This window comes from Agrobacterium radiobacter (genome assembly GCF_040801995.1).
GTDB lineage: Bacteria > Pseudomonadota > Alphaproteobacteria > Rhizobiales > Rhizobiaceae > Agrobacterium > Agrobacterium radiobacter.
Genome location: NZ_JBEGHX010000002.1, coordinates 627,102 through 740,790, shown reverse-complemented (window position 1 = coordinate 740,790; position 113,689 = coordinate 627,102). Strand labels below are relative to the sequence as shown.

General features: G+C 59.7%; 104 protein-coding genes, 1 tRNA gene and 1 riboswitch (2 of these 106 only partly in view). Of the genes, 50 read left to right on the top strand and 55 right to left on the bottom strand.

The window, feature by feature from the left end; translation table 11 throughout:
- The 4 genes from xylF to metE all read left to right on the top strand — a co-directional run.
- Positions 1-595, top strand: the 3' portion of a protein-coding gene (gene xylF, locus MRBLRC7O_RS17285) for a D-xylose ABC transporter substrate-binding protein (RefSeq protein ID WP_020812929.1). It extends 446 nt beyond the left edge of the window; the window shows 595 of its 1,041 coding nt (coding positions 447-1,041); its start codon lies beyond the left edge, outside the window; the stop codon is at positions 593-595.
- A gap of 79 nt (positions 596-674) precedes the next feature.
- Positions 675-1,988 (top strand): sugar ABC transporter permease, encoded by a 1,314-nt coding sequence (locus MRBLRC7O_RS17280; protein WP_020812930.1) that lies wholly within the window; start codon positions 675-677, stop codon positions 1,986-1,988.
- A gap of 18 nt (positions 1,989-2,006) precedes the next feature.
- Complete coding sequence (locus tag MRBLRC7O_RS17275; protein ID WP_020812931.1) at positions 2,007-2,789, top strand: ATP-binding cassette domain-containing protein; 783 nt, start codon at positions 2,007-2,009, stop codon at positions 2,787-2,789.
- A 69-nt stretch (positions 2,790-2,858) separates the two neighbouring features.
- A riboswitch (cobalamin riboswitch) is annotated at positions 2,859-3,071 on the top strand.
- A 98-nt stretch (positions 3,072-3,169) separates the two neighbouring features.
- Positions 3,170-5,518, top strand: coding sequence for a 5-methyltetrahydropteroyltriglutamate--homocysteine S-methyltransferase (gene metE, locus MRBLRC7O_RS17270; RefSeq protein ID WP_112539607.1), 2,349 nt, complete (start codon positions 3,170-3,172; stop codon positions 5,516-5,518).
- Positions 5,519-5,707: 189 nt separating this feature from the next.
- On the opposite strand, the gene MRBLRC7O_RS17265 is transcribed toward metE, so the two are convergent.
- The 7 genes from MRBLRC7O_RS17265 to MRBLRC7O_RS17235 all read right to left on the bottom strand — a co-directional run bounded on the left by MRBLRC7O_RS17265 (position 5,708) and on the right by MRBLRC7O_RS17235 (position 12,092).
- Positions 5,708-5,941 (bottom strand): hypothetical protein, encoded by a 234-nt coding sequence (locus tag MRBLRC7O_RS17265; protein WP_003509570.1) that lies wholly within the window; start codon positions 5,939-5,941, stop codon positions 5,708-5,710.
- 93 nt (positions 5,942-6,034) lie between these two features.
- Positions 6,035-6,472 carry a helix-turn-helix domain-containing protein gene (locus MRBLRC7O_RS17260; protein WP_003509569.1) on the bottom strand — a complete coding sequence of 146 codons (438 nt, stop codon included), beginning with the start codon at positions 6,470-6,472 and terminating at the stop codon, positions 6,035-6,037.
- A gap of 126 nt (positions 6,473-6,598) precedes the next feature.
- On the bottom strand, positions 6,599-7,762 hold the full coding sequence (locus MRBLRC7O_RS17255) for a hypothetical protein (protein WP_031234105.1): 1,164 nt from the start codon (positions 7,760-7,762) through the stop codon (positions 6,599-6,601).
- Positions 7,759-8,469 (bottom strand): TfuA-like protein, encoded by a 711-nt coding sequence (locus MRBLRC7O_RS17250; RefSeq protein ID WP_060724939.1) that lies wholly within the window; start codon positions 8,467-8,469, stop codon positions 7,759-7,761. The genes MRBLRC7O_RS17255 and MRBLRC7O_RS17250 overlap by 4 nt, the downstream gene beginning before the upstream one ends.
- A complete protein-coding gene (locus tag MRBLRC7O_RS17245; protein ID WP_060724992.1) occupies positions 8,466-9,665 on the bottom strand; it encodes a YcaO-like family protein in 1,200 nt (399 codons plus the stop codon). The genes MRBLRC7O_RS17250 and MRBLRC7O_RS17245 overlap by 4 nt, the downstream gene beginning before the upstream one ends.
- A gap of 37 nt (positions 9,666-9,702) precedes the next feature.
- Entirely contained in the window at positions 9,703-10,131 is a 429-nt protein-coding gene (locus MRBLRC7O_RS17240) for a hypothetical protein (protein WP_060724938.1), read from the bottom strand.
- A gap of 8 nt (positions 10,132-10,139) precedes the next feature.
- Positions 10,140-12,092, bottom strand: coding sequence for an AfsR/SARP family transcriptional regulator (locus MRBLRC7O_RS17235; protein ID WP_065695112.1), 1,953 nt, complete (start codon positions 12,090-12,092; stop codon positions 10,140-10,142).
- Between the two features lie 172 nt (positions 12,093-12,264).
- Here MRBLRC7O_RS17235 and MRBLRC7O_RS17230 point away from each other — a divergent pair, with 172 nt between their 5' ends.
- Positions 12,265-12,756, top strand: coding sequence for a hypothetical protein (locus MRBLRC7O_RS17230; RefSeq protein WP_003509559.1), 492 nt, complete (start codon positions 12,265-12,267; stop codon positions 12,754-12,756).
- Positions 12,757-12,806: 50 nt separating this feature from the next.
- Entirely contained in the window at positions 12,807-13,223 is a 417-nt protein-coding gene (locus tag MRBLRC7O_RS17225; protein ID WP_223567331.1) for a hypothetical protein, read from the top strand.
- A gap of 28 nt (positions 13,224-13,251) precedes the next feature.
- Here the strand turns inward: MRBLRC7O_RS17225 and MRBLRC7O_RS17220 are convergent, their stop codons facing one another.
- Positions 13,252-14,391, bottom strand: a complete 1,140-nt coding sequence (locus tag MRBLRC7O_RS17220; protein WP_060724936.1) for an ROK family transcriptional regulator — start codon at positions 14,389-14,391, stop codon at positions 13,252-13,254.
- 93 nt (positions 14,392-14,484) lie between these two features.
- Between MRBLRC7O_RS17220 and MRBLRC7O_RS17215 the strand changes: the two genes are divergently transcribed.
- From MRBLRC7O_RS17215 to MRBLRC7O_RS17190, 6 genes are all read left to right on the top strand, one after another.
- On the top strand, positions 14,485-15,858 hold the full coding sequence (locus MRBLRC7O_RS17215; protein ID WP_112539552.1) for an ABC transporter substrate-binding protein: 1,374 nt from the start codon (positions 14,485-14,487) through the stop codon (positions 15,856-15,858).
- 68 nt (positions 15,859-15,926) lie between these two features.
- A complete protein-coding gene (locus MRBLRC7O_RS17210; protein WP_111792167.1) occupies positions 15,927-16,838 on the top strand; it encodes a carbohydrate ABC transporter permease in 912 nt (303 codons plus the stop codon).
- A complete protein-coding gene (locus MRBLRC7O_RS17205; protein ID WP_003509549.1) occupies positions 16,838-17,914 on the top strand; it encodes a carbohydrate ABC transporter permease in 1,077 nt (358 codons plus the stop codon). Before MRBLRC7O_RS17210 ends, MRBLRC7O_RS17205 begins: the two co-directional genes overlap by 1 nt.
- A 5-nt stretch (positions 17,915-17,919) precedes the next feature.
- On the top strand, positions 17,920-19,032 hold the full coding sequence (locus MRBLRC7O_RS17200; protein WP_060724933.1) for an ABC transporter ATP-binding protein: 1,113 nt from the start codon (positions 17,920-17,922) through the stop codon (positions 19,030-19,032).
- Positions 19,033-19,043: 11 nt separating this feature from the next.
- A complete protein-coding gene (gene ugpQ / locus MRBLRC7O_RS17195; protein ID WP_107677219.1) occupies positions 19,044-19,769 on the top strand; it encodes a glycerophosphodiester phosphodiesterase in 726 nt (241 codons plus the stop codon).
- Positions 19,770-19,795: 26 nt separating this feature from the next.
- Positions 19,796-20,710 carry a TIM barrel protein gene (locus MRBLRC7O_RS17190; protein ID WP_060724931.1) on the top strand — a complete coding sequence of 305 codons (915 nt, stop codon included), beginning with the start codon at positions 19,796-19,798 and terminating at the stop codon, positions 20,708-20,710.
- 78 nt (positions 20,711-20,788) lie between these two features.
- Here the strand turns inward: MRBLRC7O_RS17190 and eglC are convergent, their stop codons facing one another.
- Positions 20,789-22,186 carry an endo-1,3-1,4-beta-glycanase EglC gene (gene eglC, locus MRBLRC7O_RS17185; protein WP_060724930.1) on the bottom strand — a complete coding sequence of 466 codons (1,398 nt, stop codon included), beginning with the start codon at positions 22,184-22,186 and terminating at the stop codon, positions 20,789-20,791.
- 274 nt (positions 22,187-22,460) lie between these two features.
- Here eglC and greA point away from each other — a divergent pair, with 274 nt between their 5' ends.
- Complete coding sequence (greA, locus tag MRBLRC7O_RS17180; protein WP_020012115.1) at positions 22,461-22,943, top strand: transcription elongation factor GreA; 483 nt, start codon at positions 22,461-22,463, stop codon at positions 22,941-22,943.
- Positions 22,944-22,997: 54 nt separating this feature from the next.
- On the opposite strand, the gene MRBLRC7O_RS17175 is transcribed toward greA, so the two are convergent.
- Positions 22,998-24,422 carry an O-antigen ligase family protein gene (locus MRBLRC7O_RS17175; RefSeq protein ID WP_060724928.1) on the bottom strand — a complete coding sequence of 475 codons (1,425 nt, stop codon included), beginning with the start codon at positions 24,420-24,422 and terminating at the stop codon, positions 22,998-23,000.
- A gap of 138 nt (positions 24,423-24,560) precedes the next feature.
- On the bottom strand, positions 24,561-25,895 hold the full coding sequence (locus tag MRBLRC7O_RS17170) for an SGNH/GDSL hydrolase family protein (protein WP_367727506.1): 1,335 nt from the start codon (positions 25,893-25,895) through the stop codon (positions 24,561-24,563).
- A 412-nt stretch (positions 25,896-26,307) separates the two neighbouring features.
- On the opposite strand from MRBLRC7O_RS17170, the gene MRBLRC7O_RS17165 reads away from it, so the two are divergent.
- Together MRBLRC7O_RS17165 and MRBLRC7O_RS17160 are read left to right on the top strand one after the other, a co-directional pair.
- On the top strand, positions 26,308-27,456 hold the full coding sequence (locus tag MRBLRC7O_RS17165) for a glycosyltransferase family 4 protein (RefSeq protein WP_065695111.1): 1,149 nt from the start codon (positions 26,308-26,310) through the stop codon (positions 27,454-27,456).
- Positions 27,457-27,511: 55 nt separating this feature from the next.
- Entirely contained in the window at positions 27,512-28,606 is a 1,095-nt protein-coding gene (locus MRBLRC7O_RS17160) for a glycosyltransferase family 4 protein (protein WP_060724926.1), read from the top strand.
- Positions 28,607-28,646: 40 nt separating this feature from the next.
- Here the strand turns inward: MRBLRC7O_RS17160 and MRBLRC7O_RS17155 are convergent, their stop codons facing one another.
- The 7 genes from MRBLRC7O_RS17155 to MRBLRC7O_RS17125 form a co-directional block, all read right to left on the bottom strand.
- On the bottom strand, positions 28,647-29,852 hold the full coding sequence (locus tag MRBLRC7O_RS17155) for a glycosyltransferase family 4 protein (protein ID WP_112346472.1): 1,206 nt from the start codon (positions 29,850-29,852) through the stop codon (positions 28,647-28,649).
- A 74-nt stretch (positions 29,853-29,926) separates the two neighbouring features.
- On the bottom strand, positions 29,927-31,498 hold the full coding sequence (locus tag MRBLRC7O_RS17150) for an O-antigen ligase family protein (RefSeq protein ID WP_060724924.1): 1,572 nt from the start codon (positions 31,496-31,498) through the stop codon (positions 29,927-29,929).
- Between the two features lie 78 nt (positions 31,499-31,576).
- Complete coding sequence (locus tag MRBLRC7O_RS17145; RefSeq protein ID WP_020811394.1) at positions 31,577-32,230, bottom strand: hypothetical protein; 654 nt, start codon at positions 32,228-32,230, stop codon at positions 31,577-31,579.
- A 13-nt stretch (positions 32,231-32,243) separates the two neighbouring features.
- Positions 32,244-34,493, bottom strand: a complete 2,250-nt coding sequence (locus MRBLRC7O_RS17140; RefSeq protein ID WP_060724923.1) for a polysaccharide biosynthesis tyrosine autokinase — start codon at positions 34,491-34,493, stop codon at positions 32,244-32,246.
- Positions 34,494-34,623: 130 nt separating this feature from the next.
- Positions 34,624-35,475: a hypothetical protein gene (locus MRBLRC7O_RS17135; RefSeq protein WP_060724922.1), complete on the bottom strand. Its 852-nt coding sequence runs from the start codon at positions 35,473-35,475 to the stop codon at positions 34,624-34,626.
- A 183-nt stretch (positions 35,476-35,658) separates the two neighbouring features.
- Positions 35,659-36,771: an acyltransferase family protein gene (locus MRBLRC7O_RS17130; RefSeq protein ID WP_112539611.1), complete on the bottom strand. Its 1,113-nt coding sequence runs from the start codon at positions 36,769-36,771 to the stop codon at positions 35,659-35,661.
- 144 nt (positions 36,772-36,915) lie between these two features.
- The gene (locus MRBLRC7O_RS17125; RefSeq protein WP_003507093.1) at positions 36,916-38,235 is read right to left on the bottom strand and encodes a hypothetical protein; all 1,320 of its coding nucleotides are present in this window, start codon (positions 38,233-38,235) and stop codon (positions 36,916-36,918) included.
- Positions 38,236-38,728: 493 nt separating this feature from the next.
- On the opposite strand from MRBLRC7O_RS17125, the gene MRBLRC7O_RS17120 reads away from it, so the two are divergent.
- The 4 genes from MRBLRC7O_RS17120 to MRBLRC7O_RS17105 all read left to right on the top strand — a co-directional run bounded on the left by MRBLRC7O_RS17120 (position 38,729) and on the right by MRBLRC7O_RS17105 (position 44,159).
- Entirely contained in the window at positions 38,729-39,964 is a 1,236-nt protein-coding gene (locus MRBLRC7O_RS17120) for a glycosyltransferase family 4 protein (RefSeq protein ID WP_060724921.1), read from the top strand.
- Between the two features lie 162 nt (positions 39,965-40,126).
- Complete coding sequence (locus MRBLRC7O_RS17115) at positions 40,127-41,611, top strand: lipopolysaccharide biosynthesis protein (protein WP_111792546.1); 1,485 nt, start codon at positions 40,127-40,129, stop codon at positions 41,609-41,611.
- Complete coding sequence (locus tag MRBLRC7O_RS17110; protein ID WP_060724919.1) at positions 41,599-42,936, top strand: polysaccharide pyruvyl transferase family protein; 1,338 nt, start codon at positions 41,599-41,601, stop codon at positions 42,934-42,936. The genes MRBLRC7O_RS17115 and MRBLRC7O_RS17110 overlap by 13 nt, the downstream gene beginning before the upstream one ends.
- A complete protein-coding gene (locus tag MRBLRC7O_RS17105) occupies positions 42,933-44,159 on the top strand; it encodes a glycosyltransferase family 4 protein (protein WP_112539554.1) in 1,227 nt (408 codons plus the stop codon). The genes MRBLRC7O_RS17110 and MRBLRC7O_RS17105 overlap by 4 nt, the downstream gene beginning before the upstream one ends.
- Before the next feature lie 31 nt (positions 44,160-44,190).
- Here the strand turns inward: MRBLRC7O_RS17105 and MRBLRC7O_RS17100 are convergent, their stop codons facing one another.
- From MRBLRC7O_RS17100 to MRBLRC7O_RS17090, 3 genes are all read right to left on the bottom strand, one after another.
- Positions 44,191-44,982 carry a metallophosphoesterase family protein gene (locus MRBLRC7O_RS17100; protein WP_003507081.1) on the bottom strand — a complete coding sequence of 264 codons (792 nt, stop codon included), beginning with the start codon at positions 44,980-44,982 and terminating at the stop codon, positions 44,191-44,193.
- Between the two features lie 260 nt (positions 44,983-45,242).
- Positions 45,243-45,848, bottom strand: a complete 606-nt coding sequence (locus MRBLRC7O_RS17095) for a transglutaminase-like cysteine peptidase (RefSeq protein WP_060724917.1) — start codon at positions 45,846-45,848, stop codon at positions 45,243-45,245.
- Between the two features lie 135 nt (positions 45,849-45,983).
- Positions 45,984-46,283, bottom strand: a complete 300-nt coding sequence (locus MRBLRC7O_RS17090) for a hypothetical protein (protein WP_060724990.1) — start codon at positions 46,281-46,283, stop codon at positions 45,984-45,986.
- Between the two features lie 346 nt (positions 46,284-46,629).
- On the opposite strand from MRBLRC7O_RS17090, the gene MRBLRC7O_RS17085 reads away from it, so the two are divergent.
- Positions 46,630-47,187: an HNH endonuclease gene (locus tag MRBLRC7O_RS17085; protein WP_003507075.1), complete on the top strand. Its 558-nt coding sequence runs from the start codon at positions 46,630-46,632 to the stop codon at positions 47,185-47,187.
- A 31-nt stretch (positions 47,188-47,218) separates the two neighbouring features.
- On the opposite strand, the gene MRBLRC7O_RS17080 is transcribed toward MRBLRC7O_RS17085, so the two are convergent.
- Positions 47,219-47,734 carry a disulfide bond formation protein B gene (locus tag MRBLRC7O_RS17080; RefSeq protein WP_060724916.1) on the bottom strand — a complete coding sequence of 172 codons (516 nt, stop codon included), beginning with the start codon at positions 47,732-47,734 and terminating at the stop codon, positions 47,219-47,221.
- A 267-nt stretch (positions 47,735-48,001) separates the two neighbouring features.
- Positions 48,002-48,086, bottom strand: a tRNA-Leu gene (locus MRBLRC7O_RS17075).
- A 296-nt stretch (positions 48,087-48,382) separates the two neighbouring features.
- Here MRBLRC7O_RS17075 and uppQ point away from each other — a divergent pair.
- Positions 48,383-49,024: a polysaccharide biosynthesis GNAT family N-acetyltransferase UppQ gene (uppQ, locus tag MRBLRC7O_RS17070; protein WP_060724915.1), complete on the top strand. Its 642-nt coding sequence runs from the start codon at positions 48,383-48,385 to the stop codon at positions 49,022-49,024.
- A gap of 54 nt (positions 49,025-49,078) precedes the next feature.
- On the opposite strand, the gene MRBLRC7O_RS17065 is transcribed toward uppQ, so the two are convergent.
- The 5 genes from MRBLRC7O_RS17065 to secA form a co-directional block, all read right to left on the bottom strand.
- The gene (locus MRBLRC7O_RS17065; RefSeq protein ID WP_060724914.1) at positions 49,079-50,350 is read right to left on the bottom strand and encodes a GNAT family N-acetyltransferase; all 1,272 of its coding nucleotides are present in this window, start codon (positions 50,348-50,350) and stop codon (positions 49,079-49,081) included.
- Between the two features lie 8 nt (positions 50,351-50,358).
- Complete coding sequence (gene uppV, locus MRBLRC7O_RS17060) at positions 50,359-51,774, bottom strand: Wzx-type polysaccharide biosynthesis protein UppV (protein WP_060724913.1); 1,416 nt, start codon at positions 51,772-51,774, stop codon at positions 50,359-50,361.
- Between the two features lie 57 nt (positions 51,775-51,831).
- On the bottom strand, positions 51,832-53,034 hold the full coding sequence (gene mdoC / locus MRBLRC7O_RS17055) for a glucans biosynthesis protein MdoC (RefSeq protein ID WP_112539556.1): 1,203 nt from the start codon (positions 53,032-53,034) through the stop codon (positions 51,832-51,834).
- Between the two features lie 71 nt (positions 53,035-53,105).
- Complete coding sequence (locus tag MRBLRC7O_RS17050) at positions 53,106-53,999, bottom strand: DMT family transporter (protein WP_003507064.1); 894 nt, start codon at positions 53,997-53,999, stop codon at positions 53,106-53,108.
- Positions 54,000-54,146: 147 nt separating this feature from the next.
- Positions 54,147-56,864, bottom strand: coding sequence for a preprotein translocase subunit SecA (secA, locus tag MRBLRC7O_RS17045; RefSeq protein ID WP_060724912.1), 2,718 nt, complete (start codon positions 56,862-56,864; stop codon positions 54,147-54,149).
- 242 nt (positions 56,865-57,106) lie between these two features.
- Between secA and MRBLRC7O_RS17040 the strand changes: the two genes are divergently transcribed.
- The 6 genes from MRBLRC7O_RS17040 (at position 57,107) to MRBLRC7O_RS17015 (ending at position 61,387) form a co-directional block, all read left to right on the top strand.
- A complete protein-coding gene (locus MRBLRC7O_RS17040) occupies positions 57,107-57,970 on the top strand; it encodes a peptidylprolyl isomerase (protein WP_026364016.1) in 864 nt (287 codons plus the stop codon).
- An 88-nt stretch (positions 57,971-58,058) separates the two neighbouring features.
- Positions 58,059-59,300: a bifunctional glutamate N-acetyltransferase/amino-acid acetyltransferase ArgJ gene (gene argJ, locus MRBLRC7O_RS17035; protein ID WP_060724911.1), complete on the top strand. Its 1,242-nt coding sequence runs from the start codon at positions 58,059-58,061 to the stop codon at positions 59,298-59,300.
- Positions 59,301-59,318: 18 nt separating this feature from the next.
- Positions 59,319-60,095, top strand: a complete 777-nt coding sequence (locus tag MRBLRC7O_RS17030; RefSeq protein WP_020808897.1) for a GNAT family N-acetyltransferase — start codon at positions 59,319-59,321, stop codon at positions 60,093-60,095.
- Positions 60,092-60,505, top strand: coding sequence for an 8-oxo-dGTP diphosphatase MutT (gene mutT, locus MRBLRC7O_RS17025; RefSeq protein WP_003507054.1), 414 nt, complete (start codon positions 60,092-60,094; stop codon positions 60,503-60,505). Before MRBLRC7O_RS17030 ends, mutT begins: the two co-directional genes overlap by 4 nt.
- A gap of 279 nt (positions 60,506-60,784) precedes the next feature.
- Positions 60,785-61,099 carry a hypothetical protein gene (locus MRBLRC7O_RS17020; RefSeq protein WP_020808898.1) on the top strand — a complete coding sequence of 105 codons (315 nt, stop codon included), beginning with the start codon at positions 60,785-60,787 and terminating at the stop codon, positions 61,097-61,099.
- A gap of 93 nt (positions 61,100-61,192) precedes the next feature.
- Positions 61,193-61,387, top strand: coding sequence for a Flp family type IVb pilin (locus MRBLRC7O_RS17015; RefSeq protein WP_003507050.1), 195 nt, complete (start codon positions 61,193-61,195; stop codon positions 61,385-61,387).
- A gap of 10 nt (positions 61,388-61,397) precedes the next feature.
- Here MRBLRC7O_RS17015 and MRBLRC7O_RS17010 read toward each other — a convergent pair whose 3' ends face one another.
- Entirely contained in the window at positions 61,398-62,279 is an 882-nt protein-coding gene (locus tag MRBLRC7O_RS17010) for a methyltransferase domain-containing protein (RefSeq protein ID WP_003507048.1), read from the bottom strand.
- 143 nt (positions 62,280-62,422) lie between these two features.
- Here MRBLRC7O_RS17010 and MRBLRC7O_RS17005 point away from each other — a divergent pair, with 143 nt between their 5' ends.
- Genes MRBLRC7O_RS17005 through MRBLRC7O_RS16990 form a run of 4 tightly spaced genes read left to right on the top strand, consistent with a single transcriptional unit; the run spans position 62,423 to position 64,845 of the window.
- Complete coding sequence (locus MRBLRC7O_RS17005) at positions 62,423-63,214, top strand: ComF family protein (protein ID WP_087745834.1); 792 nt, start codon at positions 62,423-62,425, stop codon at positions 63,212-63,214.
- A gap of 60 nt (positions 63,215-63,274) precedes the next feature.
- Positions 63,275-63,529: a glutaredoxin 3 gene (gene grxC / locus MRBLRC7O_RS17000; protein ID WP_060724909.1), complete on the top strand. Its 255-nt coding sequence runs from the start codon at positions 63,275-63,277 to the stop codon at positions 63,527-63,529.
- A gap of 30 nt (positions 63,530-63,559) precedes the next feature.
- Positions 63,560-64,420: a carbon-nitrogen hydrolase family protein gene (locus MRBLRC7O_RS16995; protein ID WP_003507041.1), complete on the top strand. Its 861-nt coding sequence runs from the start codon at positions 63,560-63,562 to the stop codon at positions 64,418-64,420.
- Positions 64,417-64,845 carry a DUF1178 family protein gene (locus tag MRBLRC7O_RS16990; protein WP_003507039.1) on the top strand — a complete coding sequence of 143 codons (429 nt, stop codon included), beginning with the start codon at positions 64,417-64,419 and terminating at the stop codon, positions 64,843-64,845. The genes MRBLRC7O_RS16995 and MRBLRC7O_RS16990 overlap by 4 nt, the downstream gene beginning before the upstream one ends.
- Before the next feature lie 38 nt (positions 64,846-64,883).
- On the opposite strand, the gene ubiG is transcribed toward MRBLRC7O_RS16990, so the two are convergent.
- Positions 64,884-65,636: a bifunctional 2-polyprenyl-6-hydroxyphenol methylase/3-demethylubiquinol 3-O-methyltransferase UbiG gene (gene ubiG / locus MRBLRC7O_RS16985; protein WP_003507037.1), complete on the bottom strand. Its 753-nt coding sequence runs from the start codon at positions 65,634-65,636 to the stop codon at positions 64,884-64,886.
- 256 nt (positions 65,637-65,892) lie between these two features.
- Between ubiG and MRBLRC7O_RS16980 the strand changes: the two genes are divergently transcribed.
- Positions 65,893-66,699 carry an SH3 domain-containing protein gene (locus tag MRBLRC7O_RS16980; RefSeq protein WP_003507035.1) on the top strand — a complete coding sequence of 269 codons (807 nt, stop codon included), beginning with the start codon at positions 65,893-65,895 and terminating at the stop codon, positions 66,697-66,699.
- 67 nt (positions 66,700-66,766) lie between these two features.
- Here the strand turns inward: MRBLRC7O_RS16980 and MRBLRC7O_RS16975 are convergent, their stop codons facing one another.
- Positions 66,767-67,024 (bottom strand): DUF2934 domain-containing protein, encoded by a 258-nt coding sequence (locus tag MRBLRC7O_RS16975; RefSeq protein WP_060724908.1) that lies wholly within the window; start codon positions 67,022-67,024, stop codon positions 66,767-66,769.
- Between the two features lie 283 nt (positions 67,025-67,307).
- Between MRBLRC7O_RS16975 and MRBLRC7O_RS16970 the strand changes: the two genes are divergently transcribed.
- The 5 genes from MRBLRC7O_RS16970 to MRBLRC7O_RS16950 all read left to right on the top strand — a co-directional run bounded on the left by MRBLRC7O_RS16970 (position 67,308) and on the right by MRBLRC7O_RS16950 (position 72,499).
- Positions 67,308-68,378, top strand: a complete 1,071-nt coding sequence (locus MRBLRC7O_RS16970) for an enoyl-CoA hydratase/isomerase family protein (protein ID WP_060724907.1) — start codon at positions 67,308-67,310, stop codon at positions 68,376-68,378.
- Between the two features lie 315 nt (positions 68,379-68,693).
- Positions 68,694-69,680 carry a thiosulfate ABC transporter substrate-binding protein CysP gene (cysP, locus tag MRBLRC7O_RS16965; RefSeq protein WP_112539558.1) on the top strand — a complete coding sequence of 329 codons (987 nt, stop codon included), beginning with the start codon at positions 68,694-68,696 and terminating at the stop codon, positions 69,678-69,680.
- 57 nt (positions 69,681-69,737) lie between these two features.
- The gene (gene cysT / locus MRBLRC7O_RS16960) at positions 69,738-70,577 is read left to right on the top strand and encodes a sulfate ABC transporter permease subunit CysT (protein WP_080570316.1); all 840 of its coding nucleotides are present in this window, start codon (positions 69,738-69,740) and stop codon (positions 70,575-70,577) included.
- Between the two features lie 3 nt (positions 70,578-70,580).
- Positions 70,581-71,468 carry a sulfate ABC transporter permease subunit CysW gene (gene cysW / locus MRBLRC7O_RS16955; protein WP_060724905.1) on the top strand — a complete coding sequence of 296 codons (888 nt, stop codon included), beginning with the start codon at positions 70,581-70,583 and terminating at the stop codon, positions 71,466-71,468.
- A gap of 5 nt (positions 71,469-71,473) precedes the next feature.
- Positions 71,474-72,499, top strand: a complete 1,026-nt coding sequence (locus MRBLRC7O_RS16950; RefSeq protein ID WP_060724904.1) for a sulfate/molybdate ABC transporter ATP-binding protein — start codon at positions 71,474-71,476, stop codon at positions 72,497-72,499.
- Positions 72,500-72,506: 7 nt separating this feature from the next.
- Here the strand turns inward: MRBLRC7O_RS16950 and MRBLRC7O_RS16945 are convergent, their stop codons facing one another.
- On the bottom strand, positions 72,507-73,604 hold the full coding sequence (locus tag MRBLRC7O_RS16945) for a DNA alkylation repair protein (protein ID WP_112539560.1): 1,098 nt from the start codon (positions 73,602-73,604) through the stop codon (positions 72,507-72,509).
- Between the two features lie 150 nt (positions 73,605-73,754).
- Positions 73,755-75,191 (bottom strand): NAD-dependent succinate-semialdehyde dehydrogenase, encoded by a 1,437-nt coding sequence (locus MRBLRC7O_RS16940; protein WP_112539562.1) that lies wholly within the window; start codon positions 75,189-75,191, stop codon positions 73,755-73,757.
- Between the two features lie 615 nt (positions 75,192-75,806).
- Here MRBLRC7O_RS16940 and MRBLRC7O_RS16935 point away from each other — a divergent pair.
- From MRBLRC7O_RS16935 to MRBLRC7O_RS16920, 4 genes are all read left to right on the top strand, one after another.
- Positions 75,807-76,313, top strand: coding sequence for a putative pterin-binding protein (locus tag MRBLRC7O_RS16935; protein ID WP_060724901.1), 507 nt, complete (start codon positions 75,807-75,809; stop codon positions 76,311-76,313).
- Between the two features lie 9 nt (positions 76,314-76,322).
- Positions 76,323-78,257 carry a putative bifunctional diguanylate cyclase/phosphodiesterase gene (locus MRBLRC7O_RS16930; RefSeq protein ID WP_003507017.1) on the top strand — a complete coding sequence of 645 codons (1,935 nt, stop codon included), beginning with the start codon at positions 76,323-76,325 and terminating at the stop codon, positions 78,255-78,257.
- 161 nt (positions 78,258-78,418) lie between these two features.
- Complete coding sequence (locus MRBLRC7O_RS16925; RefSeq protein WP_060724900.1) at positions 78,419-79,114, top strand: FkbM family methyltransferase; 696 nt, start codon at positions 78,419-78,421, stop codon at positions 79,112-79,114.
- Between the two features lie 253 nt (positions 79,115-79,367).
- Positions 79,368-80,204, top strand: a complete 837-nt coding sequence (locus MRBLRC7O_RS16920) for an alpha/beta fold hydrolase (RefSeq protein ID WP_020812002.1) — start codon at positions 79,368-79,370, stop codon at positions 80,202-80,204.
- Between the two features lie 55 nt (positions 80,205-80,259).
- Here MRBLRC7O_RS16920 and MRBLRC7O_RS16915 read toward each other — a convergent pair whose 3' ends face one another.
- From MRBLRC7O_RS16915 to MRBLRC7O_RS16885, 7 genes are all read right to left on the bottom strand, one after another.
- Positions 80,260-81,642, bottom strand: coding sequence for an FGGY-family carbohydrate kinase (locus MRBLRC7O_RS16915; RefSeq protein WP_112539564.1), 1,383 nt, complete (start codon positions 81,640-81,642; stop codon positions 80,260-80,262).
- A complete protein-coding gene (rhaM, locus tag MRBLRC7O_RS16910) occupies positions 81,639-81,962 on the bottom strand; it encodes an L-rhamnose mutarotase (protein ID WP_060724897.1) in 324 nt (107 codons plus the stop codon). Before rhaM ends, MRBLRC7O_RS16915 begins: the two co-directional genes overlap by 4 nt.
- Positions 81,963-81,965: 3 nt before the next feature.
- Positions 81,966-82,976 (bottom strand): ABC transporter permease, encoded by a 1,011-nt coding sequence (locus MRBLRC7O_RS16905; RefSeq protein ID WP_003507008.1) that lies wholly within the window; start codon positions 82,974-82,976, stop codon positions 81,966-81,968.
- A complete protein-coding gene (locus tag MRBLRC7O_RS16900) occupies positions 82,973-83,974 on the bottom strand; it encodes an ABC transporter permease (RefSeq protein WP_003507007.1) in 1,002 nt (333 codons plus the stop codon). Before MRBLRC7O_RS16900 ends, MRBLRC7O_RS16905 begins: the two co-directional genes overlap by 4 nt.
- A 13-nt stretch (positions 83,975-83,987) precedes the next feature.
- On the bottom strand, positions 83,988-85,523 hold the full coding sequence (locus MRBLRC7O_RS16895; protein WP_162690261.1) for a sugar ABC transporter ATP-binding protein: 1,536 nt from the start codon (positions 85,521-85,523) through the stop codon (positions 83,988-83,990).
- 207 nt (positions 85,524-85,730) lie between these two features.
- Positions 85,731-86,741: a rhamnose ABC transporter substrate-binding protein gene (gene rhaS, locus MRBLRC7O_RS16890; RefSeq protein ID WP_367727502.1), complete on the bottom strand. Its 1,011-nt coding sequence runs from the start codon at positions 86,739-86,741 to the stop codon at positions 85,731-85,733.
- A 47-nt stretch (positions 86,742-86,788) separates the two neighbouring features.
- The gene (locus MRBLRC7O_RS16885) at positions 86,789-87,619 is read right to left on the bottom strand and encodes a DeoR/GlpR family DNA-binding transcription regulator (protein WP_003507004.1); all 831 of its coding nucleotides are present in this window, start codon (positions 87,617-87,619) and stop codon (positions 86,789-86,791) included.
- A gap of 200 nt (positions 87,620-87,819) precedes the next feature.
- Here MRBLRC7O_RS16885 and MRBLRC7O_RS16880 point away from each other — a divergent pair, with 200 nt between their 5' ends.
- Positions 87,820-89,916, top strand: coding sequence for a bifunctional rhamnulose-1-phosphate aldolase/short-chain dehydrogenase (locus tag MRBLRC7O_RS16880; RefSeq protein WP_003507003.1), 2,097 nt, complete (start codon positions 87,820-87,822; stop codon positions 89,914-89,916).
- Between the two features lie 188 nt (positions 89,917-90,104).
- A complete protein-coding gene (rhaI, locus tag MRBLRC7O_RS16875; RefSeq protein ID WP_003506998.1) occupies positions 90,105-91,397 on the top strand; it encodes an L-rhamnose catabolism isomerase in 1,293 nt (430 codons plus the stop codon).
- A gap of 158 nt (positions 91,398-91,555) precedes the next feature.
- Here the strand turns inward: rhaI and panB are convergent, their stop codons facing one another.
- The 8 genes from panB to MRBLRC7O_RS16835 all read right to left on the bottom strand — a co-directional run bounded on the left by panB (position 91,556) and on the right by MRBLRC7O_RS16835 (position 100,448).
- Positions 91,556-92,395 (bottom strand): 3-methyl-2-oxobutanoate hydroxymethyltransferase, encoded by an 840-nt coding sequence (gene panB, locus MRBLRC7O_RS16870; protein ID WP_003506997.1) that lies wholly within the window; start codon positions 92,393-92,395, stop codon positions 91,556-91,558.
- Positions 92,392-93,270, bottom strand: a complete 879-nt coding sequence (gene panC / locus MRBLRC7O_RS16865) for a pantoate--beta-alanine ligase (protein WP_111791686.1) — start codon at positions 93,268-93,270, stop codon at positions 92,392-92,394. The genes panB and panC overlap by 4 nt, the downstream gene beginning before the upstream one ends.
- Positions 93,271-93,422: 152 nt before the next feature.
- Complete coding sequence (locus MRBLRC7O_RS16860) at positions 93,423-94,193, bottom strand: enoyl-CoA hydratase-related protein (protein WP_111791685.1); 771 nt, start codon at positions 94,191-94,193, stop codon at positions 93,423-93,425.
- A gap of 5 nt (positions 94,194-94,198) precedes the next feature.
- Positions 94,199-95,110 carry a hydroxymethylglutaryl-CoA lyase gene (locus MRBLRC7O_RS16855; protein ID WP_111791684.1) on the bottom strand — a complete coding sequence of 304 codons (912 nt, stop codon included), beginning with the start codon at positions 95,108-95,110 and terminating at the stop codon, positions 94,199-94,201.
- Between the two features lies 1 nt (position 95,111).
- A complete protein-coding gene (locus tag MRBLRC7O_RS16850) occupies positions 95,112-97,103 on the bottom strand; it encodes an acetyl/propionyl/methylcrotonyl-CoA carboxylase subunit alpha (protein ID WP_111791683.1) in 1,992 nt (663 codons plus the stop codon).
- Positions 97,104-97,110: 7 nt separating this feature from the next.
- Positions 97,111-98,712, bottom strand: a complete 1,602-nt coding sequence (locus tag MRBLRC7O_RS16845) for a carboxyl transferase domain-containing protein (protein ID WP_111791682.1) — start codon at positions 98,710-98,712, stop codon at positions 97,111-97,113.
- Between the two features lie 8 nt (positions 98,713-98,720).
- Positions 98,721-99,893, bottom strand: a complete 1,173-nt coding sequence (locus tag MRBLRC7O_RS16840; RefSeq protein WP_111791681.1) for an isovaleryl-CoA dehydrogenase — start codon at positions 99,891-99,893, stop codon at positions 98,721-98,723.
- Between the two features lie 81 nt (positions 99,894-99,974).
- Positions 99,975-100,448 carry an Lrp/AsnC family transcriptional regulator gene (locus MRBLRC7O_RS16835; protein ID WP_003500312.1) on the bottom strand — a complete coding sequence of 158 codons (474 nt, stop codon included), beginning with the start codon at positions 100,446-100,448 and terminating at the stop codon, positions 99,975-99,977.
- A gap of 182 nt (positions 100,449-100,630) precedes the next feature.
- On the opposite strand from MRBLRC7O_RS16835, the gene MRBLRC7O_RS16830 reads away from it, so the two are divergent.
- From MRBLRC7O_RS16830 to gpmI, 6 genes are all read left to right on the top strand, one after another.
- On the top strand, positions 100,631-101,794 hold the full coding sequence (locus MRBLRC7O_RS16830) for an acetyl-CoA C-acyltransferase (protein WP_165000568.1): 1,164 nt from the start codon (positions 100,631-100,633) through the stop codon (positions 101,792-101,794).
- Between the two features lie 12 nt (positions 101,795-101,806).
- A complete protein-coding gene (locus MRBLRC7O_RS16825; RefSeq protein ID WP_111791679.1) occupies positions 101,807-102,934 on the top strand; it encodes an acyl-CoA dehydrogenase family protein in 1,128 nt (375 codons plus the stop codon).
- 44 nt (positions 102,935-102,978) lie between these two features.
- Positions 102,979-104,217 (top strand): 3-methyl-2-oxobutanoate dehydrogenase (2-methylpropanoyl-transferring) subunit alpha, encoded by a 1,239-nt coding sequence (locus tag MRBLRC7O_RS16820; protein WP_003506983.1) that lies wholly within the window; start codon positions 102,979-102,981, stop codon positions 104,215-104,217.
- Between the two features lie 3 nt (positions 104,218-104,220).
- The gene (locus MRBLRC7O_RS16815; protein ID WP_065695100.1) at positions 104,221-105,234 is read left to right on the top strand and encodes an alpha-ketoacid dehydrogenase subunit beta; all 1,014 of its coding nucleotides are present in this window, start codon (positions 104,221-104,223) and stop codon (positions 105,232-105,234) included.
- A 2-nt stretch (positions 105,235-105,236) separates the two neighbouring features.
- Entirely contained in the window at positions 105,237-106,508 is a 1,272-nt protein-coding gene (locus MRBLRC7O_RS16810) for a dihydrolipoamide acetyltransferase family protein (protein WP_111791678.1), read from the top strand.
- A 344-nt stretch (positions 106,509-106,852) separates the two neighbouring features.
- Complete coding sequence (gene gpmI / locus MRBLRC7O_RS16805) at positions 106,853-108,370, top strand: 2,3-bisphosphoglycerate-independent phosphoglycerate mutase (protein WP_003506979.1); 1,518 nt, start codon at positions 106,853-106,855, stop codon at positions 108,368-108,370.
- A 73-nt stretch (positions 108,371-108,443) separates the two neighbouring features.
- Here the strand turns inward: gpmI and MRBLRC7O_RS16800 are convergent, their stop codons facing one another.
- From MRBLRC7O_RS16800 to MRBLRC7O_RS16770, 7 genes are all read right to left on the bottom strand, one after another.
- Positions 108,444-108,881, bottom strand: coding sequence for a YeeE/YedE family protein (locus tag MRBLRC7O_RS16800; protein WP_003506977.1), 438 nt, complete (start codon positions 108,879-108,881; stop codon positions 108,444-108,446).
- Positions 108,878-109,285, bottom strand: a complete 408-nt coding sequence (locus MRBLRC7O_RS16795; protein WP_111791677.1) for a YeeE/YedE family protein — start codon at positions 109,283-109,285, stop codon at positions 108,878-108,880. The genes MRBLRC7O_RS16800 and MRBLRC7O_RS16795 overlap by 4 nt, the downstream gene beginning before the upstream one ends.
- Positions 109,282-109,638, bottom strand: coding sequence for a sulfite-sensing transcriptional repressor BigR (bigR, locus tag MRBLRC7O_RS16790; protein ID WP_111791676.1), 357 nt, complete (start codon positions 109,636-109,638; stop codon positions 109,282-109,284). The genes MRBLRC7O_RS16795 and bigR overlap by 4 nt, the downstream gene beginning before the upstream one ends.
- Positions 109,632-110,927 (bottom strand): bifunctional sulfur transferase/dioxygenase Blh, encoded by a 1,296-nt coding sequence (blh, locus tag MRBLRC7O_RS16785; protein WP_112539566.1) that lies wholly within the window; start codon positions 110,925-110,927, stop codon positions 109,632-109,634. Before blh ends, bigR begins: the two co-directional genes overlap by 7 nt.
- 265 nt (positions 110,928-111,192) lie before the next feature.
- Positions 111,193-111,678 carry a hypothetical protein gene (locus MRBLRC7O_RS16780; RefSeq protein ID WP_003506968.1) on the bottom strand — a complete coding sequence of 162 codons (486 nt, stop codon included), beginning with the start codon at positions 111,676-111,678 and terminating at the stop codon, positions 111,193-111,195.
- A 13-nt stretch (positions 111,679-111,691) separates the two neighbouring features.
- On the bottom strand, positions 111,692-112,483 hold the full coding sequence (locus MRBLRC7O_RS16775; protein ID WP_080866904.1) for an SDR family NAD(P)-dependent oxidoreductase: 792 nt from the start codon (positions 112,481-112,483) through the stop codon (positions 111,692-111,694).
- 27 nt (positions 112,484-112,510) lie between these two features.
- Positions 112,511-113,338, bottom strand: a complete 828-nt coding sequence (locus MRBLRC7O_RS16770) for an alpha/beta fold hydrolase (RefSeq protein ID WP_112539568.1) — start codon at positions 113,336-113,338, stop codon at positions 112,511-112,513.
- A gap of 129 nt (positions 113,339-113,467) precedes the next feature.
- Between MRBLRC7O_RS16770 and MRBLRC7O_RS16765 the strand changes: the two genes are divergently transcribed.
- A protein-coding gene (locus MRBLRC7O_RS16765; RefSeq protein WP_112539570.1) for a GlxA family transcriptional regulator crosses the window boundary here: on the top strand, positions 113,468-113,689 show its start. Its footprint extends 765 nt past the window's final position; the window shows 222 of its 987 coding nt (coding positions 1-222); its start codon is at positions 113,468-113,470; its stop codon lies beyond the right edge, outside the window.

Sequence of the window (113,689 nt, the reverse complement as noted above, 5' to 3'; positions counted from 1 at the left end):
CTTCATCAAGGGCTCGTCCTCCGATCCGAACGCGGACTTCCTGTTCGCCGGCCAGCAGGAAGTGCTGAAGGCCGCCATCGACGGGGGCAAGATCAAGAATGTCGGCGAAGCCTATACCGATGGCTGGAAGCCGGAAAATGCCCAGAAGAACATGGAACAGTTCCTGACCAAGAATAACAACAAGGTCGATGCTGTTGTCGCGTCGAACGACGGCACGGCCGGTGGCGCAATCGCTGCTCTTGCCGCGCAGGGCATGGCGGGCTCGGTTCCCGTGTCCGGTCAGGATGCAGACTTCGCCGCGCTTAACCGCGTCGCACTCGGCACGCAGACGGTATCCGTCTGGAAAGACAGCCGTGAACTCGGCAAGGAAGCGGCCGGTATTGCGCTCGCGCTTGCTGGTGGCAAGAAGATGACGGAAATCAAGGGCGTTACCGCCTTTGATGGCGGCCCGAAGAAGGTCACGATGCAGTCGGTCTTCCTCAAGCCGATCGCCATCACCAAGGACAATCTGAACGTCGTGATCGATGCTGGCTGGATCAAGAAGGAAACGGCCTGCCAGGGTGTGAAGGCCGGATCCGTCAAGGCCTGCAACTGATCGACTATGTCCCGGTTCGGGCGCTGCGCCATGGTTCATGGCGCAGCGCCTTTTAAGATGTGAGGAGCACCGGCAGTTCATGGCCGATATGACCCAATCCAATTCCCCAGCGTCCGCCAAGACGGAAAAGACAGGCTCCATCGCGCGCTTCATCAGCGCAACGGAGCTTGATACCCGCCTGCTCGGCATGGTCGGCGCGCTTCTTCTGATCTGGATCGGATTTCATATCCTGTCCGGCGGCCTGTTCCTGACGCCGCGAAACCTCTGGAACCTTTCCGTGCAGACCGCGTCCGTGGCTGTCATGGCGACCGGTATGGTGCTCGTCATCGTCACCCGCAATATCGACCTGTCGGTCGGGTCGATCCTCGGTTTTTCCGGCATGATCATGGGTGTCACGCAAGCGGAGATCCTGCCGCAGATACTCGGCTTCGAACATTGGGCGACATGGATCGTCACGCTTCTGGTCGGCATTCTCGTCGGCGGCGCCATCGGCATGCTGCAGGGCTCTATCATCGCCTTCCTGAATGTGCCGTCCTTCATCGTCACGCTCGGCGGTCTGCTGGTCTGGCGCGGCGGCACCTGGTTCGTCACCAGCGGTCGCACCGTGGCGCCTATGGATTCCACCTTCCGCCTGATGGGCGGCGGCACCAGCGGCTCGATCGGCGCGACATGGAGCTGGATCGCCGCTATCGTTGCCTGCGTCGCCATCGTTGCGGCAATCCTCAATTCCCGTCACCAGCGCCGCCGTTTCGGCTTTCCACTGCGGCCGGTCTGGGCGGAATATTTCCTGGTGGCACTCGGCTGCTTCGTCGTCATCGGTTTTGTGGCTGTCGTCAACAGCTATCCCTGGCCGATCAACATCGCCCGCAATTATGCCGATGCCAATGGCATCACCTGGCCGGACGGCGGCCTGTTCATTCCGCACGGCATCGCCATTCCGGTGCTGATAGCGCTCGCCGTTGGTGCAGTGATGACCTTCATCGCCACGCGGCTGCGCTTCGGACGTTATGTATTCGCCATCGGCGGTAACCCGGAAGCAGCCGAACTCGCCGGCATCAAGACCCGCTGGGTCACGGTGAAGATATTCACGCTGATGGGTGTTCTGTGCGCCATCGCAGCGGCGATTTCGACAGCCCGCCTCAACGCGGCAACCAACGCCCAGGGTGAACTGGACGAACTTTATACGATCGCGGCGGCGGTCATTGGCGGCACCTCGCTCGCCGGCGGCGTCGGCACCATAGCGGGCGCGATGCTCGGCGCGCTCGTCATGCAATCGCTGCAATCCGGCATGGTGCTGGTGGGCATCGACACGCCCTTCCAGCGCATCGTCGTCGGTGTGGTTCTGGTCGTCGCCGTCTGGCTCGACACCATCTACCGCGCCCGCGCCAAGTAAGAACCGAGGAGAATCCCAATGACGGAACAAGTCACGCCCCTCGTGGAAATGCGCAATATTTCCATTTCCTTCGGCGGTATCCATGCGGTGGAAAACGCCTCAGTCGATCTTTTCCCCGGTGAGGTGGTCGCCCTTCTCGGCCACAATGGCGCGGGCAAATCGACGCTCATCAAGATATTGTCCGGCGCCTACCGGCGGGATGAGGGCGAAATCCTCATCAATGGCGAGGATGCGGATATCCGCAATCCCCGCGACGCCAAGAAATACGGCATTGAAACCATCTACCAGACGCTGGCGGTGGCGGATAATGTCGATGCGGCGGCCAATCTTTATCTCGGCCGCGAGCTGAAGACGAAATGGGGCACGCTTGATGATGTCGCCATGGAGGCTTCGGCCCGCGAGGTGATGGGACGTCTCAACCCCAATTTCCGGCGGTTCAAGGAGCCGGTGAAGGCACTGTCCGGCGGCCAGCGGCAGTCCGTCGCCATCGCCCGCGCCATTCTATTCGATGCCCGCATCCTCATCATGGACGAACCGACGGCGGCGCTCGGGCCGCAGGAAACCGCGCAGGTCGGTGATCTCGTCAAGGAGCTGAAACGGCAGGGCATCGGCATCTTCCTCATCAGCCACGATATCCATGACGTCTTCGACTTGGCGGACAGGGTATTCGTGATGAAGAACGGCAAGGTGGTCGGCCATGCCCGCACGGAAGATGTGACGAAGGACGAGGTTCTCGGCATGATCATTCTGGGCAAGGTGCCGTCTGGCGCTGTTGCGGGCCCGGGCGCGGTCGTCTCCTGATACCTGCCTTTAAATGAAATAAAGATATAAAGATTTCTTTATGTCTATTGACATTGTGACGCCCGTAGTGAGAAATGCGGGTGTCATGGTTCTCCGGGCCTGATTATTTCAATCCCGGAGCTAAGAGGGAATCCGGTGCGCCGACGATCGGCAAGACCGGAGCTGCCCCCGCAACTGTAAGCGGCGAGCCTTTGTCCAAGACGTCACTGGGGTGAACTCCGGGAAGACGGACAAAGGCGGCGACCCGTAAGCCAGGAGACCTGCCAGGACAAAATAACGTCCACGGGCGGGGTGTCCCGGTGGTTGCTGCAATGGTTCGGCAAGCCGGACCTGCACGCGTCCGCTTTACCCATGCCCCCACAACCAAATGGGGTATGACAATGTCAGACAAGACCATTCCAGTCGCATCGCTCGGTTTCCCGAGGATCGGCCGTCATCGCGAATTGAAGTTCGCGCTTGAAGGCTTCTGGTCCGGAAAGATTTCCGAAACGGAACTTCTCGAAACCGCCGCCAGGCTGCGCGCCGAAAACTGGGTGCTTCAGCAGGAGAAGGGGATTAGCCACATCCCCTCCAATGATTTTTCTCTCTACGATCATGTCCTCGATACGGCCGTGATGGTGGGCGCCGTTCCATCCCTCTATGGATGGGCGGGTGGAGATGTTTCCCTCTCGACCTATTTCGCCATGGCGCGCGGCAGCCAGAGCGAGGGGCATGCAGGCTGCGGCCATGTGCATGAAGGGCATTCGCATCATGGTCATGGCGTTCCGGCGCTGGAAATGACCAAATGGTTCGACACCAACTATCATTACATGGTGCCGGAGGTCTCCGAGGATCAGCATTTCGAACTGACCTCGCAAAAGCCGGTGGACCACTTCCTTGAGGCGAAGGCGCTCGGCATCCATACGCGTCCGGTCATTCTCGGTCCGGTCACGTTCCTGAAGCTTGCCAAGGCGCGTGAAGCTGCTTTCAAGCCGCTTGATCTGCTGGCGAGGCTGCTGCCTGTCTATGAAGAGCTGCTGCGCCGCCTGCACGCGGCAGGCGCAGACTGGGTGCAGATCGACGAGCCGGTCGCCGTGCTGGACCTTTCCGAGGGGGAGCGTCATGCGCTGGTTGTGGCCTATCAGGCTTTGTCCAGGGCCGCGCCGGATCTGAAGATCCTGCTCGCCACCTATTTCGGTGGGCTTGAGGACAATCTCGAAACCGTCACCGCGCTGCCGGTTGCCGGCCTTCATGTCGATCTGCTGCGAGCACCCACTGCGTTGGAGGCGGTGTTGAAGGCGCTGCCGGAAAATCGCGTTCTGTCGCTGGGCGTCATCGATGGCCGCAACATCTGGCGTGCTGATCTCGCCGCAATCGTCACCCGATTGGAACCCATCATCGCGTCACGCGGTGCGGCGGCGTTTCAGATTGCGCCGTCCTGCTCGCTGCTGCATGTTCCGGTCGATTTGGAACTGGAAACCGGCCTCGATGCCGATCTGAAAAGCTGGCTTTCCTTTGCCAGCCAGAAGCTCGACGAGATTGCCACGCTTGGCAAGGCTCTCGGTGAGGGCAAGGCCGCTGTAACCCCGGAACTGGAGGCTGCCTCGAAGGCGGTTGCCGCACGCCCATCCTCGCCTAAGGTAACGGATGCCGCCGTGCAAAAGCGTATCGCGACGATCGGCGATGCCGACAGGAAGCGGCTAAGCCCGTTTGCCGAGCGCCAGAAGCTGCAGTCGCAAGCCATTGCGCTGCCGCTTTTCCCGACGACCACCATCGGCTCCTTCCCGCAGACGCCGGAGGTGCGCAAGGCCCGATCAGCGCATTCGAAGGGCGCCCTGAGCGATGCGCAGTATGAAACATTCCTGCAGAAAGAAACGGAAGCGGCCATCCGCTGGCAGGAGGATATCGGTCTCGATGTGCTTGTTCACGGCGAGTTCGAGCGCAATGACATGGTGCAATATTTTGGCGAGCAGCTGTCCGGCTTCGCCTTTACCCAGCATGCGTGGGTGCAGAGTTACGGCTCGCGTTACGTGCGTCCGCCCATCATCTTCGGTGATGTGTCGCGTCCGAAGCCGATGACGGTCCGCTGGTGGGAATATTCCCAATCGCTCACCGACAAACCCGTCAAGGGCATGCTGACCGGACCGGTGACGATCCTTAACTGGTCCTTTGTCCGCGATGATATCGCCAGAAGCCTGACATGCCGGCAGATCGCGCTCGCCATCCGCGACGAGGTCAACGATCTCGAGGCGGCCGGGGCACAGATGATCCAGATCGATGAGGCAGCTCTTCGCGAAGGCCTGCCGCTTCGGCACCGGGACTGGCAGGATTATCTCGGCTGGGCGGTGGAATGCTTCCGCATTTGCTCCAGCGGCGTGGACGACCGCACACAGGTGCACACCCATATGTGCTATTCCGAATTCAACCAGATTATCGATGCCATTGCGGCGATGGATGCCGACGTGATCTCCATCGAGACCTCGCGGTCAAAGATGGAGTTGCTGGATGCGTTTCGGACTTACAAATATCCGAACCAGATCGGTCCCGGCGTCTACGACATCCACTCGCCGCGTGTGCCTGATGTCGGAGAAATGGTCGATCTTCTGGCGCTGGCGCGGGAGCGGCTTGACGACCGGCAGCTCTGGATCAACCCGGATTGCGGCCTGAAGAGCCGCAAGTGGGAAGAGGTCAGGCCGGCACTCGTCAACATGGTTGCCGCTGCCATCGAGCTTCGCCGCGCGGTGCCTTGATATGAAGTGAGGCCCGGTAAAACCGGGCCTCACTCATGGCTTGCGCCAATAAAATGTGGAGGAAGATATGCAAATGACTCTCCGGCTGGATGGAGCCAGCCGGACAGGCAAGAATGTTCCCAAGCTTTCACGACTGGAGGCCGGCGCGGAAACGCTCACTCCCGCGGGTTCATGCCGTTGCGAAAGCGTTCAATGCAGGTCGGCCTGTGCCAGGGCGCTGACATTGATTTCTGTGCTTACCGACGGCAGACCCTGCTGATTGATGTCCTGGGCCAGCGACAGCAATGCCATTTCCAGAAAATAGGTCGACATGCCCAGTTCCAGAGCCTTCGAGCGCTGGCAAAGATAGGAAACCATCCGCCCGAGCGCGAGAATCTCGTCTGCATTGTCCTGTTCAAGTATAGCTGTGGTAGACGCCACCATGATTCCCTCTCGACAGTCGACAGTATGAAAACGCTTTGATGTTGCGTTGTTCATTTCGACCATATCGAGCGTCACGCGAGCGTCACACCTGCGTCAATTGTCGTTTTTGTCTGCCGGCGCGCTGGCATTTTCCGCCGCTTCAGTCGCCGCGAGCGATGTCACGAGGGCGACGATGCTTCTGCGCACGGCGGCGCTCTTGATGCGCGAAAAGGCCTGGTTGAGCGAAAAACCTTCGTTCGAAGCCACGAAGGTCTGCATGGCATTGATCGTGCCAAGGGCCGGATTGGCCGGGTCGCCATCGGGCGTGGCATTGGCAAACAGGGAACTGACATCCACGCCGAGGATCGACGCAATGGCCTGCAGACGGGACGCGCCGACGCGGTTGGCGCCCTTCTCATATTTCTGTACCTGCTGGAAGGTGATGCCCAATCGCCCGGCCAGCGCACTCTGACTCATGCCGAGCGACTTGCGGCGCATTCTGATCTGTGCGCCGACATGGACGTCGATCGGGCTGGGTAGTTTGGCCTGCATTACAAATTCCTCCGGTTGAGGTTCTTAAATCCGATGATTATCAATTAATATTGTTGAAGGTATACATTCAACACAATTTCCACGGGTATTATGAAGCTTTATTGACAAAATAGCACGGTTTTTTGTTCATAATCGCGTGTCCGGGCCGCGATTTATTATTTTTGTCGCGCAACGCAACGCACCGTTGCGGCTTGAAAGATGGCTCCATCCGGCCACACCGATGGCCTGAAAGCCGAATCTGTCCCAAATTTTCCGATTCATCGCGTCGAATTCCTCAAGCGCTTCCCTATCGCCGAAATGCGGAATCCAGACGAATGGCCGTTTCTGACCGGAACGTGTGACATTTTCAAGAAGGACATTGTTGTAAAGCCTGGGCAGGCATTTGTTGGTATCGATGGCCGGTGAAACCGGGATGGGATTTCGTTCAATCGCAAAGCCTTGCCGCACAAGCGAAAGGGCCGAGGCGTCCAGCTTTCGTTTCAGATCGGTTGCGGCGCGGGCATTGCATCCGCCATGCGCGACGGGATCGGCAACGAGCAATAACGGCCGGCCCCCGCTTCTCAGACCGGTGACGGAAACGAACTGGTCAACGTGGAAGCCGCATTGGTGCATTCTTTCGCCGGCAATCTCCGCTCCGCAAATTGGAGTCGCGGAAGGAGTCAGAGATGCCGGGATAGTGCCGAGATCCTCCGGCCGATACCCGAAACTGAACACGCTTCGGTCGTCGAGAGCCTCAACCTTTCGCCATCGTTGCGACGGGATGGCCGCATTTCTTCCGATCCCACTGTCATCCTGCAGGCTAGAATGGCCCACCAGCCGAAAATCCGGGCCGACGAGCTGATTGCCCCCCGCCAAGGCGACATCGGAATACCTAGTTGCCGCTCCCAGATGCTCGGCCAGACTGACCCCGACGGCCTTTTCCGCCGCCAAAACAAACTCCGCACTGGCATATCCGTCGCGATCATTTCTCCGCACATGGAGCATATCCTGCAGCCATGGATGCGAAACGCTGTCGTTTCCGGCAAGGGGTATCAACTCGGTGGGGCAGTGGGTTGGCAGGCCGTCGAGCCAGCTTTGTGCGGGCGCAACACAGGCGCGATCGACCACGATAGCGGCAGCGATATCCGCAGGCAGGGCTGAAAGCAGGTTTCCGATGGGAATGAGCGGAGAAACGGTGTCAGCGGGTCCGTTGTCCGCAAAAAAGGCGGCAGGCAATGCGAACGCGATCGTGCGGATCAGCCCACCGCAATCGGGCACCAAAGGCAGTGCCGTGGACTGGACGGCGTTCAAGACGTCTTGTCCCCTGCCGTCTGCCGTGCAGTCAATTGCTGGAAAAACATCGTGTTCTGCAGTTTCCATGATGGCGGCGGGAATGGCAGCGTCTCGCCCGAGAGCACCGCCAGAAGCCTCGTCGCATCGTTTCTCTTGACGGAAACCGCATTGGCCGCGAGCAAATCTGCCGTCACAGAGCCGAGGCCGGCTTCGGCAGCGATGGAGCGCCATGTCCTGCGGGTAAAATGCAGGTTGCTGGCGGCACGCGCGAGCGCGTCATATTGCTCCGGGGTGAGCGCTTCACGGCAGGCCGCAAGCGTCGCTTCGGCGTCGACCAGCGCGACTGTCAGCGGGCGGTAGGCGAGTTCGCCGGGTGCATGGCTCACCGCCACATCGGCATCGGAAAAACGTTGCCCGTTCCGGTAGGCCTCGAAAATCTCACCGATGCCGATCATACCGAAGGAAGCGCATTCCGCCGCCCGGAGCGCACCCATGCTGGCGGCGCCGAAAACGCTGACGCCGCTGGACAGCGCATAGAGGATTTCCTTGTGCCAGACGGCGGCGCAATCGCCGTAAAGCCCGTCGATCAGCCCGATTGCCCCGATGCCTTGCCGGACCGCATCGAAAATATCGCCGCAAGCCGCGGGACCGCGAAGATCGAGGCCGGACATATGTTCGCCGGCGATGCCGTGGATGGACGGGCCTGCAAAAACCACCGGCTTCATCCGAGGCCTCCGACAGTCAGCAAGTGATCGAGGGTGCGCTGCGAGATGTGCTGGAGCCCGCCGCCGGCCGGGGCAAGGCCACTTGCCAGAACCCGCACCACATGCAGGCCGGCTACGTCCGTTTCCAAAGGAAAGACATAGATATCCTCGATGCCGCCGGCGAAAAGGTGCGTCGCAAGCTGGCGCCATGGCGGCGAAGACACGGCACTATCTGCAAAATCGAGATTGACCGGCACCCTTTCCACCGGCGGTGCGCCGGAGGCCGAAGGCCCGGCCGCAACCATATCCCGCTGGTAGCGGAGAGGGGAAAGATCGTCCCTCGCGCCGCTGATATCGGTCAATCGCGACTGGATCGCCTCCAGCAGCGCAGCAATCGCAGCGCCATGCATATCAAGCCGGCAGGCCGCGCCCGCGGCGCTGCGGGTGGTCGGCCCGTCCTTAGCCTGAAGAGAGCGGGACAGGCTCGCCATCACCACCGGCACGCCAAGCCCATTCGTCATGTCGAAGAAGGACGGCAGCAGCCCGATATCCGACAGGCGTTGAACAAGACCGTCAAGGGAAGGATCGACGCCCGCCGGAATGAGGATCGGTTGAGGTGCGATGGCGCGTGTTTCGAAAGTGTCGACGAGGAAGCAGGCGTCATTTTCAATGAGTTCGAGCAGGGCATGGAGAACCGCATGGTCATGGTCGAATCCGGCCGCGAGCCCTTGGGAACTCATGCGCAAGGCTCGCCGGTCCCATGGGAAATCCACGCGGAAATCCATGCCGACGAGTTCATAAGGGGCAAAAACCTCCCGCTGGTGGCGAATGGATGTTCCCTTTACCCAGGCGCGTTCTTTTTGCGGATGGAGAGTGTCCGGATCGACCCGGCCGACGGTTTCGAAAGGAACCAGGGGAACGCCTTTGTCCCGCATCTCCTGAATGGAGCCGAAAATGGCGATATGTTTGCGGGTGTCTTCGGCAACCGCGCCTTCGATTGCCTCCATGATCGCCGATAGCCGGGCCTGTTCCGCGACAAGCCCCTTGCCCTGCGATACCGACAGCCCGCGTGAATTGGGCCGGGTGGCGAACCAGACGGGAATGCCGATGATGTCGAGGCCGGTGACATCGCCGACACGGGTAATCCCGAACCGCCGAAGCAGTCCGGGATCGAAGAATGAAGCGTCTGCCTGCCTTGAAGCCGCGGTCGCTGACATGGGAGCATCGGCGCCGGTCAAGGCTGCGCGACCGCGATCAGGGTGCCGCGTTGCCGTCGTCGGCAAGGATGGCGTCGAACAGCTCGCCGGTGACGGAGCCGGCCGGGCCGACAGCCTTGAGGGCGGCTTCGATCGGCGCCTGTACCATGCGGTTGAAATCCCAGCCGGCGTCGCTCACTTCGCCGATAAAGGCGAAATCGGCTTCGGAAACCACGGCGCCACCGGCGACGAGGGCTTCGATGCCCTGAATCTGAACCTGGTCCAGTTCCGCTTCAGGCTGGCCGTTCTGACGAACGAGCATGGACTTTGCGGCCGCTGCCACGCGGGCATAACCATCCACGCCGGGATGGTTGGCTTCATAGGCGGCAATCGTCTCATGCGACACGGACGCAACCCGCAGCGGCGCCGTGCGAATGAAGAGAACGCCGAAACCCTTTTTTCCGACAATGAAGAAATGCGAGGACATAATATCTCCTATTTGATCCCAGCTAATCGAAGTGCGTGATAGAATTTTTCATTCGCTACCGGGTCCCGGTCTGGAGACAGGCTGCTGATCTCCCTCGCCGTCATACCCGGATAGTTTTCCTTAAGCCTGCTGCCGGTTTCGCGGGCGGCGACCAAATCGCCATGCAAAGCGTGGCTTGCGGTCAGAACGCGCAGCGCCGGCTCGTCATTTTCCATCCGCCCGCACAGTTCCACCGCCGTGCCGTAATCCTCGCGCTTGAACGCGATGCTGGCGCCGGCCCACCAGTAGATGTCGGGCGCAAGCGGATTGAGGTCGATGGCCTGCTGAAATTTCTCCCAGGCGATTTCCGCATCTCCGAAATGGGCGAGCGCATCGGCATGCTGAAGCAGGAGGTCGGCGGAGTTAGGCGCCAGCGCCTCCGCCTCGAAGAATTTTTCGGCGGAGATGTCGAAATCCCGCTGGTAGAGCGCCACCACTGCGCACATCCAGTGGCCGACACCAAGAGCGGGGTCGATCTCGACGGAGGAATCCGCTTCCGCCTTGGCGCGATGCAGGAGATGGGGATCATTGCCGCCAAGCATCAGCCATTCCAGCTGCAGGCTCTGCGCCACACGGGCGCGGGCAACCGCCAGGCTATGGTCGAGATCGACCGCCTTGCGGAACATCGAGCGGGCTCTTCGAAGAAGCGGCAGGTCGCATTTGCCGCGCAGAAGCTGCTGGCCCTCCAGCAATTGCCGATAGGCCTCGCCGCTATGGTTGCGGTCGGGTTCCACCTGAAGCCGCTCGATTTCGCGGGCAAGTGCTGCGGCCACCTGTTTGGACAGCAGCCGGAAGGCGGCGTGGATATGCCGCTCGGTCAGGACTGCCTCCAGCGACCAGACGATTTCACCGCTTGCATCCTCGATCAAGGCAACCGACATGCGGGTTTCGTCGAACACGGTCGAAATGATACGGTAATCCGCCCGCAGCATGGCGTAGCTGTCATCGGCCCGCTGATGCGCCAGTGCAAAGGTGCTGTGCGGCGAAAGGACGGTGAAGGTCCGGTATCGGACAAGGCTGTTGGCGACATCCTCGACGAAGGCCTGCATGACCGGCGAGACCGGTTGCCCGTCAACCCTTGCCGGGCGAACGAATGCGACGCGGGGTTTAGTCTGGGATTTTCGGCGGTTGCCCTCTTCCGGCTCGGCGGCGACCGTTATCGTGGCGGTCAGACTTTGTATTCTCCGCCTCAGCGCCACGGTTTCCGCTTCCGGGGAACGCCCCTCCTGGCGGAGCTGCTCCATCAGAAGCTGGTGCATGCCCTCGCAGGCGCTGATGTTTCCGATCCGCGCATAGGCCGCCATGGCGGCGCGGTAGGTTTCTTCGCGCTCCGGCTCGATCTTGCAGGCGCATTCGGCAAGCCTGGCGATATCGTTCGAACTGGCGCGACCAAAACGCGTCAATTCTTCCAGAAGCTGGGTGTAGCTGGAAAAGAACAGGTCCCTGAGACGACGGCGCTCGGAAAGCAGCCAGAGATAAAGATGATCCTGTCCGGCCTCCAACCCCTCCAGCAACTCGCCGCCGAATTCAAGCAGCGCATTGAGCCGCCGCATCGGGTCTTCGGCCCTTGCGCCGGCAAGGAAGATGGCAAGGTCGGTTCGCTGCGCCAGCTTGCCGGCCTTAAGATCGTTTCCTTCGGTCAGAAGGATCGCCTCATCCTCGTTGGGAAGCTTCTGCAGGCGCAGGATCAGCTGCCGCAGATTGCCGAGAGCCCTTTTCTGCTCGACATTTTCCCACAGCAGCGATGCGGCATGCTGGCGGGAAAGGGACTGGTTCGGCGCAAGGATAAGGGCGGCAGTGAGGGCGAAGCCCTTGGACGGAAAAAATGCCTCCCGCACCGCATCACAGCGCGGGGTGCCAAAAAGCCGGATCGGTATCAGTTCAGCGTTCCCAGCCACTTTCGTCCCCTCATGAATCATCATCTAACAACGTGCCCGGGAAATTGAAAGTCATCATAGCATTCCATTTGACGCTGGTGTGACGCGGCCTGCCTATTGTCGCAGACAGAAGCATGAATGACGGGTGGAAAACAGCGGACATGCGGCAGGCAGGCATCGGGATTTTTCGAAAGTGATAGCGTTTAACGGAAGCTACATGGCCTTCGAGCCGCGCATCGAACCTTATCAGCGTGCCGACGATGTCGGATATGCGGTCAGTGAATTCATGTGGTTCAAGGGCCGTCCGTTCTATCCGGTCTCGGCGCTGGTCCATGCGAAGGTCGCGCATGCCAGGCTGTCGGCGAAGAAAGGCGATGAGGAGGACGAGGATAATCTCGATATCCTCTTTCGTATGCCGTTGGTGGCGGGCGGGCATTTTTTCGAGATCGTGCTGCGGTCGAATGAAGGAACGTCCTACGGCGGCTGGGTGTGGGGAGAAGAGCTGGAAATCCTGAATGAATTCGTCAACGGCTATCGCGTTCTGGCGGGGAAGTTCGACGACAGGTTCATCCGGTTCGAATACTCAAAGCGGTTTCAGCGTTATCGGACGATCGAGCCGCTGCCGGTGGAAAAATCCGTCTTCCTGATCCAGCGGGAGACAAAGCCCTATGCGGGCGGGCGTGGTCTGCCGGGAGCCCTGGTGCCCTGATCGCGGGGACGTCTTTGGGGCGTGAAGGCGTGGACTGCACAGATTGCGGCATGCCCGGTAAAGCGCGGCTTTATCGGAGGTCGTCAGGGAATATTTTTATTTTTATTGTGTGGAAAATTATGATGCTCAATAGAGGTAAAGTGCGTAACAGGGGGATGTCACCGCAACTTGCGGCGGTGAATTGCGCTTCCAGCGACGATACGCTTTCCGATGCGGAGAGCGTTGATGACGAGTCGTGCCCGCCTCTGCGCAATGACAGGCTTTATGTTGTCAGCGAACCGATTTCCCGGACATTGCCCTCACCCGCCCTCGGAGATGATCAAGCGCGGGAGGAGACGCCGGCCAGGACCGAGATCCGCAACAGGGTCGTCGATTCCGATATCAGGGCGGCAAAATGGGCCTGGGCGATATTGGCGATCGCGCATTGCTGGCTGATTTATTTCATGGTGCACAATCTCGGGGGGTGAAACATCCGTCGCCACCCTTTGCACGCCCTCAGTCCGTTTCGCCAATACTGTGCAGGATCATTGCCGCCGCGCCGAAGGCCACGGGGTCCGTTGCGACGACCCCGGGCAGCAGGATTTGTGGCTGGATGACCTTAGCGCCGCTGAACGGGTCCGAAACCTCATAATCCAGCCACGTCGCCAGTTTTTCGCGCACCATCCTCGGCAACGTGCCGCCGACATAGATGGCGTCGGGCGCCAATACGGCGCTGACGGCGAAGCCAAGGCGGGCAACCTGTGGCCCGGCCCGGTCCAGCCACGCGTCAAGCACGGCGGCGTTGCGGGACAGGTAGTCCGTCCAGATGTCAGGAGCCCGTCCGGAGGGTTTTTCGCCGACATGCTCGAGGCACCAGGCCGCCAAATCTTCGAAAGAGGGCCGTGAGTTTCCGCGACCACGCAGGGCGCCGATCTCGCCGGCATTGCCGAGAAAACCGCGATAAAGTTCGTTCCTGATGATGATGCCGCCGCCGATACCTTCGGATAGGTAGAGATAGGCGAAATTTTCGTGCCCCGCCGTATTGCCGAGCGTGAGTTCGCCCATGGCCGCCGCATTGGCGTCGTTTTCGATAATCACCGGGCAGCGCAGCGCCTCGCGCAGCATGGTGGAAAGGTCGGAACCCGCCCAGGAAATGACCTCGTCAGCAAGATCGAGCGACATCGCCTCGTTGCGAAAGCGGGTCGGCATGGCAATCGCCGCACCGATCAGGTCGTTGCGGCTAATCGCGTTTTTTGAAAGCAGCTCTTCGGATCCTTCCTCAAGTGCCCGCTGGACATCGGAAAACGCGTCATAGGAACGGCGCATCTGCAATTCGCCAACGATCTCCCCGCCGAAATTCAGCAGCGTCAGCATCACCGAATAACGATTGGCATGGGCGCCGAGGGCATAACCGACGGTTTTCTTGAGCATGAGGTCGATATGGGGAGCGCCGCGGCCTTCCTGCCGGCGCGCGCCTTCCTCGATAAGACCGCGTTCCAGCAGGTTGCGAGTCATCATGCTCACGGCCGCCGGTGTGACGTTGCAATATTCCGCAAGTTCGACCCGCGATGCCGAGCCCTTGCGCCTGATGTAACCCAGAAGTGCGCCCTGTGTCGCGCCGATACCCGCAAATCCGCCGTTTCGTTTCTCAGCCAAAGTTCTGCTCTCCCAGCTTTAGTGCCGGAAATGTCATAAAGCTGTAAATTAAGCAACTTAATTAAATAATCAGTTTCAACGGGAATGCACCTCATGTTTAAATCTCTTTCCCTGGCGGCCACGGTCGCCATCGGCGCACTTTTGCCGGCCATTGCCTTTGCCGAAGACATCAACGTCAAACTCTGGACGCTCGCCGACAAGAACGCGCCCGCCCGCGTCACCAACATTGAAGCGGCGGCCGGCATCATGAACGCGCACTTCAAGGCCGCCGGCGTCGACAAGCGCATCGTCGTCGACACGAACAATAGCAGCGTGCAGGGCTGGGACGGTTTCGCTCTCGATACGCTGAAGGCATTTTCGGTGGGGCAGGGGCCGGATATCTACATTCTGCCGCATGAATGGATTGGCCAGTTCGCGCAGGACGGTTATGCCATGCCGATGGAAGACAGGATCGCCGCCGCCCCGTGGGTCTATGGCGATATTCTTCCGGTCCTCTGGAATTCGGCCAAGGGCACCGACGGCAAGATTTACGGTATTCCACAGGACGCGGAAATCCGCATGTTCTTCTACAATAAGGACATGCTGCGCAAGATCGGCAAGGACGAGGCCTTTATCGAAAGCCTGCCGGCCAAGGTCGATGCCGGTGAATTCACGCTCGATGATCTGACCGCGCTGTCGAAGGAAGTGGTCGACGGCAAGGCCGCTCAATATGGCATGCTGCATCGCCCGAATGTCGGTATCGACTATCTGATGGTGTTTCAGTCCTATGGCGTGAAGTTCATGGACGAAAAGACCGGCAAGCTTGTCTTCCCCAAGGCGGAAATGGTGAAGGCGCTCGGCTGGTATGAGCGCAACGCCAAGCAGGGCGTCACGCCGGTCGACAATACCGCCATGAGCTGGGAAGCCATCCAGACCGCCTTCAAACAGGAAAAGGCCTTCATCTTCCATCAGGGCGTGTGGGCCGTTGCCTGGCAGGTTGGTGACAAGAACGGCGCAACCTGGCCGACCGATCGCGAAGGATATTTCAACAAGATCGGCTGGATTTCCGCACCGGCAGCCGAAAAGGGCGGCAAACCGGCCAACCTGTCGCATCCGTTGCTCTATACCGTCAACCCGAAGAGCGCCAATGCCGATATTGCCGCCGATCTCGTGGCGCTGGCGACCTTGCCCTATTTCAACAACGAGCACGCCGTCACTTCCTATCACACGGCCATCAGCAACGCGCAGACGGCCATGCCGAAATACCGCGACAACTGGGTTCTTTCCGCCGCTTCGCCGATGATGAAGGACGCACAGTTCGTGCCTAATCACACCAAGTTCGGCAGCTACAACAAGGTGCTGTTCAGCGGCCTGCAGGCGGTCGAGACCGGCAAGATGACGGCCGAACAGGCAGTCGATTTCATCGCCGACGAACTCGAACTGCAATTCGGCGCGGATATCGAAATCCGCGAAGCCGCAAGCAACTGAGTTTTGTCCGACACCACGCCGCCCGGTTACGCCGGGCGGCTTTCCCGTGTTCCCACCGGTATATCCCAATGTCTCAGTTCCAGCTCAGGGCGCGTCGTCCGGCCCGGCCGATTTTTTATCTGGCGCCGGCTCTTGCCCTGCTCGGCGTCTTTTTCCTGGCGCCGATCGTCGTCAATCTGGTGATCGCCTTTACCGATATGGGCGCGAATCTGAAGGTCGGCAAATTCACGGTCGAGAATTTCCAGCGCATGGTGCAGCGTGATGTACGCTTGCCGGTCGTGCTTTTGACGACATTCATCTATGTCGGCGCAACGCTGTTTCTCTTCAATATCGGCCTCGGTGCACTTCTGGCGGTCACGACGACGGCGATACCCGACAGGCTGGGCAATTTCTTCCGCGGCCTGTGGCTGCTGCCGCGCATGAGCCCGGCCGTGCTTTACGGCGTGCTCTGGATATGGATTGCCGATCCGACCTCCTCCGGCCTGCTCAACCAGTTCCTCGGTATGCTCGGCGCACCGGCTCTCAACCTGCGCAACGACTTTCCGCTGTTTCTGGTGGTGGTGGCGAACGGCGTCGTCGGCGCATCCTTCGCCATGGTCATCCTGACATCGTCGATCCGCTCGATACCCTCGCATCTCGCCAATGCGGCGCGCGTCGATGGCGCCAGCGAATGGGGCGTGCTCCGCCACGTTATCGCACCGGCGCTTTCGGCTCCGATCCGTTTCATCACGCTCTATCAGGCGCTGTCGCTGATGACGACCTATGAATATATCCTGCTGATCACCGGCGGTGGCCCTGTCTACGACAGCACCACCTATGCGCTTTATATCTACCGGCGCGCCTTCGAAAACGGTGCTTACGCCTATGGCGCGGCGCTGGCGCTCGGCCTGATGGTCATCGGCGTCGCCGTGACCCTCGTTCAATGGCGCGTCAGCAACATGCGCGCGACCTTTGCCCCCGCCAAAATCGAGGTGCTGTGATGACGCTCGTTCAAAGCCACGCCCGGCGCGCCTCCGATCTGAAACCGGACTGGGCGCATCTTGAAAGACGCAGCCGCGCCCATCGTGTCGGCTTCCTTCCCGTCATCCTCGTGTTTCTCACGGTCGTCTCCGTCCCGGTTCTCCTGCCCTATCTCTGGCTGCTGGTGAAATCGCTGACCAGTTCCGACGACAATCTCAGCCGGCTGGTGCTGTGGCGCAGCGGCGCGATTGCCGCGCTGGCCTATTTCGGGGCGATTGCGATCGCGCTGTTTTCAGCACGCCTGCGTAACCCCGCACTGCTCTGGCTCGCGCTCGGCGTCGTGGTGGCGGCGCTGGTCTTCGTGCTTGTGCTGCCGCATCTGACCATCGAGAATTACAGCTTCCTGTGGAGCCGTGACATCGAGAAAACCGGTAATACCCGCATTGCGCTGATGCCGTCCGTCTGGACAGCCATGCGAAGCTCGCTGCTGTTTGCCGCTTCCCAGACCCTGATCGTTGCGCTGGTCGCCACGCCGGCCGCCTATGCGCTGTCGCGCTTTGCCTTTGCCGGACGTGAAAACATCCTGCGCGGACTTCTGCTGCTGCATGCATTTCCCGCACTGGCGCTGACTGTCGCGATCTTCGTGCAGCTGCATTATATGGGCCTTCTCAACAATCTCTTCGGTGTCGTGCTGGTCATGAGCGCGCTGGAATTGCCCTTTGCGATCTTCGTTCTCAAGGGCTTCTTCGACAATGTCCCCTGGGACATCGAGATGAGTGCCGTCACCGATGGCGCGACCCGTTTCCAGGCTTTTCGCATGGTGGTTCTGCCGCAGGTCAGAAGCGGGCTGATAGCTGTCGCCACCTTCACCTTTCTGCGTGGCTGGGAAGAATATGTCTTTGTCCAGACCCTGCTCATCGAAAAAAGCCAGATGACGATGAGCCTCTACCTCTTCTTCGTGGCACAGGACAGCGTGGGCGTGAATTACGGCATGATCGCCGCTGTCGGCATCATCTATCTGCTGCCTGTGCTGATCATTTACATCTTCACCCAGAAATACATCACCCAGATGAGTTTCGGCGGGATCAAAGGATAATCGCCATGGCCAGGATCACCCTCGACAAAGTCACCAAAAGCTGGGGTGACACCCGGGTTCTGCAACCCATGACGCTGACGATCGAAGACGGCGAATTCGTCGCCGTTCTCGGCCCGTCGGGATGCGGAAAATCGACCACGCTTTTCCTGCTCGCCGGGCTTTACGCGCCGACCGGCGGAGAGATCGCCTTCGACGGCCACAACGTCAACCGCATCGATGCGCGCGACCGCAATGTCGGCATCGTCTTCCAGTCCTATGCGCTTTATCCCAATCTGACGGTGCGGCAGAACATCGCCTTTCCGCTGCGTTTCAAGGATGTGCCGCGCGAGGAGGCGGCGCGGCGGGTGGAGGAGGCGGCAAGCCTCGTGCAGATCAGCGCTTTGCTGGACCGGCGGCCCTCGCAGCTTTCCGGCGGTCAGCAGCAGCGTGTGGCGCTGGCTAGAGCGTTGGTCAAGGAGCCGAATATCCTGCTTCTGGACGAGCCGCTCTCCAATCTCGATGCAACCCTGCGCATCACCATGCGGGCCGAGCTGAAAAACCTGCAGAAGCGGCTGAAGATCACCACTCTGATCGTCACCCATGACCAGATCGAGGCGATCACCATGGCAGACAGGATCATCTGCATGAACAATGGCACGATTGCCCAGATCGGTACGCCTGACGATCTTTATCGCCGGCCCAACAACCTGTTCGTCGCCGGGTTCATCGGCACGCCGCCGATGAACCTCTTGAAGGGGCAGGCGCAGGGCGAGCAGCTGTGGATCGGCGATGCCCGGCTCGACATCAATGCCCGTTGCGACGGTGAGATCACTTTCGGGCTGCGCCCCGAGGATATCACCCTTACCGAGCCAGCCGAAGCGTGGCTTGAAGGGGCGGTCGCCACCGTCGAGCCGATGGGGCGCGAGGTTTTCTACAGCATCGACACACCCGCAGGTGTCATCCATGCGCTGGAATATGGCGAGACGATAAGGCATGCGCCCGGTGAGCGGGTTGGCATCAGCTGCAAATCCGGTCTGACCCTTGTTTTTGACGCAGCCGGCAACCGCATTGCCGGACTGCACGCCGATCTTTCCCACAATTCGACCACGCCGGCGCGTCAGCCGGAACCCGTAAACTGACAGGACATTCCATGCCCAAAATTGTCTCCCATCGCGGCGCCAACCGTTTCGCGCCCGAAAACACCTTTGCCGCCGCCGATCTCGCTCTAGAGCAGGGTGCGGATTATATCGAGCTTGATGTGCGCGAGAGTGCGGATGGCATACTGTATGTCTTTCACGACGAAACGCTTGACCGCACGACCGACGGTACCGGGCCTATCGGCCATGCCCTGTCGAGCGAGATCGATGCGCTGGATGCGGGCAGCTGGTTCGGGGAAAACTTCAAGGGCGCTGTGGTGCCGCGTCTTGATGCCTATCTTCGCCATTTGCGCGGCCGCTGCGGCGTTTATGTCGAGCTGAAATATTGCGATCCCGTCAAGGTCGCCGCCCTGGTGCGCGATCTCGGCATGTTGCGCGATACTTTCTTTTTCTCCTTTTCCGAGGAAATGCGCCGCGGTCTGCAGGCCATCGCACCCGAATTCCGCAAGATGATGACGCTCGACATTGCGAAGTCGCCTTCGCTGGCGACGGCCGTGCACCATGCCTCGATCATAGAGATCACGCCGGCACAGATGCGGCGGCCCGGTCTTGTCGCGGCATGCCGCAAGGCCGGTCTCGAAATCATGGTCTATTACGGCGGTGATGACATCGACCTTCATAAAGAGATCGCATTGGCCGGGGTAGACTACGTCAACATCGACCGCCCGGACCTGTTCGATACGGTGCGCCGTACCGCGCGGCTCCCTGAATTCGCATAACCTTCCTTCCCCTTGGAGATCATGACATGAGCAATCTTATAGGTACCGGCTTCAACGCCGGCTCGGACGATGGCGAACTGGCCACCCTTGAAAGCGATCTTCGCGCGCTTGCCGAAATTGGCTGCGACACCGTGGAAATCGCCGCAACAAGCCTCGATATGATCGCTGGCGGCCGGATCATCGAGGAGCGCGCCGACCGTTTCGTGTCGCTCGCAAAGCAGTTCGACTTCCGCTACACCGTGCACGGTCTCGTCTCTTCGAATTTCATGGACCCGGTGACATGCCGTTACCAGATCGATGCGGCCAAGGCGCTTGCCGTTCTCTGTGACCGTATCGGCGCAGGCATCCTCGTCCAGCACAGCGGCGCCCTGCGTGCCGACCAGATCGCCGAACGGGCCGATGCCGACAGCCGCGAGCGGGAAGCGCTTTTCGAACTGGCGGAGTTCTGCAGGCCCTATGGCGTGCGTATCGCCCTTGAGAATATCTTCTCCACCGAGCCCGGCCAATACCGCCAGACGCCGGCCGAAGTGGCTGCGACCGTGAAGGCTGTCGGTCACGACAATGTCGTGGCGCTGATCGACTTCAGCCATGCCTATCTCGAATCCACCTATCGTGGCCTCGATTTCCGCGATGAGCTTCGCGCCATGGCGCCGGTTGCCGGCCATCTGCATGTGCACGATTCCTTCGGCCGCCCGCAGGGCTTTTATCAGCCTTATTTTGCCCAGGAAAACACGGCGCTTGGCATCGGCGATCTGCACATGCCGCTCGGCTGGGGCGACATTGACTGGCAGGACATCTTCTCGGAACTTTCCTTCCTGCCTAATACCGTGCTGATGATGGAAATCGGCCGCCGCTATCGCGCCGAGCAGCCGGCAAGCCTCGAAACGGCGCGGCATCTGATGTCGCTTAATGCCGCCCGCACCCAACTCGCAGCCGAGTGATGGCCTAAACAAGGTGTAATTCGACAGGCTGATGTTTGAAACACCGGCAGTCCCGATGCGACTGCCGGTGTTTTGGGTTTACGCTGCCCAGTCGGAGAGCGAATAGGCCCTGATATAATCGATCATCATCTGCGAGCCGTCGCTGAAATCAGCATCCGATGGTGTTCCCGCGGTTCCACCGACGGCAAGGTTGACGACCATATACATGGGGTCATGCATATCATCAGGCGTCTCCGTCTGTGCCACGGCGACATCGTCGAAATACCAGGTTATGTGTTCGGCATCCCACAAAACGCCATAAGTGTGAAACCCTTCCGTGCTCGGCACGCTGACATTGTTGATGACCGATGTCTGTTCACCGGTGGCGTTGGAATGGGCGGACATGATGAGCGTATTGGGATTCTGGCCGCGCATTTCGATGACATCGAGTTCCGGCGGCCAGGAGCCGTCTTCGGGCAGGAGCCAGAAGGCAGGCCAGGCGCCCCGGTCGGTCGGCATATCGGCGCGAATTTCGAAATATCCATAGGTCTGGCTGAAGGAGGAATAGGTGTTCAGCATGCCGGAGGTATAATCGTAACCCTCGACTTCATCGGCAATCGATTGCGCGGTTTTCTCGGCGGATATCGTCAGGACGCCGTTTGCAACGCTGAACGGATTGACCTCCGACGTGCCGGCATAAGAGGGGTTGATGTACCATTGCGCCTCACCATTCGTCGTCAGCGAGCTTCCCTTTTCGGGTGCCCACCAATATTTGGCGTCCCAGGTGCCCTGATTGCCACTGCGCAGGGACAGCGCGTCGAATTCATCGGCAAAGGTCTGGGTGAGAGAGGATCGATCGAGGCTGAGCTCGAACTGGTCGGCCTGAAGGTCGTCTATGGTTTTTCCTGCAAGAACGATGGCCTCGCCATTTGAAAAATTGAGCCACAGGTCGCTGCCCTGCTGCGTGGCGTTGCCGGCCAGCTGATCGAAGGATGTGATACCGTAACCATTCAGCCGGATCGTGTCATTGGCGCTGAAATCAATGATGAGATCTGTACCGTTGCCGCTCGTAAAAACGAAAGTGTCGGCCCCGCCGCCACCGATCAGTACGTCGTTGCCGGACCCGCCATCGATCGTCTGGCTGCCCGATCCGCCGGTGATGATATTGTCGAGTGAATTGCCGAAGGCATAACGACCGTCACCCGTTACCCTGAGATTCTCGAAATTGTCGGGCAAGGTGTAACTCATCCAAGTATCGATGGTGTCAATGCCCTCCCCGGCATTTTCGACGGCGCGATTGATACCGGAATAGAGATAATAGATATCGTCGCCGGTGCCGCCCGCCATGGTCACGTTGACGGAGCTATCACCCCACATGGAATCATTGCCGGCAGTGCCGGCGAGCCGCGGGCCGGAGCCCGTGGCGGAGAAAAATCCGGTGGAACTGCCGCTGTAATAGAGTGTGTCTCCAAGCGCATTCACTACTGTCCGGGCCATGAACCGTCTCCTGTCCGTTAGCGTTGGTGTCCTCACTCCTCCTGCTGCACACCCTAACAGGGCAAAAAGCCTCCTGTTAGGCCGAAATATAAGGGGTATGTTCCCCTGCGGTTGCATTCAGCTGTTGAACGGGCGCGTTGTCATCGGCCGGTTCCGCCTGTTATATGTCGGGTTTTGAACCATCGGCGCGCTCTTGCTGTACCCCTACGGGTGATGGCAAGATCGGGGCGGATTGCAGATGTCCGCGCGGCATCTGAGGAATGGAGTATCAGGATTGAGCGTAGCCTTTACCAAGGAAGACAGCGCGGAAACCGCAGCCGAAACCGTTCTGCCGGATCGAGTAATCTCGCCTCATCCCAATCTGGTAACGCAGTCCGGGCTCAAGGCGCTGGAAGAGCAGTTGCGACTGGCGCGCGAAGCCTGTGAGGCGGCCAATGCCATTGAAGACATCAATGAAAGACGGCGCATTTCCGCCAACCCGCTACGGGATCTGCGATATTTCTCCGAGCGGGTTCGCACCGCCCAACTGATGCCTGATCCGCCAGCGGATGGCGTCGTCGCCTTCGGCAGTCTGGTGACGTTCAGCCGCGATGACGGACGAACGCAACGGTTTCGAATCGTCGGCGAAGATGAGGCCGACCCGGCTGCCGGAACGATGTCCTATGTCTCCCCGGTTGCAAGGGTGCTGATGGGAAAAATGGCTGGTGATCTGGTCAGTTTGGCCGGCAGGGAGATCGAAATCATCGAAGTCGCCTGACGCCCGGGCCGGACTGGGTAAAATGGGCCCTCAAAAATAAGGGCCTTCTTGTTGCTATCTGCCGTCAGACAATAAGGGGCTGAGGCCCGGATTACCGATAACGATTCCTTCTTCTCGGTGGCGAGCGTCATCTGCTGTTCCCAGCATCCGCATCACTGTGGTCTTCAGGAAGAGCCTGAAGTCCAGATCTATGGCGGCGTAGGCGAGGGCAAGCCCCACATGGGCCATGAAGACGGGATTGAAATTCAGCTCTTCGAACTGATAGCCGATAATGATCCCGATCGCCGAATAGACGAAAAAGCCGATCTTGCGTTTTCGGAAAATTGCATAAAACAGCGCAAAGGCGCTCATCATGCAAAATCCCAGGCCGGAAGCGTAGGCGGTGGCCATAAAGCCGTTATGGGGCGTGCCGATCTTTGCGATACGCGCAAGCTCTTCGTATCGAGCTGTAAATCCGATGCCCAAAGGATGCAGGAACATGACCTGAAAACCGCCGGTGATCGTCTCCCACCGCTCATGCAAGTTGTTGCTGCTATTGCTGTCCTCGAGAAAACGTTTCGAAAATACCTCCCCCGCGAAGTCGAAAGCGCCGAGCGGCAGAACGGCGGCGATGACAAGGGCGCATAAAGCAAAGCCGAAATACGTGCTGAGCAGCATTTTGACCGAAAAATTCCGGACGTAAAAATAAAGTCCGATGGCGAGCACGGCAAACACACCCGAGCGGTTGAGCGTGAGCGTAAAGCTTGCCAGGTATATGAGCAGAAACACCGCAAACAGCGCGGGCCGTCTTTGGCGTTCGGCGAGATAGGCAGCGGCTGCTCCGGCCAGTGCGAAGGCTGGTCCAGCGGTGTTTCCCACAGGCCAGATGCCGCCTGCCTTTTCGACGCGCAAAAGCAGCGGCGTTATTTCACCTTTTGCCGCGAGTTCCAGGACGCCCGCTTCATCGAACATGAAGGACAATCCGAGGGAGGCAAGCTGGTCATGAATGACGATGTCAAGGAAAAGCAGGATAGTCACGGCTATGAAGCCCGCGAACATGCCCCAGCAGAACAGTTCGAGAAGGTTCTCCTTGAACAGCATGTAGGCAAAGAAGAGAAAATAGACCGCATAAAAATAGGTCATCGCCGTCGTATAAAATTCGCCATCGCCACGCGCGTCGGCAAACAGCGCCGTGAGTGCAAACAGGACCGTTAGCGGCAGGAGGTAAAACAGGACGATCGACGGTGTCAGGCAGCGAATGTAAAGCAGCGCAATGACGGGCAGCGTCATCAGCACCAGCATGTCGGTAATGTTGAGGAAACGCAGGCCGATATTGCTGGTCACCACGTTGCACTGAATGAAGAAACCGATGGAAAAAACGAATATCGCGAGAAAGATGCCGGGAATATTGATCGTTTTTGAGGGATAAAGCGGCATTGCCAAAACGAAACCCGGTAGGGCGGGCAGGCGCGATGCCGCATGATTTTTTCGTTTTTTCATTCGCGGCCTTTATCTTTTGTAGGCGGATTTCGACGGTCCCTTAGAGGGGGGTGTTACCGCGCGGCAATAAATATAATATGGCGACCATTAGTGGGCTCGATGACGTCGCCACGCAAGATAATTTTATCCGTTTCTCCATTAGACAAGATTGCCTTTCGGCAAATCCCCTTCGACCGCGATGATGCGCTGAATGTGAACTGGCTCATTTGAGGCGGGCGCGCTGGTGCCGAATGCGGGAAGGATGCGCAGATAAAAATTATACCCGGTCGGGCTCATGTCTGGATCTATGGCGATCCCGTTGGCGATCGCCCACATCCAGCCGCTGTTACCGGAGATGTTGGCGCCTCCAAATTGGAGGGCGGAGCAAATGATCGTCCTGACTGCGCCGCCGCTTTTAGCAACCAGCATGATGTAAGGGAGACGTTGCTTCTCGTTGTTTTTGTAGAGCACGGCGAATGAAATCGTCCTGCCGATCATCGCTGCGGCCTCCGCATTGCGGAAGTAACGCGTGAGCCCGGCGATCTGGCTGCCATTCGCATAGAGCGCGAGGCTGCTTGCGAAGGACGGGGAGAAGATGATTTCGGTGGTTTTGGTGGCCGAGCCTGGCGAAGTCAGCCCCCAGCCTGTGGGAGCGGAGCCCGACCAGTCAGTAAAGTCACCATTCCCTATGAGATTGGCGGCAGGCAGCTTCGGCCAGCAAGGTGTCTGAAAACCGCTGTCGGACGCCGAAGTGAGGTAGGAATCGAACAGGGTTCGGGCAATGAGCCGCGATCCAGCATCGTTCGGGTGGATATTGTCCCGATAAAGGGCGGCGTCCTTGGCCTTCGCCAGAAATGCCGCATGCGTATCCACCAGCGTAAGGTTCGGATGTGCTCGGGCCAAATCGAGGATTGCCTGATAGACCTTGTCGTAACCCGTCCCATCACGCCACGGGTTCTGCGTGGTGATGAGCTGTGGCGTGCCCGGCCATTGCCATTCGGTCATGCCGAGCGGGCCGAGCAGGGTGGATCGCCCGGAGCTCAAAATGCCGCCAGGCACCTCGAAGGTTTGCATATTATGGCCCTGATGCAGGATGCAAAGATCCGGACGGGGGATATTCAGCGCCGCTGCGCGCTGTTCCGCGAGCATGTAACCCGCCATGCCGCCGGGTAGCGTTGTGAGATAGACCGCCAGCCTCGCCCCCTTACTGGCGCGCAGCGTGACCGGTTCCGCATAGGCTTTTGGCCCGGTGGCGGCATTCGTTTCCCATTCCGCCCAGCGGTGTAACACCACCGTCGTATCGTGCAGTTCGCCGAGCATCATCGCAAATTGCTGAAATGGTCCGGCTTCGGCATGGGCGGTGCTGTCGCCGTTCACGAACAGCGTGGCATTCTGACCCGCTGTCAGCCGGGCGCGCAGGACAGAGAACGCCGTCAAGGAAAGACCGATGGCGCCCATGGTCCGGGGGCGGATGCCGAGCGTTACGCCGATCATGCCGCCACCTCTTCCGTTCGTGCCATATATATGCATATGTTGTATCCGAGCGCTGTCATCGTTCGTTCTCCTGGTCTGGCCTCAGGATAATTCCGCCATGAGGCACGGGAAAAAATGCCGGGAGCGGGATGGCGATCAGCGCATAAAAACAAACGTCATGAATTTTTCTTGCATTTCGTCTGAAGTATAAAAATAGAATAATTGTATTTTACTTTTGCTATTTTTAAATTTTATTACTAATAAAGGTTCTGATGCTGGTATTTTTATCTAGCAATGTGCATTTCTCTGTAATCTCCGACGAAGATATCCCTGTCGCTATCGGGCAGGATGGTTCTTTTCGCAGGGGTGCTGTTCATGCCCGCAATCAAGACCAGACGCATCGTGGGTTCTCTCCTACGGCAGGGGAGACGGCATGACATCCGCTCTTTTTGTCAGCCATACCGGAGAAAAGGGCGGCGCCGAACTTTTTCTGGCTGATCTCGTCAAGGGTGGACCGCATTCCTGGCGCGCTTGTTTTCTCAGTGGTGGTGCGGCCGCAGATGATTTGGTTGACGCCGGGCGGCCACCGGTCATGCTGTCCGCCGGAGAAAAAATGCTGTCGATCCGCCGCAATGCGTCGTTCGGCGCCCTGTTACGCGGAGCGGCTGATGTGATGGCGGTCGCCCGGCAATTGAGCCGGGAGGCGCGGCATTATGATGTGATCTGCGCCAACTCGCAAAAGGCGCTTTTTGTCTGCGCGCTGGCCGCGAAGCTCAGCCGTCGCCCGCTCGTCTGGATTTTGCACGATATCGTCACCGATCCCGCTTTCAGCACCACCAACCGTCGGGCTTCGCTGGCATTTGCGCGCCTTTTCGCCAGGCTGGTGGCTGTCAACTCCGAGGAGACGGGCCGGGCTTTCATCGAAGCCGGCGGTGAGGCGAATAAGGTTCGCATCGTTTACAACGGCTTCGATCCCGCCAGGGCAAAGGTCTACGAGCCGGGCACGGCCGCGCGGCTGCGAGCGGAACTGGGTTTTGGTCCGCAGCCGCTTGTCGGCCTTTTTGGCCGGCTGAGCGAATGGAAGGGACAGCATGTATTTCTGGAGGCGATTGCGGCGATGGAGGGCGTGCAGGCGGTCATCGTTGGTGGCGCACTTTTTGGGCAGGAGGCCTATGAGGCGCGTATCCGCGAACAGGCGTCCCGTCTCGGTCTCGACGATCGCGTCCGCTTCCTCGGTTTCCGCTCGGATGTGCCGGACCTGATGGCGGCGATGGATGCGGTTGCTCACACCTCAATTGTTGCCGAGCCCTTCGGCCGGGTGGTTGTCGAGGCCATGATGTGCGGGCGTCCGGTTGTCGCCACGCGCGGCGGCGGGGTTACCGAAATCATCCGTGACGGCGAAACGGGCCTTCTCGTGCCGCCGGGAGAGCCATCTGCGCTGGCCGCAGCGCTCGGCCGCGTTCTGTCCGATCCGGCTCTGGCGGAAAGGCTGGCGCAAAAGGGGCGGGAGGATGTGAGCCAACGTTTCTCGCTGGAGGAAACCTGTAGGTCCGTTTCCGCGCTGCTGGAGGAGGCAGCGTGAGCTTCCGTTCGGTGATCGACAGGAACAGGCAATGCCGGCAGGCGGAAGGGCCAGGATGCGCATTCTCGTAAACATGCCGAGCCAATATGGCGGCAAGGCCTCCGGTGTTGCCCGCGTAACTTTCAGCCTGCTGGAGCGGCTGCTGGAGCAGACGGCCGACGATTATGTTCTGCGCTCTCCGTGGACGCGGGCGCAACTGCCAGAAAGCCTGCAGGGCAGCCGATTGCAGCTTATCGAGACTCCGCGGCCGCGCATCATGGTTTTTGACGTGGTGCGTCAGGCCGCCATGCTGCCCGCGCTTTGCCGCCGGCATGGCATCGATGTGCTGTTTAACGCCGATCCTTTCGGAAGTCCCCTCGGCGGCAAACGGCGTCTCACCCTTGTTCACGATCTTTATTTCAGAACCATTCCCGAACAGATCGGCTGGCGGGCGACCCTGACGACCGATTTCATCTTCAAGCTGATGATGGCCGGCTCGGATCAGGTCATCTGCGTATCCGACGCGACACGGAAGGATCTGGCGCGTTTTTATCCTGCCGCTGCCAATAAGAGCCTTACCATTCATTCCGACAGTACGCTAAATGTCGATCCCGAGACTCTTGGTTTGGTACCGCCTGTTGCCGGGCGCTACATATTGGTGGTCGGAAACGCGACGTCCAACAAGAATTTTTCCCTCCTTGGCAAAGCCTTTGCCATACTCGGTAAAAAATGGCCGGATCTGCGTGTCGTGCATGTCGGCCGCGACGAGGCGGAGGAAATCGCCGGCGCGCTGGATGATCCGGAATTGAAAACCCGGCTGATCCGGCTTTCCGGAATAGATGACCGGCAGCTGGCCGAACTTTACCGGCATGCCGCCTGCCTTTGTGTACCCTCTACCTATGAAGGGTTCTGCCTGCCGGTGCTGGAGGCGCAGCAGCTGGGATGCCCGGTCGTCTGCTCCAACCGTTCCGCAACGCCGGAGATCGCCGGCCGTGGCGCCCTGACTTTTGATCCGGCGGACACTCGAAGCCTTGTCGATGCGCTTGAGCGGCTTGTGGGGAATCCGGAACTGGCGGGCAGTCTTCGCCAGGCAGGTTATGAAAACCGTAAATTATATTCATGGCAGAAGGCGGCGGAAAGCTACGCGCAGCTTTTTCAAGCGCGGCGTTGAGGCTCCGGGGGCATAAGCGCCTTATCTCGACAGTGACGGTTCATACGTCTTCGGTTTTACGCACATCCGAATAGAGTTTTTCATAGGCCGCAACGACCCCTTCGGGCGCGACGCCTTGCCGAATTCGCTCCCGGGTTTCAGCGGTTTCCTGGAGCATGGCGGGATTGCGCATGGCCTCCGCCATGCGCGCGGCCAGTTCAGCGGCATTGCCCGGCGTAAACAGGCGTTCTGGCCTGTCCGCACCGATCTGCTCGCCAATGCCCGCAAGATTTGCGCCGATGACGGGTACGCCGCGCAGAATGGCTTCGGTGACGGTACGTCCGAAAGCCTCCGGCCATAAGGGCGGGACGATGAGGCAGTCTATGCCGGCGAAGAAATGATCGGCCTCCACATAGCCCGGAAACGTTACCGGAAGGCCGGCTGTCTTTTGCTGATAGGCCTCGATACCATCAGGCGCGCGGCCCGCCATGACCAGTCGCCAGCCTTGCGGCGGCAGGAGCTGCAGGGCCTCGATCAGCAGGTCCGCTCCCTTCGCCGCTTCGATGCGGCCCAGATAACCGAAGACGAGCGGCTCTCCCGGCGCGCGGGGGAGGCGCGGTTGTGGCGAAGCCGGTGGTGAAATCGCATTCCAGATCACGGTGCGGCGGTTTTTAGGCACGTGGGTGAAAAACCCGGCCCGCACATGACGCTCGACGATATCGTGACCAACGCTGGCAACCGCATCGACCGCGCATTGGCAACGCCGGTGGAGGTAAGAAAAGGCGCGGCATTTTTTGCTGCTGCCATCGCAGATATGTCCGTCATGAAACAGCGAGCCGTTGGTGCACATGCTTGTGAAATCATGCAGCGAATGAACGAGCGGAATGCCGCGTTTGCGGATCATCGGCCAGATCAGCGGCGTCAGTTCCGAGAGAGAATGGGTATTGACCACATCCGGCCGGAAATCATCGATGACATGCGCAAGCCGGCGAACTAGGCGCGGATCCAGTTGCACGGCGATCTTGTAGTATTTTCGCTTCCATTCCGGTTGTTGCCCCCAGTCGCCGATAAAGAACGGCGTGGTGTGCCCGAGGCGGTGAATGGCGAAACCGTCTCGCTGTTCCGCTGCCTGCTCTTTACGGGAGATGGCGGCCACCGCGACCGTGTGTCCTTTATCCGCAAGTCCACGCGCGAGGTCTTCCACGAATATTTCCGCACCTCCCACCCGATCCGGAGCAAATAGCGAGGTTATCTGCAATATCCGCATGCTCAAATTCCTGCGCCCATGGCGTTAAGATCACGACAATTATGTTGCATCCGCGAACCAATGCCAAACTCCTGTCATGGCAGACGAAGCGGAGTTTGTGCCGTCCGGCTTGAATGGATCGGTGCCGGCATTGCAGCTTCGGCCGGAGATTGTCTCTGCCTTTTGCGTCCTTCCCGTTCCATTCCGGGCGGGTTCAGGCAAAGCGTGACGACCGGGGCGAGGAAAACGGCATAGGCCATGGCGAAGCCGGGAATCTGCAGCGAAAAATCAAGCGTCGAATGCAGCAGCACAAGCAGCAGCGCCGCAAGGCCGAGATGAGAGGCATAACGATAATTTCTGCGTTTCCGTACCCCGCGAATAAAGATCACCAGTTGGATGAGCACAAAAAAAGCGAGGTAAAACGGGAAGGCCGCGCCGAGTGTCAGCAGCCCCTCGGCATAGACATTGTGGGCATGGGTGACGACGGCGTCCACCCCGCATCGCGCCGCATGATAGGGCGCATAGATTTCCGTAAAGCTTGCAAGGCCCGATCCCAGCGGCCAATTGTCGGCGATGGCGCGCGCGATGCCCGGCATGTGGCAGAAGCGCATGTCATCTTCCAAACGTGTTTCCATGCGAAGCGCCACCCGGTTGGCGAAAAGTGCAAACAGGGCGATGGCGATCGCGATCAGGAGCGCGGCGCGACGTCTCGTCCCACGCTGCCTGCGCCGGCCGGAGACCCCGTTGCGGCCGGTTCTGGCGGGAGAGTTGAACACAATCAGAAGGATCAGGAAAATCAGCGCTGCGAGGCTTGATCCGATCCCGGCACGCGATCCCGTCAGCATCAATGCGATGAAGCAAAAGCCCGCTAGTACCCCGAGAAAAGCGGCTCTGCGGATGAGCTTTTTCTGCTCAGTCGGCACGGTCAGGCGGTTTGCCACGAGCGCCTTTACTCTCGCCCAATCCGGAGCGAGGAGACTTTTGTGTAATAATACGGCGAGCGTGAGAAGAATGAGACCGAAGAAGGTTGCGGCGGTATTGCGGTTGACAAAGACGCCGGTGAGGCTGCCGAGATAAAAGCGTTTCTGGATGAAGCCGAGAGCTTCGGGAAAAAGCACGAATTGCACGATCGAAAACAGCGCAAGCCAGCCCCCGGCGATTGCAAACCATCGCAGCGTCTTGGCCGCACGCTCGTCGGTATCGAAAATCACAAGGCCGGTCATGAAGACGCCGAAAGGCAGGGCGGCGCTCATGAGGCCGAGTCGGTCATCCGCAGGCGTCAGTGAGATCGTTGCGGCTGGCGCATTCTGCATGAACATGGCGGCGGTGGACCAGGCCGGGTTGGCGCGCGCGATGCCGGGCAGGGGGGATGCCTGCAGCAGCATCTGCACGATAAGCGCTCCCAACAAAAGGCAGGCCGCCGCAAGTACCTTGCCTGCACCGGCCTTGGGAGGTCCGAACAGGAGGATCGATGGCACCAGCAGGAGATAGATGGCGGCCGTGACAACGATGCGGCTTTCGATTTCCGTTGCGCCCCGATTGAGAAGCGCCAGCAGAAAGATCGCCCAGAACGCGACGATTGCGACCGGCCGGACACGGTCCCGAACTGCCGCCGATGGAGGCTGCGGGGAGGAGAGCGGTTCTGATCGGGCTTCGGTAAGCGACATGTCTTTGGGCTTTGTCGGAATTGTTTGTGGTGGTTATGCCCGAACGACGGACGGGGTTTGTTCTCTTGCTGTTTCAGATCATGGCAGCGTCAGGCGTGTCGCGCCTTCCGATGGCGGCTTTGGGCAGACTTCCGCCAGGGTCCATCGCAGGATTTCTCCTTGCCTGCCGCAGACGATGGCCGTGTCCGCCTCGCGGGCCGCTTCGGCCTCGGGCAAAGTGTTTTTCGGAAATTGTTGCCACATCACGAAACGCCCACGGATCAGATTGGCATCGGCGGGCCCGTAGAGCTGGGAGAAATTCATCAGCACGGCGACTTCCATGGGCGAGGCGTTGCGCAGCGAACGAACCATGGCAAGACGCAGCCAGACATCGCCATTTGCGGGAAAACAGGAGAGCGAATGGCGAATAAAGGTCTCGGCAAAACCGAGGCGCGCCGCGCCGGAATCGGATGCCGGATCGGCGCCATTTGCATCGAGATCGGCCAGAACGAGCCTTAGCCCGGCTTTGACGATATCCGAACGGCAGATTTTTTCGGTGATGACGGGGTGAAGTTCAGCGACGGTTTTTGCAAGCAGTTCAGGTGCAAGACCGTTATTTTCATCGGCGATCCTTGCCAATGCGACGATATCGGAAAAACGCCGGCTTTGGGAAAATGCCTGCGCCGCGACGGACAGGACAAAGACGGAAATGACGAGGACCGGTACGACCGCGAGGATTTTCCGCAGGCGCATCACGCCGCCACGCCTAGTCATGGTAATATCGTGTATAGCGCGAATGATAATATTCGCTTGAACCATAGGCGCGATAAAGCTTCAGCTTTTCGGTGTCCACCTTGTTGAGGATGACGCCGAGGCACTTCTTGCGGATATGGACCTCATTTTCCACCGTGTTCCGCACCGCCCTGCGAGCGGTCTTGCCCCATTCCGTGACGAAGATGAAACCATCGATCCGTCCCGCCATGGCGCGCGCATCGACCACCGGCCCGAGCGGCGGCAGGTCGACGATGATGTAGTCGAAAGCGTTGCTCGCTTCAGCCAGCAGCTTGTGCATTTGCGCCGAGGTCAGCAATTCGGAGGAATGAGGGACACGCTGCTTGACCACCGTGGGCAGGAAAGCGAGCTTTGTCTTTTCGTCACGAAGCACCACATCCTGCACGCTGCGGCCTTCCAGCAATACTTCGAGCAGACCCTCGCTGGCGTGACGCGCCATGGCGCGCGTGGCGCCGGGATTGCGGATATCGGCATCCAGCAGCAGGACCCGAGCGCCCTGCCCGGCGAGCAGCTGCGCCAGATTGATGGAGATCGTGGATTTGCCTTCGCTCGGCAAGGCCGAGACAACACCGACAATCCGCGCCCCGCTTTTGGCGGGAATGCCAAGATCGATGGCGAGCCTGGTGCTGCGCAGGGTTTCGGCGAAGGAGGAGAGCGGGTGGTCAACCGCGTAACGCGCAACGCTGGTGGGAAGCGTCAGCCCGGGATGGCCGCTTTCCGGAGCCTCTGTCGCCGGCTTGTTCGGGATCAGCGGGGTATTGCCGAGGAATTCCAGTCCGAGGACATTGCGAACCTGTTCGCCGGTACGGAAAAACCGATCGCGGAATTCGCGGAACATGGCGATACCGCCGCCGGCTGCCGCGCCCATGATCATGAACAGCGCCAGGATGATGGGCTTATTCGGTTTGCTCGGAATCCTGGGCGGCATCGCCTTGGAAATCACGCGCGCTTCCGTCACGGGGAAGGACTGCTGCTGCATCGCTTCCTGATAACGCTGCAGGAACGTCTGGTACATGTTCTTGTAGGTTTCGGCTTCGCGCTGCAATTCGCGCAGCTGAACCTGTGTTTCGCTGGCCGAGTTGCTGATGTCGGTTGCTTTGGCGACGCTCTCGGCAAGCGATTTTTCCTTCGCTTCCGAAACCTCCAGATCACTTTTGTAACTCTGCGCGATGCGGCTGATTTCCTGGAACATCAACCGCCGATATTCCTGCATTTCATTGCGCAAACGCACGGCCTGAATATGGTTGCTGCCGAGGCGTCTCGTGATTTCCGCCTCGATCTTCGAGGACTCAAGGTATTTCTTGCGCAAATCGTTTGCGACGGAGCTGTCGAGAATATCGGTGACGACCCCGTCGACATCGTCGGTGGCGAGAATGTGCTCGATGCGCTGCACGCGCGCCCGCGCCTTTGCCGTCTCCGACTGCGCCAGAATAAGGGCGCTATTGGATTCGGCCAGCTGCTGATCGGAAAGCAGGCTGTTATTGCCGGTCGAGATCAGATTATGTTCGGCCCGGAATTTCTGCACGGCAAGATCGGTATCAAGCGCGCGCTGGCGCAGTTCCGCAATACGGTCGGACAGCCAGTCGCTGGCCCGCCGCGTCGCCTCGTATTTGGAGTTCAGCTTGTCCAGCAGGTAGGCCGAGGCCACGGCATTGACGATCTGCGCGGCGAGAACCGGCGATGTCGAATTATAGGTGAGTTCCAGCGCGTAGGTTCGGCCGATGCGCTTGACGCTGAGGCCGTTAAGCAGCTGGTCCGACAGCGATCTCTTCAGGGTTCCATCGTCAACAACAGACTCTTTTTTTGCCGGCGAGAACCATTGCGAAACGTTGACGAGCGAACGGATAGTGCCAAATATCGAGCTCAGAAGCGACGCACGCGTTGCCCTGAATTCCTGATTTTCCGTGAGTTTGAGACTATCGACAACGGCAAGCCCGATGGTTTCCGATTGCAGGACCTCGACCTGGCTCAGAATGGAGGCCTCATCCTCTATGACGCCGCCGATCGTCGAAAGCTGTTCGACAATCTGGCTATTGTTGCGGTCGATCAGCAGGGTCGCCGTAGCCGAATAGATCGGCACGGCCGTCGCGGCAAAGGCGAGGCCGATTGCCCCGGCAACCGCGATCGCGGCAAGGACGATGCGCCATTGCCGGCGGATTATCGCAAGAGCGGCATCGATGTCGATAAACTCGGCCGTCAGCCCGCTTTTATCGTAATCGGCCATCGTCAGGGGATCGTGCCTTTGCAACAACTGTCAGCCTCGCTCTTTTCGGCAGGCGCAAGGCCCGCCAAGTCACGGTTGCATCACAGAACTGGCGGCAGCCTTCCCGGTGGGAAAGGCGACAAAGCCAAATTTAAACGGGGCTCGTGCTCGTCGGCGTGCTGGTGCTGCCGGTTGACAGCGATCTGCCACGGCCAGCCGGCGGGCTCCCGCCACCTGCCTGTGCGGTGCCGCCTGCGGCACCTGCGGTTCCCGAGCCGCCGATGCTGTTGGCGCTGGCCGGCGAGGATCCCGCGCCGCCGATCGGCGATGCAGCCGCCGCGGCAGCCGCAGGAGCGGCCGGGCCGGCAGCCGTTCCCTCGATATTCTCGCTAAAGGCAATGAGAAGATCGGCGGGCACGTTGGCGCCTTTTGTCTGCAACTGGATGGCGGCCGCAAGTATCGTATTGCCATTGCGCATTGCGGTGGCGTGGGCAAGTGCCAGGCCTTCGCCGACAACTTCGGAAAAGTCTTTGTTGCCGACCTTCTGGGCCAGTGCGACGATGGTTGGCAATTGGCCGGAATCACTCAGGATCAGGGCGGAAAGCTGTTCGGAAAACTGTGCCGCGCTGGTGGAAACCGCGATGATCGGAAAGCCGCTCGTCACTTTTCCGGTCACGTCGGCCGTTGCCGCATCCGTGCTGGAAGCAATGGTGGCCAGATCCTTGATCATTCCCTGCGTCGGAGACTGCTTGAACAGTTCAGCCGCGGTAATGGAAACCGTGTCCGGATTGGTGGTGTTGACGCGGGCAAGAAATGCAGCGGTGGCTTCATCGGCGGCTTTGACGGGCGCACCCGTTGCGGCGCTTTCGACCGAAGGGGTCTGCTGCGGGGCGGCCGGTGGCACGGAATCCACGTTTTGTGCGTTGGCGACAGTGGAAAAGAGACCCATGCTGGCAACAAACATCGCACCAACGAGCATCGAGCCGTTACGAATGCGGGGCATCCAACTCTCCAAATCTTTTAAAATACGACTTTAAATACATCCAACGTTGGGGATGGTTACCCAACATCTAAAATTTCTTTTTAAATCGCACAGCCCAAGCAAAGGATCAAGCGCTAAAATAAACCCGCAGCGGAAACCCTCAGCTATTGTTAACGGTCGCCGCCCTTGCCTTCTCTGGTTCATTCAGGACACGGCGACTTTCCGTGGCGATGTTATCAGCCGGTCACGCAGCCAGATATTGGCCGGTGTTTCGACAAGGACGTGGAAGGCGTGGGCGATGGCGACGGTGCTGACGACGATGACGAGATAAACGACGTTGCTCCACTCCGGCGGGTAAGTGACGCCGCCGAGCGCGATCTTGAAGCCCCGGAAAATAAAAGGGTGCAGCAGATAAAGCGCGTAGGATGAATCGCCGAGTTTTGCCAGCGGCTGCGCGAAACGGGGCAGGGAGATGTTTCTGGTCAGGGTCGCCGCTGCCATCAGCAGAATTGCGCCGCCGCCGAAAACGAGCAGCCGCGAAAACGAGTAACAGCCCGGATCGCACTGGAACCCAATCCTGCTCAGATCGGTCAGCATCCAGATCGCCAGGCCGCACAGCGCCGTTGCGAGCCCGAGCAGGGGCGGCAGGCGGACGCCTCGCAGGAAGAGGACCGCAATGAACATGCCTGCGACGAATTCGAGAATGATCGGCTGAAACCAGAAGCTGAACGGCAGGCCGAGATCGAAGGTGAAGCCGACCATGACGGCGGTAAACAGCACGGCGGCTGTCGTGAATACCGCGCGCTCCAGCGGCAGGAAGATGAACACCGCAAAAACGATGTAAAAGAACATTTCGTAATTCAGCGTCCAGCCGAGATCGATCAGCGGAAACGGATAGGCGTCGCCGTAACCCATGCTGTCATAGGGAATAAACAGATAGGAAGTGAGGATCGACTGTAACGGCGGAAAGGCCTTGGCGCTGATAAGGGTCACGCTGGCGGCCATGGCAAGCCGCAGGGTCAGCCCAAACCAGTAAAGCGGGACGATGCGCAGGAACCGGCGCAGCAGAAAGGCGGAACGGCCGCCTGGCGCTGCAAAATAGGGCCGCGACGCATAAACGATGACAAAGCCGGAAATGACGAAAAACAGGTCCACACCGCCGCCCAGCCTCAGCAGATGCAGCGGGAAAAGCGTGAATTGCCAGTTCACATCAGCGTGCAACGCAACGATCATGGTTGCCGCGACGGCGCGCATTACCTGAAGAACATCGAGACGCTGCGCCCCGGCAGCGGGCGCTTCTTTAAAGTTTTTCATCATCGTCAATCTATAAAAATAAAGATATATTTAGTAATATATTGCGCCCGCGGTTGCGGGGTAGAAGTCCATTATTCAAGCAGGCTAGCATGCAACAGCACGACGCGATACACACAATTTTGCGATGCGGCATTTCCTCCGCACCGCTCAGAAAACTTCCAGAACGGTAAGCTGGTCGCTGACCGAAAGCCGGTATTGCCCGCTTTCCTGCGTTATTGTCTGCTGGCTCACGGAGCCGTCATCGCGGAAACGGTGTGCGACAACGTGACTGTGCTGGCCGGCCACCGAAAATGTCGCAACCCGTTCGGCGGGCGGGTTTTCGATCCGCGCAGGCCATTGCCAGCCGGAAATTCCAAGCCAGACCGGCACGAGCAAAGCACCGTCCGGCCTTGCGAGATGCAGGGACAATCTTTGGGGATCGGCCGTGAGGAAATCGATCTGCCGTTCCTCCTGCCCGGTTTGCCGTTCTGCCTTGCAGAGGGAAAGAAGGGCGCGAACGGCCTCGTAAGCGGGGGTGCGGCTCAGATCATGGCGCAGGAGACCGAAGGAGGATTCCGGGTTTGTCTCATCCGCAGCAAAGCTTGAAACCATTTCATAGATATAGGACCGGCGGATACCGCTGATGAAGCACCAGAGCAGCATACGCGGCATATAGCGTGCCTTGATGCCTTCGGTGACGGGGAAATGAAAGGTCTCGGTTTGCAGCGAGGTATGGTAGCCCATCTCCGTGGCGAGCACCGGCCGGCCCGCTGCTATATGCGCCGAAGCGGCAACGGATTTTGAGAGCGCCCCCGGACCGGTCGTTTCGGGGTGCTCCATGCCCGCGTAAGGGTGGATATTGCCGTAGTCGCAGACATCCTTCAGGTCCAATGCCAGCGCCCTGTTCTCAAGGACATAGCTTGGCGCCGCAACGCGCACCGCGCTCAGTCGCGGAATCGAGCGGACGGCGGCGTGCAGGGCGGCCTGATGCTCCGCCGAAATGCGCGGGGCGTTTTGCGGATCCTTCGTCAGGTTCGGTTCATTGCTGCCCTCGAAAATATCGATACCCGCGTCGGACCAGTCGTAGAAATCCGCAAGCCTGTCGAGCGGCGTGGAGACATAAGGGTTGAGATTGTCGTAACATATGATGGTGAGGCGAAGGCCCGCCGCCACGATCCGGCGCAGCCGCTGAAAGACGGGGCTGTTTCTGGCGGCGATGAGCCCGTCATCACGCAGATGCCGGACGCCCAGTGCTTCGATCTCGGGCATGATCCGGTCGAACTGTTCCGGATAGACGCCTGTGGTGCGGGTGAAGTGGCCACACACCCCTATGCTGTCCAGAAAGGCTTCGGTATTGGCGGAAGCAGCCGGCTGCGCCCGTGCGGGAATGGCCTGCAAACCGGAGGCGGCGACCAATGCAAGGGGTGCGGCTGAAAGCAGGTTGCGCCGCGTCAGGCCACCCATGGCGATCGGCTGTTTTCCATTCATCTGCGCCTCCTGGTACGTCCGGAGAGAGTATAAGCAAGCGCCATCACATGGATGTCGCCGTTTAAATGACGATCACGGCTGTCCGCATCTCGAGATCAGAATGTCCTGGAAGTTTTTGGCATTTACGGTCGCTCAAAAATCCATGTCTCTGAAATAAAACAGATATTATCAAATGTAGTATTGTCATCAGCCGCAACGGAGCCGATTGCTCCCGCTTGCCTGCACTTTAAAGTGGCTAAACCGTAACATGAGAGCGGTTCTTTTCGCAACACCGCATGGCTTTTACCGCGCCGCGAAAAAAATCACTTGAAATGCCGCCAATTCCCGTGCTTTTTGAAAAGTAGATTTTCGTAATTCATATTTTCAAACATTAGTTCCGCTCCGGCTCTTTGTATTTTGCAGATGTCTCACTGGTCTCCGGGAATTTACGGAGACGACTGAGCCCGGGATGGACGCCATAGATTTTCGATGAAGGAAAATAGAGCGTATCCGCATGAGAATTCTCCATCTTAGCAGCCTTTATCCGCCGCATATCGTTGGTGGATGCGAACGCTCGGTCGAACATCTCGCCGAGGAACTCGTCTCCATGGGACATACGGTCGGCGCTGCCTGCATAGAGCGGCAGGCCGAACCGAAAACGGTGCGCAACGGCGTCTCCGTTTACCGCATGTTCCACAACAACGATTTCTGGCTTGAGGATTGGCCGCAATATTCCCCGCAGCAGCGGCGCATGCAGAAGCTCAAGCAGCAATGGAATTTCGACGTCGAAAAGCAGTTCGAGGCCGTTCTCGACGATTTCAAACCTGACGTTCTCAACACTCATTCGCTGCTGGATGTGACGACGCTGGTGTGGCGGGCGGCGCATAAGCGCGGCATTCCGATCGTTCACACGATCTGCGAATATGATCTCCTGTGCGGCAATGCCGCCATGTTCAAGGGCGGAAAGCCCTGCGAGCACCTCCATCTCGGCTGTCAGGTGGTGAATTTCACCAAGAAATTCACGCAGCGTTATATCGGCGCTGTCGCAAGCGTCGGCACCGAAATCCTCAAGACGCACGTCAATCACGGGCTATTCCACCACATTCCGGAAAGCCTGCGCCGCGTCATCTTTTATTCCTGCACGGTTCCCGAGGGCGATCCCGTCGCCCGCCGGCAGATTGACCGTAGCGGCAGACCGCTGACCTTCGGTTACATCGGCCGCATCAACACGGAAAAAGGCGTCGGCAACATGGTCGATGCCTTCAAGGAAATCGGTCACGGCAACTGGCGCTGTCTGGTCGCCGGTCATGCGATGGATGATTCCATCGAGCGTTTCACGGCCCAGGCCGGCGATCTGCCGATCGAGTTCGTCGGCTGGGCAAGGCCGAAGGAGTTTTTCGAAGAGATCGATGTGCTCATCGTTCCCTCCTTCTGGGCCGAGCCTTCACCGCGCACGATCTACGAGGCTTATGCCATGGGTGTGCCTGTCATCGGCGCAGCCTCCGGCGGCATTCCGGAGCTGATTGGCGAGACCAACCACGACTGGCTGTTCGAACCGGGCAGCGCCAAGGATCTTGCCGCCCGTATTCGTCGCGTGCTGACGCTTTCGCGCGAAGAATTGCCGACGGAGGCCGATTTCGGAAACATCGTCGAGGAATCCACCTCGCGCCGGGTCGGCGAAAACTATGTGAAACTTTATGAGGACGTCCTGACGAGCCACCGGCAAAGCCGAACCCTGCGTGCATCTTAGACCGGCAACGGACCCCGTCCGTTGCAGCGGTTTTCTTCGAAGGAGAGAGCATATGGTGGGAAGCAATAACGGCAGCCTCCGCCTTCCTGGCATGGGCGTCGACTGTTTTGCGGTCGCTGCGCCCGGTGCGTTGATGCGGCCGGTTTTGCAGGTGGTGGATTGATGTCCGAGGCAACGTCAATAGGCAATGCGGCCCTGAAAGGCGTGTTCTGGTCCATCGTCCAGAACTGGGGCGGCAAGCTTTTTACCTCCATTCTCTTCATCGTCCTCGCCCGTTTCCTCAGCCCTACCGATTATGGCATGGTCGCCACCGCCGGGCTGGTGCTGATGCTGATCCAGATGCTGTCGGAATTCGGATTCGCGGATGCGATCGTGCAGAAACGCAATCTGGAGCCCAGCGACGTCAATCTGCCGTTTTATGCCTCGGTTGCGGTGGCGACATTGCTGGCCATTGCCGTCTGCGTGTTCTCTCCGGAACTGGAGCGCTGGTTCGAGGTCGAAGGGCTGGCGCCGGTCATCGTGGCGATCTGCATATTGCTGCCGCTGAACACGGCATCGATGTTTCAGGAGGTGAATTATCGCCGCGCGCTGGCTTTCAAGCCGCTGGCGATCAGAACCTTCATATCGAACATCATCGGTGGCGGCGTGGCGATTGTTTTCGCAATCATCGGCCTCGGTGTCTGGAGCCTCGTCGTTCAGACCTATGTCGCCACCATCGTCACGCTGATCTGGCTCTGGCGAAAGCCGCACTGGCTGCCGGGCGCCACCCTCAACCCCGGCACTTTCGTTGAACTGCTTCGCTTCGGTTCGTCGGCGCTCGGCCTTCGTATTGTCGATTTCGCGGCCACGCGCCTGATCGATTTCATAATTCTCGGACATTACGGGGTCGCGCTCTTCGGCCTCTACACCGTCGGCAGCAGGCTCTATCAACTTCTGATGCAATTGCTTCAGGCGGCGCTTTATGACGTTTCACTGACGGTGCTTTCACGCATATCGCACGAGCGGGAACGAATGGCGGCGCTCTACAAGCAGTCGATCACCATGTCGGCGATCTTCTCGACACCGGTCTTCGTGCTCGCCGCGGCATTGGCGCCGGAAATCTGCAACGTGCTATTTGGTGTGCGATGGCAGGGTGCCGACGGGGTGGCGCAACCGCTGCTTCTGCTTGGCGCGCTGCAATGTGTTCAGTTTCAAAACGCGCCTTTCCTTTCAGCGCGCGGCAAACCGAACAAGGTGCTGATTGCCGGAAGCATCAAGGCGGTTTCGACGATCCTGCTGATCCTGCTGGTTCCGACCGATAGCATCAGGGAAATCGTCATTGTTTATGCCGTCGGGCAGCTGACCTCTACGCCCTTCACATTTTTCTTCATCGCCCGCGAGCTTGGCATCGGGCTGTGGCGAATATTCCTCCTGCTTCTGCCGAGCTTCGCCTCCAGCGGTTTCTGCTTCCTGCTCGTTCAATGGATGCGTCCCGAGGTCAAGCTGCTGGGCGCCGGCGATTTCATATCCGGCATCCTGCTCGGCTCCATTTTCGGCGTGGCCTATCTTCTGCTTCTGGTGCTGACCGCGCGGAACGAGGCCCGGTCCGCCATCGCGCTCGTTATGGGCAAAATCATTTCCCGAAAGGAAAGCAAATGCGCAAGCTGATAAAAAAAATACTGCCAGCACCGCTGCGCCAGAGAGCGGTGAAATATATCGAGCGGCGAAGAAGGGATATCGCGTTTCGGCAACTCTTTGACGATCTGCAGGCGTTGAAGGCGGGCATGAAACCCGCCGCTGCCGGCGACCGGTTAAGCCGGCTTTTGATCGTGGCCGGCGACCCCATCACGCTTTTTGGCTCGTTGGGCGATGATGCGATGATCACCGCGACGCTGCAACACGCGCGTGCGAGTAATCCCGATGTCGAGATAGACATCCTTGTCGATGGGATGGACTACGCCGATTCCGCTTACCAGAGGGGTTTTGTCCCCGTCGATATCTTTGGCAAGCCCGATTTCATAAAGGCCCTGGCGCAGCAGTTTGCGACAAGACAATACGATAGTGTCGTCGTTGTCGGTGCCGATGTCATGGATGGATACTACCACCCCCTGGTCAGCGCAAAACTTCTTGCGAGTGCGGATCTCGCCGCCGCTGCCGGAATAAAGAACGTCATCCTCGGCTTCAGCTTCAATGAAACGCCGCATGCCCCCTTGGCAATGTTCTATCGTTCCCTTCATCCGGAATGCGCGCTCAAGGTGCGCGACGTTATCTCGCTTGAGCGCCTACAGACCTTTGCGAAGACAAATGCGGCGCTCGTTTCCGATTCCGCGTTCAGTCTCGTTCCTTCTGAGCCTGACGAGGGCACGCGTTCATGGATCGCGCGAAAGCGGGCCGAGGGATACCGGGTCATGGGTTTCAACCTGCATCCCATGCTGTTCAAAAACGCCGACCACGCGCAGACCGAGGCGGTCATCAGGCATGCGGCGGAAGCGTTGCAATTTGCCGTCGATGCCAGGCCGGTGTGCTGGCTGCTCATCCCGCATGACTATCGCGACAATGTGGGCGATCAGGCCTATCTCAAGGCTATCGCCGAGCGTGTGCCTGCGTCCAGAACCGACAGGGTCCGTTATCTCGACGGAAAATGGTCAGCGCCCGTCTTGAAAGGCGTCGCCGGCCAGCTTGACGGCCTCGTCAGCGGCCGCATGCATCTCGCCATTGCCGCGCTGGGCAAAGGCGTTCCAGCGATATGCATCGCCTATCAGGGAAAGTTCGAAGGGCTCTATCAGCATTTCGGTCTCTCCGCTGCCGATCTGCTTTCTCCGTCTTCCTTCCTTACGCAGGATGGAATCAAAAGCGCACTGATCGAATTTATCGACCAATCTGACGAAATCCGTGAAAACGTCGGGAAAAGGCTGCCGGAAATTCTGGCGATGTCCAAGAGGAATTTTCAGTTGTTCGAGACTTTCCCGGCGCGTGCCTCCGTCCTTTCATGAAAGTCGCTTTCGTCTCGGCATTTCCGGTCGTTCCCGCCAATGAAGGTGCGCGAAGCAGAATTCTGCAGCTGACGCGCGCCGTGCGCGGCCTAGGGCACGAGGTGCATTTCATCCATGTCGATGGCACGATTGCCACCGATTTCGATCTGGCGGGGCATGAGGCTGAATTCGGACCGGATCACCTGCACCTTGTTTCCCGGCAGGGGGGTAGCCTTAGGAACCGGCTTGCCGGCGATTTTGGTTTCGAGGTTGGCTTGACGTCGTTTCGGGCCCTTCGCAAGCTCCATCGGATGCTTGGTCGCGAGCGTGGTTTTTATAACCAGCTGGATGAATTCTATTATCCGGAAATGGGTCGGCAGCTTCGCGATATTCAACGCCGGCTGGGGATCGATGCCGTCATTGTGGAATATGCGTTTCACTCAAGGGCGTTTCTGGGTTTGCCGAAGGGCGTGCTGCGTATTCTCGACACCCATGATTCCTTTGCCGACCGGCACAAGGCGTTCATCCATACCGCCAACAAATATGGATACTGGTTTTCGGTGCCGCCGGCGGTGGAATGCCGGGCATTGCGCCGTGCGGATGTGGTTGTCGCCATTCAGGAGGAAGAGGAGCACGCGTTCCGGCAGCGGCTGGGGGAAGAGCCGCCGGCTCTCGCAACCGTCAGCCATATTCTCGATCTCAATGGAAAAGTGGAAGACTTCACGCCGAGCGACTTCTTGTTTCTCGGTTCCGGTAATGACGCCAACATCATTTCCCTGAAGGGGTTTCTCCGGAACATCATGCCGCTGGTAAGGGCTGCCCGGCCGGATATACGTCTGGTGCTGGCGGGCGGTATATGTGGCAAGATTGAAGATGAAGAGGGCATTCTCAAGCTCGGCCGCGTGGATGATGTGAAGGACGCCTTCACGCGCGCGCCGCTTTCCATCAATCCCATCACGCTTGGAACAGGCATCAATATAAAATTGCTCGATGCCCTGGCTGCCGGTGTTCCCACAATCAGCACCCGCACGGGCGCAAGGGGGCTTTCGGACCGATACCGGCGCGGCGTGGTCATTGTGGACGATAATGACCACAGGGGTTTCGCCGACGCGATCCTGCAGCTCGCCTCGAGCCACGATCAGCGGCAGGAACTGGGAAACAGGGCGTTTGAGGACGCCATTGAATGGAATCGCCAGCAAATGACGACCCTTGATAATATTCTGAGCGGCAGACGAATTGGTTGAAACCGCTAGTCTTGAGGTCGCGGCAACGCGCTTAACCAATCAGGTGTAAGCCCGCATCCGAAATTCTGAGAACGGTAAGCCTGCCCGTGGTGAATGCACCCGTGTCGATGCCGATCCGCTGCGGGCCGGTTTCCGGCTCGGTTACCGGTGTATGGCCGTGGATGACGACGAGGTCCAACCCGGCCCCTTGTGAAAGGAACGGCTCCCTGATCCAGAGCATGTCCTCATCGGTCTGCGCCTCCAGCGGCAATCCCGGTCTCAAGCCGGCATGCACGAAAATATAAGACCCTATCCGGGCATAGATCGGCAGGCTGGATAAAAGCTGGCGGTGGGGCTGCGGAATTGCGCCGAGCAGGGCATCCCTGAACGGCTGCAGTCTCAAGCGCCCCTTTTGCAGGAAATAGTCTATGTCGACCCCGTAGGACAGGAGCGTCTGGCGGCCGCCAAAGTCCAGCCAGTGCATGTTCTCCTGCGGATTTTCGAGAAAATCATGGAAGAGCTGCTCATGGTTGCCGCAAAGTGCAATACGGCGCAGCGGCGTCGGCGGTGGCTTCAGCAAATGTTCAAGAACGCCACGGGAATCGCGCCCTCGATCGACATAGTCGCCGAGGAGAACGACCAGCGCGGGAGAGGGGTCGGGCCCCAGATCGGCAAGGATTTTCCGCTCCGCCTGCAAAAGCAGGTCGAGGCTGCCATGCACGTCGCCAATGGCATAGATCGGAAAGGAGGCTGGCTTGTCGCCAAGGTCGATTCTGCGCCGCCTCCGGTCGTCGCGGGAGGCTGGTTGTTTACGACCGCGAATCCAGTTGAGCACCTTGGGCATAGCTGCCGATACTGTCTCTCCTGCACAAGGTCAAGAGCGTTGAAAGAGGCTGCCGCATCACCCGCCAAAGCTGCGTTGACGCGATGCTGGGTCACCCGTCAAAACCCGCCGGACGAAGCAGTGAAAGGCGGCTTTTATAAAGCAGGATGCGTCAATCCTGCGAGGAGAGAATACCCTCTTTGATGTCCGAAAGATACGTTGCCTTAAACCGGCGGTCGGGCCTGTCGTCCGAAAGGGCGGTTTCAGCGTAAAGACATGTTCTAGAGTTTCAGCCAGACACGCGGGTCCTCGTGCGACTGGATCTTGATCCATTTCAGATCCACCGCTTTCCACGGCTTGACGACATTGGTGCGGTTATCCAGCACCAGATCGCCCTGGCTGGTGCTGACGACCAGAACGGCGTGACCTATGCCATCCGTCGTGCGGGCAGTGGCAATGCGCAGGGCGCCGGAAGGCCAGCCGGCGCGCAGGAGGCGTTGCCGCTTGGTCACCGCATAATCGTCACAGTCGCCGCTTGCCGGGTTCAGTTTCCAGTCGTCTTCGCCGTCCCCTTCACTGGCATAGATTATCGAGGTGTTGATCTCGGCGTTGATACGCTGGAGTTCCACACGCTTCTGTTTGCTCAGTTCCACCGTATCGCGGTCACCAGTCCGGATGCACTGGTCGGCGGCGCTTTCACAGAATTTGGCAAAGGCAATGGGCGCGATGGTCGGACGGCTCGTGGTCATGAAGAGGCCGGGCCGCGATGCGCCAGGCTTTTGGGCAAGGCCACCAAGCTGCACGGCCGATGCCGTTGTCGCAATGCTCGCCGCCATGCCGGCAGCGACGGCAAAAACCGTTGCCAGACGGATTGTTCTCTTCGCCATGTCCTTGCCCCTGCACAGTTGCCTTCTCTTGTGCTGGCACCATAGCGACCCATTCTTGCGGGCCGTTTAAGTCGATAGATTGCATTGTAATGAAATCTAATTTTGTTACAGCGCGTTGAAAAATTGGGTTCGCGCTCACTTGCAGCGGGCTCGACCTTCCGTGTCGACAATACAGGTCTGTTGCGGGACGGCTCGTCGGAGTTCTCGCTGTGTATCGGGTGAGGCTCTGCTTGCCGGCGGCCGGTCGTAATTCCGGTAAACTTCGAAATTGCGTCCGCCGATCGTTCCCTGCGCCCCGCCGCGGCCATCCGGCGTCACTTCGAAATTCTGATATTGCTGCGCATGGGCACCAGCGGAGAAGCCGATCGTGGCGGCCAGAACACCGGCCGCAAGCCTCCTGCGCAATGCTGCTGCTTGCTGCCTGCCCACCGTCATGGCCGTTCCTCCATGGACGAAATAATGGATGACGCCGCCGCACATTTGCCATGCCCGGCGTGCATTGCTTTTTCAGCGTCCGTCGGGGGTAATCATATCACCGATATTGCATCCGGTGTGAGAAGGATTTGTGTCTGGCAAAGGCCGAATCGCCTCCCTGCCGCATCAGCCAGCGGTGCCACGTCGCCAGGAGGCGTCACCGTGCCGCTCGATCGTCAGGAATGCGAAAAACGCCATTCTGGGGCTCAAAAATTAAGCTCTTTGCCGCTGCATTTATAGGCTTCACAATCCTGTAACAACGGACCTAATATACAAGTGCAGATGCCGAATCGCTCAGGAGAAGCCCTTGACGATTGCAGTTTCACCACAGGCCCTGCCGGCGCTCGTTCTGAACGCAGACTACAGGCCACTGAGTTATTATCCCTTGTCGTTATGGTCCTGGCAGGACGCGATCAAGGCTGTCTTTCTAGACCGTGTGAACATCATTGCAGAATATGATCACGCGGTGTCATCCCCCAGCTTTTCCATGCGGCTGCCGAGCGTCGTCAGCCTCAAGACTTACGTGCAGCCCACCCGCAACCCCGCCTTCACACGCTTCAACGTTTTCCTTCGGGACAAGTTCGAATGCCAGTATTGCGGCACGCGGGACGAATTGACCTTCGACCATGTGATTCCCCGCGCGCATGGCGGTGAAACCACCTGGCACAATGTCGTTGCGGCGTGCTCTCCCTGCAACCTTAAAAAAGGCAGCAAGCTTCCCAAGCAGGCGGGCATGTTCCCGGCGCAGAGGCCCTTCCAGCCCACGGTTCAGGATTTGCACAATAACGGGCGGCTGTTCCCGCCCAATTATCTACACGAAAGCTGGATGGACTATCTTTACTGGGATACCGAACTGCAGCCCTGATCTTTTCAGGACTGCAATGCGGCTTTTCCGCTTACCGGCTTTTCCGGCTCGCGCCAAAAAAGGCGACTGCCGCAAGTGCAACGCTTGCGATGACATTCCAGCCCGCGAAGGAAAGGCCGAGCACCCGCAAGGCCGCGTCGTTGCAGGAGGGTGCCTTGATGGCGTTCAGATTACCCAGGAGATCGCCGGCATTCGTCGTGATGGACGGCGCCCCGGTGGCGCAGGTAATCGGCCCTGCCCAGAAACCCCATTCCACGCCGGCGTGATAGACGCCGAGCCCGGCGCCGATCAGCATCGCCACGCCGATAAGGGCAAGAAGCACCCGGGTGATCTGAACCGGCAATTTGAAGACGCTGGTCGCAACGGCCAATACGCCCAGCGGAATGGCGTAATAATAGGGATCGCGCTGCAGCAGGCACAGCGCGCAGGGCGTATAACCGCCAATATGCTGGAAACCGAGGGCGGAGCCGACGGTGAAGATCATTCCCGCCGTGACGCCGAGAGCGGCGAGCGTGCGGCTATTGTCGGCGGTGGTCGCATTGGCCATGTTGTTTTCCTCAAACTTCGCGAAGAAGCAGATATCCCGGACGGGCTTTCAAAAAGGCGGGCGTGATGGCGAAATTAAGTCGTCGGTCCTCACGGGGTGTAACGGGATTCGTCTAATCCAGTCCGTCGCATCTGGCAAATGAAAGCCTGGCAATATTCGGGGGGTGCGCAAGCAAAGTTTCGTGAGCTTGCCGGCCGGCGTGAGACCGTTAAAGGGTTCACTTGGAGGCGCTGGACAAAGTGAAGGAAATCAATGCGGTTTTGGAAATGGTACCCCAAGCCGGGATCGAACCAGCACTCCTTTCGGAACCGCATTTTGAGTGCGGCGCGTCTACCAATTCCGCCATTGGGGCAACGGTGGTAATGCCACGGCGTCTATCATGGTGAGGGCCATGCGTGCAACCCCAAAGCTGACTTATCCTTTTGAATTGCGCGTGTTTGCGCGGGCGGTTTTCCGTCCTTGCCGGGGCGGCCGATCAAAATGTTACGGTCGGTGGCTGTGCCGGATCGCGACACCTGCAGTTGCGGCATTAAGGTAATATTAGGCACCTCTAATAAATTAGAATATACGCAATTACTAATTGAATTATGATGTCCGGGTGGAGTTTCCACGCGGGGCGGGAATGGCCAAACTCATAGGGAGGAAATTATGAGGGCTTTTTCTCGCAATTTATTACTGTCCGCCTGCCTGATCCTGCCGGTCCATGCCCATGCGCTGGATATCGGGATCGGCGGTGAAAATGGGGTTAATGCCAGTGTGGGTGGCAATGGCAATGGCGGGCTCGGGGTCGATGCCTCCGTAGGCGGCAGCGGTGGTGTTAACGCCAGTGCGGATGTCGGCGGCAGGAGCGGCGGCGGATTGGGCGCGGATGTCAACGCTTCGGTCGGCGGCAGCAATGGGGTCAATGCGGATGTGAATGCATCCGTCGGCGGTTCCAGCGGCGTCAATGCGGGCGTGAACGCCTCCGTTGGCGGGTCGAACGGTGTCAATGCCAATGTCGGAGCCAATGTCGGCGGCTCGAGCGGGGTGGGCGTTGATGTCGGGCTGGGCATTGGCGGCTCAAGTTCGCCGGGTAATCCGGGAAATCCTGGGAACCCGGGAAGCCCTAACAATCCCGGCACATCGGGGCCAATGACGCCTGGCGCCATGCGTCAGGTCATTCAGGCCTATAACGACATGTCGCGGACCGAGCAGATCAAGCTCGCCCGCCGTTGTGTCGATATTCTGGGCGGCGGATACGATGCGGCTCTGACGCAATTGTGCAAGATGATCCGGACGGCTTCGCGCTGAAGCGGGCTTTACCCGCATCATAAACTCCGAAGGGCGCCGCCGGCGTCCTTCGGATCAATTGCCCTTGCGTCCGAAGGACAGGATCTTCTGCCGCAGGCTGCGGGCGAGGTTGCGGGTGTTGCGGTACATGTCCACCTGCGTGGAAACCTGCCGCACGTCGCGGTCGCTGTTCTGGGCAAGCCCCACCACCAGCGTGCCCATTTCCTGGCGCTCCTGCCAGAAGCGGCTCATGATCGGATGATCGGGCACGGCGCAGCTGTCGCTGCGCAGGATATTGGCGTCATCCAGATGCCAGTCGGTCAGTTTCTGCACCAGCAGCTTGCCGGGAGAAAATTGCGCATAGCTCTCGTCGAAAGCGGTTTTCCACGTATAGGCCTCACCGGCCGTGATGAAGACGACCATGGAGGCGATGGCGTTGCCATTGAGATCGATGGTGTGGATACGCACCGCATCGGCTTCTGCCAGATTGGTGATCGCCTCGCGGGCAAAGGCGGCGCGATAACGGTCGTTGACCAGCGCGGTGCGCTTGCGGCCTTTCCAGCCACTCGCCTCCAGCGCCAGAAATTCCTCCATGCGATAGCGCACGTCCTTCGGCTGCCGGGTAACGGTGTAGGCGAGGGAACCGAGTTTTTCGAGCTGGCGCCACTGCCTGTTCATTTCACGCAGATGGTGCGGCGCAAGGGCGTTTTGCAGATATGCCCTGCCATCAAGCAGGCTTTCCAGCATCGGCCGGTGATAATTGCCCGTCGTCGTCACCGGCAGGTTGCGGCTGAGCGCGATGGCTTTGAACATGCGGGCAAAAGGCCCTTCCAGCCGAACATCCGGCAGCACCAGAACGTTGGGCAGCCGCATGTTGCGGTCGGAAAGGGCATCGAAAAGATTGTCGAGGGTTTCGGCGGCCCCTTCGGTATCAACCAGCGGCGTGCCAAGCGGCCCGAACGGATTGGCCCAGACGCGAATGATGGAAGGGCCGATGGAAAAGCCGGGCTTTTCCACGGTGAAAGGCATCAGGAAGCGCATGCGGCTTCTGGCGCCGTTCTCGTCGCGAATAAGCGCAAAGCGCACGGATTTGTCCTCGATTCGCGGCATGGCGGGTGCGAGAAGCCGTCCGGTGAAGAAGACATTCGCCTCCATCACGCGGTTGGACAGAAAGTCGAGTTCTTCCTGCATGTCGTAACCGAGCTGACCCGGATAGATGCAGAATTCCCGGCCATCGCGCCCCACGCGTCGGCTGCTGTCGGCTACGGGACGGTCACGCTCCGCAGACGCCATCAGTGCGGCGATGCGCGGGTCCTGAAAATCAGGATTCTTTGGATCGCTGGACATGCTTATCGTTACACCGCCTTCCCAGTGTTTTGGCCCGCCCGGGGATCGTTGAAGGCAAAAAGGACGATCCCGAGTGTGCGGCGAATGGCAATATGCAATAGCACAGCTTCTATGCACATGGCTATCGCCACCGCTGCCGCGGCCCCTGCCAGACCATAGACCGGAATGAGCGCCATGTTGAGTGCAATGTTGCAACCAAAGATAATAATATAAAGCACGACGCACAATTTTTGTTTGCCGGCCATATTCAGCAATGTTTCTCCCGGACCGATCAGCGCTTTGGCGAGGAAACCGGCGAAAAGGAAAAACATCAGCTCGTAACCCTGAACGAAGCCGGGACCGAACAGTGATAGCAGGAACGGGCCGGCCAGAAGCACCACGCTGCCGACGGCAAGCGACGGCCAGAAGGCCCAGCGCGCGGCCTGGCTGGCGAAACCGGCGAGCCCCTGCCTGTCATTGGCAGACATGAGGGCGGCCAGACGCGGGGCGGCGGCTGCCTGCACGGAGAAAAACACGAATTGCATCAGCACGATGGTCTTTGCCGCGGCGAAATAAATGCCCACCTGATCCGGCGGCAGATAAAGCCCGACAATCACCACATCGGAATTGGTCATCAAAAACCCGATGCCGTCGATCAGGAACATCGGAAAGGCGAACCTTATCCAGTGGCGGAAATGAACCCTGCGGGCTGTGCTGCGGAAATGCCGGTTGAGCCGGCGGTCCATGAAGACGAAATGGAAAAGCGTGGTGACATAGGTGGCAAGAAGGGCCGTGAGCATGGCCGTCGTCGCGGTTTTTTCCGCTCCGAAACCGATTGCCACCAGCATGAACAGCAGGATCAGCACCGGGCGGATAATATAGGTGGGGCTGAGAGCGGAAACCGCCCAGCCATTGGCGCGCGCGGTGCCGTTCAGCACATCGCCCAGCGCCACCATCGGCAGGGTGAAAAGCGCCAGCGAAACGGGAATGAGATAATAGGAGGCGATGCGCTCGCCGAAGAAATACAGGAAAACGAAACCGAAAATCGCAAGAGCGCTGGCCGAAAACATGGCGAAGACGCGCGCCGTCGAGGTCAGTCCCATGATCTTGTCATGGGCATCCTCCAGACGGTAGCCGGGTAAAAACCTGATGACGGTGGTGTGAAAGCCGAGACAGGAGAGGTTGCCGAACAGGATCACCAGGACCCAGACAAAGGCGAACAGGCCATATTCGAACTCCCCCATCAGGCGGGCAAGGATGATCTGGGAAATGAAGGCGATGCCGGCGCTGACGATGCGCACCGCAAACGCAACCAGCGCCATGCGCTGCGCGCGGGAAACCTCATCTCCGCCGGAAAGAAGGACGGCGACTTTCGCTACCAGCGGCGAAAGCTTCGCGCGCAGGCCTGCGGGTAAGGCTTTTTCCGCCGTGTTGAGGATAGCCATGATCCACACGCCATCATTTCCAGTTGAATAGGCAAGCCGATTATACGCGCTTCATCCTTAACGAAGGGTTTGGGAGGCGCCGGCCTGTGTGCCAATATCCTCCACCGTCTTCGGCCCGCGGATGCCATTGAACAGGAAAAGGGCGAGTGGGCTGAGGCGTATCGCCTGATGCAGCATATAGGCCACCACCGTGGTGGCCACGACGATGATGGCGAATTCCACGATTGGCGGCAGCGCAATCAGCATGAAGAGCGTTCCGAAGGCGTAAATCAATGGATGGTGAAACAGGTAGATGGTGAAGGATGCATCCGTCATGCGTCTGGCAAAGCGGTTTGGCCGATCGAAATAACGGCAGGCAAGGTCGATCAACAGACGGCTCGTGGCCACCGCCGCAATTGCCGAAACCAGCACCAGCAGGGCCGAATTCGAAAGGGGATTTTGCAGCCGCAGGCTCACCGAGGTTGCGATGGCGCCCGCCGCGACGATGCCGGTGAGAAGTCCCGTCTGGCGAAAGCGGTGAAAGAGGGCGCGATCACGGTGCAGCAGGGCCCCGACAAGGAAAAATGGCAGGTAGCGCGCATAGGGGTCGGAAGCGCGCTCATAGAGAAGAAAGAGTCTGCTTCCGTTCTTTGCCGCAAGCAGGCCGGATCCGTAGATCATCAATTCCCACAGGATAGGCGCAGTGCAGAGTGCTGCGAAAAACAGTGTGGCATGTCGCTGCCGCAGGCTGTCGAACCAGTCTTTCGCATGTGCCAATGGCTGATGTTCCGTAAGAAACAGCAGGCTGGCAAGTAGAATGGAATAAACGATAAGGGCCGGCAGGAACCACAGATGCATGATCCACTGTTCGCTCGGACGCAGCAGGCCGGGCAGGCTCTCCAGTAGCCGGTCGGCCGGGATCTCGCCCTTGGCGACGCCGGCCAGTTGCAGCAGGAAAAGCTGCAATGGCCCGAGCAGAAGGACCGCCACAATAAAGGGCACGCCGAGGCGCAGGAAACGCTGCCTGAGCCAGCGCATCTTGCCCTTCTTGCCGATGACCATGGTGGAGAAATATCCGGCCACCACAAAAAAAGCCGGCATGCGGAAGGTGGAGAGCACGGCGCCAAGCGCGCTCAGAAGCGGGCTGGTGTCAAAATCCTTGATGTCCCATGGTAACGCATGGCTGTAGATGAGGGAGGCGTGATAGGGAATGCCAAGCAGCATGAGGAGAGCCCTGAGCGGGTCCCAATAATGCTCGTAGTCTGACTTGCCCGGTTGCATTTTTCCCCCGTGCCGCAAACGCGATCAGCAATGACCAGCACGACTATTGGTGGAAAACGCTAATAAACTCTTCACGCACCGGAAGGGGTGGGTGGAGCCTTTTTCTTGGGCATAAGGTCAAGGACCAGCGCACAGCCCAAAATGATGATGCCGGCGCCGAAAAGCTGGGGAAGCGAAAGCGGTTCATCCAGCACCAAAGCACCGACGAGAACCGCCACGACGGTGACGGCGAATTCAACGCTGATCGCCTTGGTCGCACCGATCGAGGAGACCAGCTTGAAATAGGTGATGTAGGTAAGGCCGCTCATGACCACCGCCTGTATCAAAAGATAACCGTAATCGATGAGATCAGGTGTTCTCGGCAATGGGACCATCAAGAGAAGCGGCAGGGTCATCAGGCCGCCTGTCAGGAATGAGCCTATGGTGATTTCCCAGGAACCCACGCCCTTCAGGTGGCGGCTGGCAAAATTGCTGCCATAGGCCGCGCAGATGCAGGCGGCGACAGCAGCGGCGCAGCCGATGATGAAGGTGGTTGTAACGGGAACGGCGGGGAAACCGACAAGCAGGACGATGCCGGCAAAACCGATAACGAGACCGGCAATGCCCTGGCGCGTCAGACGCTCAATACCCCATAGCTGAGAGATGAGCATGGAAAAAAGCGGAATGGTCGCCACCAATATGGCAGCCATGGCGGTGCCGATCTGCGGTGTGGCGTAGGACAGGCCGATCAGTTGCCCCGCGACCGTTGTCGCACCGACGACGGTAAAGGCGCGCCAGCCGGCCGAGAATGTCAGCTTTCGACGGACCGTCCGCGCAATGAGAAAGAGGGCGGCAGCGGTCATGAGCGAACGAAGCGTGACGGCGCCGATCCAGCCGAAGGCAGCTACGACTTGTAAAAGCAGCAGAAAAGAGACTCCCCACGCGAGCGCGAGAAAAATATAGGCGGCGAGATCGCGAGGGGCCATGGAAGCAGTTTCCAGAAAATGATCAGGCTCCCTTATGGAAAGCGCCGAGACCAGTCAACAGTCGGCTCACCCGCAATGACCCGGCCCAAACAAAATCGCCCGTAACGCGGGTTACGGGCGATTGATTTCAGACTGATAACAAGCGCCTTACGCCTGTTCGTAAACGCCGTGGCAGTGCTTGTATTTCTTGCCGGAGCCGCAGGGGCACATTTCGTTGCGGCCGATACGGCCCCAGGTGGTGGGGTTGTTCGGATCGCGTTCCTCGGCCGGCACGAAATTGACGGGCGTGGGCTGCATGCCCTGCGCCATTTCATCTTCGCCCGTATTGGGGTCGAGATGATGCGCGGTCATTTCCGGCAGTTCCGGCTGCTGCGGTTCCTGCTGCACCAGTTCCACACGCATCAGCTGGGCGGTAACGGCCTCGCGCAGATTGGCGAGCAGCGCCTGAAACAGTTCAAAGGCTTCCGCCTTGTATTCCTGCAGCGGATCGCGCTGGGCATAACCGCGGAAACCGACGACGGAGCGGAGGTGATCGAGATTGACGATATGTTCGCGCCACAGATGGTCGATCGTCTGGAGAATGACCGAACGTTCGACATAGGTCATGATCTCGGGGCCGAAACGTTCCGCGCGCTCGGCGGCGTATTTGTCGGCGGCCTCGGTGACGCGCTCAAGAATATCGTCCTCGGCGATGCCCTCTTCCTTGGCCCAGTCCTCTACCGGCAGGTCGAGGTTCAGGAACTGGGCGATGCCGGCCTTGAGGCCCGCAATATCCCACTGTTCGGCATAGGCATTTTCCGGAACATGCTTGGTGACGAGCATTTCGATGACTTCGTGGCGCATGTCGGCTGCGGTTTCGCCGATATTGTCGGCTTCCATCAGCTCGAGACGCTGGTCGAAGATCACCTTGCGCTGGTCGTTCAGCACATCGTCATATTTCAGAAGGTTCTTGCGGGTCTCGAAGTTGCGGGCTTCGACCTTCTTCTGGGCGCGTTCCAGCGCCTTGTTGATCCACGGATGGACGATTGCTTCGCCTTCCTTCAGGCCGAGCTTCTGCAACATGCTGTCCATGCGCTCGGAACCGAAGATGCGCATCAGGTCGTCCTGGAGCGACAGGTAGAATTTCGAACGGCCGGGGTCGCCCTGACGGCCGGAACGACCACGCAGCTGGTTGTCGATACGGCGGCTTTCATGGCGTTCGGTGGCGATGACGTAAAGACCGCCGGCGGCGAGCGCCTTTTCCTTCAGCACCTTGATCTCGGCGCGGATGGCCTCTTCCTTGGCGTCAAGCTCCGGACCCGGCTCCATGCCTTCCAGCTCGCGCTCCAGACGCATCTCGACGTTGCCGCCGAGCTGGATGTCGGTACCGCGGCCGGCCATGTTGGTGGCGATGGTGACGGCGCCGGGAACACCGGCCTGCGAAACGATATAGGCTTCCTGCTCGTGGTAACGGGCGTTCAGAACCTGGAAGTCGGAGAAACCGGACTGGCGCAGCATATGCGCAAGAAGCTCGGACTTTTCGATGGAGGTCGTGCCCACCAGAACCGGCTGGCCGCGTTCATGCGCCGCCTTGATCTCGGTGATGATCGCCTGGAACTTCTCCTCGCCGGTGCGGTAAACCTCGTCATCCTCGTCGATACGCTGGATCGGCAGGTTGGTCGGCACCTCGATGACGTCGAGGCCGTAGATGTTGCCGAATTCTTCCGCTTCCGTCGAGGCCGTACCGGTCATGCCGGCCAGCTTTTCATACATGCGGAAGTAGTTCTGGAAGGTGACGGAGGAAAGCGTCTGGTTTTCCGGCTGGATCTGCACCTTTTCCTTGGCTTCGAGAGCCTGATGCTGACCTTCGGAATAACGGCGGCCCGGCATCATGCGGCCGGTAAACTCGTCGATGATGACGATCTCGTCGTTGCGGACGATGTAGTCCTTGTCGCGGGTGAAGAGCTTGTGGGCCTTCAGCGCATTGTTGATGTGATGGACGATGGCGACGTTTTCGACGTCGTAAAGCGATTCGCCCTTCAGGAGACCCGCCTGCCGCAGCAGGTTTTCGAGCTTTTCGGTGCCTTCTTCGGAGAAGTTGGCCGAGCGCTGTTTCTCATCGATTTCGTAATCTTCTGGTGCCAGCAGCGGAATGAAGGCGTCGATGGTGTTGTAGAGATCGGAACGGTCGTCCAGCGGGCCGGAAATGATGAGCGGCGTGCGCGCCTCGTCGACCAGGATCGAGTCGACTTCGTCGACGATCGCGTAGTTGTGGCCGCGCTGCACCATCTGCGCGCGGTCATATTTCATGTTGTCGCGCAGATAATCGAAGCCGAGTTCGTTGTTCGTCGCGTAGGTGATGTCGCAGGCATAGGCCTCGCGGCGCTGGTCGTCGTCCAGCCCGTGAACAATGACGCCGGTGGTGAGGCCGAGGAAGCGGTAAAGCCTGCTCATGGTGGCGGCGTCGCGCTGGGCAAGATAGTCGTTGACGGTAACGACATGCACACCCTTGCCGGCGAGCGCGTTGAGGTAGACCGCAAGCGTTGCCACCAGCGTCTTGCCTTCACCCGTCTTCATTTCGGCGATGGCGCCGCCGTGCAGGATCATACCGCCCGTCAGCTGCACGTCGAAGGGACGCATGTGGAGAACACGGCGCGATGCTTCGCGGGCCACGGCAAAAGCCGGGATCAGCAGGTCGTCCAGCGACTTGCCGTCTGCCAGCTGCTGGCGGAACTCGGCGGTCTTGGCCGCCAGCGCTTCGTCGGAGAGCGCCTTGGTGGCCTCTTCCAGCGCATTGATGGCTGCGATCTTGCTTTTATAGGAGCGGACGCGGCGATCATTTGCCGAACCGAACAACTTGCGGGCTATACCGCCGAGACTGACCATCTTACTGGCCCTTTCTGAAATTCCGTTTTGCCGGGCGCTTTTCTCCGTCACGCTGTTTTCAGCACAAATGACGGACTTCGCCCTTCAACGTATCTGGACGCGAGGTTGCGTGACAGATAAGAGGGGGGGCAAATGATGTCAACGGTTCTGCCCGTTACAGAATGGCCACAATCCGGTGTTTGGAAGTTTTTTCAGAGCCGGAAACCATGTCTGGAGCCGGCATTGTCCCCGAAAGGTTCAAAATGTTGCGCTATAATAAAATTGCGGCTGCGGTGATTGTGGCCACGCTCGGCCTCCAGCTTCCGGCTTTCGCACAGGAAGACAAGGTTGTCGCCAAGGTTGGCGATCTGGAAATCCACCAGTCCGAACTCGACCTCGCCATGAGCAACCTCGATCCGCAGCTCGCGCAGCTTCCCGACGAGCAGAAGAAGGTCGCAGCTCTTTCCGGCGCGATCGACGTCAAGCTTCTGGTAAAGAACGCCAGCGCCGAAGGTCTGGAAAAGACTGAAGATTTCAAGAAGCGCATGGAATTCATCCAGGACCGTGAGCTGCATAACGCCTATTTCCGCAAGCATGTGGTCGAGGCCGTCACCAATGACGAGGTGAAGGCGCGCTACGACAAGGAAGTCGCAGCCCTGCCGCAGGAAGAAGAAATCAAGGCCGCGCACATTCTCGTCGCCAGCGAGGACGAAGCGAAAGACATCATCAAGCAGCTTGATTCGGGCAAGGATTTCGCCGCGCTCGCCAAGGAAAAGTCGACCGATTCCAACAAGGATGACGGCGGCGATCTCGGCTGGTTCGGCAAGGGCCGCATGGTTCCGGAATTCGAAGAAGCTGCTTTTGGCCTCGAAAAGGGCGCCTACACCAAGACCCCGGTGAAGACGCAGTTCGGCTTCCACGTCATCAAGCTGGAAGACAAGCGCATCGCCCCGCCGCCGGCTTTCGAGCAGGTCGAGCCGCAGGTTCGTCAGCTTGTCATGCGTGACAAGTACGTTGCCCTCATCGAGAAGGCAAAGGCTGACCAGAAGATCGAAATCATGGATGAGACGCTGAAGAAGGGCTACGACGAAGCCTCGAAGGAACAGCAGGCTCAGCCGCAGCAGTAAAAAATTCAGGTTACGGGGCGGCTATGGGCCGCCCCGTTTCATCTCAGGCATTCCCAGATCCTCCTTTCCAGAATTTCAGGCGCTTCCCATGTCCGTTGCCGTTTCCCCGCTCGCTCCGAAATCCTATCCCGACATGCCCGCGCTGCGCGGTGTTCGCATGGCGACGGCCGCCGCCGGCATCAAATACAAGAACCGCACGGATGTTCTGCTGATGGTGTTCGACACGCCTGCAAGTGTCGCCGGCGTCTTCACCAAGTCAAAATGCCCGTCTGCCCCGGTTGATTTCTGCCGCACCAATCTCGGCGGCGGCGTGGCGCGTGCCGTGGTGGTCAATTCCGGTAACGCCAATGCCTTTACGGGCGTCAAGGGCAAGGCGGCCACCGAGCTGACGGCGAAATCCGCCGCCGCTGCCGTCGGTTGCTCCGAAAACGAGGTATTTCTGGCGTCGACCGGCGTGATCGGCGAGCCGCTGGACGCCACCAAATTCGCCGGTGTTCTGGGCGATATGAACGGTATGGCCGAAGCCGATTTCTGGCAGGAAGCCGCCAAGGCGATCATGACGACCGATACCTATCCCAAGGTTTCGACCCGCACTGCCGAAATCGGCGGCGTCATCGTTACCATCAACGGTATCGCCAAGGGTGCCGGCATGATCGCGCCCGACATGGCGACGATGCTCTCCTTCGTGGTGACGGATGCGGACATTGAGCCGGCAGCCCTGCAGGCGCTGCTTTCGGCCGGTGTCGGCCCGACCTTCAATTCCGTGACGGTCGACAGCGACACCTCCACCTCCGACACGCTGATGCTGTTTGCCACGGGTGCGGCAGCTGAAGACGGCCAGGTGAAGGTGACGAGCGCCGACGACGAGCGCCTTGCCGGCTTCCGCGTCGCTCTCAACGATCTCCTCAAGGATCTGGCCCTGCAGGTTGTTCGCGACGGCGAAGGCGCGCGCAAGATGGTGGAAGTCACTGTCACTGGCGCGGAAAACGATGCCGCCGCCAAGAAGATCGCCCTTTCCATCGCCAATTCGCCGCTGGTGAAGACCGCGGTTGCCGGCGAAGACGCCAATTGGGGCCGTGTCGTCATGGCCGTCGGCAAATCCGGCGAAATGGCAGACCGCGACCGTCTCGCGATCTGGTTCGGCGGCGTGCGCGTGGCCGTGAATGGTGAGCGCGATCCGGATTATTCGGAAGCGGAGACGACCGCGGTGATGCGTCTCGAAGACATTCCGGTGAAGGTGGATATTGGTCTCGGTCAGGGCAAGGCCACCGTCTGGACCTGTGATCTCACCAAGGAATATGTTGCGATCAACGGCGACTACCGGAGCTGACCGTTGGAGCCGAAGAGAATGCAGGACAACAAGGCCGTCAATCTGCCGCTGGTTCGCCGTCTGGAAGCCGTCAGCTTCCGGGCATGGCCTGCCTCGTCGGTGATTTATGACGGCAGCTGGCAAATCCGCCTCACAGGCTCGCATCCCTCCAAGCGGATCAACTGCGTGGTGCCGCTCGACCCTTCCGACTACGGAAACAGCGCCGTGCGGCTGGAAAAGGCACGCAAGCGCTTCGAGGATTTCGGCCGTCCGCTGGTGGTGCGTGAAACGACGCTGATGCCGCCGCAACTCAAGGACTTTCTGGTCAAGGACGGCTGGTCCATGGTCGAAGAGGTCAGGGTCATGACGGCTGATCTTACCGGCATGGAACTGCCGGAAACGCTGGTCAGCCTGCCGAGCCACGATATCGGCCGTTTTGTCGAGGCGAGCATCAAGGTCAGCGATAGCGACCCGGCCCAGCGATCAGCGATCGCAGAAATCGTTAGTTCGATCAAGCCGACGCTCGGCCTGTTCATCAACGAGGAAGTTGAAGGCAGCCCGCTTGCGACTGTGATCTGCGTGCAGGATAACGATCTTGCCGGCATCCTGTCGCTCGACGTTGACAAGTCGCAGCGCCAGAAGGGCCTCGGTACGCAGATTCTGGCGTCGGCGCTGCGTTGGGCACGGATCAGCGGTGCCAAAAGCGCCTGGTTGCAGGTCGTCTCGACAAATGTGCCCGCAATCGCGCTTTATGAAAAATTCGGTTTCACCGATGCCTACCTCTATCGCTACTGGCGCAAGGTTGACGAAAAATGAGCGAAGCGGGCAAGAAGATTCTGCTGGTCGCCGCCTGTGCGCTCCTCGATCGGGATGGGCGCATCCTTCTGGCGCAGCGTCCTGAAGGCAAGTCGCTTGCTGGCCTGTGGGAGTTTCCGGGCGGCAAGGTGGAGCACGGTGAGACGCCCGAGGAAACCCTTGTTCGCGAGCTGGACGAAGAACTGGGCATCAAGACCAAGGTCGCCTGCCTTGCACCGCTGACTTTCGCCAGCCACACCTATGAGACCTTTCACCTCCTGATGCCGCTTTACGTGTGCCGCCGTTATGAGGGCATTGCGCATGGCCGGGAAGGGCAGGCGCTGAAATGGGTAAAGCCGCAGGCTCTGCGCGATTACCCCATGCCGCCGGCCGATGAGCCGCTCATCCCTTTCCTGCAGGATCTGCTGTAAGCTGGCGGCGTGGCGTTTGCGCGCGATCGGGTAAAGATCAGCCTGTCGAGTAACGTAGTTGTCGAGTGCGAGGCTGTCTCGCCTCAATATGACGTCATCCTCGGGCCTGTCCCGAGGATCTATCCGCCCTTGTAAGGTCATCCCGTCACAGCTTCGTGAAAATGCCCTGTTGCCAGCGCTTTGCCGTACCAAAACGGGGCTGTGTTAAGAGATCGTTCAGCACCCTCTGGCAGATTGTTAAGCTAAAGAAGCGGTAAACTGCGCGAGACGAGGTTGGTCATGAACGAGGATTTCTGGAAGACGGTGGAAGGTCGTCATTTGTATTCCAACAAATCCCGTCGCACCGGCGTGCTCAATGTGGCGCTGCTTTTTGGCACGGCGGTTATCGCCCTTTCCCTGATCATCACCCCCATGCTTGCCGGAAAATCTTCCACGCGCGTGGCGCAGTTTCCCGAAAATTACGACATGATCAGCACGGGCTCCATCAAGAAGACCGATGTCGGCAAGACCTATTCCATTCGTCGCAGCATCACCCAGCCGATGCCGGAGATGCCCTGCGTGGTCACGGGTTACAGCAACGAGAGCGGTTGCTGATCGTTTACCATCAACGGTAACGGATTTCTCACATCGCCGACCTAGGATAGTGTTGATTTCAACAGGGCAGATGCCGGTTGTCGGAACGCACCGGTGGATGGGGAATATCCTGTGCTGCATTTTTTTATCAATTTTTGCAAAAACGAAGACGGTGCGACAGCCGTTGAATACGGCTTGATCGTGGGGCTGCTCTCCGCCGCCCTCATCGCTGGCGCAGGCAACATCAGCAGCAATATCAATGCCGTGTTTCAGTTCATCGTAGATACTTTTGCCCAGTCGAACCTGTAGGGCTGATCGCTCAGGACAGCTTCACCTCTGTTGTCTTCAAGGCATCGGCAAGCCGCACCTTGGCGGAGCCGGGCTTTAGCGGTTTCTGCTGGCTTTCGTGCGGGGCCCACCCTGATACGTAAATAATGGAAAATGTCGCCCTTATCCGCCCGTCAGGATCTGAATAGCGCTCGGCGTAAAGCTCCGCTGCGCGCAGGAAAAAGGCGCGGTTGAGCGGTTTTCTGCTGCGGCTTGCCAGCGGGTTGGCCATGCCCATGGCGCGCAGGTCCCGCATCAGCGGAAAAATAGAATCGTAACGAACCGTGTAGCTTTCCGCATCGGTAACGGGAAGCGCAAACCCGGCGCGCTGCAAAAGCGCGCCGACATCGCGCACATCGGCGAAGGGAATGACACGCGGACTTGCGCCCCCGGTCAGTTCGGCCTCTGCGGTCAGCAGCACATCGCGCAGTTCCTGCAGGGTGCCGCTGCCGGGAATGGCGCCGAGAAACAGGCCGTCCGGTTTTAATGCCCGCCGGATCTGGATCAGCGCACCGGGGGTGTCGTTGGTCAGATGCAGGGCAAGTGGTGAGACGATGAGATTGGCGGAGGCCTCCTCAAGCGGCAGATGCTCCATGGAAGCGGCCTCGGGAATATTTGCATCCGTCGCAAAAGAACTCTCGGTTTCGATACGGCGAATGGTATCGACCTTGCCGGTCTCCGCCAGGCGTCGGGCGGTGACGCCGGTTCCGCCATGAAGTTCGATCGCGGTCTCGAACTGGCGCTCGACGATGGCGAGCCTGTCGGCCAGCTCTTCGGCCGCCATATCGAGAAGAAACAGGGCCTTGTCATCGCGTCTGGCCCACGCCCGGTGACGGTTTTGTTCGATCAGGGCCTGGTCAAAGAGAATATCCATCGTCTTGCCTGCTCGGCCTCAAACGCCTTCGGGATCGGCGGGCCGTATCGTTACTGTCATGCCGCTGCGGGCATCGTTCTCCCGGTGACGGGACGGAACTATCGCTCTCGCAAAGGCACCCGTTCAGCGGTAAAGTCAACCTCATGGGTGCTGGTGAAAGTCTGTTTTCGGCGTTGCTATCGAAGTCCGCGACCGTGCCGGCGGCAGCGGGAGACATGTGGCGCGCGCTCTTCCGTATGGTCTACCCGCCAACCTGCGCGGGCTGCACCCGTATGACCAGCGGCGAGGGCGCCTTATGCGCGGATTGCTGGCGGGATGTGGGCTTTATCGATCGCCCCTTTTGCGAGGTTCTGGGCATTCCCTTCGCGCGGGATCACGGAGACGGTTTTGTGAGCGCGCGGGCCATTGCCGAACCGCCGCCCTTTGACCGGCTGCGTGCCGTCGCAAGCCATGAGGGAACCGCCCGCAAGCTCGTGCACCGGCTGAAATATCAGGACCGGACCGATCTCGCCCGACTGATGGCGCTGTGGATGCTGAGGGCAAGTGACGGAACGGTGGGTGACTGTGATTGCATCGTGCCCGTTCCGTTGCATCGTCACCGTTTCCTGCGCCGCCGTTTCAATCAATCCGCCGAGCTGGCACGGCATCTAGCCAAGGCCGCCGGCAAGCCCGTGCTTGCCGGCACGCTGTTGCGCGTGAAGCCGACCGAGCGGCAGGTGGGGCTTTCGGCACTTGCCCGACAGGACAATGTGCGCGGCGCTTTCGCGCTCGCGCCCGGCCGGGAAACCGATGTCCATGGCAAGCGCGTGGTGCTGGTGGATGATGTCTATACGACAGGTGCGACGGTGGGTGCGGCAAGCCGTGCCCTGCGCAAGGCCGGTGCCGTGGATGTGACGGTTTTGACCTTTGCAATGGCCATTTCCGGCCCTATATGAAACCTGAATGACATGACTTTATCGTGCGTTTTACCGCACGTTTGCGAGGGCTTTGAAAACATGGCACCGGTAACGATCTATACGCGGGATTTTTGTGGTTATTGCGCGCGCGCCAAGGCGCTGCTGGACAGCAAGGGCGTGGATTACGCCGAATATAACGCTACGACGACGCCCGAATACCGGCAGGAAATGATCGAGAAATCAGGTGGTACAACGTTCCCGCAAATCTTCATCAATGGCGAGCATGTGGGCGGTTGTGATGATCTGCACGCGCTGGAGCGCGCCGGCAAACTGGACGTGCTGCTGGCCGCCTGATCGGCCCGATTTGCGGGCATGGAGGATATGATGAGTTTCAAGGCTGCCGCCATTCAGATGCGTTCCGGCGTCGACCCGGCAAAAAACGCCGCCGATATGGAACGGTTGGTGCGGGCGGCTGCAGCCGAGGGCGCCGTTTATGTGCAGACCCCGGAAATGACGGGCGCCATCCAGAAGGACAGGCAGGCGTTGCGTGCGCAATTGCAGGATGACGATGGCGATATCATCGTTGCGACGGCCGCGCGTCTCGCCCGCGAACTCGGCATTCATGTCCATGTCGGCTCGACCGCGATTGCCCGGCCGGATGGCAAGATCGCCAATCGCGGTTTTCTCTTCGCGCCGGATGGTTCGCGCATCTGCAGCTATGACAAGATCCATATGTTCGATGTCGATCTCGACAATGGTGAAAGCTGGCGCGAAAGCGCTGCTTATCAACCCGGCGAGGTGGCGCGTATCGCTGAACTTCCGCTGGCGAAATTCGGCTTTGCGATTTGTTACGACGTCCGTTTTCCGCAGCTTTTTCGCGCTGAAGCACTGGCCGGTGCAGAGGTTCTGACGGTTCCGGCGGCTTTCACCCGGCAGACGGGGGAGGCGCATTGGGAGATCCTGCTGCGCGCCCGCGCCATTGAAAATGGCGCTTTTGTCATTGCTGCCGCGCAGGCCGGCGTGCATGAGGACGGGCGCGAGACCTTTGGCCATTCCATTATCATCGATCCCTGGGGCAAGGTTCTGGCCATTGCCGGCGGCGCTGGAGAAGAGATAATCATCGCCGAGATCGACACGTCGCTGGTCGCGGCTGCGCGTGGCAAGATTCCCAATCTGCGCAATGCTCGCGAGTTCGGACTGGACACCGTCATTCCCCTGAAACCTGCCGGAGGTGAAGCGGCGTGATCCGTTATGCGCTGGCCTGTGAAAAGGGCCATGAGTTTGAAGGCTGGTTTGCCGGTAGCGACGATTTCGACAATCAGTTGCAGCGCGGTTTCCTGTCCTGCCCGGTCTGCAATTCCGTGCAGGTCTCCAAGCTATTGATGGCGCCCTCGGTCTCCACCGCCCGCAAGAAAGACGAACGCCAGACGCTCGCCATGGATACGGCCAGGAAAGAGGCGATGGCGAAAATCCGCGAGGCTGTCGCCAATATCCGCGCCAATGCCGAGGATGTCGGCGATAAATTTCCCGAAGAGGCGCGCAAGATCCATTATGGCGAAGCGGATGAGCGCGGCATCATCGGCAATGCCTCTGCGCAGGAAGCCAAGGCCCTGCTGGATGAGGGTATAGAGATCGCGCCGCTGCCGGTCTTGCCTGATGACGTCAACTGAATTTCTTTAGAACGACATCACTCACATAGCGCCCCGCGTTAGCCTTGCGCCGGTCTTTTCGCCAGCATCATGTAGTTGACCTCCATGTCAGGTGAAAGATTCCAGCGGTCCTGCAGCACGTTGTAGAACACGCCGGTGCGGTGGATGATATCCATACCGCTTGCCACCAGCGGCCTCTCGAGCTCTTCCGGGCGAACCAGCTTTTCATATTGGTGCGTGCCGCGCGGCAGCCAGCGCAGCACGTTTTCGGCGGCGAAGATTGCCAGTGCCCGGGCTTTGAGCGTGCGGTTGATGGTGGCGGCGAACATCAGGCCCCCGGGTCGCACCATTTTTGCGCAGGTGGTGACGAAGAGATCGACATTGGCCACATGCTCGACCACCTCCATGTTGAGGATGACGTCGAAGGTCTCGCCAGCTTCCTGCAACTGTTCGGCGGTCACTGCGCGGTAGTCAACGCTGACCCCGCTTTCGCGGGCGTGGGTGGAAGCGATGCCGATATTTTTTTCCGAGGGATCGGCGCCCACCACATCCGCGCCCATGCGCGCAACGGGTTCGGAGAGAAGGCCGCCGCCGCAGCCAATATCCAGTATGCGCAGCCCTTCCAGCGGGCGGTGCGCCTTCGGGTCGCGGCCGAAATTGTCGCAGATCCGGTTGCGGATATATTCGAGCCGCACCGGATTGAACTTGTGCAACGGGCGGAACTTGCCGGTCGGGCTCCACCATTCCGCAGCCATCGCGGAGAAGCGATCCACTTCGCTCTGGTCGACGGTCGTCTGTGCGGTTTCGCTCATGGTTCTGCTCCATATTGCTGTTGCATTGAAGTCGGATGATTGCCCCCCGAAGTCAAGACCGGCGGTCCATTCCGGCGGCAATTTGTCGGGCGCTCATTGCCGCAGGTGGAACTGATGAGGCGTCTCATTTGTTTCATGCTGCGTTCATGCAGCAACGCGTATTTTCCGATCGTGGCAGTATGCGGAACGCATACTCGTCCATCGAAGTGGTGGATGCCGACAAGGGCAAAGCGGGCCTTTGCTTGAGGAGAAAGAAGTGAAGAAAAAACTGTTTGGCGCAATTGCGCTGGTGGCCATGCTCGCCGCGCCGGCACTTGCCGAAGCTGCGACGCGCGGTTTCGCCACCGCGAATGTGAATATGCGCTCCGGCCCGAGCACGGCCTATCCGGCTGTTGTGGTGATCCCGAATGGCGCGCCGCTCACCGTCCATGGCTGCCTTTCGGACACGCCCTGGTGCGATGTCGCGTTTGTGGGTGGTCGCGGCTGGGTAGCCGGGCGTTACATCGCCACGACCTACCGGCAGAACCGGGTCTATGTCGAACCGCGTTATTACCGCGATCTCGGCGTGCCGGTTATCACCTTCGAAGTCGGCCGTTATTGGGACCGCTATTATCGCGACCGCGACTTCTACCGCGAGCGTGACCGCTGGCGTCGTCCGCCGCCATCAGGCGGTTACTGGAACGCCCCGCCGCCGAGTGCCGGATGGGATCGCCCGCGTCCGCGTGACGAGTGGCGTGACGGACGCCGGGATGACTGGCGTGATGGTCGTCGTGACGAGTGGCGCGATCCCCGTCAGGGTGGCGGTCCGAATGACGGACGCTGGGAACGTCGTTATGGCGACTGGAACCAGGGCGACAGAAATCAGGACAGGCCCCGTCGCGATGACGATCGCCGGCGCTTCGAAGATGAGAACCGGGATCGCAATCGCGATCGCCAGCCAAATCAGAATGAGGGCCGGCTTCCTGCCGAGCGTCGCCAGTGGGATGACCCGCGCCGTGCGCCTGCGTCGGAAAACCTCCGGGATGGCTGCCGGGTCGGTGATCCGGGTTGTGACCCGCGCTAAACAGACAAAGCCCGGCGAATTTCGTCGGGCTTTTTCATTGGTGGCTTCAGCTTAACGGCACGAGCCCCTATTTCGTGGCAGCAGCCTTGCGGGCACGGCTCTTGGGTTTCGCCGGGGTTTCTGCATCCGGTGCGGCATCGGCAGCCGCGACCTTGGGAGCGGCCTTCCTGCGCGTTGCGGGTTTTGTCGCTTCCGATGTCTTCAGCAGCGAAAATTCATGTCTGGCCTGTTCCCAGTGGTGCGCGTCGCGCCCAGTGGGATGGCCTTCCTTTTCCCAGAGTGTATATGCCCGTTTGCTGATCCATTCGTGTTCCGAAACCTGCATGCTCGTCTCCCGTTGCTGTTTACAGCGCCTTTGAGAAGGCGACATTCCGCTTGGTCCGGCACACGCTCGACAGGAATCAATGCCGGCATTTCCAGAGCCCATTACATGCCATGATTTTCCGGGCGTCAAGCAAACATGCTGCATTGCAAAAACGGATTTCTGGCATTTTGTCCCCGTTAAAGCGGTTTGGGCGAAAGACGTTCCTACAAGGGAAGATCAACGTTGCGTGATCGGCCCAAGGCCGCCAAGATGACCGGATGAATGGGCAGCGGAGGAGGCGGTCTTGGAACAGACAACGGAAGCGGATGCGCAGGTCATCGTCAAGAAGCGCGGAGGGGCTGGCATCATTCGCCTCAACCGCCCGAAGGCGATCAACAGCCTGACGTTGCCGATGGTTCGCGGCCTGTTTCAGGCGCTTCAGCGTTTCGAGGAGGATGCCGGTGTTGCCTGCGTGGTGTTGACCGGGGAAGGCGACAGGGGGCTTTGCGCCGGGGGCGATGTTCGTATCATTCATGATCTCGGCAAGGCCGGCGACCCGCAGATGCTTGATTTCTGGCGGGAAGAATTTCCGCTCAACTATCGCATCGCCCGCTTCAGCAAGCCCTATATTGCCCTGATGGACGGCATCGTCATGGGCGGCGGCGTCGGTATTTCAGCCCATGGCAGCCACCGCATCGTCACGGAACGCACAAAACTCGCCATGCCGGAAACAGGCATCGGTTATTTCCCTGACGTTGGCGGCTCCTGGCTCCTGCCACGAGCGCCGGGCGAATGCGGCACCTGGCTGGGGCTGACGGGCAACGCGGTTACGGCCGCTGATGCCATCTACGCCGGCTTTGCCGATTATATTGTTCCTTCGGACCGTCTCGACGGTCTGGTCCAGAACCTGTCGCAAGCGGCGGATATAGACAGCATCGAGACGGCGATCATGGCGCAGGCGGTTGAGGCCGATGAAGGCGTTTTATCCATAAATCGGGATATTATCGACGCGACATTCCGCTTCGACACGGTTGAGGAGATTTTCGCCGCGCTTTCGGCGCGCCAAGATGCGTTTTCGCGCGAGACCCTTGAGGTCCTGCAAAAGCGCTCTCCCACCAGTCTGAAACTGACCCTGAAGCTGCTGCGCCTCGGTCGGGAAAGTGCGAGCCTCATCGAATGCCTGGAGCGGGAATTTGCCGCCGGCACGGAGATATTGCGCCAGCACGATTTTTACGAAGGCGTGCGTGCGGCCCTTATCGACAAGGACCGCAATCCCCGCTGGCAACCGGCGCGGCTGGAAGAGGTGCGGGAGGAGAATCTGGCGCCCTATTTTGCCGGGCATTCCGGCAATCTGTTTCCCGATCATCGCCTTTAGATCAGTGGAGACCGCGCCTGTTGCCTGGAGACTGGCGAATCTCCGCCCTCATTCCTGTGACAAGCACAAGGACGAGGGCTACGCTCAATGCGAATACATGTTTCGGGCGTAATGAATTTCATGGTTCTCTCCGAGATTTTGGGAAGGGTGACGCAAAAGAAATTCGGCTTCTTGCCCTATATGAAATCATCACCTTTTGAGTGCTTATTCTTTGGGTGAAATTTCCAATCCATGCCCCTGCAAGGCACAGTTGTTTCTCGCGGGCGTTGCCGCCGCCCGCTATGTTGAACACCATTCGAATTGCCGGGGGTATTCATGAAACGTCTTCTCATTATCGGTACTGCGTTTGCCGCTCTTTTTGCAGGTGCGGCGCAGGCGCAGTCTCCGACCACCATCCTCAACGCATCCTACGATGTCGCCCGCGAAGTTTTTGCGGCCGAGAACGAGGCGTTTATCAAGCAGCATCCGGGCGTAACCGTCGATCAGTCGCATGCCGGCACCTCCAAGCAGGCGCGCGCCATTGTCGAGGGTCTTGAAGCCGATGTCGTCACCTTTAACCAGGTGACCGATGTCGATTTTCTGGTGAAGCAGGGCTTCGTTTCCGCCGACTGGAAGAAGGATTTTGCGAACGACGCATCGCCGTTCTATTCCTTCCCATCCTTCCTCGTGCGCGCCGGCAATCCCAAGGGTATCAAGGACTGGGACGACCTTGCCCGTGATGATGTGAAGATCGTTTTCCCCAATCCGAAGACCTCGGGTAACGCCCGTTACACCTATCTCGCCGCCACGGCTTACGCCAAGGAGAAATTCAGCGGCGACGAGAAGAAGGTCCAGGAATTCGTCAAGAAAATCTTCGACAATACGCCGGTTTTCGACACCGGAGGCCGCGCCGCCACCACCACTTTCGTGGAACGCGAGATCGGCGACGTGCTGATCACCTTCGAAGCCGAGACCCGCGGCATCGCCAAGCAATATGGCGCCGACAAGGTGGAAGGCGTTGTGCCCTCCGTCAGCCTGCTCGCCGAATTCCCGGTGGCCGTGGTGGACAAGGTGGTCGACAAGCGCGGCTCGCGTGATCTGGCGAAGAGCTATCTCGACTTCCTCTATACCGAGGAAGGCCAGCGCATCGCCGCCGAATTTGGCCACCGCGTTCAAAATGAAAAGGTCGTTGGCGAGTTCAAGGATAAGTTCCCGGCCATTCGCCTCGTCAACGTCGATGATGTCTTCGGCGGCTGGGACAAAATTCAGAAAGAGCATTTTGCATCCGGCGCGACGCTTGATACGCTTTACGGCAGCCGTTAATCACAACGACAAAGAACAGATAGAAGACCCGGCGGGAAACTGCCGGGTCGCTTTTTGATGAATTGGGGGCGGGGTTTGAAACGGAATGTTCTGCCGGGGCTGAAATTGTCCCTTGGCGTTACCCTGACTTACGTCGCCATCATCGTGCTTCTGCCGCTCTCGGCGCTGGTGTTCAAGGCGGCAAGCCTAGGCCCTGCCGAATATTGGTCGATCATCTCTTCTCCGCGCGCCGTCGCCAGCTATCGTGTTACCGTGCTCTGTGCGCTGGCCGCCACGCTGTTCAACGTCATTTTCGGGGTGGCGCTTGCCTGGGTGCTGACACGTTACCGCTTTCCCGGCTGGCGCATCGTGGACGCCATCGTCGATCTGCCTTTTGCGCTTCCGACCGCCGTTGCCGGCATTGCGCTGACGACGCTTTTTGCGGGCAATGGTTGGTTCGGCTCGGTGCTTTCCCAATTCGGCATCAAGGTGGCCTACACGCCGCTTGGCATCATGGTGGCGATGGCCTTTACCAGCCTGCCCTTCATCGTTCGCACCGTGCAGCCGGTTCTGGAAGACCTCGATCCGGCGCTGGAAGAAGCGGCGCAATCGCTCGGTGGTTCCGATCTCGAAATTTTCCGCAAGATCATCCTGCCGCTCCTGACGCCGGCGTTGCTCGCCGGTCTGTCGCTGTCCTTCGCCCGCAGCCTCGGCGAATTCGGGGCGATCATCTTCATCGCCGGCAACCAGCCGTTTTCGACTGAGATCACCGCGCTGCTGATCTTCATCCGGCTGGAGGAATATGATTATCAGGCGGCGGCCGCCATCGCCTCCGTGCTGCTCATCACCGCCTTCGTGATGCTGGCGGTGACCAATTACCTGCAGGCGCGCGCGCTTCGTTACACGGTGAGGGGCTGAGACATGAGTGCCGTTTCTTCACACCGCAAGCCGCCACGGGTTGGCGACGCGCCTCTTGTTCGCCGCAGCCTGATTGCCTTCGTGCTTGTTATCGGTGCCTTGCTGGTCTTAGCGCCGCTTGTCATCATCGGCGTCGAAGCCTTTTCGCAGGGCTGGAAGGTCTATTCCGCCACCATCACCCATCCCGATACCCGCCACGCCATCATGCTGACGGTACTGACGGCGCTGATCGCCGTGCCTGTTAATACCGCCTTCGGTGTGGCCGCCGCATGGGCGATCACCAAGTTCGATTTCCCGGGCCGGCGCTTCCTGCTGGTGCTGATCGAAATACCCTTTTCCATTTCGCCGATCGTCGCCGGCGTCTCCTATCTCTTCGTTTACGGCCTTCAGGGGTTGTTCGGCCCGTTCCTCGATGCGCATGATATCAAGATACTCTTCGCGCTTCCCGGCATCGTCATCGCCTCGATGTTCGTGACTGCGCCTTTCGTGGCGCGTGAACTGATCCCGCTGATGCAGGCGCAGGGTCGCGATCTCGAGGAGGCGGCGACCTCGCTTGGCGCATCCGGCTGGCGTACCTTCTTTTCGGTGACCTTGCCGAACATCAAATGGGCGCTGCTTTATGGTGTCGTGCTCTGCAATGCCCGCGTGATGGGCGAATTCGGCGCGGTATCGGTCGTATCGGGCAATATTCGCGGCCAGACCAATACGCTGCCGCTGCATATCGAGCTGCTTTACCACGATTACCAGACGGCCGGCGCCTTCGCGTCCGCCTCCATCCTTGCCTTGCTCGCCGTCGTCACCATCATCGCCAAGGTGGCGCTGGAAGGGCGCGGCGCCGGACGCGGCGCCAAGAAGACCAACGGCGATGCCGCCATCGCCACGGAGACCTGATTCCCATGAAAATCCGCCTCGAAAATGTGGTGAAGACCTTCGATACCTTCCGCGCCGTGCGCGATGTTTCGCTGGATATCGAAAGCGGCGAGCTTCTGGCGCTGCTCGGTCCCTCAGGCTCCGGCAAGACGACGATTTTGCGCATGGTCGCCGGTCTCGAATATAGCGATGGCGGCCGTATCTTTTTCGGCGACGAGGACGCCACCAATATTCCGGTGCGTGACCGCGGCGTCGGTTTCGTGTTTCAGCATTATGCGCTTTTCCCGCATATGACTCTGCATCAAAACATCGCTTTCGGCATGAAGGTCTCGAAGGTGAAGCGGGACAAGACGGCGATCGACGCCCGCGTCGGGGAGCTTTTGCGGCTGGTGAAGCTTGATGGTCTGGGCGACCGTTTCCCGGCGCAGATTTCCGGCGGGCAGCGGCAGCGCGTGGCGCTGGCGCGTGCGCTTTCGGTCGATCCCAAGGTGCTGCTGCTCGATGAGCCTTTCGGAGCGCTGGACGCCAATGTGCGCCGCGATCTTCGCCGCTGGCTGCGCGAGATTCACGATTCGCTCGGCATCACCACGATTTTCGTGACGCATGACCAGGAAGAGGCGCTCGATCTTGCCGATCGTGTTGTCATCCTCAATCAGGGCGAAATCGTACAGGAGGGCACGCCGAAGGAGGTCTGCCGCCAGCCGAACAGCGCCTTTGTCATGCGCTTTCTGGGTGATGCCAACCGGGTCTCCGGCGTGGCGCGCGGCGGCAAGGTTTATGTCGGTGACAATGAGCTGCCTTTCTCCTATGCGCAGGGCGATGGCGTCGTGGATATCTATGCCCGCCCCGGCGATCTCGAATGGGAAGATCTGCATGAGGGCATTCCCGCCTCGGTGGCGCGGGTTCTCGACCGGGCGGGTGAACGCCGGGTAATCGCCAGCACCGATGGCGGCGACATCCTGGAATTTGACGTGCCGCCGGAAAACGATGTCGCTGCCGGTGACCGCGGTTCCGTCATCATCCGCCGGGCGAAAATTTTCCCGGCGGCGTGAGCCGTTGTCAGCCCAGAAGTTCGAAGGCGCTTTCTGCCACAAGCTTGCCGTTGATCATCAGGTCAACCCTGTGAAGGCCGGGGTAGTGTTTGCGGGTGGTGAAATCACGTATGGCGCGGCTGATCGACAGCGCGCATGTCTCACCGGGCTGAAGCTCGATTTCTTTCCACTTGAAGACTTTCGCCGAGGCGTCGCCGCTCTTCTTCACGTAGTGCACGGCGTAGTCGATCACCAGTTTCTGCGGGCGTTTCGCCGTCGAGGTGAAAGAGGCTGAAATCCGCACAGGGTTGCCGAGACCCACCTTGTCCGGCGTAACCTGAAATGCCGCAAGTGCAATTTCCGCTTCCTCATGCGCGCCAAGATGGGCAAGCGCGGCGGCGTCGCCCTTCTTGATCAACGTGCGCAGGGCTTGGCGTGTAATCCAGCGCGTATGCGGGTTTTCCTTCGGCCATGCATCGATGAGCGCCAGCACGAAAGCGGGATTGTCCTTGGTGATGTCGTTCAGATGATTGGCGACGGATTTGCGCACATAAAGCGCCTCATCAGCTTTCATGGCCTCGAGGATACCAGTGACCGGGGATGGATCGTCGATCAGGGGTTTGAGCTGGAATGACCATGGCAGGCGCGGCCGGCAGCCCTCGCTCGCCAGCCGCCGCACATGTTCGTTTTCATGTCGTGACCATGTCTCCATCACGGCAAGGGTACGGGCCATATCCCTTTGCAGGAAATGACGGATGGCGAATTCCGAGGAGCCGAAACGGGTGAAATAATGCAGCGCTGCCATGGAAAGATCGAAATCATCGAGGCCGTAGAGCGCCACATATTCCGGCAGCGAAATGGAGGCAAAACCGTTGCCGATGCCCGGCGCTGCGGCGGTCAGGATTTCGATGTTGCGGGCATAGTCGCCGGGAAGTGTCGCATGCAGGCTCGTCGCCACCTGCCGCATGCGCTGCATGATGCCCAAGGCCTCGAGGTTTTCGGTGGCGAGCGCCATGAAGGCTGAGATGTCAAACTGCGGATGAACGGCCCTGGTCTGATCGGCGATATGCCGCAGTTTCTCGCGGTTGAAGATTTCCTTCAATGCAGGTGCCGCCGTGTCGCTCATATTGCCCTCAAGGTTCACTTTTTGTTCTTTTAGGGCAGGATGAGGCCGGAGGCAAGGGCTGAGCAACTTTCGAAGAGTGCTGACGGACCGAGTGGGTGCCGCTTACTTCTTCTCCCCGACGGGGAGAAGAAGTTTCGTGACAAACTAACTTCAGCTCATCTGGCTGACGAATTTGGTCTCCAGATAGGCCTGAACCGCTTCCGAGCCGCCTTCCGTGCCATAACCGGAATCCTTGATGCCGCCGAAGGGGACTTCGGGAAGCGCAAGGCCATTATGGTTGATGGTCAGCATGCCGGCCTCTACCTGCTGGCCAAGTGCGTGCGCGGTCTTGACCGAACCGGTAAAGGCGTAGGATGCAAGGCCGAAGGGCAGGCGGTTCGCTTCGGTGATGGCGTCATCGAAGCTCGAGAAGCGGTTGATGATCGCGACCGGGCCGAAGGGCTCGTCATTCATGATCTTGGCGGTGGTGGGCACATTGGCGAGAACCGTCGGCTCGAAGAAATTGCCCTTGTTGCCGATGCGACGGCCGCCGGTCTTCAATTCTGCGCCATGGGAAACGGCGTCGTTGATGAGGCCTTCCAGTGCCGGAATGCGGCGCTCATTGGCGAGCGGGCCCATGATGACGCCATCTTCGAGACCGTTGCCGACCTTGATGGCCTTCGTCGCTTCCACGAAACCTTCAAGGAAGCGATCGGCCACGCCGTCCTGCACGAGGAAGCGGGTGGGGGCGACGCAGACCTGACCGGCATTGCGGAACTTGGCAAGCGAGGTCACTTCGATCGCCTTGTCGATATCGGCATCGTCAAAGATCATGACAGGCGCGTGGCCGCCCAGTTCCATCGTGGCGCGCTTCATGTGCTTGCCCGCAAGTGCGGCCAGATGTTTGCCGATGGGCGTGGAACCGGTGAAGGAAATCTTGCGGATGACCGGATGCGGGATCAGATATTCCGAAATTTCGGATGGAACACCGTAAACGAGACCGATGACGCCGGCAGGCACGCCCGCATCCACGAAGGCGCGAATGAGTTCGGCCGGCGATGCCGGTGTTTCCTCGGGCGCCTTGACGATGATGGAGCAGCCGGTGGCGAGCGCTGCGGAAAGCTTGCGGACGATCTGGTTGATCGGGAAGTTCCACGGCGTGAACGCCGCCACAGGGCCGACCGGCAGTTTGATGGCAAGCTGCGAAACACCGCTCGCGCGGGCCGGAATGACCTGGCCATAGGTGCGGCGTGCTTCTTCCGCGAACCAGTCGATGGTATCAGCGGCACCCATGATTTCGGTGCCCGACTGCACCAGCGGCTTACCCTGCTCGCGGGTCATGATATAGGCGATCTTGTCCTTGCGCTCGCGCAGGATATCGGCCGCCTTGCGCATGATCTTCGAGCGCTCGAAGGGGGAGGTGTCGCGCCACAGCTTGAAACCGCGCTCGGCGGCGGCAAGCGCCAGATCGAGGTCTTCCTTCTCGGCGTGCGCGATCGCGCCGATGATCTCGTCGGTTGCCGGATCGGACACGGCGATCGTCTTGCCGGAAACGGCGTCTCGCCATTCGCCATCAATGAGAAGTTTGATGTCGGGATAGGTGTGCATAGGGGCTACCTTCATGATGCGGCCGATACGGCGAATGCCGTCCGGCCCGGAGACGTGAACAGAATTGTCCTGGCCGGACGAACCGGCATCGCGGCTTTCGCTGCGCGGAACATGTGTCTGGATATTTCCGACAAGAGGCTTCTGGAATTGCCGGAAACGGAAACGACAGCCTTTATATTAAGTTCCGGGCGGTATGTTTCAACCATGCGCTCCGGCAATCGTCATGATTTTTCTATGATGCGGAATTTGTCATTCGTCATTTCAATCCGGCGCGGAGATGGGGCGTCGCCTGCCCGGCCGCCTCACGCGAATCAGATGAACCTGTGCGGCGACGGCGAGGCTCTCGCCACAATTCGGCCTTTGTCGCACCTGACGAATTATCGGGAGGGGTCTCCGGGGCTTGCCGCCTGCGTCATAACAGGGCGTCGAGTGTAAAAAACTACAATAAGACGGAAAAATTATCCAAAGGGTTTACTCAAAACCTAGAGAAAATACGGATAAAATCTCAGTGAGGATATAACATCAGTTCCTGATATATATTGCTAACGTCGGTTCCCTTGACCTTCAAAGGTTGGTGAAAACCCTCGACCTGAACGTTATCGATGGAGAAAAAGTATGAGTTTCGCCCGGGTACTTCTCAGTGCGTTCTTGTCGCTTGCGTGGCTTTCCTGTGCCGAAGCCGGGGAAATTGCCAAACCGCAGGGAAAGCCGATATTAACCATATCCGGAAACATCAGTAATACGAATGCCGATGGCGCCGCGGTATTTGATCGTGACATGCTGGAAGCGCTCGGCATGGAAAGGGTGGAGACGACGACGCCCTGGCATGACGGCCGTGTCCGTTTCGATGGTGTCTCGCTGGCGAAACTGATGGATGTCGTCGGTGCAAAGGGCACCAGCGTCACGGCGGTCGCTCTCAACGATTATGTCAGCACGATACCTATTGAAGATTTTAAGAAATTTAACGTTATCCTGGCGATCAAGCTGGATGGCAATTACATGACAGTTCGCGAAAAAGGCCCGTTGTTCGTCATCTATCCCTATGACAGCGACCCGGAGCTGCAGAAGCAGACCTATTATTCGCGGTCCGCATGGCAAGTTGCCAAACTGATAGTGGAATAAAGGTGCCGTTTGCGAAAACTTGTGGCGGTGATCATCTGTTGCTTCGTCCTGGCAACGGGCTATATCGCTTTCGTCATTGCCGAGCGGCAGACCGCTCTGCAGAAATTCGCCCGCTACAATGATTCCTGGGCCGTCAGCCAGACCGTAGCCGAATATCTGCGCCTCCAGAACAAGCTGGCCGTCTTTGCGCTCAATCCCGGCAAGATCGACCGGGACGAGTTGCAACTGCGTCTGGACATCATGCTGAGCCGCCTTGAGCTTCTGAAGCAGGGCAATCTGGGCGCCTTCATCGACGAAAAGCAGCAGTGGCGGGATCTAGTGACCCGTCTTGATGCCGTTCTGGCCCGTCTGGAGCAGCAGGTGAACAACCTTAATCCGGCCGATGTGCCGGATCTGCTTTCGGCAATGAGCGCACTTGACGCGCCGATGACGACGCTGGCCTCGTCTTCCGTCGCTTATGACGTCAATCTCATCGATACGGCCCATGAGGATGTGCGCAAGCTGCATATCGTTTACACCGCGCTGGCAGGCGGCCTCATCCTGTGCGGTATAGCACTTGTCATATTGCTGCTTCGCCAGAACGACCTCCTGAACCGCGCGCAGAAAAGCATGCGCGGCCTGACGGACGATCTACGTGCCGCCACGCTGGAATTGCAGGCGAAAAATGTCCGGCTCGAGCATGATGCCTATCACGATGCGCTGACGGGCCTGCCGAACCGCGCGCTGTTCCGGCAGGAATTGATCGAGAGATTGCGCCGATCCTTCGGCGGTACGGGAACGACGGCCATCCTTCTCCTCGATCTCGACGGCTTCAAGGACGTGAACGACACGCTCGGCCACGATGCGGGCGATGCGCTGCTTCAGGCCGTGGCGCAGCGCCTTTCGGCCATCGGCGGCGATTATGACATGGTCTGCCGTCTGGGCGGCGACGAATTCGCCGTCGTCTCCGACGATCTGAACGAGGACGCCGCCCGCCGCCTTGCCACCAAGCTCATCGACCAGATCAGCCGCACTTACCAGCTGGGTGAGCAGGAGGTCAAAATTGGCACCTGCATCGGCATCGCCATTTCGCACGGCGCCGTCGATGCGGATGAATTGTTCAAGCGTGCCGACTTGGCGCTTTATGAGGCCAAGGCTATCGGCCCCGGCCGGGCGAGCGTTTTCAAGGTCCGCATGCAGAAACAGCTGACCGAGAAGAAATCCTTCGAGGCCGATCTGCAGACCGCGTTGCAGAACGACGAGATGGAAGTCTATTACCAGCCGCAGGTGGCGACGCAGACCCGCAAGCTCTGCGGCTTCGAGGCGCTGCTGCGCTGGAAACATCCGGTGCGGGGCGATGTGCCGCCCAGCGTTTTCATTCCCGTGGCGGAAAGAACCGGTCTCATCCATTCGCTCGGAAAATGGGTGATGGAGACCGCCTGCCGCGAGGCGATGGGCTGGGACGAGGACATGAAGGTAGCCGTCAATCTGTCGCCGGTTCAGTTCCACAGCACCAGTCTCATCCAGAACGTCATGGGCGCGCTTGAGAAAAGCGGGCTGGAGCCGAGCCGGCTCGAGCTTGAAATCACCGAATCGATCCTGCTCAACAAGAGCGACCAGACGATCAATACGCTGTCGCGGCTGAAGGCCGTCGGCATCAAGATCGCCATGGATGATTTTGGCACCGGCTATTCATCGCTCGCCAACTTGCGCGGCGTACCCTTCGACAAGATCAAGATCGACCGCTCGTTCCTGCGCGATATCACCAGCGACCGCGATGCGCTGGCGATCGTGGAATTCGTGGTCGGTGTCGGTCGCAGTCTGCGGATGACGACGATTGCCGAAGGTATCGAGACGGAAGAGCAATATGAATGCGTCAGGCGTCTGGGATGCGATCAGGTTCAGGGATATCTGATCAGCAGGCCATTGCCGGCCAAGGAGCTGGTGGCCTGGAGTTCCGTCTGAGACGGGGCCTGTTTGACGGCGGCCGTATCTTGAATTTTTACCAAGTCATATTGTTGCTTGCGAAAACCGATACCGGTTGCCGCAACGATGCTGTAGAGCATTCCCGGTCGATATGGGATCATTCCGACGAAGCGGCCGGGTTTTGCGAAAAGGCTTGAGACATGGAAATACTGGACGTGCATGGAGTTGCCCTGCCTCTTTCTCCCGATGAGGTGTCGCCCGTCATCTGGCAGGCGCTGACCGACGGCAGCTACGAGGCGAAAGAGGCCCGCAGCGTCCTGAAAGCCATCAAGCCCGGCGATCGTGTGCTGGAGCTGGGCTCCGGTATCGGGATCATCACGTCGATCATTGCTGGCATTGAGGACGTTTCCGTCTGGGCTTTCGAGGCCAACCCTTCCACGGCGGCGCTGGCAGAGCGGGTGATCAAGGCGAATTGCCGCGGCAATGTCGTGTTTTCGCAGGGACTTCTTACCGCCGACGAGCCGAGCTCCTATTCTTTTTATGTTCGCAAGGATCTCTGGATGTCGTCCATGGACGAAAACCAGGGCCCCTATGAAAAGCGCATCGAAATCTCCTCCGCCAATATCGATGAATTTATCGCCAGCCGGGGCATTACCGCGCTTGTCATGGATATCGAGGGCGCGGAACGCGACCTGCTTGGCAGGGCCGATCTGACCGGCGTGGAGCGGATATTCGTGGAGCTGCATGACCATCTTTACGGTCTCGCCGGGGTTCGCGATATCATGCAGGCCCTGACCGCCAAGGGATATGCCTATGATCCGCGCGGTTCACGCGGGCCCTGCGTCCTGTTCTCGAAGGACGAGAGCCCCAGAGAGTACGATCCCGAGGTTGACTGAGGCCGAGGGGCGTGTCGAATTCAAGGAACCGTCCGCCTGTCATCTCGTTCTTACCCGTGCATGAGGGCGTGGAGCGGGTCGACGCGTGTGCCGGAATGGTATGCGGTTCGAAAAGATAATTTCATAAACAGCAATTCATTCTCAATTATTGTTGCAATTGTCGCAACCGTTATCCTGCGTCATCATCCCTCCATCAAACCGGCGCACAACAGGCTGCACCAGAGATGCCAACGCAACCGAAGGAGAAACGATCATGGGCTTTGTTAAGACGACAGACGGAACCGAAATCTTCTACAAGGACTGGGGCCCGAAGGACGCTCAGCCGATCATGTTCCACCATGGCTGGCCGCTCAGCTCCGATGACTGGGATGCGCAGATGTTGTTCTTCGTTTCCAAGGGTTTTCGCGTCGTCGCCCATGACCGCCGTGGTCATGGCCGTTCCGCCCAGGTTGCCGACGGTCACGATATGGACCACTACGCCGCCGACGCCTTTGCCGTCGTCGAAGCTCTCGATCTGAAGAATGCTGTCCATATCGGCCACTCCACCGGCGGCGGCGAAGTTGCCCGTTATGTCGCCAAACATGGCGAACCCGCCGGCCGTGTCGCCAAGGCGGTTCTCGTTTCCGCCGTGCCGCCGCTGATGCTGAAGACCGAGGCCAATCCGGAAGGCCTGCCGATGGAGGTTTTTGACGGCTTCCGCTCGTCGCTCGCCGCAAACCGCGCGCAGTTCTTCCGCGATGTGCCAGCCGGCCCGTTCTACGGCTTCAACCGCGATGGTGCGACCGTTCATGAAGGCGTTATCCAGAACTGGTGGCGTCAGGGCATGATGGGCGGCGCAAAGGCCCATTACGATGGCATCAAGGCCTTCTCGGAGACCGACCAGACCGAAGACCTGAAGAATATCAGCGTTCCGACGCTGGTGCTGCATGGCGAAGACGACCAGATCGTGCCGATTGCCGACTCTGCACTGAAGGCCGTGAAGCTCCTGAAGAACGGCACGCTGAAGACCTATCCCGGTTTCTCGCACGGCATGCTCACCGTCAACGCCGATGTGCTGAACGCCGATCTCCTGGCCTTCATCGAGGGCTGATCCTTCTGCAAAATCATAATGCGGCCGATCATTCGGCCGCATTTTTTGTTTCGCATCAGGCCAGACGGCCTCGCCAGGCATCGCGGTAAGAAGTGAGGCCGGGAATATCGTGCGGCGTGAAATGGCGCTCGCGACCAGAAAGCGGTTTGATGCCGGTGAGCAGGGCCGCGCCTGCGCTGGTGCCGGTAGACCCTTCGACTGCCGTTACTTCCGTCTCTGCAAAGCCGGCCAGCGCCTTCAGATAAAAGGCGTTGCTGGCGAAGGGGCCTTCCACAAGGATTGGACCTTTCCGCCCGATGAGCGAAAGGCTGAATTCCGTCATCAGGGCAAGATAAAGCGACGTCGCCGCGTGCCGTTCCGCAGCCGTGGCATTTTTATCGCCGATCCAGCGCGCCGCCTTGTCGGGAAATGGACCGGAGCCGCTGACGACGCTCGGCAGCAGCATCATGCCTCTGGCAACCACGCCGCTGAGCGCCGCGTCTATCGCTTCGTCTTCCGCTGCCCCGAATTGTTGCGCGAGCATTTCATATTCCCTGCCGCCCATGAAGCGGGAGGAGGGAACGGGACGGCCGAAAGCATCGACATTCAGGAGCGTGTCACGGGTGGGATCGAGCGCACCCGCCGCGCCGCCAATGGCGAAATTCACCACCCAGGTGCCGGTGGAGACGACCGAAAAATCACCGTCCCGGCGCAGAAGATGCGGCAGGAGCGACGCGTTGGAATCGTGGATGCCACAATAGACCGGCATATGCGGCGAAAGGCCGGTTTCCATTGCCAGCGATGGGCGGATTGTTCCCAGCACATCAAAAGCGGAGCGAACCGGCGCCATCAGCTGCTCGATGCCGAGACGCGCGACGAGCGAGGAGAAATTCTTCCGCCGCGGGTTCCAGAGATCCGTATGGCAGCCGAGCGAAGTCGTTTCCGTGGCCTGAACGCCGGTCAGCCGCCCCGCCCAATATTGCGCATAGGTGACGATACTTCGCACTCTGGAGAAATCGTCCGGAAAGGCCTCTTTCTGGAAATGGATTTGCGCGCCAAGGTTCAGCCCGGCGGGAAGTTGCGGTGAGCCGGTCTCGGCAAAATCAGGCCTGATGCCACGATAGGCTTCCTGAATGGCTGCGGGATAGCTGTGTTCATAATCGAGCACGGGCATGGCGAGATCGCCGTTCCCATCGAGAAGCGCTGCCGAAGCGCCATGGGTGGTGATGGAAATCGCATCGAAACCGTGCTGCTGGCCGAACCGCTGAAGGGCGGAGAGAATGAAGCGCCAGAGCATTTCCACATCGTAATGCGGATAAATTCCATCGCGAAGGACAGGGTTCGCCTGTTTCTCGGCAGCAATCTCCTCTCCGCTGCCGGTGTCGATGACGACGACCTTGGCATTGGTCTTGCCGATATCGATGACCGCGACACGGCCCGGTTTGATGCTGTCGGTCATGGCAGATGGAACACCGTCACCAGATCTTTCGCAATGGGCGAATTGTCCGGATTACTCTCCATGATGTCAGCCATATGTGCCCACCACTTCTTCATCACGGGATGGTCGGGCAGTGCCGCCATGCCGTGGTTCTTCGGCCGCGTCAGCACGCCGAAAAGGATGTTGGTTTCCGGGTCGAGATGGATGGAATAATCGCTGACGCCCGCCTCATGCAGCAGCGCCACCAGTTCCGGCCATATCTCGTCATGGCGCTTTTTATATTCGGCCTCTTTTCCGGCAAAGAGTTTCATCCTGAAGGCGTGTTTTTCGAATTCCGGCATGGCTCAGCCTCTCATGGCCCGAAGGCGGCGCACAACGATGGGGATGGCGATGGTGATGATCAAAAGCAGGCCGACGAAGATCGACATGACGATACCAGGCACATTGAGCAACCCAAGCCCAAAGGTGACGAGGCCCATGACAAAGGCCGCGATGACCACACCTGCGATGGTGCCGGAACCGCCGAGAATGGAAACGCCGCCCAGCACCACCATCGTCACCACCTCAAGCTCCCACCCTTGAGCGATCGACGGGCGGGTGGAGCCGAGGCGCGAGGTGAGGCAGACGGCGGCGATGCCGCTCATTAGGCCGGTGAGCAGGAACAGGATGAACTTCACGCGTTCAACGGGAATGCCGGAGAAACGGGCGGCGAACGGGTTGTTGCCGATCACATAGACCTGCCGGCCGAAATTGGTGGCGTGCAGCAGGATGGCGAAGAGGATTGCCATGACGATGAACAGCACGAATTCGAAGGAAATGACGGAGATGACGTAACCCTGACCGAAATAGGCGAAATCGGCCGGGTATTTGCCATAGGCCTGATCGCCCAGCACCATGTAGGAAATGCCGCGAAACAGGCTCATTGTGCCGATGGTGACGACAATGGACGGCAGTTTCAGCCCTGCGACCAGAAAACCGTTAAATGCCCCGCATAAAAGCCCGGTGCCGATGCCGATGGCGACGAGGCCCGGCGTGCCGATGCCCATCTGCACCGCAGCGCCCATGGCGGTGGAGGCGAGCGCAATGATGGCGGCGACGGAAAGATCGATTTCGCCGGCGATGATCAGCAGCGCCATCGCAAAGGCGATAATCGCCTTTTCGGTGAAATTGAAGGTCGCGTCCGACAGGTTCCAGGCATTGAGGAAATAGGGCGAGGCCAGCGAATTCGCGATAAAGATGAGGATCGCAACGCCAAGCAGCAGCACTTCCCAACTGGCCATGATGCGGCGTAGTGGCGTGCCGAGCTTGTCTGGAATGATGCGCGCGTTCTGCGTCGGTTGAGATGGCGTGCTCATGCTGCGGCCTCCTTGGCCTGATCGGCTGCGGCTCGGTCACGCAGGATGATGCGGCCTTTTCTGGCTTCGGCGCGGGCGTTGAAGACGACGGCGAGCACGATCACCACGCCGGAAATCGCCATCTGCGCGAAGGGCGAGATGCCGATGACGGGCAGGGCGTTCTTGATGACGCCGAGGAACAGCGCGCCGAGCACCGCACCCGCCACCGAGCCGATGCCGCCGGCAATCGAGATGCCGCCGATCACATTCGCCGCCACGCTGTCCAGCTCGAAACCGGCGGCGATGTCGACATAGGCAACCGCATAACGCGATACCCAGAGATAGCTGGCGAGGCCGGCAAGTGCGCCTGACAGCACGAAGGCGAAGAAGCGCGTGCGGCCCACATCGATGCCCGCATAGACGGCCGCGCTCGGATTACCGCCCGACGCATAGGCCGAGCGGCCAAAGGAGGTGCGGCTGAGCACCAGCCAGGCGCCAGCGATGATGAGGATCGCCACCCAGGAAAGGACAGGCATGCCGAGGATCATGGTGCGCGGCACATTGAGGAAGGTCGGCGAAAGCTGGTGCGCATTCACCCAGCCGCCGCCCGAAAGCACGAATGCCATGCCGCGATAGATGGTAAGCGTGCCGAGCGTGACGACGATGGGCGGAATGCCGAGCCACCAGACGAGCACGCCGTTAAGCGAACCGAGAAAAGCGCCGATGCCGACCGCCATGACGATGAGAAGCGGCAACGGAATGCCCGGAAAGGCGGCATTGGTCATCGCCACCGCCATGCCGGTAAAGGCGAGATTGGCGGCAACGGAGAGATCGATGGATTTGGTGAGAATGACCGCCATCTGGCCCAGCGCCAGAATGATAAGGATGGAAGTATCGTTGAAGATATTGACGAGATTGGCCGGCCGGCCGAAACCGGGGGCGCGCAGCGCAAAACCGGCGATCATGATGAGGATGATACCCGCCAGCAGCCATTCGCGATTTTTGAGTAGACGTTGCATGGTTTTGCCCCTCTCAGGCATTGCCGGTGGCGGCGCGCACCAGCTTTTCCGGAGAAAAATCGGCGCGTTCGAACTGGCCCGCCATCAGGCCTTCGCGCATCACGATGGCGCGGTCGGACATGCCGAGGATTTCGGGAAGTTCGGATGAAATCATGATGATGGAGAGCCCCTCGGCGGCAAGCTCGCTGATGAAGCCATGCACGGCGGCTTTGGAGCCGATGTCGATGCCCTTGGTGGGTTCATCGAGAATGATGACCTTGGGCTGGGTGGCGAGCCATTTGCCGATCACCACCTTCTGCTGGTTGCCGCCCGAAAGCGTGCCGACGGGCACCGAGAGGGCGGCGGCGCGCAGATCGAGCCGCGAGGCATATTTGCGCGCCAGCGCGAATTCATTGGCCGCGGCCAGAAATCCCTTGCGCGAGGTTCGCGTGAGGGAGGGCAACGACATGTTCTGGTAAATCGGCATTTCGAGCGCGAGACCGTGACGGCCGCGCTCTTCCGGCACATAAACGATGCCGGCGCGGATCGCATCTTCCGGCGAACGGATGACGAGCGGTTCGCCATTGAGGGTAATCTGTCCGGAGGCCGGGCGAGTAATGCCGAAAAGCGACTGGCACAGTTCCGAACGCCCGGCGCCGATCAACCCGTAAAGGCCGAGAATTTCGCCCTTGCGCAGATCGAGCGAAATATCGCGGAATTCGGTCTGGTGCGAATAGTCGCGGACCGACAGAACCGTCGGGCCGAGGGTGACGGCCTGTTTCGGAAAGGCGTTCGTGACATCGCGGCCGACCATCAGGCGTACGATTTCGTCCTGCGGCGTGGCGGCGAGATTGCCCGCGCCGACCATCTTGCCGTCCCGGAACACGGCGTAATTTTCGGCGATCTCATAGACTTCGTCGAACTTGTGGCTGATGAAGAGGATCGCCTTGCCCTGCCGCTTCAGATTTTCGACGATGCGGAAGAGATCGTCGATTTCCTTGCGGGAAAGAGCAGCCGTCGGTTCGTCCATGATGACGATGCGCGCCTCGACCGACAGCGCGCGGGCGATGGCGACGAGATGGCGCTGGGCAATGGACAGATCCTTCAGCCGGATCGTCGGATCGATGGTGCTTTCGAGCTGTTCCAGCAGAACCTTTGCGCGGGCATTGATGGTCTTCCAGTCAATGAGGCCGAAACGGCCTTTTGGTGAATGACCGAGGAAGATGTTTTCGCCCACGGAAAGCTCATCGAACAGCACGGTTTCCTGGTGAATGGCGGTGACACCGGCATCGATGGCGTCTTGCGCGCTGTGAAAATGGACAGGCTGGCCATCGAGAAGGATTTCGCCCTCGTTAGGACGGTAAATGCCGGTGAGGATTTTGACGAGCGTGGATTTTCCAGCACCGTTCTCGCCGATCAGAGCGGTGACCTTGCCGGGATAAAGCGCGATATCGACACCATCCAGCGCTTTGACGCCGGGGAATATCTGGCTGATGCCGCGCATTTCCAGAATGGGCGTTGAATTTGAAGCCTCGACGACATCTAAAATTTTCGTTTCGATACGCATCATCCGTCTTACCGGTCAGTTTTGATTGAAGCGGTGAGGGGCACCCCCCTCTGCCCTGCCGGGCATCTCCCCCTCAAGGGGGGAGATCGATATGTGGCGACCTCTCGGCCATCTCCAACGTTGAGGATGAGCGAGCGTTCTCTTCCGGCCGATCTCCCCCCTTGAGGGAGAGGGGGGTAACCCTCCACCCGCCGTCAGCTGCTACTCAGGTCAAAAAATCTTCGAGAACTGATCGATATTCTTCGCGTCATAAACGAAGGGATCGGCCATAGCAGCTTCGCTGTTTTCGCCAACCTTGATCTTGCCCATGCGGCCAGCTTCGATTTCCGAGCCCGGCTTGCCGTCTGCCTCGCCCTTCACAAGGCGATAGGCGATCTGGGTGGCGGAATAACCGAGGTCGATTGGGTTCCAGATGGCGAATTCCTTGGTCGCGCCCGACTTGATGGCGCCGGCCATTTCAGACGGCAGGCCAAGGCCGGTCACATAGACCTGACCGATCTTGCCCGCATCCTTCACGGCCTGCGAGGCGGCGAGAACGCCGACCGTCGTCGGTGCGAGGATGACCTTCACATTCGGCTGCGAGGAAAGCAGGCCCTGCGCTTCGCGGTAGCTCTTGTCGGCAAGGTCGTCACCGTAAACTGTCGTGACGAGGTTGAGGCCGGGGAAATCCTTCAGCTGCTTTTTCATCTCGTCGATCCAGATATTCTGGTTCGTGGAGGTGGTGGTGGCCGAAAGAATGGCGAAATCGCCCTTGCCGCCTTCCAGATGTGATGCGGCAAGCTGCAGGCACATCTTGCCGATCAGTGCGTTGGACGAGGGGTTGAGCTGGAGAATGCGGCCTTCAGGTGCAACGCCGGAATCCCAGGAAATGACCTTGATGCCGCGCTGCGCCGCCTTTTTCAGCGCCGGAACCACGGCGTCGGGGTCATTGGCGGAAATGGCGATGGCGTCGACACCCTGCGCGATCAGCGAATTGATGACTTCGATCTGGCCTTCCGCCGTGGTGCTGGTCGGGCCGGTATAGATGATCTCGACGCCGCCGAGGTCTTTTGCGGCCTCCTGCGCGCCCTTGTTGGCGGCTTCGAAAAAGCCGTTGCCGAGCGATTTGACCACCAGTGCGATCTTCACATCGGCTGCCTGGGCAACGCCGCCCAGTCCAGCGACGGAGAGCGCCGCGCTGAGCGCCAGAGCGCTCGTCAATGTTCTGCGTGTAAGTTTCATGTCCCTTTTCCTCCCGTTTTGAACCTTTTTCCTCCCTCCGGTGCTCCTCAGGCGACCGAAGAAGAATCCTCTTCATCCGATGGGGTGGCTGTCTTGCCATCCTTCACCGCGCCGGCGATCAGCAATTCGACGCCGGCATCTTCCACCATCCTCGCCGCCTCATCGGAAATCCCGTCATCGGTAATGATGGTCGAGACGTTTTCGAGCGGACATAAAATGAGGCTGGATCGTTTTCTGAATTTCGAAGAATCGACCATCACGATCAGTTCTTCCGCCTGCCGCATCAGCTTCTGCTCGCTCTGGATGACCAGTGCGTCGGATTCCATGATGCCGAGCGCACCCACGCCCTGCGCACCGAGAAAAATGCGTCGTGCATAAAAATTGCGGATCGCATCATTCTCGAAAGGCGACAGGATGAGGCTCTGGTCGCGATAGATCGCGCCGCCCGGCACACTGACATTGCATTTGGAATGCTTGACCAGATGTTCCGCAATCGCGAAGGAATTGGTCATCACCTGCAGACGGCGCGCCGCCATGTAATGCACCATCTGGAATGTCGTCGTGCCGCCATTCAGGATGATCGCATCGCCATCATTGCAGAGATCAACCGCCTTGCGCGCAATTGCGCGTTTTTTGTCGATGTTGACCGATTCGGACACACGGAACGGCCTTGCCGCGAGATTGCCGAGCTGCGGCGGATGTACCGCTTCGGCTCCACCACGCACGCGGCGCAACTTGCCCTGAACGTGCAGCGACGCGATATCCCTGCGGATCGTCGCTTCCGACGCATCCGTCAGTTCGGCAATATCCTGCACCGTCACGACAGCTTTTTCCTGTGTGGCGCTCAAGATGATGCGATGGCGTTCGCGTTCGTGCATGGGGTCCTCCTGATCGTGATTATTCGCAATCTCTTTACGTTGTCAATCAAGAACGATCAAATTAATCAATATCGCGCTGCAACATGAAAATTTATGATCGTTTTTGATTGACATTGTGCTTTTGGATGCGCGATATCTGTCCTCAAAGGAGGCGGGCCGGTATCGGCTCCGCGAATGCAGACAGATATTGGGAGGAAGACATGACGGGAAAATCCCGCCTTCTCGAAAGCCGTTGGGACGATGCTTACGCCAAGACGCTCGATGAGCCGGGCAAGCTGCTTTATCGCTCCAATCTGCTGGGTGCGGACAAGCGCATCACCAATTACGGTGGCGGCAACACATCCGCAAAGGTGCTCGAAACCGATCCGCTGACGGGCGAGAAGGTCCGTGTCATGTGGGTGAAGGGTTCCGGCGGCGATGTCGGCACCATCAAGCTCGACGGTTTTGCGACGCTTTATCTCGATAAGCTGGAAGCGCTGAAGGGCATTTACAAGGGTGTGGAGGACGAGGATCGCATGGTCGGCTTCCTGCCGCATTGCACCTTCAACCTCAATCCGCGCGCGGCCTCCATCGATACGCCGCTGCACGGTTTCGTACCTTATGATCATGTCGACCACATGCACCCCGATGCGATCATCGCGATTGCCGCCTCCAAAAACTCGAAAGAGCTGACGCAGCAGATCTTCGGCGATGACATTGGCTGGCTTCCCTGGCGCCGTCCGGGCTTTCAGCTCGGCCTCGACCTTGAGGCTTTCGTAAAAGCCAATCCCAAGGCCAAGGGCGTCGTGCTGGAAAGCCATGGCCTGTTCACCTGGGATAATGACGCCAAGGCGTGTTACGAACTGACGCTCGCCATCATCAACAAGGCGATCGAATGGTTTACGGCGCAGACCGAAGGCAAGACGATTTTCGGCGGTGCTGTGGCGAAAAGTCTGCCCGTTGCCGAGCGCCGCGCCATCGCTGCCCGACTAATGCCGGAAATCCGTGGCCGCATCGGCCGCGAGGAGCGCAAGCTCGGCCATTTCGACGATCAGGATCCGGTTCTCGAATTCGTCAATTCCAAGGATTTGAAGCCGCTCGGCGCGCTCGGCACCTCCTGCCCTGACCATTTCCTGCGCACGAAAATCCGCCCGCTGATCCTCGATCTCGATACCGCACATCCTGATGTGGACGCGTTGATGGCGGGTCTCGACGAGGCGCTGGAGGCTTACCGCGCCGATTATACGCGCTACTACGAAGCCTGCCGCCACGACAATTCACCTGATATGCGCGACCCGAACCCGGTGATTTTCCTGATCCCCGGTGTCGGCATGCTGTCCTTCGCCAAGGACAAGGCGACGGCCCGTATCGCCGGCGAATTCTACGTCAACGCCATCAACGTCATGCGCGGTGCTTCCACCGTGTCCGACTATCAGGGCCTTCCCGAGCAGGAAGCCTTTGATATCGAATATTGGCTGTTGGAAGAGGCAAAGCTGCAGCGCATGCCGAAGCCGAAGAGCCTTGCCGGTCGCGTGGCTTTTGTCACCGGTGGCGCCGGCGGCATCGGCCGTGCAACCGCCGAACGCCTGGCGGGCGAGGGCGCCTGCGTGGTGCTCGCCGATATTGACGAAGCGGCGCTGGATGCGGCCAAGGGCGATTTCGCCAAGCGTTACAGCACTGACGCGGTGCGTACCGTCAAGCTTGACGTGACGAAGGAAGATGCCGTGATTTCCGCCTTCGCGGAAGCGAGCGTGGAATTCGGCGGCGTGGATATTCTCGTCTCCAATGCCGGCATTGCCTCTTCCGCTCCGGTGGAAGACACGACGCTTGCCATGTGGAACAAGAATATCGACATTCTCGCCACGGGCTATTTCCTCGTTTCGCGCGAAGCATTCCGCCTGCTGCGGCGTCAGAATTTGGGAGGCAACGTCGTTTTCGTTGCGTCCAAGAACGGCCTTGCATCCTCGCCCAATGCTTCCGCTTATTGCACGGCGAAGGCTGCGGAAATTCATCTCGCCCGTTGCCTCGCGCTGGAAGGGGCGGAAGCGGGTATTCGCGTCAACACCGTCAATCCCGATGCCGTGCTGCGTGGCTCGAAAATCTGGAACGGCGAGTGGCGCGAGCAGCGCGCGGCCTCGTCCAAGATCGAGGTGACCGATCTGGAGGAGCATTACCGCAAGCGCTCGATGCTGAAGCTCAATGTGTTCCCGGAAGACATCGCCGAAGCGATCTACTTCCTGGCGTCCGATGCTTCCGCCAAGTCGACCGGCAATATCATCAATGTCGATGCCGGCAACGCGCAGAGCTTTACGCGGTAGGACGTTCGGCACGTTCTCACTTCCGTCATTCCGGCCTTGAGCCGGAATCCAGCCAGCCCAAGTCCTTGGGCTGAAAAGACTCTCTCCGCCGCACAGACGTGCGTCGGCTGGATTCCGGCTCAAGGCCGGAATGACGGAGGTGAGCGCGATGAACTAGCATGCACTGGACCGATTCCCGGGAGGAAGAGATGACCGAGACGAAAATAGCCGCCGACATCATCGCGGCCGAAAACGAAAAACGCGCTGGCGCGCTGAAGGACGATTATCAGGCGCTTGGCAACCAGCTGGCCCGTCGCAATATCGATATCGACGCAGTCACGGCCAAGGTCGCGGAGTTTTTCGTCGCCGTGCCGTCCTGGGGCGTTGGCACCGGCGGCACCCGCTTTGCCCGTTTTCCCGGCGCGGGCGAGCCGCGCGGTATTTTCGACAAGCTGGATGATTGCGCTGTCATCAACCAGTTGACACGGGCGACGCCGAACGTCTCCCTTCACATTCCGTGGGACAAACAGGACCCGAAGCGTTTGAAGGCCCATGCCGCGGCGCTGGGTCTCGGCTTCGATGCCATGAATTCCAACACGTTTTCGGACGCGCCGGGTCAGAGCCATTCCTACAAATATGGTTCGCTCAGCCACACGGATGCCGCGACGCGCCGGCAGGCCGTCGAGCACAATATCGAATGCATCGAGATCGGTGACGCCATCGGCTCGAAGGCGCTGACGGTTTGGGTGGGCGACGGCTCCAATTTCCCGGGCCAGAGCAACTTCACCAGAAGTTTCGAGCGTTATCTTGCGGCCATGGCCGATATCTACAAGGCGCTGCCGGATGACTGGCGTATCTTTTCCGAACACAAGATGTATGAGCCGGCTTTCTATTCCACTGTCGTGCAGGACTGGGGCACCAATTACCTCATTGCCAATACGCTCGGCGAAAAGGCCTTCTGCCTCGTTGATCTCGGCCACCATGCGCCGAACACCAATATCGAGATGATCGTCGCCCGGCTCATCCAGTTCGGCAAGCTCGGTGGTTTCCACTTCAACGATAGCAAATACGGCGATGACGATCTGGATGCCGGCTCAATCGAGCCATATCGCCTGTTCCTCGTTTTCAACGAACTGGTGGATGCCGAATATCGCGGCGTGAAGGGTTTCCATCCCGCCCATATGATCGACCAGTCGCACAATGTGACGGACCCGATAGAAAGCCTGATTTCCAGCGCCAACGAAATCCGCCGCGCTTACGCGCAGGCGCTGCTGGTGGATCGCGCGGCTCTCGATGGCTATCAGCAGGATAATGATGCGCTGATGGCATCAGATATGCTGAAAAGGGCTTACCGTACCGATGTGGAGCCGATCCTCGCCAAGGCCCGGCAGCTGGCGGGCGGCGCTATCGATCCGGTGGCGACCTATCGGGCGAGTGGTTATCGCAAGCAGGTTGCGGCGGAGCGCCCGGCTTCGGTTGGCGGTAGTGGCGGGATTGTGTAGTCGTTCGCTTTGCTGGATGCAAAGCCTGCGATCAGGCCGAATATACCGCTGAGAGCTGACAGCGTCGCCTCAACCTCTCCTCCGTCATCCTCGGGCTTGACCCGAGGATGACACCGAGTTTTAGTCAGGGCGTTGTCCAGCAAGTCAGTCCGGATCCTTCAATCGCGCGAAGGCGATTGCCTGCGAACCTGAAACGTATGCTCCGGCCCCGGAAACGCCCCGGAGCGCACCTCATCTGCATAACTTGCCGCCGCTTCCGAAACGGTCGAACCTAGATCGGCGAAACGCTTGACGAATTTCGGTTTGAAGTCAGTGAAAAGGCCGAGCATGTCGTCGGAAACGAGCACCTGCCCGTCGCAGGCCGGAGATGCGCCGATGCCGACCGTCGGCGCGGCGAGTTTTTCGGTCAGTTCCCGGGCCAGCGGCTCGACGGTGCCTTCCACGACGATGGCGAAGGCGCCGGCCTGATCGACTGCAATCGCGTCACGCCAGATTTTCTGCGTTTCCGCGTCCGAATGTCCGAGCGAGCGGAAGCCGCCGGCGGTGTGCACCAGCTGTGGCATCAGCCCGACATGGCCGAAGACGGGAATGCCGCGCGCCACCAGAAAGGCGATGGTCTCCGCCATCTCCTCGCCGCCCTCCAGCTTAACGCCGTCGCAGCCGGTTTCCTGCATCAGCCGCACGGCGTTGCGGAACGCCTGTTCCTTGGATTCCTGATAGGTTCCGAAGGGAAGATCGACGATGACGCAGGCATGTTCGACGCCACGCATGACGGCGCGGCCGTGGGCGATCATCATGTCCAGCGTGACGCCAACCGTCGTGTCCATGCCGTAAAGCACCATGCCGAGGGAATCGCCGACCAGCAGCAGATCGCAATGCGGATCGAGCAGGCGGGCAATCGGCGTCGTATAGGCGGTCAGGCAGACGATGCGCGCCTCGCCTTTCATCTGCCGGATGGAGGCTGTTGTCAGCCGCTTGTGTTTTCCATGGGCGCTCATTGGGCAGCCTCCCGTTGATCGATCTTGACGCGCCCGATGACGCGGTTGTCGAGAAGCCGTGTACTTCCGACCCTGACGAACAGCGCCACCAGCACCGGCCCCGCCTGCAATGAAGCAATGGGGGCGAGCGTATCGGGATCGCGCACGGCGACGACTTCCGGTGAGGCCAGCGGCTCGGCTGCGATGAATTTTTCTATGGCTGCCTCGAATGGTGCTGGGTCGTCGAAGCCTTCACCATAAAGGCGTGCCGCCTCATCCAGCGCGCGCGGCACGATCACGGCGGCGGCGCGTTCTGCGGGGCTTAGATAGACATTGCGCGAGGAACAGGCGAGCCCGTCGGCCTCACGCACGGTGGTGACGGGAACGACCCTGATCGGCTGAGCGAGGTCCTCGACCATGCGGCGGATCAGTGTCACTTGCTGATAGTCCTTCTCACCGAAATAGGCGGCATCCGGCTGGACGAGGTTAAAAAGCTTGGTCACGACGGTCGTAACGCCGGCGAAATGCCCCGGCCGCACCGCGCCTTCCAGTTGGCTGCCCAGTTCGGGCACATCCACGACGGTCTGCATCGGGCGCGGATACATCTCGGAGACTTCGGGCGCGAAAAGAATGTCGACATCAGCCTCTTCCAGCAATGCGCTGTCGCGGGCGAGATCGCGCGGGTAACGGGCCAGATCCTCATTCGCGCCGAATTGCAGCGGGTTGACGAAGATCGAAACCACGGTCACGTCGTTTTCGGCTTTGGATCGGGCAACAAGCGTCAGATGGCCGATATGGAGAAAGCCCATGGTCGGCACGAAGCCGATGGTTTTGCCCGCACGGCGAAAGGCAGCGGTGGCATCCCGCAATTCGGCGACGGTTTTTACAAGCTGCATGGGTCTCCTCCGGCTCCCCCAATCGCGGTCCGGCGAAAGGTGCTGGATAGAACGCGATTTGCCCAACGGGGTCAACGCACGCATCGGGATTATATCGATTGACCCCAGGACGACTTTCGAAAAAATCGGTGCTCGGGCAGGAGTGGTCGCGATCACTCCACCCAGAGCGGCTTCCTTTTTTCGGCAAAGGCCAATCGCCCCTCCCGCGCCTCGTTGCTGCCGCTGATTGTGGCGATCACGCTTTCGGCAAAGGCAAGCCGCTCGGCGGACGACATATCGCGCATCTTCAGCAATGCCGCCTTTCCGGCCGCGATCGCGCCCGGCGCATTCTGCCGCAGCCGGGCGAGAACATCCTCGACCACGCCGTCGAGTTCGGCCGACGGGACGGCCCGATTGACGAGGCCAAGACGCTCCGCGTCAGCAGCGCTGATCGCGACGCCGAGATAGGCCATTTCCTGAAGCTGGCCCAGTGGCATCTTCGCCAGCAGCTTTGCCGCCACCATGGCCGGGAAAAGCCCGACGCGCACTTCCGGCAAACCGAATTCGGCATGAGCGGCGGCATAGGCAAGATCACAGGCGGCAACGAGGCCAAGCCCGCCGGCCAGAACCCGGCCATTGATGCGGGCCATGACGATCTTGTCGCAGGCCTCGATGGCGCGCATCACATCGGCAATGGGGTTCGTTCCATCCGGCGAGAGGAACATGCCGCCGGCGCTTTCCTTGAGGTCTGCCCCGGAGCAAAAGCTGCGGTCTCCGGCGGCCGTTATCACCACGGCGCGCAGGCCACCATCACTCGATGCCGCGCGGATGGCCTTCGCCAGGGCGTCCGTCATCGCAGCATTCAACGCGTTGTGCACCTCCTGCCGGTTGAGTGTCAGCCAGAGAACGTCCTTGCGCCTTTCGCTCAGCAGTTCATCCGCCATGCGCGTTACCCTTCCTGTCTTGCCGCAAGCAGCGCCTTGCCGGCGCGGGCTGCATTCGGTCTGCCGAGATGCCGGCTGATCCAGTCGCCGGTTTTAGCCACTGCCATCAGGTCGATACCGGTTTTAATGCCAAGCCCCTGCAGCAGATAAACGACGTCTTCGGTGGCGACGTTGCCGCTGGCGCCCGGCGCGAAGGGGCAGCCGCCCAGCCCGGCGACGGAACTGTCGAAGACGGAGATACCTTCATCCAGCGAGGCCAGCACATTGGCGACGCCCTGGCCATAGGTATCGTGAAAATGCATGGCGATTTTTTTGCGCGGAATGTTGGCCGACACCCGTTCGATGATTTTGCGAATATGCGCGGCCGTGCCGATGCCGATCGTATCGCCGAGCGAGATTTCGTAACAGCCAAGCGCGATAAGCGCCTCGGCCATCGCCGCCACCTCATCGGGCGCGACCGCGCCGTCATAGGGGCAGCCGGCAATGCAGGAAACGTAACCGCGTATGAGGATGTTTCGCCCGCCCGCCGCCTCCGCGACATCGCGCAGGCGCTCGAGGCTTTCGGCGCGCGAGCAGCCTATATTGTGCTGGCTAAAGCCTTCGGAGGCGGACACAAAAACGGCTATTTCCGTCACGCCGGCATCAATGGCGGCCTCGAAACCTTTCATATTGGGAACGAGCGCCGGATAGGCGGTGCCGGATCGTCGTTCGAGGCCTTGAAACACCTCCTTCGAGCCTGCCATTTGCGGCACTTTTTTGGGCGAGACGAAAGCGCCCGCTTCCACCGCAGTCAATCCGGCTGCGGCCAGCTGTTCGATCAGCTCGATCCTGATGGCGGTTGGAACCTCGGCGTTTTCGTTCTGCAGGCCGTCGCGCGCGCCCACTTCGACGATTTTTACCGTTCGGGGCCAGCTCATCTCATGCTCCCTCCGGTTCGAAATCCACCAGCACCGCACCGGCCGCGACCATATCGCCCTCGACGCAATTGATGGCCGTGACCGTACCTTTCGCCGGTGCACGGATCGTGTGCTCCATTTTCATCGCCTCCATCACCACTAGCGCCTCGCCGGCTTCAACCGCAGCACCGTTCCGGCTCAGCAAAGCACGGATAACGCCGGGCATGGGTGCTTCCAGACCACCGGTATGGGTGGAGGAATCCTCGATATCGACGGGATCAGGCTGGGCGATGCGATAATGCTCGCCATTCAGGAAAAGCACGTAACTGCCGCCTTCTGCAAAAAAATGGCCCTGCCGTTTCCTGTCTTCCGCGGTTGCACGGAATTTGCCGTCGTCCGAGAGGCTGCCATGGGCGCTGATCGTCCGTCCGTCGATGGCAAGCGAAAAACCGTCCGCCTCATGCGTGACGCCGACGTTAAGCGGCTGGTTCTCAAAGGTGAAATACAGCGTTTCCCGCGACGGCGCGTTGAGGCGGAAGGCGGCTGCCGTGTTCCACGGGCTATAGGGATCGGCCTCTGAACCTGACTTTCCGTTTTTCTGCCGCGAGAGCAGCAGGCCCAGCGCGGCCGTGGCTATCTCGTTCCCGTCATTCGGGGCCGGGGCAAAAAGCACGACATCGTTGCGGGCTATGAAGCCCGTATCGAGTTCGGCTTTTGCGAAGGCCTCCAGTCCCGCAAGCCGGGTCAGAAAGGCGGCATTGCTGACGACGCCACAGATCGCCAGATTTTCCAGCGCCAACCGCAGACGCCGCACCGCCGATGGGCGATCACGATCCCAGACGATCAGCTTGGTGATCATCGGATCGTAATGCACGGTAATGGCGTCGCCGGCGCGGATGCCGCTGTCTATCCTGACGTGAGGGCCTTGATCGGGAAAAATGAGTTGGCTGATCGTGCCGATCGACGGCAGGAAATCGTGCGCCGGGTCTTCGGCATAAATCCGGGCCTCGATGGCGTGACCGTTTATGTCGAGATCGGCCCAGTCCTGCGGCAGTGCCTCACCATCCGCAACACGGAGCTGCCATTCGACCAGATCCAGGCCGGTAATATATTCCGTCACCGGATGTTCGACCTGAAGCCTTGTATTCATTTCCATGAAATAGAACTCGCCGGAAGGGTCGAGCAGGAATTCCACCGTTCCCGCGCCGCGATAATCGATGGCGCGGGCGGCGGCGACCGCCGCTTCATACATGCGTTGCCTGAGCGCATCGGGCAAGCCGGGGGCGGGGGCTTCCTCTATGACCTTCTGGTGGCGGCGCTGGATCGAGCAATCGCGCTCGAAAAGTGAGAAACAATTACCGTGGCCATCGGCAAAGACCTGCACTTCCACATGTCGCGGCCGCTCCAGATATTTTTCGATCAGCATGCGGTCATTGCCGAAGGCGGCCAGCGCTTCGCGTTTTGCGCCCGCAAGTTCCGCCGCAAATTCGCGTTTCTTACGCACGATGCGCATGCCCTTGCCGCCGCCGCCGGCCGAGGCCTTGAGCAGAACGGGATAACCTATAGCGTCCGCTTCACTGCGAAGCCGCTCTTCCGCCTGATCCTCACCGTGAAAGCCGGGAACGACGGGAACGCCCGCCTTCGCCATCAGCGCTTTCGCCTCGCTTTTCCCGCCCATGGCGCGGATCGCTGCCGCCGGCGGGCCAATGAAAACAAGACCGGCGGCGGCACAGGCTTCGGCGAAACCGGCATTTTCCGAGAGGAAACCATAACCCGGATGGACCGCTTCCGCGCCGGTCGCTTTTGCGGCGGCGATGATTTTTTCGCCGTCGAGATAGGAAGCACGCGCGGGCGCGGGGCCAATGGCGATTGCCTCGTCGGCCAGTGCCACATGCATGGCGTCACGGTCGGCATCCGAATAGACGGCAACGGTGCGTATGCCCATCTTGGCGGCGGTGCGGATGATGCGGCAGGCGATTTCGCCCCTGTTGGCGATCAGTATTTTCGAGAACATCGTCGCCTCACATCCTGAATATGCCGAAACGGGTGGGTTCTATCGGTGCGTTGAGCGCGGCGGAGAGACCGAGGCCAAGCACGAGGCGGGTATCCCTGGGATCGATGATGCCGTCATCCCAAAGCCTCGCGCTGGCATAATAGGGATGGCCTTCCCGCTCGTATTTTTCCCGGATCGGCTGCTTGAACGCCTCTTCGCCTTCCTTCGACCAGTGGCGGCCATCGGCCTCGATACCATCGCGGCGGATTTGTGCCAGAACAGAGGCCGCCTGTTCGCCGCCCATGACCGAAATGCGGGCGTTGGGCCACATCCACAAAAAGCGGGGCGAATAGGCGCGGCCGCACATGCCGTAATTGCCGGCACCGAAGGAGCCGCCGATGATGACGGTGAATTTCGGCACTTTTGCCGATGCGACGGCGGTAACGAGCTTGGCGCCATCCTTGGCGATGCCGCCCGCCTCATAAGCCTTGCCGACCATGAAGCCGGTGATGTTCTGCAGGAAGACCAGCGGAATGCCGCGCTGGCAGCAGAGTTCGATGAAATGCGCGCCCTTCAGCGCCGATTCCGAAAACAGAATGCCGTTATTGGCGATGATGCCGACGGGATAACCGTGGATATGGGCGAAGCCGCAGACCAGCGTCGTGCCGTAAAGCGCCTTGAACTCGTCGAATTCGGAACCGTCCACCAGACGCGCGATGATCTCGCGCACCTCGAAGGGTTTTCGCGTATCGGCGGGAACGATGCCGTAAAGTTCGTCCGCCGGATAAAGCGGCTCCGCCGGCGGGCGGATATCCAGCTCCACCTGTTTGCGGCGGTTAAGGGTGGAGACGATCCGCCGGGTCAGCGAAAGCGCGTGGCGGTCATCGTGGGCGTAATGATCGGTGACGCCGGATTGCCGTGAATGCACATCCGCGCCGCCCAGTTCCTCCGCGCTCACCACTTCGCCGGTCGCAGCCTTCACCAGCGGCGGGCCGCCGAGAAAGATCGTGCCCTGATTTTTGACGATCACGGACTGGTCGCTCATGGCGGGTACATAGGCCCCGCCCGCGGTGCAACTCCCCATCACCACGGCGATCTGGGCAATGCCTTCCGCAGACATATTGGCCTGATTGTAAAAGATACGGCCGAAATGATCGCGGTCGGGAAACACCTCGTCCTGATTGGGCAGGTTCGCACCGCCGGAATCCACCAGGTAAATACAGGGCAGGCGGTTTTCAGCGGCGATTTCCTGCGCGCGCAGATGTTTCTTCACCGTCAGCGGGTAATAGGTTCCGCCCTTCACCGTCGCATCATTGGCGACAATGACGCATTCACGGCCCGACACCCGGCCGATGCCGGTGATGATCCCGGCGGCGGGAACGGGTTCGTCATAGACTTCGTAAGCGGCGAATTGCGAGAATTCGAGAAACGGGCTGCCGGGATCGAGAAGCACTTCGATCCGGTCGCGCGCCAGCAATTTGCCACGTGACAGATGCCGTTCGCGGGCCTTGTCGCCGCCACCCCGCGTGATTTTTTCGACGTGCTGCCTCAGGTCGTCCACCAGGCCAGACATGAACGTGGTATTGGCGGTGAAGGTGGGATCGCGGTTCAGACTGGATGTAAGCTTCATCGCGTTCCTCACCCGTTGCCTTTGACCAGTTCGCGGCCGATCAGCATCCGGCGGATTTCGCTGGTGCCCGCGCCGATTTCATAAAGCTTGGCGTCGCGCAACAGTCGTCCGGCCGGGCTTTCATTGACATAACCGGAGCCGCCGAGAAGCTGGATCGCATCCAGCGCCACCTGTGTTGCCCGCTCAGCAGCAAACAGGATCGCGCCTGCCGCATCCTGCCGGGTAATACGGCCATTGTCGCAGGCGCGGGCGACGGCATAGACATAGGCGCGGGAGGCGTTCATGGCCGAATAGATATCGGCAAGCTTTCCCTGCACCAGCTGGAATTCGCCGATCGGCTTGCCGAATTGCTTGCGCTCGCGCGCATAGGGCAGCACCAGATCGATGGCCGCCTGCATGATGCCGACGGGGCCTGCGGCCAGCACGGCGCGCTCGTAATCCAGCCCACTCATCAGCACTGTCACGCCGTCGTTGAGACGCCCGAGGATATTTTCCTCCGGCACCTCGCAATCCTCGAAAACCAGTTCCGAGGTGGGCGAGCCGCGCATGCCGAGCTTGTCGAGTTTTTGTGCGGGGCGAAAACCCTTGAAGCCTTTCTCGATCAGAAAGGCTGTGATGCCGCGCGCGCCGGCGGACATGTCCGTCTTGGCGTATACAACCAGCGTATCTGCCTCGTGGCCGTTGGTGATCCACATCTTCGCGCCGTTCAGGAGATAGCGGTCGCCCTTGCGTTCGGCCTTCAGCCGCATCGACACGACATCCGATCCGGCTTCCGTCTCGCTCATGGCAAGTGAGCCGACATGCTCGCCCGAGACGAGTTCCGGCAGATATCTGCGCTTCTGATCTTCCGTTCCCCAGCGGTGAATCTGATTGATGCAGAGGTTGGAATGCGCACCGTAGGAAAGGCCGATGGAAGCGGAAGCCCGGCTTATCTCCTCCATCGCCACGCAATGGGCGAGATAGCCCATGTCAGCACCGCCGAATTCCTCCGAAACGGTAATGCCGTGCAGGCCGAGTTCGCCCATCTGCGGCCAGAGCTTGCGGGGGAAGTGATCGTCGCGATCGATCTCGGCGGCGAGCGGTGCAATTTTATCGTCGGCGAATGCTCTTGCGCTGTCGCGCAATGCTGCGATTTCCGGGCCGAGATCGGCGTCGAAAATAGCGGCGAGGTTCAAACTCATCGCGTCTCCTCCTCCGGACGGCCGTTTATCTCCGTCCCTCTCGTCAGCGGCCAGCACCTCCTCCGTGCCGGCAACTCTCATTTATGGCGCGTCACCTCCGGTGAAGGCGGCGGAACGGCGCACGAATGTCTTGATGGCGAAATTGGACTGGATGCGCGACACGCCGGGAACCGTGGTCAGGAAATCCAGAAGCTGCTGATAATGCGGTAGATCCCGCACCATGGCATGAATGAGATAGTCGGAACTGCCGCTCGTCTGATAGCCGCCCACCACTTCCGGAATGGAGGCGACATGGTGCTCGAACGTCGTCAGCGCCTCCTTGATCTGCCGTTCCAGCGTGACGGAAATGAAGACGCCCATATTGCCGAGCAGCCGGTTCTCATCGAACACGGCGGTATAACCGCGAATGATGCCTTCTTCTTCCAGCTTGCGCACGCGGCGCAGTGTCGGCGTGAAGGAAAGCCCGATCCGGGCCGCCAGATCGCGCCAGCTCACCCGCCCGTCATCGCCGAGCACATGGAGAATCTTCTGGTCGAAACTGTCGAGCTCAATCATGGATCATTTGCTCTATGATATGACTATTTGTTGGATCAAAGATATCGCCAATCAAAAAACTGTCAATCAAAATAGCTTTGAAATGAATTCGAGATAGTGATAGCGTTCACGTCAGTCGAGGTCTGGAGGAGATCACGATGACGGTCGTTCTCTTGGTGGGAGGATGGCCTAGGGAGGTGAATTTGGCTGTGCATGACCCTGTCGTTATCGTCGGGGCCGCCCGTACTGCTATGGGTGGGTTCCAGGGCGAATTCAAATCGGTGGCTGCGCCCGATCTCGGGGCGGCGGCGATCCGCGCGGCCGTCGAACGGGCCGTAATTTCACCCGCTGATATCGACGATGTGCTGATGGGCTGCGTGCTCTCGGCCGGGCAGGGGCAGGCTCCAGCGAGACAGGCGGCCATTGCCGCCGGCATTCCCAACTCGATTGGCGCGACGACCATCAACAAGATGTGCGGCTCAGGCATGAAGGCGATCATGCTGGCGCATGACCAGCTTGCGGCGGGAAGCTCTTCCGTCGTGCTTGCGGGTGGCATGGAGAGCATGAGCAACGCGCCCTATTTGCTGGACCGCGCCCGCAATGGTTATCGTCTCGGCCACGGCAAGCTCACCGATCACATGTTTCTCGACGGCCTTGAAGACGCCTATGACAAGGGCAGGCTGATGGGGACTTTCGCGGAAGATTGCGCGCAAGATTATCAGTTCACGCGCGCCATGCAGGATGATTACGCGTTGGCTTCACTGGAACGCGCCCGACGCGCTATCGCGGAAGGGGCTTTCGAGGCGGAAATCACTTCTGTCGGCGATGTTGCCGTAGACGAACAGCCGGGGAAGGCCCGCCCGGAAAAAATCCCGCAACTGAAGCCCGCCTTTCGCGATGGTGGAACGGTGACGGCCGCCAATTCCAGCTCCATTTCCGATGGCGCGGCCGCTCTTGTTCTCATGCGCCGGTCCGAGGCGGAAAGGCGGGGCCTTTCACCGCTGGCGACCATTATCGGCCAGGCCGCCCATGCCGATGCGCCGGCGAAATTTCCGACAGCTCCCGTGGGAGCAATGAAAAAGCTGTTCGAGAAAACCGGCTGGTCGGCGAAGGATATCGATCTGTTCGAAATCAACGAGGCCTTTGCCGTGGTGGCGATGGCGGCGATGCGCGATCTCGATTTGCCGCATGAGAAGGTGAATATGCATGGCGGTGCCTGCGCACTCGGCCATCCCATCGGGGCTTCGGGTGCACGTATCGTCGTCACCTTGCTTGCGGCCTTGCAGCGTCACGGGCTGAAACGTGGCGTTGCCGCCGTCTGTATCGGCGGCGGTGAAGCGACCGCGCTCGCGGTTGAACTGCACTGAGGGGAGGCGGCGATGATCCTGAATGAAGCCCAGCAGCAGATCAGGGACATGGCCCGTGATTTCGCCCGCGAGCGGCTTGCCCCCGGTGCCGCCGCGCGCGACCGGGAAAGCCGGTTCCCGAAAGACGAACTGAAAGAAATGGGTGAACTCGGCTTTCTCGGCATGCTGGTCTCCGAGGACTATGGCGGGTCGGAAACCGGTGCTGTCGCCTATGCCCTGGCGCTGGAGGAAATCGCCGCCGGTGACGGCGCCTGTTCCACCATCATGAGCGTCCACAATTCGGTCGGCTGCGTGCCGATTCTGAAATTCGGCACAGAAGACCAGAAGCAGCGTTTCCTGCCCAAGCTCGCCTCCGGCGAATGGATCGGCGGTTTTGCGCTGACCGAACCGCAGGCCGGTTCCGATGCTTCCAATTTGAAGACCCGCGCCCGGCGCGATGGCGACCGTTATATTCTCGATGGCGCGAAACAGTTCATAACATCAGGCAAGAATGGCGATGTCGTTATCGTCTTCGCCGTCACCGATCCGGCTGTCGGCAAAAAGGGTATCACTGCCTTTATCGTGCCGACCGATACGCCGGGTTACGAGGTCATCAGGGTCGAGGAAAAACTCGGCCTGCATTCGTCCGATACCTGCCAGATCGCCTTTACCGACATGGCGGTCCCGGCCGAATTACGGCTCGGCGAAGAGGGGCAGGGGTATCGCATCGCGCTCGCCAATCTGGAAGGCGGCCGCATCGGTATCGCCGCGCAGGCGGTCGGCATGGCGCAGGCCGCTTTTGAGGCGGCGCGGGATTATGCCCGCGAGCGCAAGGCCTTCGGGCAGGCAATCATCGAGCATCAGGCGGTGGCGTTTCGGCTTGCGGATATGGCGACGCGGATTACGGCGGCGCGGCAGCTGGTGCTGCATGCGGCGGCGCTGAAGGAGGCGGGCGAACCCTGCCTTTCGGAAGCCTCGATGGCCAAGCTCTTTGCTTCCGAAATGGCCGAGCGTGTCTGCTCGGACGCCATCCAAATTCACGGCGGTTACGGCTACATGGCGGATTATCCGGTGGAGCGGATCTATCGCGATGTGCGCATCTGCCAGATTTACGAGGGAACCAGCGATGTCCAGCGGATGGTCATCGCGCGCAACCTCTGAAAATTGTTTCGTCGTCTGGAGGAGATGGCGATGGGAGGAGTAGAATGGATATTACCGAAACCACGCATCTCAGCCTGCATGTGCCGGAGCCAGCGGTGCGGCCCGGTGACCAGCCGGATTTCTCCAATGTGAAAATACCCAAGGCCGGCTCCGTGCCACGCCCGGAGGTGGATGCCGCCCCTGAAAGCATGCGCGATCTCGCCTATTCGATCATCCGTGTCCTCAATCATCAGGGTGAGGCCGTCGGGCCGTGGGCCGGGCTGCTCTCGGACGAGGAATTGCTGGTGGGCCTCAAAAACATGATGCGGCTGCGGGCTTTCGATGCCCGCATGCTGATGGCGCAGCGGCAGGGCAAGACGTCCTTCTACATGCAGCATCTGGGCGAAGAGGCTGTCAGTTGCGCTTTCCGCAAGGCGCTTTCCAAAGGCGACATGAATTTCCCGACCTACCGGCAGGCGGGACTGCTCATTGCCGATGACTATCCGCTCGTCACCATGATGAACCAGATTTACTCCAACGAGCTCGACCCGCTGCACGGGCGGCAATTGCCGGTTCTCTATTCCTCGAAGGAACACGGCTTCTTCACCGTGTCAGGCAATCTCGCCACGCAATATGTGCAGGCCGTCGGCTGGGCGATGGCCTCGGCCATCAAGGGCGATACGAAAATCGCGGCCGCCTGGATCGGCGACGGTTCGACGGCGGAGTCGGATTTTCACTCGGCAATGGTCTTTGCCTCCACCTATAAGGCGCCGGTCATCCTCAACATCGTCAATAACCAATGGGCGATTTCCACCTTTCAGGGCATTGCGCGCGGCGGTTCTGGCACCTTTGCGGCGCGCGGGCTGGGTTTCGGCATTCCCGCACTCCGGGTCGATGGCAATGATTATCTCGCCGTTTATGCCGTTGCGCGCTGGGCCGTGGAACGGGCGCGCCGCAACCTCGGTCCGACGCTGATCGAATATGTCACCTATCGTGTCGGCGCCCATTCCACCTCGGATGATCCGAGCGCTTATCGCCCCAAGACGGAGTCCGAGGCGTGGCCCCTGGGTGACCCGGTTCTGAGGCTCAAGAAACATCTCGTCCTGCGCGGCGTCTGGTCGGACGAACGGCACCGGCAGGCGGAGGCGGAAATCGCCGATGAGGTGCTGGAAGCCCAGCGCGAGGCGGAAAGCCACGGCACGCTGCATGAGGGTGGAAAACCGCCGAAAAAGGATATTTTCGAAGGCGTCTACGCCGAGATGCCTCCGCATCTCGCCCGCCAGCGCCAGAAGGCAGGGTGGTGAGACATGACAAGAATGACGATGATCGAAGCCGTCCGCAGCGCCATGGATGTCTCCATGGAGCGCAGCGACGATGTCGTGGTTTTCGGTGAGGATGTGGGCTATTTCGGCGGCGTCTTCCGCGCCACGCAGGGGCTGCAGGGAAAATACGGCAAGACGCGCTGTTTCGACGCGCCGATCAGCGAATCCGGCATTGTCGGCACGGCGATCGGCATGGCCGCTTATGGTCTGCGGCCTTGCGTCGAAATCCAGTTCGCCGATTATATGTATCCCGCCTATGACCAGATCACCCAGGAAGCGGCGCGTATCCGGTATCGCTCCAATGGCGATTTCACCTGCCCGATCGTTCTCCGCATGCCCACCGGCGGCGGGATTTTTGGCGGGCAGACGCACAGCCAGAGCCCGGAAGCCCTCTTCACCCATGTCTGCGGGCTGAAGGTGGTGGTCCCTTCCAATCCTTATGATGCCAAGGGGCTGCTGATCGCATCCATCGAAGACCCCGACCCCGTGATGTTTCTGGAGCCGAAGCGGCTTTATAATGGCCCCTTCGACGGGCACCATGACCGGCCGGTAACGCCCTGGTCCAAACACGAGATGGGCGAGGTGCCGGAAGGTCACTACACCATTCCCATCGGCAAGGCCGAAATCCGCCGCCCCGGAAATGGTGTCACCGTCATCGCTTATGGCACCATGGTGCATGTGGCGCTGGCGGCGGCGGAAGAGACCGGCGTGGATGCCGAGATTATCGACCTTCGCAGCCTCTTGCCGCTCGATCTCGATACCATCGTGAAATCGGTTTCGAAGACCGGCCGCTGCGTCATGGTGCATGAGGCAACGCTGACCTCCGGCTTCGGGGCGGAAGTCGTATCGCTGGTGCAGGAACATTGTTTTTATCATCTGGAGGCTCCCGTCGTCCGCGTCGCCGGCTGGGATACGCCTTATCCCCATGCGCAGGAATGGGACTATTTTCCGGGACCTGCCCGCGTCGGGCGAGCCCTTGTCGAAGTCATGGAGGCCTGATTATGGCGGAATTTGTTCTCACTATGCCTGATGTCGGTGAAGGTGTGGCGGAAGCCGAACTGGTGGAATGGAACGTCAAACCGGGTGATCTCGTCCATGAAGACATGGTGCTGGCCGCGGTGATGACGGACAAGGCGACGGTTGAAATCCCCTCACCCGTGGCGGGCGTGGTCACCTGGCTCGCCGTGACGGTTGGAAACACCGTGCCGGTGAAGGCGCCGCTCCTGCGCATTGAAACCGATGTCGCAGCCGTCGCGCCCAATGGCAGCATGCCGGAAGCGGAAGCACCCATCCAGATGACGGAAGCGCCTGCCGATATGACAGACACGCCGCCACCCGTTGAAACCCAGCCGACGGCGCGCCAGACCGAGGAGGGGCCACCGGCGCCCGCAGCCGAACTGCACCACAAACCGCTGGCATCCCCCGCCGTCCGCCAGCGCGCCGACGATCTCGATATCGATCTCGCACAGGTCAAGGGAACAGGCCCGGATGGGCATATTACCCATGCCGATCTCGATGGGTTTTTAACCGTGCGGGGGCGGCCGGAGCGCCCCGAGCCGATAGCGCCCCACGATAGCGCCGTCGAAGAGGTGAAGCTGACGGGGCTGCGGCGCAAGATTGCCGAGAAGATGGTGCTTTCCGCCTCCCGCATTCCCCACATCACCTATGTCGAGGAAGTCGACGTGACCGATCTGGAAGATCTGCGGGCGACCATGAACGGCAACCGCCGTTCCGGGCAACCGAAACTGACGATCCTGCCGTTTCTGATGCGCGCGCTGGTGAAAGCCGTTGCCGATCATCCCGGCATGAATGCCACCTTTGATGACGAAAAAGGGGTCGTCAGCCACTATGAAGCCGTTCATATCGGCATCGCCACGCAGACGCCGTCGGGCCTGACGGTCCCGGTCGTACGCCACACGGAAACGCTCGGCCTCTGGGAATGCGCAGAGGAAGTCGCACGCGTTGCAGAAGCCGCCCGCACCGGCACGGCCCATCGGGAAGAACTGATCGGCTCCACCATCACCATCAGTTCGCTCGGAGCATTGGGCGGCGTGGTCTCGACGCCCATCATCAACCATCCCGAGGTGGCGATCATCGGCGTCAACAAGATCATGACGCGGCCGGTCTGGGATGGGATTCGCTTTGTGCCTCGCAAGATGATGAACCTGTCTTCCAGCTTCGACCACCGGGTCGTCGATGGCTGGGATGCGGCGGTCTTCATCCAGGCCCTCAAGGCTCTCTTGGAAAAGCCGGCGCTGATTTTCATCGAGTGAAGGCGACCCGTGCTCCCTCATCCCTGTGCCTGTCACAGGGATCCAGCCAGCCCAAGTCATTGGGCTGAAAGGACTCTCCCCGCCGCGCAGACGCGCGTAGGCCGGATTCCTGTGACGAGCACAGGAATGAGGGCGCATGCGTGTCATGACGGCATTTTTGAGCTCGCGTTTTCAACCTTCACGGAACTGTTTCGGTGTCGGTATAGGCTTGCGTTCGTCATCTTCGGGTATAGAAGAGAAGAACGAGAAGCATGTTTTCTCATCATGATCATAGTGGCGGAAGAGGGCGCTCCGGTGCCCGGCGGTCCGCCCTCCGCCGGCAACCGAACGAAGAAGGTCCTCCCATGCAAACTCCCAGACCCGTTGTCCTGACTATTCTCGATGGCTGGGGGCTGAGTGAGGATACATCCAGCAATGCGCCTGTTCTGGCGAACACGCCGACCATGGACCGGCTTTTTGCCACCTGCCCGAATGCGACGCTGACCACCTTCGGCCCGAATGTCGGCCTGCCCACCGGGCAGATGGGCAATTCTGAAGTGGGCCACACCAATATCGGCGCGGGCCGCATCGTCGCCATGGATCTCGGCCAGATCGATCTGGCGATCGAGGATGGCAGCTTTTTCCGCAATGCGGCGATGCTTGATTTCGCAGCCAGGGTAAAAGCCGCGGGCGGTGTGGCGCATCTGATGTGCGTGGTTTCCGATGGTGGCGTCCATGGTCATATCCTCCACGGCCAGGCGGCGGTGAGGTTGATGATCAGCCACGGCCTGAAGGTCGTGGTGCATGCCATCACCGATGGCCGCGACGTCGCGCCGCAATCGGCTGAAGATTTTGTGGCGGCGCTGGTAGCGAGCCTGCCGCAAGGTGCCAGCATCGGCACGGTAATCGGCCGTTATTATGCGATGGATCGCGACAATCGCTGGGAGCGCGTCGAGAAAGCCTATGACGCCATGGTTCTGGCGAAAGGCGAACACGCGCGGGATGCGGTGAGCGCCGTTGCCCAGAGCTACAAAAACAATGTCACCGACGAATTCATCCTGCCAACGGTGATCGATGGTTATGAAGGTTTCAAGGCTGGCGACGGCCTGTTCTGCCTGAATTTCCGCGCCGACCGTGCGCGTGAAATCCTGCTTGCCATTGGTGCCAATGATTTCGACGGTTTTCCGCGCGAAAAGCCCGTGCTTTCGGCGCTGCTCGGTATGGTCGAATATTCCACCCGCCACAGCCATTTCATGACGACGGCCTACCCCAAGCGCGATATCGTCAATACGCTCGGCGCCTGGGTGGCAAAACAGGGGCTCACGCAGTTTCGCCTCGCCGAGACGGAAAAATATCCGCATGTCACCTTCTTCCTGAATGGCGGCAAGGAAGAGCCGGAAGTCGGCGAAGACCGCTTCATGCCGAAATCGCCGAAGGTTGCGACCTACGACCTGCAGCCTGAGATGAGCGCGCCCGAGGTGACGGAGAAATTCGTCGAGGCGATCGGCAAGGGTTACGATCTCATCGTTACCAATTACGCCAACCCTGACATGGTCGGCCATACCGGCGATCTGCAGGCCGCAATCAAGGCCTGCGAAGCCGTGGATCGCGGACTTGGTGCGGTCGTTGCCGCGCTCGAAAAAGTGGGTGGCGCGATGCTTGTCATTGCCGACCACGGCAATTGTGAAACCATGGTCGACCCGGTGACCGGCGGCCCGCACACGGCCCACACCACCAATCCGGTGCCGGTGATCCTTTTTGGCGGGCCGGAAGGTGCAAAGCTGCATGCCGGTATTCTCGCCGATGTCGCGCCCACCTTGCTGCAATTGATGAATGTGCCGCTGCCGCCGGAAATGACGGGCAAGAGCCTGATCGACCTCTAATCAAACGAGTCGCGCGGGAGCGTTCCAGCCCCGCGCGACTGCCCGTTTCCCGCGTTCGGGACGAGCGTCTTTGCTATGGCTGTTTTGCGTAGAGACGGTCGTGGACCAGCATGCCGGCAATCATGGCGCAGACGAAAAGAACGACCGGCATCAGCCCGAGGGCGAGAGCCGATAGTGCCGGGCCGGGGCAGAAACCGGCAAGCCCCCAACCGATGCCGAAAATGGCCGAGCCTGTTATGAGCGGCCGGTCGATGCGGGTTTTTGCGGGCAGGTTGAAATCCTCAGTGAGGACGGGCCTGGCAAGACGTCGGCTGAGCAGCACACCCGGCACGGCGACCATCACAGCACCGCCGAGAACGAATATCAGGCTCGGGTCCCAATGACCGCTTGCCACGTCGAGAAAGCCGGAAACACGGGCGGGATCGACCATGCCTGACAGCGAGAGGCCGAAGCCGAACAGCGCTCCTGCGGCCAATGCCAGGGCAACACGGGCCACGGCCGGATTTTTCATGACAGGGCTCCTGCTATCGTCGCGGCACAGATGCCTGATATCAGGAAGGTTACGGTCGCGGCGATGGAGCGCCGGGAAAATCGCGCCAGTCCCATGATGCCATGGCCGGACGTGCAGCCGGAGCCCATGCGTGTGCCAAAACCCACCAGCAGGCCGGCAATGAGGATGAGCGGCCATGGTGCAACGAGGGTGATGGCAGGCAGCCGGCCGAATGCCGCGGCATAGATATAAGGTCCGGCCAGCAAGCCGGTGACGAAGGCGAGATCGGCAAGACGCCGCTCCTTGCCGAGCATTTTGCCCATGATCCCGCTGATGCCGGCAATACGGCCGTTAAAAAGAAACAGCATAATACTGGCAAGACCGAGCAGCATGCCGCCGAAAAGAGAGGGCCAGTAGGGGCTCACGGGGTCTCCTCCTCCGGCGCGCAGAATATGGTGTAAAGGGCCTCGATCAGTTGCGCTGCTTTCGCTTCGCTCAGTTGGTAGAAGATCTGCTTGGCGTCGCGCCGGGTTTCGACCACGCCGGCTTCCCGCAGCACGCCCAGCTGCTGGGAAAGCGTCGGCTGGCGGATATCCAGCTTGACCTCCAGTTCGCCGACGGAAAATTCCCCCTGCGCCAGCGTGCAGGCGAGCATCAACCGCGCCGGGTGGGCAAGTGTTTTCAGAAGCAGCGCGACCTCGACAGCCCTCTCCTCCATGGCGGGAAGGGGAATTGCAGCAATGTGCGGGCGCTTTTCCCGCGTGTTTTCCTTTACCATATGCTGCCCTCCAGCACGTCGAGCGGGAATTTCAGGTAACGCTTGCCATTCTCTTCCGGCTCCGGCAGACGGCCGCCGCGAATATTGACCTGCAGCGCATGGAGAATGAGCTTAGGCATCGGCAATGTGCGATCCCGTGTTTCCCTGAGACGGATGAAGCCCTCCTCCGTCATGCCGGCCAGATGCGGATTGCTGCGCTTCTGTTCGCCGACCGTGCTTTCCCATTTCGGAGCGCGGCCACCGGGCTGATAGTCATGGCCGGTGAAAATCCGTGTTTCGTCGGGAAGGGCGAGAATATCCTGAATAGACGCCCAGAGTTCTCTGGCGCTGCCGCCCGGAAAATCGGCGCGCGCAGTGCCTGAATCGGGCATGAAAAGCGTATCGTGCACAAAGGCGGCATCTCCCACCACATAGGTCACGGACGCCAGCGTATGCCCGGGTGAAAACAGCACGCGCGCTTCCAGGGAGCCGATATTGAACCTGTCGCCCGCCTCGAACAGCCGGTCCCATTGCGAGCCGTCGGTTTCGAGATCCGGCCAGTTATATTTCTCCTGCCAGAGCCTCTGTACGCCGGTAACTTTCGCGCCGATCGCCATCTGCGCACCGGTCTTCTGCTTCAGGTAATGGGCGGCGGAAAAATGGTCGGCATGGGGATGGGTATCGAGAATCCATTCCACCGACAGGCCCTGGCTCGCCACATAATCCAGAATGGCGTCGGCATTCATGGTTCCGGTTGCACCGGACTTCTCATCGAAATCATAGACCGGGTCGATAATGGCGCAGCGCTTGGTCGCAGGATCGGAGACGACATATTGCACGCTCCATGTGCGCGGATCGAAGAAGGTCTTGACGTGTGGAACCGCCGCTTCGCGTCGCTCCAGCCAGCGGGTGGCGCCGGAAAGGTCAAAGCCATGCGCCTTGCCGAAAGCCTCGATGTCGCCCCGCTCGATGCGTCCATCCAGCGCTTCGCCGAGAACATGAAGCGTGAGTGCGCGCGTGCCGCCCTTGCAATGGGCGAAAACGGGGCCGTCCGCTTCCGCCATTTTCTGCTGGAAGGCGCGGATATCGGCTTCGGTGATGGCAGGGCCGCTGACCGGGATGAAGCCATATTCCATGCCTGCCGCGCTGGCGGCGCTTTTTTCCTGCACATTGCCTGGCTGACCGGGCTCTTCACCATCAGGCCGGGCATTGATGATGCTTTTATAGCCCTGGGCGGAGAGCGATTGGAAATCGGCGATCATCGGCTGGCCCGCAACGGTCAGACGCTCGTTGATCTTCACGGCATTCATCGGCATCTCCTGTTGTAATAAATTAATATATATTATTATATAATGTATATTGTTTGTTTGCAAGAGGCGAAAAGCGTCTTCGTTCCGGATATCTCCCGCTGGATTTCAGGAGAGATTCGGGAGGAAACCCTAGAGACGGGATTTCTTCGTTTTGTGACGGATGAGCGGAGATTGCCTGTATTCGGCATGCAAAAACATGCCTAGTGCCTGAAAGCACTCAGGCACAAGGCATTTCCCCGGAAGCCGGTTCGAACTTCGGCTCGTTTCAGACGGCGAGCCTGCGGCGTGTCGCTTTCCAGCCGAGACAGATGGCTGCAACAAGCAGAACCGTCTGGGCGACTACAAAGGGCGGTTCATTGCCGTTCGGTGCCAGGTTGTTGAGTGTTTCGACCTTGAGAAAGGCCTGAACGATCAACACAAACATATTGAGATAAAGGCTGATCGTGGCGGTGATCGTATAAATAATGCGCGCCCTGCCATTCAGACCGTATCCGTAAAGCGCAACCAGTGCGATTGCCAGAACGAGGGTCGAGATGATGCCGACGCCGAGTGCCGGTGTGAAATTTCCGATTGGAAACAGAAAGCCAGTGAGTGTGGTGGCGAGCGTGGTGACGAGGAAAAGCGCCATCATGCGCGGCATCCACCGCCCCGCCGCATAAGCGGGCAGGGCGATCAGTCCGGTTACGATGCCAATGAGGCTCAGGGCAACGTGCAATGTCGTGAATTGGGGAATGGTCAGTCCGAGGATCATGATGCGTCTCCCTCTATTCGGTTTGAGTTGCACGATACCGGCTGGCGGCAAGTGCATGCGACAGATTGGGCCTCAATGCTGCGCGGGCTGCAAGGAAATTTTCGAAATCGGCCGCATCCGGCAGCGAAGGAATGGTCAGGGTCTCGCCAAGATCGAGACCGGCAAGGGCCGCATCCACCATCTCGTAAACATCCATGACCATGGCGGCCGGAATGGCCTCGAGCCGCTCCTCTTCCCAGATCGCCGTGCGGGTAATACCCGGCAGGACGCCCTGAACCCGCACGCCGGACGGGGAAAGCTGCGCCTGCAGCGCTTCGGTGAAGGCGAGCACAAAGGCCTTGGTTGCCGGATAGACGGCGGTAAATGCCGCCGGCATCAGGGCCGTTACCGATGTGATGTTGATGATCGTGCCTTTGCCATCGGCGGCAAGCCGCGGCGCGATCGCCGCTGCAAGCCGGGTGACGGCAAGGATATTGAGGTTGATCATCGTCGTGACATAGGCCGGGTCCAGCGCCGTGATGGCGCCTTCACCGGCAATACCGGCATTGTTGACGAGGCCTGTGATCCGCCGGTCATCGCGCAGTCGTGCCTCGACCTTTTCGAGGTCTTCTGCTCTGGAAAGGTCGGCGGAGAGAACCTCGACCGCGATATGGTGATCCTTCTCCAGTTGGGTTGCCAGTGTCTTCAGCTTTTCGGCGCGCCGCGCCACGAGGATGAGATCATGGCCGCGTTTTGCCAGACGTTCGGCATAAACCGCGCCGATGCCGTCGGATGCGCCGGTGATGAGAAATGTATTCTGTGTCATGTCCCGTGTCTCCTGTGTCCGGTGGTTTCAGGCGTTGATGAAGGCGAGGAGGTCGGCGTTGAAGCGGTCCTGATGGGTCTGCGTCAGGCCATGGTCGGCGCATTCGTAGATTTTGAGGACCGCGTGTTTGACGATCTTGACCGTGGAGAGTGCCGAAGCGCCGACCGGCACGATCTGGTCGTCATCACCGTGCAGAACCAGCGTGGGTTTGTCGAAGGCCTTCAGATCCTGGTGGAAATCGCTTTCCGAGAAAGCGCGAATGCTGTCGAGCTGACCCTTGAGCCCGCCCATCATGCCCTGACGCCAGAATTCGTCGCGGATGCCTTGCGAAATCACGGCGCCTTCGCGGTTGTAACCGTAGAAGGGAATGGTCAAATCCTTGAAGAACTGGCTGCGATTGTCGTAGGTGCCCTTGCGGATGCCGTCGAAAACATCGATCGGCAGGCCGATGACATTGCTTTCCGTCTTCAGCATCAGCGGCGGCACCGCGCCGATGAGGGCGATCTTGGCGACGCGGGCCGTACCATGGCGACCGATATAGCGTGTGACCTCGCCGCCGCCGGTGGAATGGCCGACCAGAATGATGTCGTGAAGATCGAGCTGTTCGATCAGTTCGGCCAGATCGTCGGCATATTGATCCATGTTATTGTTATCCCAGACCTGGTCGGAGCGGCCGTGGCTGCGGCGGTCATGGGCGATGGTGCGGAAACCCTGATTGGCAAAGAACACCATCTGCGCATCCCACGTATCGGCGCTGAGCGGCCAGCCGTGGGAGAAGATGATGGGCTGGCCGTCTTTGCGACCCCAGTCCTTGTAGAAGATGTGCGTTCCGTCTCTGGTGGTGATCGTTGTCATGGCTCTCTCTCCTGTTGCAGGGAGCTTGCTTGCGTCCCGTGGGAATAGAGATACTCTGGAGACAGCCGGGGCTGGATTGGCGCTTCTGACAGAAAGCGAGCCGAAACTGACAAAACGGGGTGTGGGCGCATGGCGGGTGTAACGGGAAGCGCGCTGGAAGTCGGTCTGGTCCTCTATCGGGACTGTCAGATCGCCATGGTGCACGGCATCACCGATCTTTTTGCCATCGCATCGGTATTTTCCCAGGATCGCGGCGGACCGAAATTGCGGGTCAGCCACTGGAGCATGGGCGAGGGCGGTGAATTTTCCCGCTGTCACGACACTCATTCCGGGCAGTCAGGACATCCCGAC

Excerpts from the sequence above, each read along its gene's own strand:
- MRBLRC7O_RS16995 (WP_003507041.1), top strand. The coding sequence starts at position 63,560 with ATGAGTTTCAAGGCTGCCGCCATTCAGATGCGTTCCGGCGTCGACCCG.
- MRBLRC7O_RS17005 (WP_087745834.1), top strand. The coding sequence starts at position 62,423 with ATGGGTGCTGGTGAAAGTCTGTTTTCGGCGTTGCTATCGAAGTCCGCG.
- MRBLRC7O_RS17140 (WP_060724923.1), bottom strand. The coding sequence starts at position 34,493 with ATGGCCGATTACGATAAAAGCGGGCTGACGGCCGAGTTTATCGACATC.
- bigR (WP_111791676.1), bottom strand. The coding sequence starts at position 109,638 with ATGGTAAAGGAAAACACGCGGGAAAAGCGCCCGCACATTGCTGCAATT.
- MRBLRC7O_RS17265 (WP_003509570.1), bottom strand. The coding sequence starts at position 5,941 with ATGGTGGCGTCTACCACAGCTATACTTGAACAGGACAATGCAGACGAG.
- rhaI (WP_003506998.1), top strand. The coding sequence starts at position 90,105 with ATGACCGAGACGAAAATAGCCGCCGACATCATCGCGGCCGAAAACGAA.
- ubiG (WP_003507037.1), bottom strand. The coding sequence starts at position 65,636 with ATGAGCGAAACCGCACAGACGACCGTCGACCAGAGCGAAGTGGATCGC.
- MRBLRC7O_RS17210 (WP_111792167.1), top strand. The coding sequence starts at position 15,927 with ATGTCTCAGTTCCAGCTCAGGGCGCGTCGTCCGGCCCGGCCGATTTTT.
- rhaS (WP_367727502.1), bottom strand. The coding sequence starts at position 86,741 with ATGAAACTTACACGCAGAACATTGACGAGCGCTCTGGCGCTCAGCGCG.
- secA (WP_060724912.1), bottom strand. The coding sequence starts at position 56,864 with ATGGTCAGTCTCGGCGGTATAGCCCGCAAGTTGTTCGGTTCGGCAAAT.
- mdoC (WP_112539556.1), bottom strand. The coding sequence starts at position 53,034 with ATGCAACCGGGCAAGTCAGACTACGAGCATTATTGGGACCCGCTCAGG.
- MRBLRC7O_RS17150 (WP_060724924.1), bottom strand. The coding sequence starts at position 31,498 with ATGTCGCTTACCGAAGCCCGATCAGAACCGCTCTCCTCCCCGCAGCCT.
- MRBLRC7O_RS16800 (WP_003506977.1), bottom strand. The coding sequence starts at position 108,881 with ATGAAAAATCCGGCCGTGGCCCGTGTTGCCCTGGCATTGGCCGCAGGA.
- MRBLRC7O_RS16820 (WP_003506983.1), top strand. The coding sequence starts at position 102,979 with ATGGATATTACCGAAACCACGCATCTCAGCCTGCATGTGCCGGAGCCA.
- MRBLRC7O_RS17100 (WP_003507081.1), bottom strand. The coding sequence starts at position 44,982 with ATGCCCAAGGTGCTCAACTGGATTCGCGGTCGTAAACAACCAGCCTCC.
- MRBLRC7O_RS17230 (WP_003509559.1), top strand. The coding sequence starts at position 12,265 with ATGGCCTTCGAGCCGCGCATCGAACCTTATCAGCGTGCCGACGATGTC.
- MRBLRC7O_RS17040 (WP_026364016.1), top strand. The coding sequence starts at position 57,107 with ATGTTGCGCTATAATAAAATTGCGGCTGCGGTGATTGTGGCCACGCTC.
- MRBLRC7O_RS16815 (WP_065695100.1), top strand. The coding sequence starts at position 104,221 with ATGACAAGAATGACGATGATCGAAGCCGTCCGCAGCGCCATGGATGTC.
- MRBLRC7O_RS17165 (WP_065695111.1), top strand. The coding sequence starts at position 26,308 with ATGACATCCGCTCTTTTTGTCAGCCATACCGGAGAAAAGGGCGGCGCC.
- MRBLRC7O_RS17120 (WP_060724921.1), top strand. The coding sequence starts at position 38,729 with ATGAGAATTCTCCATCTTAGCAGCCTTTATCCGCCGCATATCGTTGGT.
- MRBLRC7O_RS17160 (WP_060724926.1), top strand. The coding sequence starts at position 27,512 with ATGCGCATTCTCGTAAACATGCCGAGCCAATATGGCGGCAAGGCCTCC.
- MRBLRC7O_RS17010 (WP_003507048.1), bottom strand. The coding sequence starts at position 62,279 with ATGGATATTCTCTTTGACCAGGCCCTGATCGAACAAAACCGTCACCGG.
- MRBLRC7O_RS17215 (WP_112539552.1), top strand. The coding sequence starts at position 14,485 with ATGTTTAAATCTCTTTCCCTGGCGGCCACGGTCGCCATCGGCGCACTT.
- MRBLRC7O_RS17170 (WP_367727506.1), bottom strand. The coding sequence starts at position 25,895 with ATGATCGGCGTAACGCTCGGCATCCGCCCCCGGACCATGGGCGCCATC.
- MRBLRC7O_RS16935 (WP_060724901.1), top strand. The coding sequence starts at position 75,807 with ATGAGTTTCGCCCGGGTACTTCTCAGTGCGTTCTTGTCGCTTGCGTGG.
- MRBLRC7O_RS17175 (WP_060724928.1), bottom strand. The coding sequence starts at position 24,422 with ATGAAAAAACGAAAAAATCATGCGGCATCGCGCCTGCCCGCCCTACCG.
- MRBLRC7O_RS17275 (WP_020812931.1), top strand. The coding sequence starts at position 2,007 with ATGACGGAACAAGTCACGCCCCTCGTGGAAATGCGCAATATTTCCATT.
- MRBLRC7O_RS16950 (WP_060724904.1), top strand. The coding sequence starts at position 71,474 with ATGAAAATCCGCCTCGAAAATGTGGTGAAGACCTTCGATACCTTCCGC.
- MRBLRC7O_RS17200 (WP_060724933.1), top strand. The coding sequence starts at position 17,920 with ATGGCCAGGATCACCCTCGACAAAGTCACCAAAAGCTGGGGTGACACC.
- panB (WP_003506997.1), bottom strand. The coding sequence starts at position 92,395 with ATGAGCGCCCATGGAAAACACAAGCGGCTGACAACAGCCTCCATCCGG.
- MRBLRC7O_RS16845 (WP_111791682.1), bottom strand. The coding sequence starts at position 98,712 with ATGAAGCTTACATCCAGTCTGAACCGCGATCCCACCTTCACCGCCAAT.
- MRBLRC7O_RS16880 (WP_003507003.1), top strand. The coding sequence starts at position 87,820 with ATGACGGGAAAATCCCGCCTTCTCGAAAGCCGTTGGGACGATGCTTAC.
- MRBLRC7O_RS17155 (WP_112346472.1), bottom strand. The coding sequence starts at position 29,852 with ATGCGGATATTGCAGATAACCTCGCTATTTGCTCCGGATCGGGTGGGA.
- gpmI (WP_003506979.1), top strand. The coding sequence starts at position 106,853 with ATGCAAACTCCCAGACCCGTTGTCCTGACTATTCTCGATGGCTGGGGG.
- uppQ (WP_060724915.1), top strand. The coding sequence starts at position 48,383 with ATGAGGGCTTTTTCTCGCAATTTATTACTGTCCGCCTGCCTGATCCTG.
- MRBLRC7O_RS16775 (WP_080866904.1), bottom strand. The coding sequence starts at position 112,483 with ATGACACAGAATACATTTCTCATCACCGGCGCATCCGACGGCATCGGC.
- MRBLRC7O_RS16925 (WP_060724900.1), top strand. The coding sequence starts at position 78,419 with ATGGAAATACTGGACGTGCATGGAGTTGCCCTGCCTCTTTCTCCCGAT.
- MRBLRC7O_RS17125 (WP_003507093.1), bottom strand. The coding sequence starts at position 38,235 with ATGAATGGAAAACAGCCGATCGCCATGGGTGGCCTGACGCGGCGCAAC.
- eglC (WP_060724930.1), bottom strand. The coding sequence starts at position 22,186 with ATGGCCCGGACAGTAGTGAATGCGCTTGGAGACACACTCTATTACAGC.
- MRBLRC7O_RS16780 (WP_003506968.1), bottom strand. The coding sequence starts at position 111,678 with ATGATCCTCGGACTGACCATTCCCCAATTCACGACATTGCACGTTGCC.
- grxC (WP_060724909.1), top strand. The coding sequence starts at position 63,275 with ATGGCACCGGTAACGATCTATACGCGGGATTTTTGTGGTTATTGCGCG.
- MRBLRC7O_RS17105 (WP_112539554.1), top strand. The coding sequence starts at position 42,933 with ATGAAAGTCGCTTTCGTCTCGGCATTTCCGGTCGTTCCCGCCAATGAA.
- argJ (WP_060724911.1), top strand. The coding sequence starts at position 58,059 with ATGTCCGTTGCCGTTTCCCCGCTCGCTCCGAAATCCTATCCCGACATG.
- MRBLRC7O_RS17260 (WP_003509569.1), bottom strand. The coding sequence starts at position 6,472 with ATGCAGGCCAAACTACCCAGCCCGATCGACGTCCATGTCGGCGCACAG.
- MRBLRC7O_RS16915 (WP_112539564.1), bottom strand. The coding sequence starts at position 81,642 with ATGACCGACAGCATCAAACCGGGCCGTGTCGCGGTCATCGATATCGGC.
- MRBLRC7O_RS17190 (WP_060724931.1), top strand. The coding sequence starts at position 19,796 with ATGAGCAATCTTATAGGTACCGGCTTCAACGCCGGCTCGGACGATGGC.
- MRBLRC7O_RS16940 (WP_112539562.1), bottom strand. The coding sequence starts at position 75,191 with ATGCACACCTATCCCGACATCAAACTTCTCATTGATGGCGAATGGCGA.
- rhaM (WP_060724897.1), bottom strand. The coding sequence starts at position 81,962 with ATGCCGGAATTCGAAAAACACGCCTTCAGGATGAAACTCTTTGCCGGA.
- MRBLRC7O_RS16900 (WP_003507007.1), bottom strand. The coding sequence starts at position 83,974 with ATGCAACGTCTACTCAAAAATCGCGAATGGCTGCTGGCGGGTATCATC.
- MRBLRC7O_RS17135 (WP_060724922.1), bottom strand. The coding sequence starts at position 35,475 with ATGCCCCGCATTCGTAACGGCTCGATGCTCGTTGGTGCGATGTTTGTT.
- MRBLRC7O_RS17145 (WP_020811394.1), bottom strand. The coding sequence starts at position 32,230 with ATGCGCCTGCGGAAAATCCTCGCGGTCGTACCGGTCCTCGTCATTTCC.
- MRBLRC7O_RS17245 (WP_060724992.1), bottom strand. The coding sequence starts at position 9,665 with ATGTCAGCGACCGCGGCTTCAAGGCAGGCAGACGCTTCATTCTTCGAT.
- MRBLRC7O_RS17235 (WP_065695112.1), bottom strand. The coding sequence starts at position 12,092 with ATGATGATTCATGAGGGGACGAAAGTGGCTGGGAACGCTGAACTGATA.
- metE (WP_112539607.1), top strand. The coding sequence starts at position 3,170 with ATGTCAGACAAGACCATTCCAGTCGCATCGCTCGGTTTCCCGAGGATC.
- MRBLRC7O_RS17080 (WP_060724916.1), bottom strand. The coding sequence starts at position 47,734 with ATGGCCAATGCGACCACCGCCGACAATAGCCGCACGCTCGCCGCTCTC.
- MRBLRC7O_RS16855 (WP_111791684.1), bottom strand. The coding sequence starts at position 95,110 with ATGAGCTGGCCCCGAACGGTAAAAATCGTCGAAGTGGGCGCGCGCGAC.
- blh (WP_112539566.1), bottom strand. The coding sequence starts at position 110,927 with ATGAATGCCGTGAAGATCAACGAGCGTCTGACCGTTGCGGGCCAGCCG.
- cysW (WP_060724905.1), top strand. The coding sequence starts at position 70,581 with ATGAGTGCCGTTTCTTCACACCGCAAGCCGCCACGGGTTGGCGACGCG.
- MRBLRC7O_RS16920 (WP_020812002.1), top strand. The coding sequence starts at position 79,368 with ATGGGCTTTGTTAAGACGACAGACGGAACCGAAATCTTCTACAAGGAC.
- MRBLRC7O_RS16860 (WP_111791685.1), bottom strand. The coding sequence starts at position 94,193 with ATGGCGGATGAACTGCTGAGCGAAAGGCGCAAGGACGTTCTCTGGCTG.
- MRBLRC7O_RS16810 (WP_111791678.1), top strand. The coding sequence starts at position 105,237 with ATGGCGGAATTTGTTCTCACTATGCCTGATGTCGGTGAAGGTGTGGCG.
- MRBLRC7O_RS17130 (WP_112539611.1), bottom strand. The coding sequence starts at position 36,771 with ATGATGAAAAACTTTAAAGAAGCGCCCGCTGCCGGGGCGCAGCGTCTC.
- MRBLRC7O_RS17065 (WP_060724914.1), bottom strand. The coding sequence starts at position 50,350 with ATGTCCAGCGATCCAAAGAATCCTGATTTTCAGGACCCGCGCATCGCC.
- MRBLRC7O_RS16850 (WP_111791683.1), bottom strand. The coding sequence starts at position 97,103 with ATGTTCTCGAAAATACTGATCGCCAACAGGGGCGAAATCGCCTGCCGC.
- MRBLRC7O_RS17240 (WP_060724938.1), bottom strand. The coding sequence starts at position 10,131 with ATGTCCTCGCATTTCTTCATTGTCGGAAAAAAGGGTTTCGGCGTTCTC.
- MRBLRC7O_RS17225 (WP_223567331.1), top strand. The coding sequence starts at position 12,807 with ATGCCCGGTAAAGCGCGGCTTTATCGGAGGTCGTCAGGGAATATTTTT.
- MRBLRC7O_RS17110 (WP_060724919.1), top strand. The coding sequence starts at position 41,599 with ATGCGCAAGCTGATAAAAAAAATACTGCCAGCACCGCTGCGCCAGAGA.
- MRBLRC7O_RS16895 (WP_162690261.1), bottom strand. The coding sequence starts at position 85,523 with ATGATGCGTATCGAAACGAAAATTTTAGATGTCGTCGAGGCTTCAAAT.
- MRBLRC7O_RS17205 (WP_003509549.1), top strand. The coding sequence starts at position 16,838 with ATGACGCTCGTTCAAAGCCACGCCCGGCGCGCCTCCGATCTGAAACCG.
- MRBLRC7O_RS16835 (WP_003500312.1), bottom strand. The coding sequence starts at position 100,448 with ATGATTGAGCTCGACAGTTTCGACCAGAAGATTCTCCATGTGCTCGGC.
- MRBLRC7O_RS17090 (WP_060724990.1), bottom strand. The coding sequence starts at position 46,283 with ATGACGGTGGGCAGGCAGCAAGCAGCAGCATTGCGCAGGAGGCTTGCG.
- uppV (WP_060724913.1), bottom strand. The coding sequence starts at position 51,774 with ATGGCTATCCTCAACACGGCGGAAAAAGCCTTACCCGCAGGCCTGCGC.
- MRBLRC7O_RS16905 (WP_003507008.1), bottom strand. The coding sequence starts at position 82,976 with ATGAGCACGCCATCTCAACCGACGCAGAACGCGCGCATCATTCCAGAC.
- MRBLRC7O_RS17030 (WP_020808897.1), top strand. The coding sequence starts at position 59,319 with ATGCAGGACAACAAGGCCGTCAATCTGCCGCTGGTTCGCCGTCTGGAA.
- MRBLRC7O_RS17115 (WP_111792546.1), top strand. The coding sequence starts at position 40,127 with ATGTCCGAGGCAACGTCAATAGGCAATGCGGCCCTGAAAGGCGTGTTC.
- MRBLRC7O_RS17050 (WP_003507064.1), bottom strand. The coding sequence starts at position 53,999 with ATGGCCCCTCGCGATCTCGCCGCCTATATTTTTCTCGCGCTCGCGTGG.
- MRBLRC7O_RS17280 (WP_020812930.1), top strand. The coding sequence starts at position 675 with ATGGCCGATATGACCCAATCCAATTCCCCAGCGTCCGCCAAGACGGAA.
- MRBLRC7O_RS16945 (WP_112539560.1), bottom strand. The coding sequence starts at position 73,604 with ATGAGCGACACGGCGGCACCTGCATTGAAGGAAATCTTCAACCGCGAG.
- cysT (WP_080570316.1), top strand. The coding sequence starts at position 69,738 with ATGAATTGGGGGCGGGGTTTGAAACGGAATGTTCTGCCGGGGCTGAAA.
- cysP (WP_112539558.1), top strand. The coding sequence starts at position 68,694 with ATGAAACGTCTTCTCATTATCGGTACTGCGTTTGCCGCTCTTTTTGCA.
- MRBLRC7O_RS17250 (WP_060724939.1), bottom strand. The coding sequence starts at position 8,469 with ATGAAGCCGGTGGTTTTTGCAGGCCCGTCCATCCACGGCATCGCCGGC.
- MRBLRC7O_RS16825 (WP_111791679.1), top strand. The coding sequence starts at position 101,807 with ATGATCCTGAATGAAGCCCAGCAGCAGATCAGGGACATGGCCCGTGAT.
- MRBLRC7O_RS17020 (WP_020808898.1), top strand. The coding sequence starts at position 60,785 with ATGAACGAGGATTTCTGGAAGACGGTGGAAGGTCGTCATTTGTATTCC.
- mutT (WP_003507054.1), top strand. The coding sequence starts at position 60,092 with ATGAGCGAAGCGGGCAAGAAGATTCTGCTGGTCGCCGCCTGTGCGCTC.
- MRBLRC7O_RS16885 (WP_003507004.1), bottom strand. The coding sequence starts at position 87,619 with ATGCACGAACGCGAACGCCATCGCATCATCTTGAGCGCCACACAGGAA.
- ugpQ (WP_107677219.1), top strand. The coding sequence starts at position 19,044 with ATGCCCAAAATTGTCTCCCATCGCGGCGCCAACCGTTTCGCGCCCGAA.
- panC (WP_111791686.1), bottom strand. The coding sequence starts at position 93,270 with ATGCAGCTTGTAAAAACCGTCGCCGAATTGCGGGATGCCACCGCTGCC.
- MRBLRC7O_RS16770 (WP_112539568.1), bottom strand. The coding sequence starts at position 113,338 with ATGACAACGATCACCACCAGAGACGGAACGCACATCTTCTACAAGGAC.
- MRBLRC7O_RS17095 (WP_060724917.1), bottom strand. The coding sequence starts at position 45,848 with ATGGCGAAGAGAACAATCCGTCTGGCAACGGTTTTTGCCGTCGCTGCC.
- MRBLRC7O_RS16975 (WP_060724908.1), bottom strand. The coding sequence starts at position 67,024 with ATGCAGGTTTCGGAACACGAATGGATCAGCAAACGGGCATATACACTC.
- MRBLRC7O_RS16840 (WP_111791681.1), bottom strand. The coding sequence starts at position 99,893 with ATGAGTTTGAACCTCGCCGCTATTTTCGACGCCGATCTCGGCCCGGAA.